General features: G+C 71.5%; 103 protein-coding genes and 4 pseudogenes. 67 read left to right on the top strand and 40 right to left on the bottom strand.

Annotation, left to right across the window (positions count from 1 at the left end):
• The 5 genes from IEJ02_RS32640 to IEJ02_RS32620 form a co-directional block, all read left to right on the top strand.
• On the top strand, positions 1-848 hold an 848-nt coding region (locus IEJ02_RS32640), incomplete at its 5' end, for a peroxidase family protein (protein ID WP_317985979.1).
• A 207-nt stretch (positions 849-1,055) separates the two neighbouring features.
• Positions 1,056-1,430, top strand: a complete 375-nt coding sequence (locus IEJ02_RS32635) for a Tat pathway signal sequence domain protein (RefSeq protein ID WP_191068115.1) — start codon at positions 1,056-1,058, stop codon at positions 1,428-1,430.
• Positions 1,427-2,035: a class F sortase gene (locus tag IEJ02_RS32630; protein WP_191068114.1), complete on the top strand. Its 609-nt coding sequence runs from the start codon at positions 1,427-1,429 to the stop codon at positions 2,033-2,035. Before IEJ02_RS32635 ends, IEJ02_RS32630 begins: the two co-directional genes overlap by 4 nt.
• Before the next feature lie 102 nt (positions 2,036-2,137).
• On the top strand, positions 2,138-2,629 hold the full coding sequence (locus IEJ02_RS32625) for an RNA polymerase sigma factor (RefSeq protein ID WP_191068113.1): 492 nt from the start codon (positions 2,138-2,140) through the stop codon (positions 2,627-2,629).
• Positions 2,613-3,158 (top strand): hypothetical protein, encoded by a 546-nt coding sequence (locus tag IEJ02_RS32620; protein ID WP_223864846.1) that lies wholly within the window; start codon positions 2,613-2,615, stop codon positions 3,156-3,158. Before IEJ02_RS32625 ends, IEJ02_RS32620 begins: the two co-directional genes overlap by 17 nt.
• 29 nt (positions 3,159-3,187) lie before the next feature.
• On the opposite strand, the gene IEJ02_RS32615 is transcribed toward IEJ02_RS32620, so the two are convergent.
• On the bottom strand, positions 3,188-4,783 hold the full coding sequence (locus IEJ02_RS32615; protein ID WP_191068112.1) for a monocarboxylic acid transporter: 1,596 nt from the start codon (positions 4,781-4,783) through the stop codon (positions 3,188-3,190).
• Positions 4,780-5,145 (bottom strand): DUF485 domain-containing protein, encoded by a 366-nt coding sequence (locus IEJ02_RS32610; protein ID WP_223864845.1) that lies wholly within the window; start codon positions 5,143-5,145, stop codon positions 4,780-4,782. The genes IEJ02_RS32615 and IEJ02_RS32610 overlap by 4 nt, the downstream gene beginning before the upstream one ends.
• Positions 5,146-5,711: 566 nt before the next feature.
• Between IEJ02_RS32610 and IEJ02_RS32605 the strand changes: the two genes are divergently transcribed.
• The 10 genes from IEJ02_RS32605 to IEJ02_RS32560 all read left to right on the top strand — a co-directional run bounded on the left by IEJ02_RS32605 (position 5,712) and on the right by IEJ02_RS32560 (position 17,355).
• Positions 5,712-7,121, top strand: a complete 1,410-nt coding sequence (locus tag IEJ02_RS32605; protein WP_191068110.1) for an L-lactate MFS transporter — start codon at positions 5,712-5,714, stop codon at positions 7,119-7,121.
• Between the two features lie 4 nt (positions 7,122-7,125).
• Positions 7,126-7,272 (top strand): MFS transporter small subunit, encoded by a 147-nt coding sequence (locus IEJ02_RS32600; RefSeq protein ID WP_191068130.1) that lies wholly within the window; start codon positions 7,126-7,128, stop codon positions 7,270-7,272.
• A 143-nt stretch (positions 7,273-7,415) separates the two neighbouring features.
• Positions 7,416-10,310: a sensor histidine kinase gene (locus IEJ02_RS32595; protein ID WP_191068109.1), complete on the top strand. Its 2,895-nt coding sequence runs from the start codon at positions 7,416-7,418 to the stop codon at positions 10,308-10,310.
• A 30-nt stretch (positions 10,311-10,340) separates the two neighbouring features.
• The gene (locus IEJ02_RS32590) at positions 10,341-10,790 is read left to right on the top strand and encodes a roadblock/LC7 domain-containing protein (RefSeq protein ID WP_137981132.1); all 450 of its coding nucleotides are present in this window, start codon (positions 10,341-10,343) and stop codon (positions 10,788-10,790) included.
• A 16-nt stretch (positions 10,791-10,806) separates the two neighbouring features.
• Entirely contained in the window at positions 10,807-11,421 is a 615-nt protein-coding gene (locus IEJ02_RS32585) for a DUF742 domain-containing protein (protein WP_191068108.1), read from the top strand.
• A gap of 336 nt (positions 11,422-11,757) precedes the next feature.
• Positions 11,758-13,101 carry an ABC transporter substrate-binding protein gene (locus IEJ02_RS32580; RefSeq protein WP_191068107.1) on the top strand — a complete coding sequence of 448 codons (1,344 nt, stop codon included), beginning with the start codon at positions 11,758-11,760 and terminating at the stop codon, positions 13,099-13,101.
• Positions 13,102-13,111: 10 nt separating this feature from the next.
• Positions 13,112-14,062, top strand: a complete 951-nt coding sequence (locus tag IEJ02_RS32575; RefSeq protein WP_137981135.1) for a carbohydrate ABC transporter permease — start codon at positions 13,112-13,114, stop codon at positions 14,060-14,062.
• Positions 14,059-14,901 (top strand): carbohydrate ABC transporter permease, encoded by an 843-nt coding sequence (locus tag IEJ02_RS32570; protein ID WP_191068106.1) that lies wholly within the window; start codon positions 14,059-14,061, stop codon positions 14,899-14,901. Before IEJ02_RS32575 ends, IEJ02_RS32570 begins: the two co-directional genes overlap by 4 nt.
• Before the next feature lie 190 nt (positions 14,902-15,091).
• Positions 15,092-16,048 carry a carbohydrate kinase family protein gene (locus IEJ02_RS32565; RefSeq protein ID WP_191068105.1) on the top strand — a complete coding sequence of 319 codons (957 nt, stop codon included), beginning with the start codon at positions 15,092-15,094 and terminating at the stop codon, positions 16,046-16,048.
• The gene (locus tag IEJ02_RS32560) at positions 16,045-17,355 is read left to right on the top strand and encodes an alpha-glucosidase/alpha-galactosidase (RefSeq protein ID WP_191068104.1); all 1,311 of its coding nucleotides are present in this window, start codon (positions 16,045-16,047) and stop codon (positions 17,353-17,355) included. The genes IEJ02_RS32565 and IEJ02_RS32560 overlap by 4 nt, the downstream gene beginning before the upstream one ends.
• A gap of 72 nt (positions 17,356-17,427) precedes the next feature.
• Here IEJ02_RS32560 and IEJ02_RS32555 read toward each other — a convergent pair whose 3' ends face one another.
• The 6 genes from IEJ02_RS32555 to IEJ02_RS32530 form a co-directional block, all read right to left on the bottom strand.
• Positions 17,428-18,369, bottom strand: a complete 942-nt coding sequence (locus IEJ02_RS32555) for a LysR family transcriptional regulator (RefSeq protein WP_191068103.1) — start codon at positions 18,367-18,369, stop codon at positions 17,428-17,430.
• A 113-nt stretch (positions 18,370-18,482) separates the two neighbouring features.
• Positions 18,483-19,928 carry a family 43 glycosylhydrolase gene (locus IEJ02_RS32550; protein WP_191068102.1) on the bottom strand — a complete coding sequence of 482 codons (1,446 nt, stop codon included), beginning with the start codon at positions 19,926-19,928 and terminating at the stop codon, positions 18,483-18,485.
• Positions 19,929-19,987: 59 nt separating this feature from the next.
• Positions 19,988-21,838 carry a glycoside hydrolase family 76 protein gene (locus IEJ02_RS32545; protein WP_191068101.1) on the bottom strand — a complete coding sequence of 617 codons (1,851 nt, stop codon included), beginning with the start codon at positions 21,836-21,838 and terminating at the stop codon, positions 19,988-19,990.
• 132 nt (positions 21,839-21,970) lie between these two features.
• Positions 21,971-24,265: an AbfB domain-containing protein gene (locus IEJ02_RS32540; protein WP_191068128.1), complete on the bottom strand. Its 2,295-nt coding sequence runs from the start codon at positions 24,263-24,265 to the stop codon at positions 21,971-21,973.
• 254 nt (positions 24,266-24,519) lie between these two features.
• Complete coding sequence (locus IEJ02_RS32535; RefSeq protein ID WP_223864843.1) at positions 24,520-24,960, bottom strand: hypothetical protein; 441 nt, start codon at positions 24,958-24,960, stop codon at positions 24,520-24,522.
• Between the two features lie 48 nt (positions 24,961-25,008).
• The gene (locus IEJ02_RS32530; RefSeq protein ID WP_370467165.1) at positions 25,009-25,470 is read right to left on the bottom strand and encodes an ATP-binding protein; all 462 of its coding nucleotides are present in this window, start codon (positions 25,468-25,470) and stop codon (positions 25,009-25,011) included.
• A gap of 243 nt (positions 25,471-25,713) precedes the next feature.
• On the opposite strand from IEJ02_RS32530, the gene IEJ02_RS32525 reads away from it, so the two are divergent.
• From IEJ02_RS32525 to IEJ02_RS32515, 3 genes are all read left to right on the top strand, one after another.
• Positions 25,714-26,589, top strand: coding sequence for a Sco1979 family transcriptional regulator (locus IEJ02_RS32525; RefSeq protein WP_191068099.1), 876 nt, complete (start codon positions 25,714-25,716; stop codon positions 26,587-26,589).
• Positions 26,590-26,614: 25 nt separating this feature from the next.
• Positions 26,615-26,827 carry a DUF397 domain-containing protein gene (locus IEJ02_RS32520; RefSeq protein ID WP_191068126.1) on the top strand — a complete coding sequence of 71 codons (213 nt, stop codon included), beginning with the start codon at positions 26,615-26,617 and terminating at the stop codon, positions 26,825-26,827.
• A 102-nt stretch (positions 26,828-26,929) separates the two neighbouring features.
• A complete protein-coding gene (locus IEJ02_RS32515) occupies positions 26,930-27,745 on the top strand; it encodes an SAM-dependent methyltransferase (RefSeq protein WP_191068098.1) in 816 nt (271 codons plus the stop codon).
• A 239-nt stretch (positions 27,746-27,984) separates the two neighbouring features.
• Here IEJ02_RS32515 and IEJ02_RS32510 read toward each other — a convergent pair whose 3' ends face one another.
• Together IEJ02_RS32510 and IEJ02_RS32505 are read right to left on the bottom strand one after the other, a co-directional pair.
• Positions 27,985-28,677, bottom strand: a complete 693-nt coding sequence (locus IEJ02_RS32510) for a response regulator (protein WP_137981143.1) — start codon at positions 28,675-28,677, stop codon at positions 27,985-27,987.
• A complete protein-coding gene (locus tag IEJ02_RS32505) occupies positions 28,674-30,347 on the bottom strand; it encodes a sensor histidine kinase (protein ID WP_191068097.1) in 1,674 nt (557 codons plus the stop codon). The genes IEJ02_RS32510 and IEJ02_RS32505 overlap by 4 nt, the downstream gene beginning before the upstream one ends.
• Before the next feature lie 98 nt (positions 30,348-30,445).
• Here IEJ02_RS32505 and IEJ02_RS32500 point away from each other — a divergent pair, with 98 nt between their 5' ends.
• The 3 genes from IEJ02_RS32500 to IEJ02_RS32490 all read left to right on the top strand — a co-directional run bounded on the left by IEJ02_RS32500 (position 30,446) and on the right by IEJ02_RS32490 (position 34,390).
• Complete coding sequence (locus tag IEJ02_RS32500; protein WP_223864842.1) at positions 30,446-31,477, top strand: Bug family tripartite tricarboxylate transporter substrate binding protein; 1,032 nt, start codon at positions 30,446-30,448, stop codon at positions 31,475-31,477.
• 173 nt (positions 31,478-31,650) lie between these two features.
• Positions 31,651-33,117: a GntP family permease gene (locus IEJ02_RS32495; protein WP_191068096.1), complete on the top strand. Its 1,467-nt coding sequence runs from the start codon at positions 31,651-31,653 to the stop codon at positions 33,115-33,117.
• Between the two features lie 250 nt (positions 33,118-33,367).
• Positions 33,368-34,390, top strand: coding sequence for a LacI family DNA-binding transcriptional regulator (locus IEJ02_RS32490; RefSeq protein ID WP_223864841.1), 1,023 nt, complete (start codon positions 33,368-33,370; stop codon positions 34,388-34,390).
• Positions 34,391-34,541: 151 nt separating this feature from the next.
• Here the strand turns inward: IEJ02_RS32490 and IEJ02_RS32485 are convergent, their stop codons facing one another.
• From IEJ02_RS32485 to IEJ02_RS32470, 4 genes are all read right to left on the bottom strand, one after another.
• Entirely contained in the window at positions 34,542-35,411 is an 870-nt protein-coding gene (locus tag IEJ02_RS32485; RefSeq protein ID WP_223864840.1) for a carbohydrate ABC transporter permease, read from the bottom strand.
• The gene (locus IEJ02_RS32480; protein WP_137981147.1) at positions 35,401-36,372 is read right to left on the bottom strand and encodes a carbohydrate ABC transporter permease; all 972 of its coding nucleotides are present in this window, start codon (positions 36,370-36,372) and stop codon (positions 35,401-35,403) included. The genes IEJ02_RS32485 and IEJ02_RS32480 overlap by 11 nt, the downstream gene beginning before the upstream one ends.
• Positions 36,369-37,745 carry an ABC transporter substrate-binding protein gene (locus IEJ02_RS32475; RefSeq protein ID WP_191068095.1) on the bottom strand — a complete coding sequence of 459 codons (1,377 nt, stop codon included), beginning with the start codon at positions 37,743-37,745 and terminating at the stop codon, positions 36,369-36,371. Before IEJ02_RS32475 ends, IEJ02_RS32480 begins: the two co-directional genes overlap by 4 nt.
• 165 nt (positions 37,746-37,910) lie before the next feature.
• Entirely contained in the window at positions 37,911-39,002 is a 1,092-nt protein-coding gene (locus IEJ02_RS32470) for a glycoside hydrolase family 172 protein (protein WP_137981149.1), read from the bottom strand.
• A gap of 276 nt (positions 39,003-39,278) precedes the next feature.
• Between IEJ02_RS32470 and IEJ02_RS32465 the strand changes: the two genes are divergently transcribed.
• The 4 genes from IEJ02_RS32465 to IEJ02_RS32450 all read left to right on the top strand — a co-directional run bounded on the left by IEJ02_RS32465 (position 39,279) and on the right by IEJ02_RS32450 (position 45,553).
• The gene (locus tag IEJ02_RS32465; RefSeq protein WP_191068094.1) at positions 39,279-40,757 is read left to right on the top strand and encodes an FGGY-family carbohydrate kinase; all 1,479 of its coding nucleotides are present in this window, start codon (positions 39,279-39,281) and stop codon (positions 40,755-40,757) included.
• A gap of 152 nt (positions 40,758-40,909) precedes the next feature.
• Complete coding sequence (locus tag IEJ02_RS32460; protein ID WP_191068093.1) at positions 40,910-42,547, top strand: fucose isomerase; 1,638 nt, start codon at positions 40,910-40,912, stop codon at positions 42,545-42,547.
• Positions 42,548-42,705: 158 nt separating this feature from the next.
• Entirely contained in the window at positions 42,706-43,800 is a 1,095-nt protein-coding gene (locus IEJ02_RS32455) for a DUF4185 domain-containing protein (RefSeq protein ID WP_191068092.1), read from the top strand.
• Positions 43,801-43,834: 34 nt separating this feature from the next.
• Complete coding sequence (locus IEJ02_RS32450; RefSeq protein WP_191068091.1) at positions 43,835-45,553, top strand: glycoside hydrolase family 183 protein; 1,719 nt, start codon at positions 43,835-43,837, stop codon at positions 45,551-45,553.
• A gap of 205 nt (positions 45,554-45,758) precedes the next feature.
• Here IEJ02_RS32450 and IEJ02_RS32445 read toward each other — a convergent pair whose 3' ends face one another.
• Together IEJ02_RS32445 and IEJ02_RS32440 are read right to left on the bottom strand one after the other, a co-directional pair.
• Positions 45,759-46,517, bottom strand: coding sequence for an SDR family NAD(P)-dependent oxidoreductase (locus IEJ02_RS32445; protein WP_191068090.1), 759 nt, complete (start codon positions 46,515-46,517; stop codon positions 45,759-45,761).
• A 29-nt stretch (positions 46,518-46,546) separates the two neighbouring features.
• A complete protein-coding gene (locus tag IEJ02_RS32440; protein ID WP_191068089.1) occupies positions 46,547-47,770 on the bottom strand; it encodes an acyl-CoA dehydrogenase family protein in 1,224 nt (407 codons plus the stop codon).
• 221 nt (positions 47,771-47,991) lie between these two features.
• On the opposite strand from IEJ02_RS32440, the gene IEJ02_RS32435 reads away from it, so the two are divergent.
• Positions 47,992-49,293 carry an MFS transporter gene (locus IEJ02_RS32435; RefSeq protein ID WP_191068088.1) on the top strand — a complete coding sequence of 434 codons (1,302 nt, stop codon included), beginning with the start codon at positions 47,992-47,994 and terminating at the stop codon, positions 49,291-49,293.
• A gap of 39 nt (positions 49,294-49,332) precedes the next feature.
• On the opposite strand, the gene IEJ02_RS32430 is transcribed toward IEJ02_RS32435, so the two are convergent.
• Positions 49,333-50,082, bottom strand: a complete 750-nt coding sequence (locus IEJ02_RS32430) for a glucose 1-dehydrogenase (RefSeq protein WP_191068087.1) — start codon at positions 50,080-50,082, stop codon at positions 49,333-49,335.
• A 154-nt stretch (positions 50,083-50,236) separates the two neighbouring features.
• Positions 50,237-51,277, bottom strand: a complete 1,041-nt coding sequence (locus IEJ02_RS32425) for an NAD(P)-dependent alcohol dehydrogenase (RefSeq protein WP_191068122.1) — start codon at positions 51,275-51,277, stop codon at positions 50,237-50,239.
• A gap of 95 nt (positions 51,278-51,372) precedes the next feature.
• Between IEJ02_RS32425 and IEJ02_RS32420 the strand changes: the two genes are divergently transcribed.
• The 18 genes from IEJ02_RS32420 to IEJ02_RS32335 all read left to right on the top strand — a co-directional run bounded on the left by IEJ02_RS32420 (position 51,373) and on the right by IEJ02_RS32335 (position 67,322).
• Positions 51,373-51,594, top strand: coding sequence for an SDR family oxidoreductase (locus tag IEJ02_RS32420; protein WP_223864838.1), 222 nt, complete (start codon positions 51,373-51,375; stop codon positions 51,592-51,594).
• Positions 51,595-51,780: 186 nt separating this feature from the next.
• The gene (locus tag IEJ02_RS32415; protein WP_191068086.1) at positions 51,781-52,926 is read left to right on the top strand and encodes an acyl-CoA dehydrogenase family protein; all 1,146 of its coding nucleotides are present in this window, start codon (positions 51,781-51,783) and stop codon (positions 52,924-52,926) included.
• A gap of 144 nt (positions 52,927-53,070) precedes the next feature.
• Positions 53,071-53,859, top strand: a complete 789-nt coding sequence (locus tag IEJ02_RS32410; protein WP_137981156.1) for an enoyl-CoA hydratase/isomerase family protein — start codon at positions 53,071-53,073, stop codon at positions 53,857-53,859.
• Positions 53,844-54,257 carry a Zn-ribbon domain-containing OB-fold protein gene (locus tag IEJ02_RS32405; RefSeq protein ID WP_370467164.1) on the top strand — a complete coding sequence of 138 codons (414 nt, stop codon included), beginning with the start codon at positions 53,844-53,846 and terminating at the stop codon, positions 54,255-54,257. The genes IEJ02_RS32410 and IEJ02_RS32405 overlap by 16 nt, the downstream gene beginning before the upstream one ends.
• Positions 54,254-55,405, top strand: a complete 1,152-nt coding sequence (locus IEJ02_RS32400; protein ID WP_191068085.1) for a thiolase family protein — start codon at positions 54,254-54,256, stop codon at positions 55,403-55,405. The genes IEJ02_RS32405 and IEJ02_RS32400 overlap by 4 nt, the downstream gene beginning before the upstream one ends.
• A gap of 43 nt (positions 55,406-55,448) precedes the next feature.
• Entirely contained in the window at positions 55,449-56,651 is a 1,203-nt protein-coding gene (locus tag IEJ02_RS32395; RefSeq protein WP_191068084.1) for an acyl-CoA dehydrogenase family protein, read from the top strand.
• The gene (locus IEJ02_RS32390) at positions 56,648-57,622 is read left to right on the top strand and encodes a phosphotransferase family protein (protein WP_191068083.1); all 975 of its coding nucleotides are present in this window, start codon (positions 56,648-56,650) and stop codon (positions 57,620-57,622) included. Before IEJ02_RS32395 ends, IEJ02_RS32390 begins: the two co-directional genes overlap by 4 nt.
• Positions 57,623-57,659: 37 nt before the next feature.
• Positions 57,660-58,892, top strand: coding sequence for an acyl-CoA dehydrogenase family protein (locus tag IEJ02_RS32385; protein ID WP_191068082.1), 1,233 nt, complete (start codon positions 57,660-57,662; stop codon positions 58,890-58,892).
• Entirely contained in the window at positions 58,889-59,665 is a 777-nt protein-coding gene (locus IEJ02_RS32380) for an SDR family oxidoreductase (RefSeq protein ID WP_191068081.1), read from the top strand. The genes IEJ02_RS32385 and IEJ02_RS32380 overlap by 4 nt, the downstream gene beginning before the upstream one ends.
• Positions 59,666-59,685: 20 nt before the next feature.
• Positions 59,686-60,489, top strand: a complete 804-nt coding sequence (locus tag IEJ02_RS32375) for an SDR family NAD(P)-dependent oxidoreductase (protein WP_317985978.1) — start codon at positions 59,686-59,688, stop codon at positions 60,487-60,489.
• Positions 60,486-61,277 (top strand): enoyl-CoA hydratase/isomerase family protein, encoded by a 792-nt coding sequence (locus IEJ02_RS32370; protein ID WP_191068080.1) that lies wholly within the window; start codon positions 60,486-60,488, stop codon positions 61,275-61,277. Before IEJ02_RS32375 ends, IEJ02_RS32370 begins: the two co-directional genes overlap by 4 nt.
• A 112-nt stretch (positions 61,278-61,389) precedes the next feature.
• Complete coding sequence (locus tag IEJ02_RS32365; protein ID WP_137981161.1) at positions 61,390-62,013, top strand: TetR/AcrR family transcriptional regulator; 624 nt, start codon at positions 61,390-61,392, stop codon at positions 62,011-62,013.
• Between the two features lie 149 nt (positions 62,014-62,162).
• Entirely contained in the window at positions 62,163-62,549 is a 387-nt protein-coding gene (locus IEJ02_RS32360; RefSeq protein ID WP_191068079.1) for a nuclear transport factor 2 family protein, read from the top strand.
• Positions 62,546-62,923 carry a nuclear transport factor 2 family protein gene (locus IEJ02_RS32355; RefSeq protein ID WP_137981163.1) on the top strand — a complete coding sequence of 126 codons (378 nt, stop codon included), beginning with the start codon at positions 62,546-62,548 and terminating at the stop codon, positions 62,921-62,923. Before IEJ02_RS32360 ends, IEJ02_RS32355 begins: the two co-directional genes overlap by 4 nt.
• 26 nt (positions 62,924-62,949) lie before the next feature.
• Positions 62,950-63,270 (top strand): EthD family reductase, encoded by a 321-nt coding sequence (locus IEJ02_RS32350; protein ID WP_191068119.1) that lies wholly within the window; start codon positions 62,950-62,952, stop codon positions 63,268-63,270.
• A 54-nt stretch (positions 63,271-63,324) separates the two neighbouring features.
• Entirely contained in the window at positions 63,325-64,878 is a 1,554-nt protein-coding gene (locus tag IEJ02_RS32345) for a class I adenylate-forming enzyme family protein (protein WP_191068078.1), read from the top strand.
• A complete protein-coding gene (locus IEJ02_RS32340; RefSeq protein WP_191068077.1) occupies positions 64,875-65,915 on the top strand; it encodes an MBL fold metallo-hydrolase in 1,041 nt (346 codons plus the stop codon). Before IEJ02_RS32345 ends, IEJ02_RS32340 begins: the two co-directional genes overlap by 4 nt.
• Before the next feature lie 159 nt (positions 65,916-66,074).
• Positions 66,075-67,322, top strand: a complete 1,248-nt coding sequence (locus IEJ02_RS32335; RefSeq protein WP_191068076.1) for an SGNH/GDSL hydrolase family protein — start codon at positions 66,075-66,077, stop codon at positions 67,320-67,322.
• Positions 67,323-67,677: 355 nt separating this feature from the next.
• On the opposite strand, the gene IEJ02_RS32330 is transcribed toward IEJ02_RS32335, so the two are convergent.
• Together IEJ02_RS32330 and IEJ02_RS32325 are read right to left on the bottom strand one after the other, a co-directional pair.
• Positions 67,678-68,793, bottom strand: a complete 1,116-nt coding sequence (locus tag IEJ02_RS32330; RefSeq protein WP_191068075.1) for an AI-2E family transporter — start codon at positions 68,791-68,793, stop codon at positions 67,678-67,680.
• Positions 68,794-68,959: 166 nt separating this feature from the next.
• The gene (locus IEJ02_RS32325) at positions 68,960-69,937 is read right to left on the bottom strand and encodes a glycoside hydrolase family 16 protein (RefSeq protein WP_162002010.1); all 978 of its coding nucleotides are present in this window, start codon (positions 69,935-69,937) and stop codon (positions 68,960-68,962) included.
• Positions 69,938-70,554: 617 nt separating this feature from the next.
• Here IEJ02_RS32325 and IEJ02_RS32320 point away from each other — a divergent pair.
• Positions 70,555-71,316, top strand: coding sequence for a pirin family protein (locus IEJ02_RS32320; protein WP_191068074.1), 762 nt, complete (start codon positions 70,555-70,557; stop codon positions 71,314-71,316).
• A gap of 202 nt (positions 71,317-71,518) precedes the next feature.
• Here IEJ02_RS32320 and IEJ02_RS32315 read toward each other — a convergent pair.
• Positions 71,519-72,020 (bottom strand): annotated as a pseudogene (locus IEJ02_RS32315) (Gfo/Idh/MocA family oxidoreductase); the annotation flags it as partial.
• Positions 72,021-72,251: 231 nt separating this feature from the next.
• Between IEJ02_RS32315 and IEJ02_RS32310 the strand changes: the two are divergent.
• Positions 72,252-73,175, top strand: coding sequence for an alpha/beta fold hydrolase (locus IEJ02_RS32310; protein WP_191068073.1), 924 nt, complete (start codon positions 72,252-72,254; stop codon positions 73,173-73,175).
• A gap of 324 nt (positions 73,176-73,499) precedes the next feature.
• Positions 73,500-73,769, top strand: coding sequence for a twin-arginine translocase TatA/TatE family subunit (locus IEJ02_RS32305; RefSeq protein ID WP_191068072.1), 270 nt, complete (start codon positions 73,500-73,502; stop codon positions 73,767-73,769).
• A gap of 22 nt (positions 73,770-73,791) precedes the next feature.
• On the opposite strand, the gene IEJ02_RS32300 is transcribed toward IEJ02_RS32305, so the two are convergent.
• From IEJ02_RS32300 to IEJ02_RS32280, 5 genes and pseudogenes are all read right to left on the bottom strand, one after another.
• Positions 73,792-74,715: an ion transporter gene (locus tag IEJ02_RS32300; protein ID WP_191068071.1), complete on the bottom strand. Its 924-nt coding sequence runs from the start codon at positions 74,713-74,715 to the stop codon at positions 73,792-73,794.
• A gap of 122 nt (positions 74,716-74,837) precedes the next feature.
• Positions 74,838-75,410 carry a TerD family protein gene (locus IEJ02_RS32295; RefSeq protein WP_137981183.1) on the bottom strand — a complete coding sequence of 191 codons (573 nt, stop codon included), beginning with the start codon at positions 75,408-75,410 and terminating at the stop codon, positions 74,838-74,840.
• A 312-nt stretch (positions 75,411-75,722) separates the two neighbouring features.
• Positions 75,723-76,652: a M56 family metallopeptidase gene (locus tag IEJ02_RS32290; protein WP_191068070.1), complete on the bottom strand. Its 930-nt coding sequence runs from the start codon at positions 76,650-76,652 to the stop codon at positions 75,723-75,725.
• A gap of 8 nt (positions 76,653-76,660) precedes the next feature.
• Positions 76,661-77,086, bottom strand: coding sequence for a BlaI/MecI/CopY family transcriptional regulator (locus tag IEJ02_RS32285; protein ID WP_191068069.1), 426 nt, complete (start codon positions 77,084-77,086; stop codon positions 76,661-76,663).
• Positions 77,073-77,192: pseudogene (locus tag IEJ02_RS32280) on the bottom strand (MarR family winged helix-turn-helix transcriptional regulator); the annotation flags it as partial. The gene IEJ02_RS32285 and the pseudogene IEJ02_RS32280, both read right to left, overlap by 14 nt.
• 68 nt (positions 77,193-77,260) lie before the next feature.
• On the opposite strand from IEJ02_RS32280, the gene IEJ02_RS32275 reads away from it, so the two are divergent.
• Both IEJ02_RS32275 and IEJ02_RS32270 read left to right on the top strand, forming a co-directional pair.
• Positions 77,261-77,881, top strand: coding sequence for a flavin reductase family protein (locus IEJ02_RS32275; protein WP_191068068.1), 621 nt, complete (start codon positions 77,261-77,263; stop codon positions 77,879-77,881).
• Between the two features lie 37 nt (positions 77,882-77,918).
• A complete protein-coding gene (locus IEJ02_RS32270) occupies positions 77,919-78,575 on the top strand; it encodes an HAD family hydrolase (protein WP_223864835.1) in 657 nt (218 codons plus the stop codon).
• A 228-nt stretch (positions 78,576-78,803) separates the two neighbouring features.
• On the opposite strand, the gene IEJ02_RS32265 is transcribed toward IEJ02_RS32270, so the two are convergent.
• On the bottom strand, positions 78,804-79,676 hold the full coding sequence (locus IEJ02_RS32265) for an undecaprenyl-diphosphate phosphatase (protein ID WP_191068067.1): 873 nt from the start codon (positions 79,674-79,676) through the stop codon (positions 78,804-78,806).
• Between the two features lie 315 nt (positions 79,677-79,991).
• Between IEJ02_RS32265 and IEJ02_RS32260 the strand changes: the two genes are divergently transcribed.
• Entirely contained in the window at positions 79,992-81,530 is a 1,539-nt protein-coding gene (locus tag IEJ02_RS32260; protein ID WP_223864834.1) for an MFS transporter, read from the top strand.
• 78 nt (positions 81,531-81,608) lie between these two features.
• Here IEJ02_RS32260 and IEJ02_RS32255 read toward each other — a convergent pair whose 3' ends face one another.
• Positions 81,609-82,355, bottom strand: coding sequence for a TVP38/TMEM64 family protein (locus IEJ02_RS32255; protein ID WP_191068066.1), 747 nt, complete (start codon positions 82,353-82,355; stop codon positions 81,609-81,611).
• Positions 82,356-82,599: 244 nt separating this feature from the next.
• Here IEJ02_RS32255 and IEJ02_RS32250 point away from each other — a divergent pair, with 244 nt between their 5' ends.
• The 3 genes from IEJ02_RS32250 to IEJ02_RS32240 all read left to right on the top strand — a co-directional run bounded on the left by IEJ02_RS32250 (position 82,600) and on the right by IEJ02_RS32240 (position 84,957).
• A complete protein-coding gene (locus IEJ02_RS32250) occupies positions 82,600-82,752 on the top strand; it encodes a hypothetical protein (RefSeq protein ID WP_165556361.1) in 153 nt (50 codons plus the stop codon).
• A gap of 96 nt (positions 82,753-82,848) precedes the next feature.
• A complete protein-coding gene (tuf, locus tag IEJ02_RS32245) occupies positions 82,849-84,024 on the top strand; it encodes an elongation factor Tu (protein ID WP_191068065.1) in 1,176 nt (391 codons plus the stop codon).
• Between the two features lie 87 nt (positions 84,025-84,111).
• Positions 84,112-84,957 carry a spermidine synthase gene (locus IEJ02_RS32240; RefSeq protein ID WP_191068064.1) on the top strand — a complete coding sequence of 282 codons (846 nt, stop codon included), beginning with the start codon at positions 84,112-84,114 and terminating at the stop codon, positions 84,955-84,957.
• Between the two features lie 9 nt (positions 84,958-84,966).
• Here IEJ02_RS32240 and IEJ02_RS32235 read toward each other — a convergent pair whose 3' ends face one another.
• Positions 84,967-86,331, bottom strand: coding sequence for an MFS transporter (locus IEJ02_RS32235; RefSeq protein ID WP_275561387.1), 1,365 nt, complete (start codon positions 86,329-86,331; stop codon positions 84,967-84,969).
• 74 nt (positions 86,332-86,405) lie between these two features.
• Positions 86,406-87,527: a DUF8017 domain-containing protein gene (locus IEJ02_RS32230; protein ID WP_191068063.1), complete on the bottom strand. Its 1,122-nt coding sequence runs from the start codon at positions 87,525-87,527 to the stop codon at positions 86,406-86,408.
• A 95-nt stretch (positions 87,528-87,622) separates the two neighbouring features.
• On the opposite strand from IEJ02_RS32230, the gene IEJ02_RS32225 reads away from it, so the two are divergent.
• The 4 genes from IEJ02_RS32225 (at position 87,623) to IEJ02_RS32210 (ending at position 90,371) form a co-directional block, all read left to right on the top strand.
• Positions 87,623-88,075: a DUF4442 domain-containing protein gene (locus IEJ02_RS32225; protein ID WP_191068062.1), complete on the top strand. Its 453-nt coding sequence runs from the start codon at positions 87,623-87,625 to the stop codon at positions 88,073-88,075.
• A 197-nt stretch (positions 88,076-88,272) separates the two neighbouring features.
• A complete protein-coding gene (locus IEJ02_RS32220) occupies positions 88,273-88,941 on the top strand; it encodes a DedA family protein (protein ID WP_191068061.1) in 669 nt (222 codons plus the stop codon).
• Positions 88,942-89,112: 171 nt separating this feature from the next.
• Positions 89,113-89,655, top strand: coding sequence for a gamma carbonic anhydrase family protein (locus tag IEJ02_RS32215; protein WP_191068060.1), 543 nt, complete (start codon positions 89,113-89,115; stop codon positions 89,653-89,655).
• 23 nt (positions 89,656-89,678) lie between these two features.
• Positions 89,679-90,371 carry a GAF and ANTAR domain-containing protein gene (locus tag IEJ02_RS32210; RefSeq protein WP_191068059.1) on the top strand — a complete coding sequence of 231 codons (693 nt, stop codon included), beginning with the start codon at positions 89,679-89,681 and terminating at the stop codon, positions 90,369-90,371.
• Between the two features lie 211 nt (positions 90,372-90,582).
• Here the strand turns inward: IEJ02_RS32210 and IEJ02_RS32205 are convergent.
• The 5 genes and pseudogenes from IEJ02_RS32205 to IEJ02_RS32185 all read right to left on the bottom strand — a co-directional run.
• A pseudogene (locus tag IEJ02_RS32205) lies at positions 90,583-91,428 on the bottom strand (cytochrome c oxidase assembly protein); the annotation flags it as partial.
• On the bottom strand, positions 91,428-91,982 hold the full coding sequence (locus IEJ02_RS32200) for a DUF2243 domain-containing protein (protein ID WP_191068057.1): 555 nt from the start codon (positions 91,980-91,982) through the stop codon (positions 91,428-91,430). The pseudogene IEJ02_RS32205 and the gene IEJ02_RS32200, both read right to left, overlap by 1 nt.
• 156 nt (positions 91,983-92,138) lie before the next feature.
• Positions 92,139-92,915 carry a VOC family protein gene (locus IEJ02_RS32195; protein ID WP_191068056.1) on the bottom strand — a complete coding sequence of 259 codons (777 nt, stop codon included), beginning with the start codon at positions 92,913-92,915 and terminating at the stop codon, positions 92,139-92,141.
• A gap of 72 nt (positions 92,916-92,987) precedes the next feature.
• Positions 92,988-94,172 (bottom strand): FUSC family protein, encoded by a 1,185-nt coding sequence (locus tag IEJ02_RS32190; RefSeq protein ID WP_191068055.1) that lies wholly within the window; start codon positions 94,170-94,172, stop codon positions 92,988-92,990.
• A 91-nt stretch (positions 94,173-94,263) separates the two neighbouring features.
• Positions 94,264-95,130 carry an EamA family transporter gene (locus IEJ02_RS32185; protein WP_191068054.1) on the bottom strand — a complete coding sequence of 289 codons (867 nt, stop codon included), beginning with the start codon at positions 95,128-95,130 and terminating at the stop codon, positions 94,264-94,266.
• 106 nt (positions 95,131-95,236) lie between these two features.
• Between IEJ02_RS32185 and IEJ02_RS32180 the strand changes: the two genes are divergently transcribed.
• Together IEJ02_RS32180 and IEJ02_RS32175 are read left to right on the top strand one after the other, a co-directional pair.
• On the top strand, positions 95,237-95,809 hold the full coding sequence (locus IEJ02_RS32180; protein WP_191068053.1) for a helix-turn-helix domain-containing protein: 573 nt from the start codon (positions 95,237-95,239) through the stop codon (positions 95,807-95,809).
• Positions 95,810-95,858: 49 nt separating this feature from the next.
• A complete protein-coding gene (locus IEJ02_RS32175; protein ID WP_191068052.1) occupies positions 95,859-96,413 on the top strand; it encodes a YbaK/EbsC family protein in 555 nt (184 codons plus the stop codon).
• A gap of 297 nt (positions 96,414-96,710) precedes the next feature.
• Here the strand turns inward: IEJ02_RS32175 and IEJ02_RS32170 are convergent, their stop codons facing one another.
• Positions 96,711-97,118: a CoA-binding protein gene (locus tag IEJ02_RS32170; protein WP_191068051.1), complete on the bottom strand. Its 408-nt coding sequence runs from the start codon at positions 97,116-97,118 to the stop codon at positions 96,711-96,713.
• A 166-nt stretch (positions 97,119-97,284) separates the two neighbouring features.
• On the opposite strand from IEJ02_RS32170, the pseudogene IEJ02_RS50530 reads away from it, so the two are divergent.
• Positions 97,285-97,998 (top strand): annotated as a pseudogene (locus IEJ02_RS50530) (phosphatase PAP2 family protein); the annotation flags it as partial.
• On the opposite strand, the gene IEJ02_RS49140 reads toward IEJ02_RS50530, so the two are convergent.
• On the bottom strand, positions 97,960-98,670 hold the full coding sequence (locus IEJ02_RS49140; RefSeq protein WP_223864832.1) for a response regulator: 711 nt from the start codon (positions 98,668-98,670) through the stop codon (positions 97,960-97,962). The pseudogene IEJ02_RS50530 and the gene IEJ02_RS49140 sit on opposite strands and share 39 nt — an antisense overlap.
• 77 nt (positions 98,671-98,747) lie before the next feature.
• Positions 98,748-100,187: a sensor histidine kinase gene (locus IEJ02_RS32160; protein ID WP_191068049.1), complete on the bottom strand. Its 1,440-nt coding sequence runs from the start codon at positions 100,185-100,187 to the stop codon at positions 98,748-98,750.
• Positions 100,188-100,436: 249 nt separating this feature from the next.
• Between IEJ02_RS32160 and IEJ02_RS32155 the strand changes: the two genes are divergently transcribed.
• The 3 genes from IEJ02_RS32155 to IEJ02_RS32145 all read left to right on the top strand — a co-directional run bounded on the left by IEJ02_RS32155 (position 100,437) and on the right by IEJ02_RS32145 (position 102,336).
• A complete protein-coding gene (locus IEJ02_RS32155) occupies positions 100,437-100,769 on the top strand; it encodes a plasmid stabilization protein (protein WP_137981210.1) in 333 nt (110 codons plus the stop codon).
• Between the two features lie 204 nt (positions 100,770-100,973).
• Complete coding sequence (locus IEJ02_RS32150) at positions 100,974-101,477, top strand: DUF6098 family protein (RefSeq protein ID WP_191068048.1); 504 nt, start codon at positions 100,974-100,976, stop codon at positions 101,475-101,477.
• Positions 101,478-101,709: 232 nt separating this feature from the next.
• Positions 101,710-102,336 carry a YigZ family protein gene (locus tag IEJ02_RS32145; RefSeq protein WP_191068047.1) on the top strand — a complete coding sequence of 209 codons (627 nt, stop codon included), beginning with the start codon at positions 101,710-101,712 and terminating at the stop codon, positions 102,334-102,336.
• Positions 102,337-102,349: 13 nt separating this feature from the next.
• Here IEJ02_RS32145 and IEJ02_RS32140 read toward each other — a convergent pair whose 3' ends face one another.
• Positions 102,350-103,864, bottom strand: coding sequence for a sensor histidine kinase (locus tag IEJ02_RS32140; RefSeq protein WP_191068046.1), 1,515 nt, complete (start codon positions 103,862-103,864; stop codon positions 102,350-102,352).
• Positions 103,861-104,685 (bottom strand): response regulator transcription factor, encoded by an 825-nt coding sequence (locus IEJ02_RS32135; RefSeq protein WP_191068045.1) that lies wholly within the window; start codon positions 104,683-104,685, stop codon positions 103,861-103,863. The genes IEJ02_RS32140 and IEJ02_RS32135 overlap by 4 nt, the downstream gene beginning before the upstream one ends.
• A 174-nt stretch (positions 104,686-104,859) precedes the next feature.
• On the opposite strand from IEJ02_RS32135, the gene IEJ02_RS32130 reads away from it, so the two are divergent.
• The 4 genes from IEJ02_RS32130 to IEJ02_RS49135 form a co-directional block, all read left to right on the top strand.
• Positions 104,860-105,462 (top strand): carbonic anhydrase, encoded by a 603-nt coding sequence (locus tag IEJ02_RS32130; protein WP_191068044.1) that lies wholly within the window; start codon positions 104,860-104,862, stop codon positions 105,460-105,462.
• The gene (locus IEJ02_RS32125; RefSeq protein WP_223864831.1) at positions 105,459-107,528 is read left to right on the top strand and encodes a SulP family inorganic anion transporter; all 2,070 of its coding nucleotides are present in this window, start codon (positions 105,459-105,461) and stop codon (positions 107,526-107,528) included. Before IEJ02_RS32130 ends, IEJ02_RS32125 begins: the two co-directional genes overlap by 4 nt.
• Before the next feature lie 143 nt (positions 107,529-107,671).
• Positions 107,672-108,895: an exonuclease SbcCD subunit D gene (locus IEJ02_RS32120; protein WP_191068043.1), complete on the top strand. Its 1,224-nt coding sequence runs from the start codon at positions 107,672-107,674 to the stop codon at positions 108,893-108,895.
• On the top strand, positions 108,892-111,683 hold a 2,792-nt coding region (locus IEJ02_RS49135; RefSeq protein WP_223864830.1), incomplete at its 3' end, for an AAA family ATPase. The genes IEJ02_RS32120 and IEJ02_RS49135, both read left to right, overlap by 4 nt.

The raw sequence follows: 111,683 nt of genomic DNA, 5'->3' as shown, positions 1-111,683 counted from the left end.
AGCCGCAGCGCGGCTGGGAGGTCAACAACCCGGACGAGCTCGCGCAGGTCCTGCGCACCCTGGAGACCATCCAGGGCGAGTTCAACTCCGGCGCCAAGAAGGTCTCCCTGGCCGACCTGATCGTCCTCGGTGGCTCCGCCGCCGTGGAGAAGGCCGCCAAGGACGCGGGTGTCGACGTCGAGGTGCCCTTCGCCCCGGGCCGTGTCGACGCGACCGACGAGCACACCGACGCCGAGTCGTTCGCCGCGCTGGAGCCGACGTACGACGGGTTCCGCAACTACGTCGGCAAGGGCAACCGCCTGCCGGCCGAGTACCTGCTGCTGGACCGGGCGAACCTGCTCACCCTGAGCGCCCCCGAGATGACCGTCCTGGTCGGTGGTCTGCGCGTGCTGGGCGCGAACCACAACGGGTCCAAGCACGGCGTCCTCACCGAGACCCCGGGCAAGCTCACCAACGACTTCTTCGTCAACCTGCTCGACATGGGCACGACCTGGAAGTCCACCTCCGAGGACCAGACCACGTTCGAGGGCCGNAACCACAACGGGTCCAAGCACGGCGTCCTCACCGAGACCCCGGGCAAGCTCACCAACGACTTCTTCGTCAACCTGCTCGACATGGGCACGACCTGGAAGTCCACCTCCGAGGACCAGACCACGTTCGAGGGCCGTGACGCCTCGGGCGAGGTCAAGTGGACCGGCACCCGCGCCGACCTCGTCTTCGGCTCCAACTCCGAGCTGCGCGCCCTCGCGGAGGTCTACGCGAGCGACGACGCCAAGGAGAAGTTCGTGCACGACTTCGTCGCGGCGTGGGTCAAGGTCATGAACCTGGACCGGTTCGACCTCGTCTGATCCGCTCCGCTCCGAGCACGCCGTCCAGGCCGGTCCGCACGGACCGGCCTGGACGTCTTTCTTCCGCCCCGATGTCGGCCCCGGCGGGGCCGACGGACACGCTTTGCTCTCTCTTTACAACGCGCCGCGCCGCCGCCTCGTCTCTCCGCTCGATCCGTGACCCGGCCCGCCGAAGGGCCGGGCGGACCGACGAAGGAGATCGACTCCATGCGCCGCACTGTCCTCAGCGCGATGACCCTCGCGTGCACCGCCGTACTGGCGACCACCGCGCCCGCGTTCGCCGACGACGCGACCCCCGCCCCCCGCGCCCCCAGGGCCTCCGCCAGCCCGGTCCCGAGCGCGGAGCCGACCCGTACGCCCACCGCCGACGCCCTGGTGCCGAAGGAGGAAACGACCAAGAAGCGGGACCGCGGCCAGGTCGCCGTCGTGCCGAAGGGCGCGCCGAACACCGGAGTGACGGACGGGTCCTCCGGGTCGTCCGGGACCGAGGGCGCGCTGATCGGCGGGGGCGCCGCCGCGGTGCTCGCCGCGGGCGGCGCGGCGGTCCTCGTCGTCCGCCGCCGCCGGGCGACCGGGGCATGACCCCGTTCTCCAGGCGCGCCTTCGCCACCGCGGCGATGGCCTCGCTGCTCGCGGGCTGCGGCGGCCACCCGGCCGGGCGGACCACGGCCGCACCGCGCTCCGGGAAGAGGCCACCGCCGACCCCCGTGAAGGCGGCGCGCCCCCTTGGGCGTTCGGTCCCGGTCGGGCTGCGGATCCCGGCCATCGGCGTCGACACCCCGGTCATCCGGCTGGGGCTGGCGCCGGACGGGAGCGTGGCGGTCCCGCCGGTCACGGCCCACGACCGCGCGGGCTGGTACCGGCACTCGCCGACACCGGGGCAGCTCGGCCCGTCGGTCATCCTCGGCCATGTCACGGTCGGCGCCTACGGCGACGGGGTCTTCCGTCACCTGGCGCGGCTGCGCCGGGGCGAGGGGATCGTGGCGCGCCTGGAGAACGGCACGGCGGCCCGGTTCGCCGTCGACGCCGTACGGACCGTCCCCAAGATGGACTTCCCGGCGGACGAGGTCTACGGGAACGTGGACCGCCCGGAGCTGCGGCTGATCACCTGTGGCGGCCCCCGCTCCGGCGACGGCTACCTCGACAACGTGATCGTCTTCGCCGCGCTGACGTCCGGCGGCCCCTGACCCACCCCGGATCCCGGGCCCATGGAACCCACACCGGCGGCCCGGGATCCTCCCCTGACGAAGTGCCCGCACGGCCGAGTGCCGTCCCGACCATGGAGTGCGTTGAAACGGTCCCGTGACAGGGCGGCGTCCGAGCTGTTCGCCGCCCTCTACCCGCGCCTGGCCGGCTGGTGCCGCCGTCTCGTCGACGACGACGAGACGGCCCATGAGATCGCCTCCGAGGCGTTCACCCGGCTCTGGGCCCGCTGGACGTCCGTGGAGGAGCCCCGCGGCTTCCTCTACGTCACCGCGGCCAATCTCGTCCGGGACCACTGGCGCAAGGTGGAGCGCGAGCGCAGGGCCGTGCGCCGCGCCACCACGGAAGCCGCCGTCCGCCCCCACGCCGAACAGTCCGACCCGTCGGTGCGCCTGCTCGTGCAGTCGCTGCCGGAACGGCTGCGCGTCCCGATCCTGCTGCACTACTACGCTGACATGCCGATCCGGGAGGTGTCCGTACTGACCGGGCGCAAGGAAGGAACCGTCAAGGCCGACCTCCACGCGGCCCGGGAACTGCTCCGCGTCCACCTGAGGAGAAGCCTTGACCCCACGCTGTGACGACGGCCCGGAGCACATCGGCCCCGAGTACATCGGCCCCGAGCGGGAGCCCGACGACCCCCTCGCGGTGATCCTGCGGCCCCCTTCCGACCACCTCGGCCCGCCCCCCGGCCGGTACGAGGCGATCCGCCGTGCCGCGGTCCGCCGCAAGCTGCTCCGCACGGCGGCCGGGGTCGGTGTGTCCTGCGCCGTGGCCGCCCTCGTCGCGCTGCCGCTCCGCGCGACGGCGCCCGAGCCCCCCGCGCGCCCGACGGTCCCGCTCGCCCCGCCGCCCGCGACCGGCCGTGCGACGCCCCCGCTTCCGTCGGCGTCCCCCACTCCCTCGGCGCCGCTCGCCCCGTTGGCGCCGTCCGAGTCCGCGGGGAAGCGCCCCGGCCGCGGGCCGGGGAGCGGGACGTCCGGCCCGCGGGACGGTGCGGAGGTCCCCGCCCGCGGCCGGTCGCCGGTTCCCGACTCCTCGGCGCGGGCCGTGCCGTCGGAGGGCCGGAGGGAATCCGCCACCACCCCCGGAACCACCCGACGGCCGTAGGCGGCCCCGGCCGCCCACGGCCCTGTCGCTTAAGCCTTCGAACCGATGCCGGTCAGCGACCGCACTTCCATCTCCGCCTGCTTCTTGGGGTCGGCGGGTTCCTTGCTGAGGACCGTGCCGAGGAAGCCGCAGAGGAAGGAGAGCGGAATGGACACCAGGCCGGGGTTGGTGAGCGGGAACCAGTGGAAGTCCACGCCCTTGATGATCGACGTGGAGCTGCCCGAGATGGCCGGGGAGAAGATGATGAGCACCAGGCCTGAGCCCAGCCCGCCGTAGATGCTCCACAGCGTCCCGGTGGTGTTGAAACGCCTCCAGAACAGCGTGTAGAGGATCGTCGGCAGATTGGCGGACGCGGCGAGCGCCAGGGCCAGCGACACCAGGAACGCGACGTTCTGGCCGTTGGTCACGATGCCGCCGAGGATGGCCAGGAGGCCGATCACGAGCGCCGTCAGACGGGCGACCCGGATCTCGGACCGCGGATCGGCCTTTCCGTTCCGGATCACATTCGCGTACACGTCATGGGCGAACGAGGCCGAGGCGGCCAGGGTCAGCCCGGCGACCACCGCCAGGATCGTCGCGAAGGCCACCGCGGAGACGATGCCCAGGAGCATCGCACCGCCGATCTCGAAGGCGAGCAGGGGAGCCGCGGAGTTCTCGCCGCCGGGCGCGCTCACGATCTTGTCCGAACCGACCAGCGCGGTGGCGCCGTACCCGACGAGCAGGATCGACAGATAGAAGATGAACATCGACCAGGAGCACCACACCACCGAGCGCCGGGCCTCCTTGGCGTCCGGCACGGTGTAGAAGCGCATCAGCACGTGCGGCAGGCTGGAGATGCCGAGGACCAGCGCCAGGGAGAGCGAGACGAAGTCGAGCTGGTCCATCGCGTCCTTGCCGTACCAGCCACCGGGGTTGAGCAGTTCCGCGCCCAGCGGGCTGTTCTGCGACGCCTGGTCGAGGATCGCCGAGAAGCTGAACCCGAACTTGCCGAGCAGGAACACGCTCATGAAGGTCACGCAGATCAGCAGCAGGCCCGCCTTGATGATCTGCACCCAGGTGGTGCCCTTCATGCCGCCCACCAGGACGTAGAAGACCATCACGAGGCCGACGCCGGTGATGATGAGGGCCTGTCCGCCCTTGCTCTGCACATTGAGCAGCAGGGCGATCAGACCGCCCGCGCCGGCCATCTGGGCGAGCATGTAGAAGAACGTGATCACCAGGGTGGCGTTGGCCGCCGCCGCGCGCACCGGGCGCTGCTTCATGCGGAAGGCCATCACATCGCCGACCGTGAACCGCCCGGTGTTGCGCAGCCGTTCACCGACGAGCAGCAGGGCGACCAGCCAGGCCACGAGCCACCCCACGGAGTAGAGGAAGCCGTCGTAGCCGTGGACGGCGATCGCCCCCGAGATGCCGAGGAATGAGGCGGCGGAGAGGAAGTCGCCGGAGAGGGCGATGCCGTTCTGGACGCCACTGAAGGCGCTGCCCGCGGCGTAGTAGTCGGAGGTGGTCGAGTTTCTGTTGGTGGCCTTGTAGACGACGAACAGCGTGATGACCACGAAAGCGAAGAAGACGCTCAGATTGATTATCGGGCTGCCGGTCGTGGGGGCTGCGATCTGCACTGTCATTCCTTGCCGACTCCCGCCAGCTCGTGGACCGTGTCCACCTGGGGATCAAGTTTCTTGTGCGCGAAGCGCCGGTATGTCAGGACGATCGCCATGGTCGTCACGAACTGCAGCAGACCGAAAACGGTGCCGGTGTTGACCGCGCCGAACAGCTTGCGGCTCATGAAGTCGTGGTCATAGGCCGAGAAGAGAACGAAGGTCATGTACCAGCACAGGAAGAACGCGCTCATCGGGAAGATGAACCAGAGCAGTCTCCTGCGCAGGAGTTTGAACTCCGGGCTCTGCTGGATCGCCTCGAAGTCGGGCTCCCCGATGTCGTCACCGCGATCGGCGAACCCCGGTCCGGTGGCCCGCTCGGATGGCAAGGAAGCGGGTGTTCGCACCGATTTATTCATGGTTTCTCCGGGGTTTTTCTGACGAAGACGTCGGTTCGGGGGCGCCCGCGCTCGGGCGTCAGGGGAGGGCAACCGGCGGGCCCTTGACGCGGCAAGTGTAGTTAGGCACCGGACGCAGTCAACGTCGCACCCTGCTCCTCACCGGTGCAGGTGGGCACATGTCGGGGCGTGGATCCGACGTCGGTGCCATCTCGAATATGGCGGGAGAGGTCGCTGAACCAATACTTTGTCTCACCTTCCCGTGTTGTCCATTTTGACTTGGTGTCAGCTTGACGATGGCCCTACAAGGTTGCGCCTTGAGGACATTTCGGGACCCGGCGTTGTGTCCCAAGTGTCGCCACTGGTAGAACCTCACCTCGGGTAGAACGTCCCATCGTGCGCGAGCATGAGTGCGGTGAGTACGCCGCTGGGCAGCGCTTGTGCCGTTGGCATATGACGGCGGCGCCCGGCTCGCCACTCCCTCCCCCGAGGGTGTTTGGATAGGTCAAGCAATGCAGTCTGCGGGGGTGTTCCCAAAGCCGGAGGTAGGTTGATCTGTGGGTTTCCTCGACCGCTCTCGCATCGTCGCAGGCGCGGGCTGGAATCGTTGGCTGATTCCTCCGGCAGCGCTCGCGATCCACTTCTCCATCGGCCAGGCGTACGCCTGGAGCGTCTTTAAGATTCCTCTGGAAGATTCCCTAGACATCTCGGGAACGGCTAGCGCCCTCCCGTTCCAGATCGGCATTCTGGTGCTCGGGCTCTCTGCCGCGTTCGGGGGGACGCTGGTGGAGCGAAAAGGGCCGCGATGGGCCATGTTCGTGTCGCTCGTGGCGTTCTCGACCGGCTTCCTGGTCGCCGCCCTCGGTGTCGCCACGCGCAATTACTGGCTGGTCGTCCTCGGCTACGGCGGCATCGGCGGAGTCGGCCTCGGCATCGGGTATATCGCTCCGGTGTCCACCTTGATGAAGTGGTTTCCGGACCGGCCGGGCATGGCCACCGGTACGGCGATCATGGGTTTCGGTGGTGGCGCGCTGATCGCATCTCCCTGGTCGACCGAGATGCTCAAGGCGTTCGGCAGTGACACCAGCGGCATCGCCAAGACGTTCCTGGTGCACGGCCTGTCCTACGCCGTGTTCATGTCGCTGGGCGTGCTGCTGGTGAGGGTGCCGCCCGAGGGCTGGCGGCCGGCCGGCTGGACGCCCCGTGTCGACGCGGGCAAGAGGCTCGTCACCACCGCGAACGTATCGGCCAGGAACGCGGTGCGCACGCCGCAGTTCTGGCTGCTCTGGGTCGTGTTGTGCATGAACGTTACTGCTGGTATCGGGATCCTGGAGAAGGCCGCCCCGATGATCCAGGACTTCTTCCACGACACGGCGAGCCCGGTGAGCGCGAGCGCCGCCACCGGGTTCGTCGCGCTGCTGTCCCTGGCCAACATGGCCGGCCGCTTCGTGTGGTCCTCGGTCTCCGACGTGGTCGGCCGGAAGAACATCTACCGGCTGTACCTGGGCGCCGGTGCCCTGCTCTACCTCACCATCATGCTCGAGAAGGACAGCAGCACCGCGCTGTTCGTCGCCTCGACGATGGTGATCCTGTCGTTCTACGGCGGTGGATTCGCCACCGTTCCGGCCTACCTCAAGGACCTGTTCGGCACCTACCAGGTCGGCGCGATCCACGGCCGGCTGCTGACCGCGTGGTCGGTCGCCGGAGTCGCCGGACCGCTCATCGTGGACTCCATCGCGGATTCCGCACATGAGGACGGGCGCTCCGGCCCGGCTCTCTACACCTTCTCGTTCTCGCTCATGATGGGGTTGCTCGTCATCGGCTTCATCGCGAACGAGCTGGTGCGTCCGGTGAATCCGAAGTTCCATGAACCGGAGCCGGCGGCCCATGAACCGGAGCCGGCGGCCCGGGAGGAGTCGGCGCCCCCGGAGGAAACCCCCGATCCCCTTCCGGCAGAGAGGCGGTAAACCGGTGACTGACACAGACGGCGCTTCGTCGAACGCGGCGGCCAAGACGGGTTCCCCCGTGGTGATGGTCGTGGCATGGCTGTGGGTGGCGGTGCCGTTTCTGTACGGCGTCTATCAGCTGGCCGAGAAAAGCAGCAAGTTGTTCGAGTAAAGGCAGGCGCGCCGACGCATCGCCGCAGCGATGGGCCGGCGCGCTGCCGGGCGTTCGACTTTCCCCATCCGGGGAAATCCCAGGAGAAACGGCATCGTGATACATCCCTGTGGGCAAGCCGGTCCGAGCGCGGAGCGCGCCTCATGACCCCGGGCAGGCATGCGGCCGCGCGCGACCGCTCGGCGTCGTGGTGGGCCGGCGTCGTGGAGTGGCGCAACTGGCGGCTGCCGGTGAAGCTGGGTGCCGTTCTGGTGGTGCCCGCTCTGCTCGCCGTGGGCTTGGGCGTCGTACAGATCCAGCGCGACGTCGAGCGCGCCAACTCGTACGCGGACGTGCAGCGGCTGGTCAAGCTGCGCGGTGGACTGCGGCCGCTGATCGGGGATCTGCAGATGGAGCGCAGCCTGTCGGCCGAGCGGCTGGGCGACGGCGGGTCCGGCGATCCGGCCACCCTCCGCCGGCAGACCCAGCGCGTGGACCGCGCTCAGGCCGCGGTCACCCGCACCACGCAGCGGACCCGCGGTCTGACGGGGGTTTCGGCCAACCGCTACCGCGACGCGTCCAAGCTCCTGGACGGGCTGCCCGACCTGCGCGAGCGGGTGACGTCCAAGAACGTGGACCCCTGGGCCGCGGTGACCGAGTACAGCAAGATCATCAACAGTCTGCTCGACCTGGACCAGGCGCTGGGCAGCGGGTTCGGTGACGCTCAGCTGTCCGCACCGGCCAGCGCGCTGTACGACCTGGAGATGGTCCAGGAGCAGGTCCACCTCCAGCATGTGATCGTCATGGTGGCGCCCCGGCCCGGCACGTTGGAGGACCCCAAGCTCATCCGGGCGCTCCAGGAGTCCGACATCCGCATGCGGGACAAGCTGAGCGACTTCCGCGCCGTGGCCACCGCGGGGGACCAGCGCGCCTACGACCGCACGGTCACCGGCCCGGAGGTCGATCGGCGCGCCAAGCTGCTGGACGCCGTGCTGTCCCGGGCGGGTTCGCTGAACGCCGGGCAGAACGCCGCCGAGGCCCCGCCGTTCTCCGACCGCACCTGGCACCGCAGTTCGGTGGCGACCGGAAGCCTCATCAACACGGTGGAGAAGCGGCTCGCCGACCGGCTCCGCGTGACCTCCGCCAAGCTCCAGGACGAGACCAGCGACCGGGCCGGTGCGGAGTCCGTGCTGCTCTTCGCCGTGCTCCTGCTCGCCTTCGCCATCGGCATCGCCATCGCCCGGCATCTGCTGCGGTCGCTGACCGTGCTGCGCTCCACCGCGCTCGACGTGGCCGAGCGCCGGCTCCCGGAGGCGGTGTCCAGCATCCGGGAGGGCGAGGTGTCCAGCACCTCGATCAGCGCCGTGCCGGTCCACACCACCGAGGAGTTCGGCCAGCTCGCGAGGGCGTTCGACGCGGTGCACGGTCAGGCCGTGCGCCTGGCCGCCGAACAGGCCGCGCTCCGCGGCGACCTGCGCGACACCCTGGTCAACCTCTCCCGGCGCAGCCAGACCCTGGTGGACCGGCTGCTGCGCCTGATGGAGCAGCTCGAATCGCACGAAGAGGACCCGGACCAGCTGGCCAGCCTCTTCAAGCTGGACCACCTGGCGACCCGTATGCGCCGCAACAACGAGAACCTGATGGTCCTGTGCGGCAGCACCCCGGTCCGCCCGTCCGAGCAGCGGGTGCAGCTGGACAGTGTGCTGCGCGCCGCGGTCTCCGAGATCGAGCACTACCGCCGGGTGGTCGTGGAGCCCGTTCCCACCGCCGAGGTGATCGGGTACGCTGCCGGTGACCTGGCGCGAATGATCGCTGAGCTGCTCGACAACGCCACCGCGTTCTCCCCGCCGGAGACGCAGGTGACCGTCAGCAATACACTACGGCCGGACGGTTCGGCACTGATCGAGGTCCGCGACGAGGGATTTGGGATGAGCGGAGCCGAATTGGCCAAGGCTCATCGGCGCGTAGCGGGGGACGCATCCGTGGAGGTACCTACGTCCCGGCAGATGGGCTTGACCGTCGTCGGTCGGCTGGCCCGTCGCCACGGCGTCACCGTGGAGCTGATCTCGGAGCGGGACACCGGTGGCGGACTGCGCGCGGGTGTGCTGGTACCGGCCAGGCTGATGCTCGGTGACAAGCGCGCCATCGCGGGCCGCGAGAGCTCGCTGCCCGTCCGGAAGACCTCCGCCAGGACGTCCGAGCCGGCACGGCCGCACCGTGAGCTCGGCGGCGCCCCGGCGGCACCTCTGCCGCGCCGCGTGCCCGACGGCGCCCGCTCCCTGCGCGCCGGTGACGCCCCGGCCGCGTCCGAGCGCGCGGACCGCTCCCTGCCGACCCGCCCCGGCTCCTCGCGGGCGTTCACGGACCCCCAGCAGACCGGCGGACTGCCGCGCCGGGCCCCCGTCAGGCCCGGTCACCCGGCCAAGCCCGGTCACCCCACCAAGCCGGGCCATCCCGCCCCGGCCGGCGAGGGCACGGTCGGCGAGGGCGCCCCGGTCGGCGACGGCGCACCGGAGAAGACCGGCCCCCGGTCCGGCGACGGCGGACCGCTCGCGGACCGCCGTACCGCACAGCCGCCGGGGCGGCCCGCGGTGCCCCCGCAGCGTTCGCGTCCCACCGCCCCGGACGACGCCGCCTCGCCCTGGTTCGCGTCGCCCGGGAAGGCACCGGCGGGCTCCCACGCCGAGGAGCCGCCCGACGACCGTGAACCGGCGGACCTCCGGGCGTCCGCCGCCTCCCGGCGGCCCGACCCCGCCGCGTCCGGACCGCCCGACGGGAGCCGGCCGGACCCCGCGGACGAGCCCGGCCGGATCGTCCACGAGCGGCCGGGTGCCGCGGAGGCGGGCGGCGTCACCCAGGCCGGGCTGCCCCGGCGGGTGCCGCGCCAGGGCCAGGCGGCGGACCGGGCCAAGCCGCGCACCACCGGAGAGCGGCCCGCGCCGCGCGCCACCGCGGACGAGGCCACCGCGCGGCGGAACGCCGGCCGCACCCATTCGTTCCTCAGCAATTACCAGTCGGGCATCCGCCGGGCTCAGCCCGACGGACGCGACGAGACATAAGGTCTCAGCGAAGATGGACAGGAAGAACCCATGACCTCACCCCAGCTGCGGGAGGTGAGCCAGTTCGGATGGCTGGTCACCAACTTCACCGAGCGTGTGCCCAATGTGGCGCACGCCGTGGTGGTCTCGGCCGACGGGCTGTTGCTCACCGCGTCGGACGGGCTGGTGGCCGATCGGGCCGAGCAGGTCGCCACCATCGCCGCCGGGGCCATCAGCCTGATCCAGGGCGCCGCCCAGTGCATGGACACCGGTGATGTGCGGTCGTCCGTGATCCAGATGGAGCTCGGGAACATGCTCCTGATGTCGATCAAGGACGGCTCGTGCCTCGTGGTGCTGGCGGCGCCGGACTGCGAGATCGGTCAGGTGGCGTACGAGATGACGGTACTGGTCGACCAGGTCGGCGAGATGCTGACCCCGGAACTCCGCGCCGAGCTGCAGGAACTGAACCTGCGGGGCGTGAAGCGGACAGCAGCCCAATAGGCCGGACGGGGAGAAGATGAGCACCGGTGAAGGCCCTTCCGGGCAGGGACCTGGCAGAGAACAGGGGGCGGAGGACGAACAGACCTTCGCCGACGTGCTCAACGCCTTCAGCTTCGGCAAAGGGCGACGCGGGCGGAAGCAGCCCCGGTCCGACGGGGCGCCGGAGGGCGCCCGGTCCCGTCGCCGGGGTGGGGACGCCCGGCCCGAGGAGCCCCGGGAAACCTTCCCGCGGGGGGCGTCGGAGCCGGAGCGGTCGGAGATCTGGGGCCCGGAGCACGACGGGAGCCAGGGCCCGGCCTCGCTCGTGCGCGCCTACTCGTGGACGGGCGGCCGGACCAGGTCCCACCATCACTTCGAGGTCGAGACCCTGGTGACCACCACCGAGCTGGGCCACCGCTCGATGGACACCCTCCAGGCGGACCACCGCCCGGTGATCGCGCTGTGCCAGGAGCCACGGTCAGTGGCCGAGGTGGCGGCCATGCTCTCGGTGCCGCTGGGAGTGGCCAAGGTCCTGCTCGGCGACATGGCCGAGCACGGCCTGATCACCGTCCACCGGACGGCTTCCACGGAGGGCGACGTACCGGACGTCGCCCTGATGGAGCGCGTGCTGGTGGGGCTTCGGCGGATCTAGGGGTGCTGTCCGGGGTTGTGCCGGATCCAGCGCCTTCGCCGCGCGGGAACCGACAGGTGCCCGCGCGGCGATATGCCCGCGTCTGTACGGAATGCCCGACGAGAGGCATGCACTCGCTGATTGCTTGTGCGCGTTCACAGCCAACACTGAGCAGTTTCACGCTCTTGACGTGATTCGATCTGATCGGTTTTACTCCCTGGCACGCCGAAGTCCCATCCTCGGCGGCAGAGGTACGCCCAGCCGGTATGCGGCTCCGCCGCGAGTCCGGCCCGAGTCGCCAGGTCGCTGTCCGCGACCGAGGCGGGGCCGTGCCCTCGGATCATGGAGCTCTCAGCGATGAGCCTGAACCGTTCGCGTATCCCTCCTCCCGAGTGCGGCGGTCCGTCCCGGCGTGGGGTGCTGCGTGGCGGCGGGGCGATGGCGCTCACCGGCGCCATGGGTGCCGCCGTGGCGGGATGCGGGACGGGCCTGGGGGTGGATTCCCACGGAACCGTGCACATCGAGGTGTGGCACGGGCAGACCAGCACCGCCCTGCGGGCGGTCAAGCGGCTCGTGGCCGACTTCCACCGCAGCCACCCCAAGATACGGATCGACCTGAGCGGCGGCGTGCTGGCGGACGACATGCTGCAGAAGGTGATGGCCGGTCTGGTCGCCAAATCCCCGCCCGACGTCGCCTACATCTTCGGCTCCGACCTGGCCAGCGTCGCCAGAAGCCCCCAACTGGCGGATCTGACGACGGTCGTGGAATCCGGGCGGGTGCCGTGGAAGCAGTACTGGCCCGCCGCCCGGGAGGGCGTCACCGTCGACGGCGTGGTCCGTGCGGTGCCCGCGGTGCTGGACTCGCTCGCCGTGGTGTGCAACAAGACCCTCTTCCGCCGGGCCGGTCTTGAGCTGCCCGGCCCCGGCTGGACCTGGCGGGACTTCATCGAGACGGCCAGGAAGCTGACCGACCGCGGCCAGGGCACGTTCGGCACCGGCTGGCCCGCCGCGGGCGACGAGGACACGGTGTGGCGGATGTGGCCCATGATCTGGGATCTGGGCGGCGAGGTCATCGCCGAGGGCAAGCGCGAGATCGGGTTCGCCGGTGAACCCGGGGTCCGGTCCCTCGAGGTGCTCGCGGCACTCGCCAAGGACAGAAGCGTCTACGTCGATCCCAAACCCGGTGGCGAGCAGATGTACCAGGCGTTCGCCGCCGGCCGGCTGGGCATGGTCGCCACCGGCCCCTGGCAGCTGCCCGACATCCGCCAGGCGAGGATCGACTATCAGGTCGTCCCGCTGCCCGGCTTCAGCGGCCGGTCGGTGACCATCTCCGGCCCCGACACCTGGAGCGTGTTCGACAACGGCTCCGCGCGGCTGAAGGCCGCTCGTACGTTCGTCGGCTGGCTGATGGAGCCCGGGCCGGCGTATCTGTGGGACACCCAGGTGGGCAGCCTGCCGCAGAGCCGGCCGGCCGAGCGCCGTCCGCGGTGGCGGGCGTACGCGGCCGGGGTGCCCGGTCTGCCGGTCTTCACCGAGGTGCTGGAGACCGCCCGGGTGCGCCCCGTCGACCGGGCCTACCCCAAGATCTCCATGCCGTTCGGCGAGGCCATCACCGCCGTCCTGCTCGGCAAGAGCACACCGGCGAAGGCGCTGCGCCGGTGCGCCGACGAGGCCAACGCGGCCATCGCGAAGGTGCGTTGAGGAGCGTCCCATGTCCCGTCTGCCCACCCCCATCACCCGTCCGGCGCCCCGCACACCGGCCCGCCCCGCACGCCGCACGGGCCGCCGGGAGGCCGCGACCGCCTGGGCGTTCGTCCTCCCCTCCGTCCTGGTCATCCTGGGCCTGAGCGTCGTCCCCGTCCTGTGGTCCCTGCTGCTGTCGTTCCAGTACAGCGACCTGCTCACCCCGAGCGTCTGGGTGGGCTGGGACAACTACCGCCAGCTGGCCGACGATCCGCAGTTCGCCCAGGCCGTGCGCAACACCCTGGAGTACACGGCGCTGTACGTACCGCTGAGCATCGGTCTGGGGCTGGCGCTCGCGCTGGTCCTCAACCGCCGCATCCGGTTCGCCGGTCTGTACCGCACCCTGCTCTTCGTGCCGTTCGTGGTCTCGGCCGCCGCCCAGGGCGTGCTGTTCTCCTTCATCCTCGACCCGGAGTTCGGCGCGGCCAACTCGCTGCTGCACCGCCTCGGAGTCTCCCCGCAGGGGTTCCTGTCCGACCCGGCGCAGGCGCTGCTGGTCCTGGTGGGCATCTCGCTGTGGAGCGGCACCGGCTTCTGCGTCGTCATCTACCTCGCGGCCCTCCAGGACGTGCCCCGCGAACTCACCGAGGCCGCCACTCTGGACGGCGCGGAACGCCGTCATGTGCTGCGCCATGTCACCCTGCCCACCATCGCGCCGGTCAGCGTGTTCCTGCTGCTCTGGCAGACGATCAGCGCCCTCCAGGTCTTCGACCTGGTGTACGTGACGACGAAGGGCGGTCCGCTCGGATCCACCACCGTGATCGTCTACTTCGTCTGGGAGCAGGCGTTCCGCAACTTCACCGCCGGTTACGGCGCCGCGGCGGCCTACGTCCTCGGCGTCGCCCTGCTCGTTGCCGCCGCCGCGCTGCGGCTGGTCCGGCGCCGCGGCGACCGCCGTATCGAGGGAGCCACGTCATGACGGACCTGTCCACACGGCGGCGGCCGCGGCTGCCGTTCAGCCCGTGGCATCTGCTGCTCGCGCCACTGGCGCTGCTCTTCGCCGTACCGCTGATCTGGCTGGGGCTCAGCTCGGTGATGAGCGACGCGGAGATCAACCGCTTCCCGCCCGCGCTCTGGCCCTCCGGAATCCACCTGGACGGCTACCGCTTCGTGCTCGGCAACGCGATGTTCCCGCGCTGGTTCGCCAACTCCCTGATCGTCTCGGCCGTCGCGGTCGTGTCCAATCTGCTGCTGGGGACGCTGGGCGGATACGCCTTCGCCCGGATGCGGTTCGGCGGGTCCCGGGTGCTGCTGGTGCTGATGCTGGCCACCATGGCCATCCCGTTCCAGCTGACGATGATCCCGACCTTCCTGGTGATGCGGAAGCTGGGGCTCGTCGACACCCTCGGGGCGCTGATCGTGCCCTCGCTGGTGACGCCGTTCGCGGTGTTCCTGCTGCGGCAGTTCTTCCTCTCCCTGCCCAGGGAGCTGGAGGAGGCCGCCTGGATCGACGGGTGTTCGCGGTTGCGGGTGCTGTTCCAGATCGTCGTCCCGCTGTCCCGCCCGGCGCTGAGCACGGTCGCCGTCCTGACCTTCCTCACCACCTGGAACGACCTGTCGTGGCCGCTCATCGCGCTGAACCACGACGCCAACCACACCCTCCAGCTGGGCCTGACCACCTTCCGGGGACAGCACCACACCCAGTGGTCGGCCGTGATGGCGGGCAACGTCATCACCGTCCTGCCGGTGCTGCTCGCCTTCCTCGCCGCCCAGAAGACCTTCGTCCGGTCGATCACCTCAACCGGCCTCAAGGGCTGACCGGCACCGCCTAAGCGCTCCGCTGGAAGTGCCCTGACCTGTCGTCGATCGTCCGCGGCGCCGTCGTGGTTGGTCGCCCACGCGGCGGAGCCGCATATCGACACAGCCCCGCGCCCCTTCGGGGCGCACCCGAACCGCACCGGACTTCAATGAGGCGGCTCAGCCCCTCCCTCACCTGTCAGGAACCCGTATGCCACCCACCTTCGACCTGCTCGTCATCGGGGACGCCAACCCGGACGTCATCGTCGGACCGCTCGACGCCCCCCTCGCCTTCGGCCAGCGCGAACAGCTCGTCGACAGCGGTGCGCTCACCCTCGGCGGATCCGCCGCGATCACCGCCTGCGGCGCCGCCCGGCTGGGGCTGCGCGTGGCCTTCGCCGGACGCGTCGGGGACGACGGCGCCGGACACTACCTGCGCGACCGGCTCGCGGCCCACGGCGTCGACGTCCAAGGACTGCGCCTGGACAGCGGCCTGCCGACACCGCTCACGGTCATCGTGACCCGCGATGACGACCGGGCCATCCTCACCGCGCCGGGCACACTCGCCGCCACCTCGGGCCGCGACGTCCCCCCGCACCTGCTGACCTCGGCCCGGCACCTCCACGCCGCGTCCTTCTTCCTCATGCCGGGGCTCGCCGCCGATCTGCCGGACCTCTTCGACACCGCACGCGCGGCGGGCGCCACCACCTCGCTGGACACCAACGACGACCCCTCGGGCCGATGGGACCGTACGGCGCTGGCACCGGTCCTCGCCCGGACCGACATCCTCCTGCCCAACGCCGCCGAGGCACACCGGCTGGCGGGCACCGACGGCACGTCCGTCGCGGCCGCCGCCGGACTCCTCGCGCAGCAGGTCCCGCTGGTGGCCGTCAAGAACGGGGCGGACGGCGCCCTGTGCCACGACGGCCGGACCCTGCTCACCACCGCCGGGGTCCGTGTCACACCCCAGGACGCCGTCGGCGCGGGCGACAGCTTCAACGCGGGCTTCCTCGCCGGACGGCTGACGGGCCGGCCCATCGCCGAGGCGCTCGACCTCGCCGCCGCCTGCGGTGCGCTGTCCACCCGCGCCGCGGGCGGCACCACCGCCCAGCCCACCTTGGACGAAGCCCTCATCCACCTCACCGCCAACGGAGACATCCCGTCATGATCAACCCCAAGATCGTGCTGATCGGCGCGGGAAGCGTCGTCTTCACCCAGGGCCTGCTGGCGGATCTCTTCGCCTTCCCGGAGCTGAGGACCGCGCGGATCGCCCTGCACGACATCGACCCCGAACGCCTGGCCACCGCCGAGGCCGCCGCGCGGTACATCGCCGATCAGCGGGGCGCCGCCGCGCACATCACCGCACACGCCGACCGGCGCGAGGCGCTCGACGGCGCCGACTTCGTCATCAACCTCGTCCAGATCGGCATGGGGGAGGCCACCCGCGTCGACTTCGAGATCCCCGCCCGCCACGGTGTGCGGCAGACCATCGGCGACACCCTCGGCGTCGGCGGCATCTTCCGCGCCCTGCGCACCTTCCCGTTCCTCAAGGCGCTGGGCGAGGACATCGCCGCCGTATGCCCCGGGGCCTGGCTGCTCAACTACACCAACCCGATGGCCATGAACGTGCAGTACCTCACGGCGGCCACCGGGCTGACCCGGGTGGTCGGCCTGTGCCACTCGGTGTACTGGACCATCCACGACCTGTGCGACCTGTTGAAGGTCCCCTTCGCCGAGGTCACCTACCGCGCCGCCGGGGTCAACCACCAGGCGTGGGTGCTCCGGCTGGAGCACGACGGCACCGATCTCTACCCCCGGCTGGACGCGCTGATCGCCGAGAACGAGCAACTGCGGCGGCGGGTCCGCGTCGACATGTACCGGCGGCTCGGCTACTACCCGACCGAGACCAGCGAGCACTCCTCCGAGTACGTGCCCTGGTATCTGCACCACGCCGCCGAGGTCGAGCGGCTGCGGCTGCCCATCGGCGCGTACCTCGGCATCGTGGACGAGAACGTGGCCGCGTACGAACGGACCCGCGACGCCCTCGCGGCCGGCGCCCCCATCGACGTCGAGGGGACCATGGAGTACGCCCCGCAGATCATCCACTCGATGGTGACCGGCACCCCCAGGACCGTCTACGGCAATGTGCCCAACCACGGGCTCATCGAGAACCTTCCGGCCCACGGCGTGGTCGAAGTGCCGTGTCTGGTCGACCGGTCCGGTGTCCAGCCGACCCGTGCCGGTGCGCTGCCCCCACAGCTCGCCGCGCTCAACCGCACCTACCTCAGCATGAACGACCTCGTGGTGCGCGCCGCCCTGGAGGACGAGCCACGCCACATCCGGCACGCGGCCATGACCGACCCGGCGACCGCCGCGGCCCTGAGCGTCGAGCAGATCTGGGAGCTGTGCGACGAGATGGTGCGCGCACACGGCGAGCTGCTGCAACCGGCGCTGCGCGCGACCCTCGCCATCTGAGCCATCTGACAATACGAAGAATAGTGTGCCAAGCGGCTGACCGTAGAGGTACCGCCGGGCGCCTGGACGCGGTTACGCGGACCCGCGCGGGCGCCCGGTCGTGGGTCGGCCCTTCGCGGTGCCGTCGGTCGCCTCACGGAGCACGTCCCGCACCTGGCCGCGCAGCCATGCGTGCGCGGGGTCGCTGTCGTGCCGGTGGTGCCAGGTGAGGACCACCTGGGTCGGCGGCAGCTCCAGCGGGAGCCGCCGGGTGACGAGGCCGAGCCTGGCCGAGGCGGGTCGGCAGATCCGCTCGGCGACGACGGCCACGGCGTCCGAACGGGACACCACGTCCAGCGCCGCGGCGCTCGTCGGCAGGGACGCGATCACCCGCCGCCGCAGCCCGCGTTCGGCGAGGGAGTCGTCGATGGCGTCGTGCAGCCGGCCCCGGCGTGAGACGGCCACGAAGGTCATGCGGACGAGCTTGTCGACGCTGACCCTGCCCCTGGCGAGCGGATGCCCCCGCCGCAGCGCCAGGACCACCCGGTCGGTGCCGACCACCTCGGAGGAGAGCTCCGGGCGGCGCGGCTCGTTCGCGCCGATCTCCAGGTCGACCTGGCTCCGGGCGAGGTCGGGCTGGTCGGCGGCGGACTCGGCCAGCAGGCTCAGGTGGACGTTCGGGGCCGTGGCGCCGACCCTGGCGATCAGCGGGGCGGCGAGGGCGGCCAGCAGCGCGTCATGGCCCCGCACGGTGAAGTGCCGGTTCAGACCGGCCAGGTCGAGCCGGCGTACGGGAGTGAGCACGGCGGTGGCCCGCCGGACCAGGTCGCGGGTCTCCTCGCGCAGTTCGAGGGCGCGCGGGGTCGGGACCATGGTGCGGCCGACGCGCACCAGGATGTCATCGCCGGTCGCGCGACGGATCCGGGCCAGCGTCCGGCTCATCGCCGGTGGCGAGAGGTTCAGCCGGTCCGCCGCGGCGGTCACGCTGTTCTCCTCCAGCAGCGCGTCCAGCGCCACGAGCAAGTTGAGATCCACCTGCGCCACGGTAAGGCAAGCCCGTGCCGTATTGCGCCGGGCGTCATGTCCCAACCGGCCTCGCGGCGTGTGCGGCCCCCGCCGCCGGGCGGGGGCCGCGGGTGTGCCCGGTGTCAGCGGGTGTACACCTCGGCGCGGTCCACGCTCACGAACGAGGCGCCCGACTGGGCGTTGTGCTCGCCGGTCACCCGGATACGCAGGGTGTGCCGGCCGGAGGGCAGCCGGGGACTGAGGTACTGCAGGTTTTCCCCGGTGCGGATGGCGCCGTAGAAGTCCACGCGCTGTTCGGGGCCGCCGTCGATGCTGAGGGCGGCGATGCCGTTGCCGGTGTCGCGGACCGACAGCAGGGCGATCCGGGTGCCGGTGAAGGAGAACGTGGCGGTGTTGCCCGCCCGGTCGCTCCAGTGGTCGTCGCTCCAGAAGCACTGGGTGGCGCAGCCGGTCCCCGAGTTCCAGGTGCCCGTGTACGACACGCTTCCGTCGCCGCTGGACCGGCCGTCGTCATTGATCCAGTACGTGCCCGCCCCCGGGTCGCCGGACGGCAGGTCCTGGGTGGCGCCCATGGCGAGCGGGCGGCCCAGGTTCGGGCTGCCGTCGGCGTTCCAGGTGATCTTCTGCGCGCGGGTGGTGCGGTTGGTGTAGGTGTTCACCGAGGTGGTCTTGGCGTGGTAGACGATCCAGTCCTCGGTGCCGTCGGGCGAGCGGAAGAACGCGTGGTGGCCCGGGCCGTAGACGCCGTGGTCATCGGCGCGGGAGAACACCGGGCCGGAGCGCTGGGTCCAGTTGCCGGGCGCGAGCGGGTCGGCACCGGAGGGCAGGGACATCATCCAGACCTGGTAGTCCGGCTTGCCCGTGTCGCAGGTGGAGTACGTCATCCAGGTGCGGCCGTTGCGGTAGAGGAACTCGGGGCCCTCGCGCACCTCCGGGCAGCCACCGGCCGCGTTGATGGCGACCGCGTTGCCCGAGACGGTGTACGGGTTGGACATCGGGGCGATGTTGAGGCCGTTGTGCTGGTACTGGTTGATGCCGGAGTAGGCGAGGTAGAGGCGCCCGTTGTGCTCGAGGATGCCGGGGTCGATGGCGAAGTCGGCGGCGTGGTTGGGCGGCGTCAGACGGGACTTGAAGTGGTAGGGACCGGCCGGGTCGTCGCGGTCGGACTCCAGCACATAGAGCCGGTGGTGGTCGTCGACCCCGTCGTCGGCGGTGTAGTAGAGGTACCAGCGGTTGCCGAAGCGGTAGAACTCCGGCGCCCAGATGTGCTGGTTGCGGGAGCCGTCGGTGTCCGTCCACACGGTGATGGGGTCGGCGTCGAGCAGGGTGCCCAGGGAGGAGGAGCGCCACATCCGGATGCTGTCGCCCTGCGTGGTGGTCAGATAGTAGGTGCCGTTCCAGGTGGTCAGAAACGGGTCGGGACCGGTGTTGAGGGGGTTGCGGAAGGTGCCCGCGGCGGCGGTGTGCGGCGCCGCCGTGGCGGCGGGTGGTCCGGAGATCAGGCCCCACAGGATGGCGAACAGGGCGGTGAGCAGCGCCGCGCGGCGGCGGGCGGTGCGAGGGCTCATGGGCGCCTCCTTGCGTCGATGCGAGTACGGCTCGTGAGGGTTGGTCCGTGGCGGAGGCGTCACAGGCCGTCCGCGGCCGTCAGCGCGCCAAGGGCACTGGCCTGGGTGCGCCAGTCCACCTGGTTGGGGGTGGTGCCCGCCCAGCGCTGGCCGAGCCGGTTGAGGGGGTCGCGGTCGGTGGCCCAGATCGAGTCGGCCTGCCTCTTGATGTACGTCCGGTAGGTGGCGGATCCGGTGGCGTCCGCGAGGTCGGCGAAGTGGCGCATGAAGATGCCCTTGAACTGCTTCTGGTTGTCGTCGCAGGCGTTGCCGCCGGTGTCGCAGGACTCGGTCAGCACACCGTCGCGGGTCAGCGCCGCCGAGGTGGTCGCGGCGTCCGCCAGGCGCCGGGCGGTGTCCAGGTACTGGGCATTGCCGGTGGACCGCCACAGCTGGGTGAAGGCGCCGATGGCGAGGCCCTGGTTGTAGCTCCACACGGTCTGGGAGTTGTTGCGGCAGCCGGCGGTGAGCCCGTCGTTGACCAGGCCAGAGCCGTTGATCAGTCCGCTGTTGAGGTACCAGGTCGCGGCCGTGGCCGCCCGGCCGCCCCACACGGTGTCGCCGGAGATCCGCCGGTGCAGTGACGTGGTCAGCCACAGGTACAGCCCGTTGGTCACGGCGTTCTTGTAGGTGCGCTCCCGGTCCCACCACACACCGCCACCGCAGGTGCCGGTGTCCCAGTACTGGTGGACGTAGGTGGCGATGGTGACCGCCTCGTCCAGGTAGCGCCGCTCATGGGTGTGGTCGTACGCGGCCAGCCAGGCCACGCCCCACCAGGCCGCGTCGTCGATGGCGCGGCTGATGAAGTGGCCCTCCACCGCGTCGGAGCTGCGCGCACCTGGGGGGAAGGAGCCGCGGTTCTGCTCGAAGGTGCGGGCGATGACCCAGTCGTAGTCGTGCCGCCCGGTGCGCTCGGCGAAGTCGATGAGCGAGGTGACCGCGACCGCCGAGTTCCACCAACTGCTGCGCCACCAGCCCTCGTAGGTGTGGTACGACGCCATCAGCGCCTCCGCGGCGGCGCGCGCCCGGCTCGGCGCGGGTCTGACCCAGGCCGTGCAACTGCCCTCCTGGTGGCTCGCCTCACGGCCGCAGGCCCGGACCGCGCCGCCGAACATCAGCCCGCGCGGATCCCGGGTGGCGAACATGGCCGTCCGCGTCGAGGTCTTGCCCGACGGCACGCTCCTACGACCGAGGGAGGAGCCCTCGGGCCAGGTGGCGCCGGTGTCCCAGGAGCGGTCGAGCCAGATCTCGTCGCCCGAGCCACCGCTTTCGATGACGCCCCACGCCATCCCGTTCTTCTGGTCGACATGGAGGCTGATGGTGCGCCCGAAGAGGGTGGTGGCGGGCACCGGGCGGTCGTCGCCCGCGGCGGTGGCGGGGTCGGCGCCGTCGCAGTACGTGCCGTCGCACACCTTCGGGTAGACCCAGTCGGTGCAGGTGACACCGGCGGCGTCACCGCAGGCGCGGATCCAGCCGCGCCGGTGGCCCACCGGGTCGGTGAGGTTGTACATCAGGGTGCGGGTGCCGGTCCAGGTGCCCGGGATGCTGGCCTTGCCGAGCAGGCCCTCCCAGGTGGCGCCCCGGTCCCAGGACCGGTCGAGCCAGACCGCGTCGCCCGTCACACCGTTGTCGATGCTGGCCCAGGCCATCGAGTCGGGGTCGGAGACGTGCAACTTCAGGATCCGGCCGCCCAGGTTCACCTGCGGCACGGGAAAGGTGTCGCGCTGCGCCTTCGAGGGGTCGAGGGTGTCGCACGCCAGCGCGCAGACCGGGGTCGCGGCACGCGAGGGCGTGGGGAGGGCGACGAGACCGGCCAGGGCGATGGCCAGGGCCAGGAGTCCGTGGAGGACACGGTGGAGCCGCGCTGACATGACGTACCCGCCTTTCCGTGGGGGGCCGTGCGCTGAAGCGTGGGGGAGGAGAGAAGGGGCGGCCGCCCGCGTGGAGGCGGGGGCGGCCGCCGGAGGGTGCGGGCCCCGCCGGTCAGGGACCGCGGCGGTCGATCAGGGAGCCCAGGGCGACTCGATCGCCCAGGTGGTGTCCTCGGTGAAGCTGGCCGGATTGTCCCAGGCATGGGTGCCGCCGGACTGGGCCAGCCACAGCTCGGCGTTGATGTGCCGCAGATACTGCCCGGGGAAGTTGGCCGCCGACATCCGGATGCCACCGCTGCCCTGGGTCGGACACCAGGTGGCGTCCTCCTTGTACACGGTGGAGCCGTCGCCCGCCTCGCGCCGGACCCGGAAGTCGCGGTGGCGCAGATACTCGCCGGGGTAGTTGCGGGACTCGAAGGAGTAGCAGAGCCTGTTCGCGAGACCCTGCCTGACCGTCCAGGTGGCGTCCCGCTTCAGCAGGTCGGCGCTGGCGGAGTTCACCACCTCGGTGAAGCCCAGCCCGTCGTAGTGGCGGATGTAGCGGTCGGTGTAGCCGGGGGTGGTGACCCGGATCGACACGTTCTGCCCGACGGGCAGTTTCACGGTGGCGCCGGCCGACCGGGAGGCGGCGATGAGGGCCTGGTTGGCGGCCCGCACCCGGGCCTGGTCGACCTTGACCACCTGGCGGTCGTAGGACATCAGCCCGTTGGCCTCGTTCTCCACATCCGTGATCTGGGTGTAGACGGAGGCCGACAGGCCGCCCGCGGGCATGGCGTTCTCCCGGATCCCGTCGAGCAGCCCGACGAGCCGGTTGTTGAGCGCGGCTGTGGTCGGCTGGTCCTCGTAGCTGAACCCGCCGCCCGGATACCACTCATGGCCGGACACGCGGTAGCCGAGGCCGCCGTACTCCCCGAGCACCGAGGCGCGCACCGACTCCGCCGGGGTGTTGCCGGGCCCGACGTAGTTGTGGTTGTCGATGACGTCGCCGTTGCCGCCGTCCTTGGCGGCGCAGCAGTTGACGCCGCTCATGTTGTCGACGAGGCGGGAGGGGTCGTACGCCTTGACCATATCGGCGATGCGGGCCTGGTCGTACTGGCCCCAGCCCTCGTTCTGGTCCACCCACTGGATGAGCGCGGGCGAGCTGCGGTGCTGGTCGATGATGGCGCGGTACTCGCTCTCCCACTGGGTGCGGGCCGCGGTGTCCGGGGTCTTGCCGCTGTCCATCGAGGGCATGTCCTGCCACACCAGCAGCCCGAGCCGGTCCGCCCAGTAGAACCACCGCTGCGGCTCGACCTTGATGTGCTTGCGGACCATGTTGAAGCCCAGGTCCTTGTGTTTCTGCAGGTCGTACTTGAGGGCGTCGTCGGTGGGCGCGGTGTAGATGCCGTCCGGCCAGTATCCCTGGTCCAGGGTGCCGGTCTGGAAGACGAACCGGCCGTTGAGCACCGGCCGCCGGACCCCGCCCACGTCCTTCACCGCGATCGACCGCATGCCGGTGTAGCTGCCGACCTTGTCGGCTCCGGCGCCGCCGGTCAGCTCGGCCGTGACGTCGTACAGGAACGGGTCCTCCGGGGTCCACAGGTGGGCGTTCGGCACCGGCACGGAGAGCTCGCCGCCCACGGTGCCGGTGGCGCTGCCGACCGTCGTACCGCCGCTGGAGACGGTGACCTTGACGCCCGCGCCGTCGGCTCCTCCGGCGCCGCGCACCGTGACCCGCAGGGTGTTGTCCTCCAGGCGGGGGACCATGTCCAGGCGGGTGATGTGCGCGGGGGCGGTGGGCTCCAGCCAGACGGTCTGCCAGATCCCCGACGAGGCGGTGTAGACGATGCTCCTGCCGGGGTGCGGGGTGACGTCCTGCACGCGCTGCTTGCCGATGGCCTGACCGCCGGTCTCCGTGGGGTCGTACACGGAGATGACGATCGTGTTGGTGCCGCCGTTCAGCAGGGGCGTGATGTCGTAACGGAAGCCGTCGTAGCCGCCGCGGTGGGCGGCTCCGGCCTGCTTGCCGTTGACCCAGACCGTGGTCTCCCAGTCGGAGGCGCCGAAGTTGAGCTGGACGCGGCGGCCGTTCCAGCCGGAGGGCACCGTGAAGGTGCGCTTGTACCAGAGCTTGTCATTCTGGGTGATCTTGCGCTGGACGCCGGAGAGCGCGGACTCGGGCGCGAACGGCACCCGGATCCGCTCGCCGAACGTGGCCGGCTGTGCGGCGTCGCGGGAGGTGACCGCGAAGTCCCACATGCCGTTCAGGGAGGACCAGTCTGGCCGGGTCAGCTGGGGGCGCGGATACTCCGGCAGGGGGTTGTCGACCGGGACCTGGTTCGTCCACGGGGTCGTCATCGGGGAGGGCTTGGGGTCCCAGGCCGGGGCGGCGTGGGAGGGGCCGGCGCCGGAGACGAGCAGACCGGTGGCGGCCAGTGCGGGGACCACGGCGGCGGCCACGCGCCGCCGCCAGGTCCGTCTTGGACGGAGGAGGGACGGGAAGCGATGGAACAAGTGTCTCAGCACGCTGCTGCTCCATGGTCCGGTTGGCGCCGCCGCCCGGAGAGCGGCGGAACTCTTCCACAGGGAACACTTGCTGCACGCATTACCAGAGCACTCGCAGCCAGTGTTTGTCCATACCTTGGGACAACGTTGTCGGCCAGGCATGACCTCGTACGGAGCGGCAGCGCCCGGGAGGGGTCCTAGAACGCCGGGGGTGGCCCGGAAGCCTCCCCCGGTGACCAGCGGGGCTGGATGCCCGCGATATGACAGGTCATGAAGTACAGCGGAATCGGTGGTGTGTACGGCGAGTCGTCCTGGGGGTGATGGATCAGGCGGGGGAGGCGGGAATGCCCGGAGTGTTCGCCGCCCAGGTCGGTCACCCGCGCCCCGACCGCATAGCTGGTGAACGGCGGCCAGGCGACGTCGATGTTCGACCCCGACGGCACGATCCACCACCACCGCTGGTCGTCGGCGAAGACACAGCCGATGCGGGGCAGACACTTCATGACCCGCCTGCCGATGTCCGCGGGCATCCCGACCGCGTCGTATCCCAGCCTGGCGCGCAGTCCGTCGGGGAGGCGCAGGCGTCCGCGGCGGCCTCGCCAGAGGCGCAGCGCGCCGAGTGATGGGGCCTCAGACATCTCACGCGCCTCGGGCGCCTTGCGGACAACAAACTGTCGGTCCATGAGTCAGTGACGCTCTTCCGCGCGCGACGGCAGCTCGGCCCATACGATCCGCCCCGCCCCGTGCGGGGCATCCGTGACGCCCCACGCGCTGCTCACCGCGCCGACCAGCAGAAGCCCTCGTCCGCAGTGCTCATCGGGGTCCGGGGTGCGGGGCGCGGGAAGGGTGTGGGCCCGGATCTCGTCCTCGACCTCGAGGCGCAGCAGTTCCGCGCGGAGGCTCAGCCTGCACTCCAGGTGATCGCTGACCGTATGCGTGATCACGTTGGTGACCAGCTCGGAGACCACGAGGAGCGCGTCGTCGCACACCGCGGCGCTCACGCCCCAGGCGCCCAGCCGCTCGCGCACGGCCGCGCGGACCGTGCTCACCGAGGAGGCGGTGGCCGGAAGCCTCAGGGCACATCCCGGGTGGGTGTCCTGCTCCCGGGACGTCCGAAGGGGAGTCAGGGGAAGGGCGAGGGGAGCCACGAGCGGCCGCCTTTCGTCTGCCTGCGCATCATGACCGTGCCGTTCCCGCACTGCGCAGTGCCTACGGACGTACCCACGCAAGCGTTCCCACCGTGATCGGACGGTGTGACCACTGTGGCAGGTGCAACGAACGACTTGCAAGCGGTAAGTTGAAAATTGCAAGTTGCCATCGGGGGGATGCCGTTCGCGCGGCCGGCGACCGTGACAGACTGCAGCCGTAGCCCGGTGTGGGGAGGTAGAGCGTTGGCGGCGGAAACCGCATGGGGCGGTGCCCCCTCTGTTCTCCGCATGATCCTCGGCAGGCAGCTGGAGGAGCTGCGGACGCGCGCCGGCCTGACCTACGACCAGGCGGGCGCGGCGATCGGCGTCAGCCACTCCACGATCCGCAGGATGGAAGCCGCCAAGGTGGCCCGGCTCAGGCTCGCGGACGTGGAGAAGCTGCTCCAGACGTACGGCGTCACCGACCGGCATGAGCTCGACACCTTCCTGAAGTCGGTCCGCGAGGCCAACAAGCGCGGCTGGTGGCACACCTACCGCGATGTGATGCCGGACTGGTTCGCCGCGTATCTGAACCTGGAGCAGGCGGCGCTTCAGATCCGCGCCTACGAGGCGCAGTTCGTCCACGGGCTGCTGCAGACCGAGGACTACGCCCGTGCGCTGCTCAGCGCCGGAAACCCGCACGCTCCCTCGGAGGCCACCGAGCGCAGGGTCGCCCTGCGCATGCAGCGCCAGGAACTGCTGTCCCGGGAATCCCCTCCCCGGCTGTGGGTCGTGATGGACGAGACGGTGCTGAGGTGGCCGGTCGGTGGCCCGGCCGTGATGCGCGCCCAGATCGACCATCTGATCGAGGTCAGCGCCCTTCCCCAGGTGACCGTGCAGATCATGCCGTTCGGGAGCGGCCCGCATCCGGCCATGCGGGCCGGTGCGTTCCATGTCTTCCGGTTCAGGGCTCCGGAGTTGCCCGACATCGTCTACCTCAGCGGCCTGGTCGGCGCGGTGTACCTGGACAAGGAGGAAGACGTGGTGGTGTACCGCGAGGTCCTGGACCGGTTGGGCGCCCAGTCGGTGCCCGCCAGGAAAACCGAGGCTGTCCTCGGCGCAATTCGCAAGGAGCTCTGAAGTGCACCACCACATACGCGGCGGCATGCCCCGCCATGACCTCGGCACCCTGGGCTGGTCCAAGCCGTGGAGCGACGACGCCGGCGGCGCCTGCGTCGAGGCCAAGAAGCTGCGCGACGGGCGGGTGGCGCTGCGTCAGTCGACCGACCCCGACGGCCCCGCACTGGTTTTCACCACGAACGAGATGACCCGGTTCCTGGCGGGTGTGAAGGCCGGCGACGCCGACTTCCTCTGCTAGCCGCCACGGCACCGCATCCTTCCCGGTCGCGCGGGCCCGTCCCGGCCCGCGCGACCGGGGCCACACCAACAGCGAACTGACGATCCACTGGGAGGGGACGCCTTGAGCGACAACGGATGGTCGGCCGACCGCATCGACACCGAGAGCGCGCATTCGGCCCGTATCTACGACTACATCCTCGGCGGTAAGGACTACTACCCGGCCGACAAGGAAGCGGGCATCGCCATGTCCCGCGAGTGGCCCGCCCTGCCGATCCACATGCGGGCCAACCGCGACTTCATGAACCGGGCCGTGCGCTACCTGGCCGAGGAGGCGGGCATCCGGCAGTTCCTCGACATCGGCACCGGCATCCCGACCTCGCCCAACCTCCATGAGATCGCCCAGGCGGTGGCCCCGGACTCCCGGGTCGTCTACGTGGACAACGACCCCATCGTCCTCACGCTCTCCCAGGGCCTGCTCGCCAGCACGCCCGAGGGCAGGACCGCCTATGTCGAAGCGGACATGTGCGAGCCCGCCACCATCCTGGCGGCCCCCGAACTCCGCGAGACCCTCGACCTGACCCGGCCGGTCGCCCTGACGGTGATCGCCATCGTGCACTTCGTCCTGGACAAGGACGACGCCTACGGGATCGTCAACCGCCTCCTGGAGCCGCTGCCCTCCGGCAGCTACCTGGCGATGTCCATCGGCACCGCCGACTTCGCGCCGAACGAGGTGGCCCGGGTCGCCCGTGAGTACGCGGCCCGCGACATGCCCATGCGGCTGCGCACCGAGGCCGAGGCCGAGCGCTTCTTCGACGGCCTCGAGCTGGTCGAGCCCGGCCTCACCCAGGTCCACAAGTGGCGCCCGGACGCCACCGCCACCGAGGACATCAAGGACGAGGACATCGCGATGTACGGAGCGGTGGCCCGCAAGCCCTGAGGTCGTTGACTGAGGTCATCGACCGGTGAGCCCGACGCCGTGTCCGGGCCCACCGGCCGACTGCCCCTCGGCTCAGCGGGAGGGGTACGGTTCCCTCGGCTCAGCGCGAGGAATGCCGTTCGCGATCGGCCGCTCGCCGCGGCTGACCGGCGGGACTCTCACAAGGCTCGTTCAGCCGTCTCAGCCAGTGGCCGCCCTCCCGGCCCGGTACGGGCCAACGAGCGTGGCCCTCCGGGGTTTTACGCCCGCCAGCTGTAGCGGCGCTCCGGGCGGCCGGCGGTGCCGTAGCGCAGGGAGACGTCGGCGTGGCCGGTGGCGTGGAAGTACTCCAGATAGCGGCGGGCGCTGACCCGGGAGATGCCGATGGCGGTGGCCGCCTCGGCGGCGGAGACGGTGCCGTCCGCCTCGCGGAGGGCGCGCTCGACGAGCTGGGCGGTCTCCACGCTCAGCCCCTTCGGGAGGGCGCCGCCCGCCGGGGGTGCGAACGCCCCGGCCAGGACGCGGTCCACGTCCGCCTGGCCACGGACGACCGTGGTGAGCAGCCGCCCGCGCTGGGTCGCATAGCGTTCCAGGCGGGGCTGGAGATCCTCGTAGTCGAAGGGTTTGAGGAGGTAGTCGACCACCCCCTGGCGGACGGCGCCGCGCACCGCGTCGGCCTCCCGGGCCGCGGTGATCACCATGACGTCGCAGTCGTGCCCGGCGGTGCGCAGCCGGGGGATGACGTCCAGGCCGAAGAGGTCCGGCAGATAGAGGTCGAGCAGGACCAGGTCGGGCCGGAGCGCGTCGACCGCCTCGATCGCCTGCTCGCCGGTGTGGGCGGTGCCGACGACGCGGAACGGCGCCACCCGCTCCACGAAGGTGCGGTGGACGCGCGCCACCATGAAGTCGTCGTCCACGACGAGCACATCGATCGTGCCGGCCGACTCGGTCATCGGGTCGCTCCTTCCGCCACCGCGTCGGCGGGGTGGCTGACGGACATGCGGGCGCTGAACATCGCGCCCTGGCTGGTGTTGGTCACCGCGATCTCGCCGCCGCGGCGCTCGCAGACGAGCCGGGTGAGCGCGAGTCCGATGCCGCGCTCACCCTCCCGGGCGGCCTTGGTGGTGAAGCCGTGGGCGAAGACCTCCTGGGCGAGTCCGGGGGCGACGCCGGGGCCGGAGTCGCGTACCACGATCTCCACACTGGTGTGGTCCTGGCGCAGCTCGACCTCAACCCACGGCTCGTCGCCGCCCCCGCCGCCGTCCTTGTTCTCACCGCCGTGCTCGGACGTGGCGGCGTCGATGGCGTTGTCGACCAGGTTGCCGACGACGGTCGCCACATCGGCGGCGTCCTCGGGGGTCAGCCGGTCCAGCGCGGTGCGGTCCGACAGGCGCAGGGCCACCTTCCGCTCGGCGGCCTGGGACGCCTTCGCCATCAGCAGCGCGGCGATGGCGGTGTCCCGGACCCGGCGGCCGATGGACATGTCGAGCGACTGGCGGCGCTGGTTCAGCGCCCGGATGTAGCGCACCACCTCCTCCTGCTCGCCGATCTGGATCAGCCCGGAGATGGTGTGCAGCTGGTTGGCGAACTCATGGGTCTGCGCGCGCAGCAGTTCGGAGGTGGAGCGGAAGGAGCCGATCTCGCGCTCCAGCCTCGCCAGCTCGGTGCGGTCCCGCAGGGTGGTGACGGAGCCGAGCGGCCGTCCATCCTTGACCACGGTCATGCGGTTCATGACCAGGACCCGGCCGTGCCGGACCACGACCTCGTCCTTCGGGTCCGCCGATTCCTTCCGCGCCCCGGCCAGGACGTCCAGCAGCCGCCCCTCGATGCCCAGCTCGGCCAGGTTCCGGCCGACACAGTCCTCGGGCAGGTCCAGCAGCCGCCTGCCCATGTCGTTGACGAGGGTCACGCGCTGCTGTGGATCGAGGGCGACGACGCCCTCGGCGATGCCGTACAGCATCGCCTCGCGGTGCTCGGCCAGCCCGGTGATCTCACGCGGCTCCAGACCCAGCGTCTGCCGTTTGACCCGCCGGGCGAGCAGCCAGGAGCCGACGACGCCGAGCGCGCTGGCCACACCGAGGTAGACGGGCAGATACGAGGACGCTCCGCTCAGCCGCTGCCACACGGTGGGAGACGCCTCGCCGATCATGACGGTGCCCAGATGCCGTCCCAGGTCGTCCCCCGTCGCGCCGAGCACCGGCACCTGTGCCACCAGCTCCCGGCTGCCGTCCCAGTCCAGCGTGCCCGACCAGCCACGGCCCGCGCCGACCCCCTCGCCCAGCGGCAGCCGGTCGCCCAGCACGGTGGGGTTCGTCGAGCTCACGACGCGCCCGCGGCGGTCGGCCACCGTGACGGACGTCACCCGCGACTGCACCCGCGCCGAGTACACCAGCGGGGCCAGCGCCTCCGCCGGCGAGGGCCCCACCAGCCGGCTGCGTACCAGCGGCTGGGCGGCCAGCTGCTCGGCGAGCGCACCGACCCGGCGGCCCTCCACCCGGTTGAAGGTGGCCTCCGTCTGCGCGAGCGAGACCGCCGCCACCGCCATCAGCACCACCACGACGATGGCGAGCTGGAGGAGCAGCATCTCGCCCGCGAGCGTTTGGCGACGGAACGCGGCGACCACAATGAACTCAATCTCTCCTGCTGACACAACCTGGGCGCATTGTCCACCAGGCCGCACAATCATGGCGTCCGCCGTATGGGAAGCGAAAGGGAGGTGCCATGAGACGCCGCACCGGCACCACCGGCACCCGTACCCGTACCCGCGTCCTGTCCGGCGCCCTGGCCGCCATGCTGTCCCTGCTCGTCGGCGCGTGCGGCACCTGGCCGGGCGCCGGGGCCACCGGGGCCGGGGACACCGGGGCCGACGGGCTGCGGATCCTGGTGCCGAACACACCCGGAGGCGGCTACGACACCACGGCCCGGACCGTGGCCCGGGTGCTGGAGGAGACCGGGACCACCTCGGACATGGAGGTGTTCAACCTGCCCGGGGCCGGTGGCACGGTCGGTCTCCAGCGCACCGTGGACGAACGGGGCAACGGACGGCTCGCCCTCCAGATGGGCCTCGGCGTGCTGGGCGCCTCCCATGTCGCCCACGCGAAAGTGACCGTGGCGCGGACCACCCCGATCGCCCGCCTGATCGAGGAGCCCGAGGCGGTGGTGGTCCGCGAGGACTCGCCGTACCGCACCATCGCGGACCTGGTCGCCGGGTGGCGGACCCACCCGGGAGACGTCACGGTTGGTGGCGGCTCGTCGCTGGGTGGCCCGGACCACCTGCTGCCCATGGCGCTGGCCCGCACCGTCGGCATCCAGCCGAAGGCGGTGCGCTACGACGCGTACGACGGCGGTGGCGGCGACCTCCTCCCCGCGCTGCTGGACGGCCGGGTCGACTTCGCCACCAGCGGCATCGGCGAGTTCCTCGACCAGATCGCGGCCGGGCAGCTCAGGGTGCTCGCGGTCACCAGCGACCGGCCCGTGGCCGCGCTGCCCGGGGTGCCGACACTGAAGGCCGCCGGGATCGACCTGGTCTTCGACAACTGGCGGGGGATCGTCGCACCGCCCGGCATCAGTTCGGCGGACCGCGAGCGCTGGATCGAGGTGCTGACCGCGCTGCACACCTCCCGGCAGTGGAAGGCCGAGCTCACCCGCCACGGCTGGACCGACGCGTTCACCACCGGTGGCGCCTTCGCCACGTATCTGGCGCGGCAGGACAAGACCGTGGCGGAGCTGGTCGGACACCTGGGGCTGGACTGACCGAACACTCCGCGGGGGCGGCCGCCGCACGGCCTCGCCGCTCCCGCCGCTCCTGCCGCGCTCGTCGCCGTTGAACCACACCACCCCCGTCCCCTGACCCACCCATGCCCTGGTGGCGTACGAAACCCCCCGCATGCCCTGGTACGAACTCCTATGTCCTGGAAAGGCGCCGCATGACCGCACACACCTGGTGGCTGCTGCTCATCCTCACGGTGGCGATCGCAGCACTGATCTATCTCATCAACTCCCGGCTGCGGGTCCATCCCTTCGTCGCGCTGATCCTGGTCAGCGTGGGCACGGGGATAGCGGCCGGGGAGCCCGTCGCGAAACTCGCCGAATCCATCGAGGAGGGCGCCGGCGGCACCCTCGGTGACGTGGGCGTCACCCTCGCCCTGGGCGCCATGCTCGGCCGTCTGCTGTCCGACTCGGGCGCCACCGACGCCATCGCCCGCGCCCTCGTCGCCCGCGCCGAGCCCCGCAGGCTGCCCTGGCTGGTGGGCGCCGCTGCGTTCGTCATCGGTGTGCCCATGTTCTTCGAGGTGGGCCTGATCGTTCTGCTGCCGTTGATCTTCAGCGTCGCCCGCAGGATGGAGGAACACGGCGGCACCAAGGGCAGCCCGTACGTCCTCCTCGGTGTGCCCGCCATCGCCTCGCTGTCCACCCTGCACGGCATGCTGCCGCCCCACCCCGGCCCGCTCACCGCGATGACCGGTCTGCACGCCGACCTCGGCCTCACCCTCGGCGTGGGCATCGTCTGCGCCGTGCCCACCGTCATCCTGGCCGGCCCCGTCTACGCCCGCTGGATCGCGCCCCGGCTTCCCGATGTCGCTCCGGACGCCGAGCTGGTGGCTCAGTTCACGGGGGCTGAGCGTCAGCCCGCTCCGGCCGCCGCCTCGGCAGCCGGTGGGCCCGGTGCGCAGGCGAGCGGGGACCTCCCCCGCCGGACCGGTGTGCCCACCGGGCTGGCCGTGGCGGCCGTGCTGGTGCCCGTCGTGCTGATGCTGCTGCGCACCCTGGCCGAGACCGTGCTGGACGAGTCGAGCGGGCTGGGCGCGGCGCTGGTGTTCGCCGGAGAACCGCTGGTGGCGATGCTCGCCGGTTTCGTCTTCGCCCTCGGGGTGACGATCGTCGGCTCCGCCCGCGCCGGCCGCTCCGGCCACTCCGGCCGTTCGGCCGAGGAGACCCGTGCCTCCCTGACCGACAGCCTGAAGTCCATCGCCGCCATCCTGCTCATCATCGGTGGGGGAGGGGCGTTCAAGCAGGTCCTTCAGGACTCGGGCATCGGCGATGCCATCGCGTCCGCCGCCGAGGGCGCCCACATCAATGTGATCCTGCTGGGCTGGCTCATCGCCCTGCTGCTGTCGCTGACCACGGGCTCCGCCACCGTCGGCATCGTCTCCGCCACCGGCATCGTGGCCCCGCTGATCGGCGACGGCGGGGGCCTGGAGGCTTCCTTGCTGGTGGTCGCGATCGGCGCCGGTTCGCTCGGCCTCAACTACGTCAACCACGCGGGGTTCTGGCTGGTGAAGGAGTCGTTCGGAATGGACCTCACCCAGGCCACCAAGACCCAGACCGCCGTGCAGACCCTGGTCAGTGTGCTCGGCCTGATGATGGCCCTGCTGCTGTCGGTGTTCGCCTGAGACGCCGGTCGCTCGCGGGTGGGTCCGGCGCCCGTGGCTGTCGGACCCACCCGCGAGACTCCGGCCATGGACCTTGGCGAACGGCCGCCCGGCCGCCTTGCCGCTCGGCCGCCCGTCGCCCGACCCCCGTCCCAGAGCCAGCCGCCCGCCCCCGCCGCCTCCTAGCCCCGCCCCCTACCCCCCGGAATACCGGTGTGAAATCCTTTTCACCGGCAGGGTAGGCTGAAGGGCGACCGTACACGGTGAAAGGATGCGGACACAGTTGGTGACGATCCATGACGTGGCGCGAGCCGCCGGAGTCTCTCCGGCGACCGTCTCGCGTGTCTTCAACGGCGGCAAGGTCACACCGGCACGTGCCCTGTCCGTGCAAGAGGCCGCGGCGGCCCTCGGGTTCGCTCCCAACCGGGTGGCGCGGTCGCTTCGTAAGCAGCGGTCCAGTGTGATCGCGCTGATCATCCCGGACATCGAGAACCCGTTCTTCACCTCGCTCGCCCGTGGCGTCGAGGACGCCGCACAGCGCACCAGCCTTTCCGTGGTCCTGTGCAACTCCGACGAGGACACCGACAAGGAGCGCCGCTACCTGGAGGTGGCTCTCGGTGAGCAGATGGCGGGCGTGATCGTGGCGGCGGCGTCCCAGGACGAGACGGATCTGGGGCCACTGACCGACCGACGTGTGCCCGTGGTCGCCGTCGACCGCCGTCCGCGCGACGCCGAGGTGGACGCGGTCCAGGTCGACAACCACCACGGTGGCGAGGTGGCCACCCGCCACCTCCTCCAGGCCGGTTACCACAGGATCGCCTGCATCACCGGGCCTGAAGGGGCCTCCACCTCCGAGGAACGGCTCGCGGGCCACCGCACGGCGTTGCGCGCCGCCCAGGGCGGTGCGGCAGCGGCCGACGACACCTGCGTACGGCATGCCGACTTCCGGGTGGACGGCGGCCGCGCGGCGATGCGCGAACTGCTGGCGCTGCCCGAGCCGCCCGATGCCGTGTTCGTCGCCAACAACCTCATGACCATCGGTGTCCTCGACGCCCTCCGCGAGGCCGGCCGCACCCCACCCGACGTCGGCGTGCTCTCCTTCGGGGACGTTCCCTGGGCGTCGCTGGTACGGCCATCCCTCACCGCGGTCGAACTGCCCTCGTACGAGCTGGGGCGCACCGCCGCCGACCTCCTCCTCCAGCGCATGGACGGCAGCGTGTCGCCGGTGCAGACCGTAGTGCTGCGCACAAAGCTGCAGGTCAGGAAGAGCACGGCCGGGCCTGCCCGGCGCTGACGGACGCCCCGGCGCTGACGGACCCGGGCACTGACGGACGCATCCGGCGCTGACGGCCGGGGCACCCCCACCGAACCACAAACGAAGCGGCGCCGCACCGGCCATTCAGCCCGTGCGGCGCCACGTCACCTCACAGCGCGCTCACTCAAGCTCACTTCAGCCCCGACGTCTTGATCGACTCCACGATCTGCCGCTGGAAGACGAAGAACAGCGCCAGCATGGGCAGCGCGGCCACCGTCGCCGCCGCCAGGATGTAGTTCCAGTTGGACGTGTACTGCGTCTGGAACGACGAGATACCCAGCTGCACCACCGTCAGGTCCTGATCACTCGTGGCGACCAACGGCCAGACGAACGCGTTCCAGTTGGCGAGGAAGAAGAAGATCGCCAGGGCCGACAGAATCGGCCGGGACATCGGCAGGACGATGTTCCAGTAGACCCGCCAGTGGCCGCAGCCGTCGATGACCGCCGCCTCCTCCAGCTCCTTCGGCAGCCCCAGATAGAACTGGCGCAGCAGGAAGATGCCGAACGCGTTGAAGATCGCCGGGATGATCAGCCCGGCGTAGCTGTCGAGCAGACCCAGCTGGCGGGCGACCAGGAACAGCGGGATCAGCACCACCGGCGCGGTGACCAGCAGCGTCGCGAAGATGGCGCCGAAGAGCTTCTCACGCCCCGGGAAGCGCAGCCGCGCCAGCGCGTAGGCGGCCATCGAGTGGAAGAACAGCGCCGCCACGGTGATCACCGTGGAGATGAAGAAGCTGTTCCACAGATAGCGGGCGAACGGCACCTCGGTGAAGACGTAGACGAAGTTCTGGAAGGTGAAGTCCCGCGGGATCAGCCGTCCATCGGTGACGGTGGCCCGCGTCTTGAAGGACGAGGTGACCATCCACAGCACCGGAAAGAGGCTGATCAGCGACAGGACGACGGCCAGGACGGTCAGCCCGGCGCGCGGGGACGGCAGCCGACGCCGAGGGGGCGCGGTGGCCGTGGTGTGGGCCCGGTTCGTCAGGGCGTCACTCGCCATCGTCGAACCTCCCGCCTCTCGTGAACGTGAAGAGCACCGCGGAGATGAGCACCATGATCAGCACCAGGAACGAGCCCATGGCCGACGCATAGCCGTACTCCCCGAATCCGAACGCCTGCTGGTAGATGTAGAAGATGGCGAGCGACGTGCCGTTGGCGGGGCCGCCGTTGGTCAGGACGAAGATCAGGTCGAGTCCGCCGGTGATGGCGGCGACCGTCGACATCAGCAGGACGAAGAAGCTGGTGGGGCGCAGCAGTGGCCAGGTGATGGTGCGGAACGTGGTCCACGGCCCCGCGCCGTCCAGCTTCGCGGCCTCGTAGAACTCCTGGGGGATCTCCTGGAGCCCGGCGAGGAAAATGATCATGTAGTAGCCCATCATCACCCACACCATGACGGCGATGACACAGCCGAGGGCGAGGGACGGACTGCCGAGCCAGGACTCACCGTCGAAACCGGCGGCCCGCATGGCCCGGTTGACCACCCCGGTCTGCTCGTCGAGCAGGAACTTCCACAGCACGCCGACCACGACCAGGCTGATGACGTACGGCATGAAGAGCATCGTGCGGTAGACGCCGACCCCGGGCAGCTTCTGCTTCACCAGCAGGCCAAGACCCAGACTCACACAGAACAGGAGGGGGACGAGGAACACCACATACAGCCCCGTGATCTTCATCGAGTCCCAGAACAGCGGGTCGTTCACCATCCGCCGGTAGTTGCCGAGCCCGATCCACTCATAGCTGCCGAAGCCGCTGACCTGGAAGAAGCTCAGTCCGATGGACAGCACCATCGGGATCGCGACGAACACCAGCAACCCGAGTACATCGGGCGCGAGGAACAGCCCTGCGGCCAGCCACTCGCGGTGCTTGCGGCTCAGTCTCGGCCGGCGGCCGGACGTGGCGGGCGACTGCGCCGGGGCCACGGTGGCCCGGCGGCGGCGCTCCTGTGCGGCGACACTGCTCATATCAGGCTCGCCCCCTTGTAGCTCTTGGTGTAGGCCGCGATGGACCGGGCGGCTCTCTCGGCGTCACTGGCCACATCGTGGCCGGCGAGCATGGTGCCCTGGATGGCGTCGGAGATCGCCTTGTAGACGACCGGGGGATAGCGCGGTTCGGCGCGGCCACCGGGGAAGATCTCGTCCTTGAACTGCTTCATGATCGCGGAGTCGTAGCCACCCTTGGCGGAGCCGCGCTCCAGGGCGCTGTCCCGCGGCGCCACATCGGACTTGGTGCCGACGCACCACTCCACCATCCGGTTGATGGACTCGTCCCGCATCGAGCCCAGCGCCCAGACGCAGAACTCGGCCGCCGCCTCGGGGTTGCGGCCCTGGGCGTTGGCGCAGAACGACCAGCCGCCCAGCGCGGTGACGTACCGGCCACCCGGGGGCGTGGGCAGCTTGAAGACGCCGTAGCGGTACTTGGGGGCGAACGCCTTGAAGCTGGAGACGTTCCAGATGCCCTGCTGCCACATGGCCACGTTGCCGCCCTTGAAACCGCCGACCACGTCCGCGGCGGCGGGCATGGTGCGCGGCGCGATGCCGTGGCGCACCGCGTCCTGCCAGAGCCCCAGTGCCTGGCGGGTGGCCTTGGAGTCGAAGGCCACATCGCCGTGTTCGTCCAGGACCTCGCCACCGCCCTGCCACATCCACGGGTACCAGGTGAAGTTCTGGTAGTAGCCCGGCCTGGTCTCGAAGACCAGCCCGGCCCGTGTCTTCGTGCGCAGCTTGTCGCCGATGTCGAGCATCTGGTCCCAGGTGGTGGGGATGTCGGCCTCCGACAGACCGGCCTTCTCCCAGACATCCTGGGCGTAGAACATGGCCAGCGGCTCGATCTCCATGGGGAGGGCGTAGACCTTGCCGTCCACCATGCGGCTGTCGAGCGCGGAGCCGAAGTCGTCGATGGCCGCCTTCTCCATATGCGGTGTGAGGTCGGCCAGCACGCCGCCGTTGTAGTACCGCAGGAAGTCGCCGGGGGAGAGCAGGAAGATGTCCGGGCCCTCGCCGGTGGCGAAGGCGGACGGCAGCTTGAATCCGTTGAGGTAGGTGGGTTGCGGCAGATAGACGAGGTCGATCCGCGCCTTGTGGGTGGCGTTCCACCGGTCGACCATGTCGACGAACCACTTGGCCTGTGCGTTGACCGCGGGGTCCGGCGAGCGCTGGGGCCCGTAGAAGTTCCAGAACTGGAGGTTGCCCCCCTTGGCCCGGGCCGTGCCGCAACCGGTGAGCAGGGCCGGGGCCGCCACGGCCGACCCCGCGCCCGCCACCGCGGTGAGGAAACGGCGGCGTGAGGTGCCGGGGGAGGTGGTCGGGCGCCCGGCTTCGGTGCCGTGCTGGAGCATGCGTGCGCTCCTGTCGGAGTGGGATGGGGCTGGGATGTGCGGGTGGGGGGTGGGTGCTGGGATGTACGGATCCGGGATGCGCGGATCCGGCAAGTGGGGACCTGGGATGTACGGACCCGGGAAGTGCGGACCCGGACGGTACGGACCTCGGGGTGGGTGAATCCCTCAGTCGACTTCGAGCGTGAGCAGGTCCGGCGTGGCCGGGCGGGACGCGGACGACGGGGCATCCAGGTAGAACAGTGAGGTGCTGGCGATGTCATCGCTGGTGTGCCGGTAGCGGTGCGGCAGCCCGTTGCCCTGCCCCGGGCCGATGCCGAGGCTCTGCACGGTGACGCGCAGGTCCTCGGAGAAGCGGATGGGGTCCAGGACGTGCCAGCGATACATCCCGAACCGCTGCTGGCTGTTGTACAGCCCGTCCGGGCGCAGGATCTGGTTCAGGCCCAGATACGGGGTGGTGTAGGCGGTGTAGCCCTGGCCGGGGACGTCGAAGTTCCAGGCGCCGCCGAAGTAGTCCTCGGTGCCGGTGCCGCAGAGCGTGGGGAACTCGTCGTCGCCGTCGAGGTAGAACTTCAGCTCGCCCTCGCCCCACCAGCCGGGGCTGTTGACGCCCCAGGCCAGATAGGTGCCGACATAGCCGCCGGCGCCGGTGACCGTGTCGAGCAGGGTGTGCACCTCGCCGTACGGCACCGGATGGCTGCGGCGCCACTGGGCGTGGAACCAGAGGGCGTCGTCCTCGACCTCGTCCAGCTCGTAGTCCACCTGGTAGTAGAGCGTGACCTTCTCCGCGGTCAGGTTCTCCAGGGTGATCCGTGCCCTGCGGTGGAACGGCATCGGCCAGTACGCGTTGAAGCCGCCGTTGGGGTTCACGGCGATGGGCACGGACGAGACCTGGCTGAAGGTGTTCCAGCCGTTGCAGAAGAAGTCACCGAGCGGGACCTCGACGGCCGGCTCCTCCTCGCCCTCCCAGTACATCCGCAGCAGGGTGCCCCGCCAGGCCCGGTGCGGGTCGGTGGTGCACCACAGGTGGCGGATGGTGCCCGGACCCTCGATGTCGGCGAGCACCGCCGTCGTACCGGGGGCGATGTCGATGCTGGGGGAGATCTTCCAGCCCGGCCCCAGCCTGCTCGCCGCCACCGCTCCGGTGCCCTCCGTGGCGCGGCCGCCACCCGACTTGGCGCCGGTGAAGTTCTCGGCGCTGATGGAACGGCTCACGGCACGTGTCCTGCGGGAGATGCCGTCGAGTCCAAAGGTCGTCATCGTGTCTTGCCCTCATGGGTGGGGTACGGGGTGCGCGCCGACGGGCCGGAAGAGGCACCGTGGCGCGCGGAAAACGGCGTCACCGGCAGTGCGGCGCAGCACGTTTGAAATCCATTTCACCGCAACGTAGAGCGGGCCCCAGAGGGTGTCAAGGGGTGAGACGCACGGCGCAGGAGAGACGCCGACGCGCGCTGCTGATATGGCTTTTCGCCAGGGCAAAGGCCATCCGCGTGGGCTCCCTTGACGTTGAAATCGTTTTCTGCCAGCGTGCTCGCCATGCCTCGCAACGCAGTCATCGGAGTGGACATCGGCACCTCGAGCAGCAAGGGCGTCCTCGTCGGTCTCGATGGCGCACTGATCCGCTCGGCCACCCGGGAGCACACCCCCGCGAGACCGGGCCCCGGCCGCTTCGAGATGGACGCCTCCGTCTGGTGGCGCGAGTTCACCGAACTCGCCCGGGAGCTGACCGCCGCGGAGGACACCACCGTGGTCGCCGCCGGGGTCAGCGGCATGGGCCCCTGCGTCCTGCTGACCGATGAGCACGACGCCCCGCTGCGCCCCGCCGTGCTCTACGGCGTGGACACCCGCGCGGTGCGGCAGATCCAGCGCATCGAGGCGCGGCTCGGCGCCGACGAGATCATCCGCCGCGGCGGCTCCGCCCTGACCACCCAGGCCGCCGGGCCGAAGATCGCGTGGATCGCCGAGGAGGAGCCCGAGCTCTACGCACGGGCCAGGCGCCTGTACATGCCGAGCTCCTGGCTGGTGGCCAAGCTCACCGGGAACTACGTCCTGGACCACCACTCGGCCAGCCAGTGCACCCCGCTGTACGACACGCTCGCCTGCGAGTGGTACGCCCCCTGGGCCGCCGAGGTCGCCCCCGGGATCGAACTGCCGCCGCTGCGCTGGCCCGGCGAGACGGCCGGCGCCCTCACCCCCGAGGCCGCCGCCGCGACCGGCCTGCCCGCCGGAATCCCCGTCACCACCGGCACCATCGACGCCTGGGCCGAGGCGCTGAGCGTGGGCGCGCAGAACATCGGCGATCTGATGCTGATGTACGGCACCACCATGTTCCTCATCCACACCGTGCCCAAGCCGCTGACCAGCCCGTCCCTGTGGGGCACCGTCGGCGCCCTGCCCGGCACCCGGAACCTCGCCGGTGGCATGGCCACCTCCGGCGCGGTCGCCAACTGGCTGAAGGACCTGTTCGCCGACGGCGACCACGCCGAACTCACCGCTCTGGCCGCCGAGTCGGGCGTCGGCGCCAACGGCCTGCTGATGCTCCCGTACTTCTCCGGCGAGCGCACCCCGATCATGGACCCGGACGCCCGCGGAGTCATCGCCGGGCTGACCCTGTCCCACACCCGCGGCGACCTCTACCGGGCCGCGCTCGAGGCCACCGGGTTCGGCATCCGCCAGAACATCGAGGTCATCGAGGCGGTCGGCGGCGACATCCGCCGCGTGGTCGCCGTCGGCGGCGGCACCCAGGGCTCGCTGTGGACGCAGATCGTCTCCGACATCACCGGCCGCCCGCAGGAGGTGCGCACCATCACCATCGGCGCCGGTTACGGTGACGCCCTGCTGGCCGCCCAGCTCGTCGGGGACGCCTCCATCGACGACTGGAACCCGGTGCGCGAGACGGTGACGCCACGCGCCGAGCACACCGGGCGCTACGACGAGCTGTACGCCCTCTACCGGCGGCTGTACCCGGACACCGCCGCGACCGTCCACGCGCTGGCCGCGCTACAGGAGCGCTGAGCGCCCCCGCGCGCCCCGGCACACCCGCGCCCGCAGCGCCCCCCCGGCACACCCGCGCCCGCAGCCGCCCCCCGCACCCCCAGTGCCTTCAGCCCCCAGCACCACCCGCGCGTCCCTCAACGCACCATCGACGCACCATCAACGGAGACCGCATGACCGCGTACACCCTGCCCGAACTCCACCGCCCGCCCGCCGCCGAGCCGGCCACCGTCTACACCGTGGCCAGCGGCGACCTGCGCCCCGCCGCCAACGTCACCTGCTGGCCCACCCAGGAGAAGCTGGAGAGCGACCTCGCCGCGGCCCTCACGGACCTCGGCTGGAAGGTCCGCCGAGGCCACGCGGTGGACGAGGCCAAGGGGCACGGGTTCATCGACAGCCAGCGCGCCGGTATCGAGGTGTTCAAGCACATACCCAAGGACGCCCCGCTCATCGTCGTCGAGGCCGTCTGGCAGTACAGCCACCACGTCCTCGCCGGTCTGCGCGACCACCAGGGCCCGATCCTGGTGGTGGCCAACTGGAGTGGCGAATTCCCCGGTCTGGTCGGCCTGCTGAACCTCGCCGGGAGCCTCACCAAGGCGGGGCGCGACTACTCGGTGCTGTGGAGCGCCGACTTCACCGACGAGTGGGCGCGCGAGTCGTTGCGCACCTGGCTGGAGACCGGCACGCTCACCCACGACACCAGCCACGTCCGGCCCCTGCCGCCCCTGCCGAGTGCGGACCCCGAGACCGCACTGGGCGTGGCCCTGGCCCGCCAACTGCACGAGGAGAAGGCGATCATCGGCGTCTTCGACGAGGGCTGCATGGGGATGTACAACGCCATCATCGACGACGAGTTCCTCAACCCGCTCGGCATCTACAAGGAGCGCCTGTCACAGAGCGCCCTGGTGGCCGAGATGACGAAGGTGTCCGACGAGGAGGCCCAGGAGGTCCGGGCCTGGCTCGACCGGGCCGGGATGACCTTCCACACCGGCACCGACGAGGCCACCGAACTCACCGACGCCCAGCTGCTCAGCCAGTTCAAGATGTACATCGCGGCAGTGCGCATCGCCGACGACTTCGGGCTCGACGCCGTCGGCATCCAGTACCAGCAGGGCCTGAAGGACACCGTCCCGGCGAGCGACCTCGCCGAGGGCCTGCTCAACAACGTCCATCGCCCGCCGGTACGGAGCCGCGACGGCGCCCGCGAGCTCTACCCCGGCGCGCCGCTGCCGCACTTCAACGAGGTGGACGAGGGCGTCGCCGTGGACTCCCTGGTCACCAACCGCATCTGGACGGCGATGGGCCTGGACCCTGCCACCACACTGCACGACATCCGCTGGGGCGAGGAGTACGACGGCCGGTTCGTCTGGGTCTTCGAGATCTCCGGCTCGGTGCCCGCCTCGCACAACGGCGGCTACGACAAGTCGTACAGCATGCGCCAGCCCCCGATGTTCTTCCCGCTCGGCGGCGGCACCCTCAGCGGTGTCTCCAAGCCGGGCGAGATCGTCTGGTCGCGGGTGTTCCTGATGGACGGCGGGCTGCACGTCGACCTCGGCCGCGCCACCTCGGTCGAGCTGCCCGAGGAGGAGACCCGGCGCCGACTCGACGCCACCAACCACCAGTGGCCGATCATGCACGCGGTTCTGCACGGCGTCACCCGCGATCAGTTCATGGCCCGCCACCGCGCCAACCACCTCAACGTGGCCTACGCACCCGACGCGGCGACCGCCGACAAGGCGCTGCGTGCCAAGGCCGCGCTCTTCGCCGAGCTGGGCGTCGAGGTGCATCTGTGCGGAGACGTGGCGCTGTAGCCGCCTCCGCGGGCGCGGGCGCCGTATGCCCAACGTGTAGGCCCGCACAGAAACTTCGCGGTGTTCCGCCCATCCCCGGCACGGGCGGAGCACCGCGAACCAGCAGGTGAACGCCTGAGCAGGCGAACCAGGAGCCCCACGATTCCGAGGAGTTCAGCATGGCCCGTTCACAACCACCCACCCCCGCCGATACAGCCGACGGCCCCCGCCGCCGCGTGCTGCTGGCCGCCGGTCTGGGCCTGGCGGCGGCCGGGCTGACGGCGGGGGCGCCGCGGGCGAGCGCCGCCGCCACCGCCATCACCGGCACGAAGGTCAGAAACCTCACCGGCCCGGCGGAGACGGGCCAGTTCGCCGCGCCCTGGACCGACCTCGGCATCCCCGTCCGCTGCCCCGACGGCACGATGCTGTTCGTGTGCGGCGACACCTTCGACGGTGATGGCGTGGGCGGTCCCAACTGGCGGGCCCCGGTGGGCCTGCGGGCACGCCACCCCGATCTGAACGCCCTCGTCATCGACGACAGCGTGGGCGGTTCGCAGGCCGTGGGCCTGGTCCCGGAGGGCCACGAGAACAACACCACCGCCATACCGTCGGACGTCTTCACCGTCGGCAACACGATGTACATGCACCTGATGCGGGGTGTGCTGTACCAGACCCACCACTCCGACTTCTGGCGCTCGACGGACAACGGCCAGACGTGGCAGTACCTGTGCCAGTGGCCCGGCGACCAGTACGGCGGCCAGTTCCAGCAGAAGACCTACGCGGTGGCGGACGACGGCTACGCTTACGTGCTCTCCAGCGTGTTCAACCGGGACGTGCCCTCCGACCTCCTGCTCCACCGCGTCCCGCAGGACCGGCTGGGCGACCCGGCGGCGTATCAGCCGTGGGGCTACGCAAACGGCGCCTGGGCCTGGGGCAACTACCCGACCACCATCACCGCCCGGCGCCGGTTCGGTGAGATCTGCTTCCGCGCGATGGGCGGCAAGTACGCCCTGACCTGGCTCAACATGGAGCCCTTGGACATCCGCGCGCAGGTCTTCCCGCTGCCGACGAGCAACTTGTTCGCCACCCCGGAGCAGACCCTCATCGTCCCCACCACGCCCGGCAACGAGTCCGGCAACGCGGTGGCCAACCCCTACGGCGGCTTCATCGTCCCGGGCTCGACCTTCGGCAACTTCCACATCGCCGTGAGTCAGTGGTACGACAACCAGAACTACCGGGTGATGCAGTACCGGATCAACGGCCTGGCCGCCTGAGCGCGCCGCCACCGACACCCGTGAGGAGCACACCGTGCGACGATCCAGAGTCCTGATCACCCTGGCGGCCGGGCTGGCCGTCGTGACGATGGCGACCGTCCCCGCCGTCCAGGCGGACAGCACAGGCACCACCGGCCGGGCCCATGACACCGGGCGCGAATCCGCCACGGCCGCCACCTCCGCCACGGCAGCGAACGCCCCGGAGAGCGACTACTTCTCCACCGTGGACATCGCCCCCGGCGCCACCATCGGCGCCCCCGCGATCGGCGACAACAAGGAGCACGGCGACCTGTGGCCGTCGTGCTGGTCGAACGACGACAACGTCTACGCCGCGTATGGCGACGGCGTGGGCTTCGGCGACACCTGGCAGGACATCGGCGTGGCCCGGATCAGCGGCACACCCGGCAACCTGGCGGGCGCCCAGCGGGCGTCGGGCGACGGCGTCGGCCGGGTCTGGGGCGCCCCCCAGGACTACTACCGCAAGCCGACCGGCATGGTCTGTGTGAACGGCGACCTGTATCTCGCCGTGCAGGACCTCAAGAAGGGCACGCTGGACAACGCGCCCAGCGCGACGATCGTGAAGTCCACCGACAAGGGCGCCACCTGGACATCGGACAAGGCCAAGCCGATGTTCTCGGACCAGAAGTTCACCACGGTCATGTTCCTGGACTACGGCAAGGACAACGCCAACAGCCCGGACGGATACGTCTACGCCTACGGCCTGGACTACAACTGGCGCGACACCTTCGACCCCGACCCGGACCCCACCGACCTCTACCTGGCCCGGGTGCCCGCCACGTCCATCATGGACCGCTCCACCTGGCAGTTCTACGCCGGTGACAGCGGCGGCGCCCCGCGGTGGTCCTCCAGCATCGACCAACGGGTGTCGGTCCTCCACGACGACCACCGCGTCTACCAGAACGTGGGAACCGCGGGCCGGGTCAAGGACCTCAGCGTGATCAGCCAGGGCGGCGTGGTCTACAACAAGGCACTGAAGCGCTACATCTACACGTCCTGGACGGAGTACACCTACGAGTTCTACGAGGCGCCCACGCCGTGGGGCCCGTGGAAGCACTTCACCCCCAAGGACTTCGGCGGCTACCCCTGGACCCACACCAAGCACGGTGGCTACGCCACCACCATCCCGTCGAAGTACATCAGCGCGGACGGCAAGTCGATGTGGTTGCAGTCCAACGTCTGCCCCTGCGGCGGCGGTTACCCGGCCGGCGACTTCTGGGCGTACACCTTCTCACTGCGCAAGATGTCCCTCACCCCCTCGGTCCCCACCACCCCGGACAACACCCCGGACGCCTCCCGCAACCTCGCCCGCGAACCCGGCACCGTGCCCATCGAACGCGCCACCCACTTCGGCCGCGCGATCTACAACGACGGCGACACGGCCCAGAACGAGGACGACTGGAACGACGAACGCAAGCCGACCAGCTGGTGGGGCTACACCTGGCCACGTACGTACCGCCTCAACCAGGTGGTCTACACCACCGGGACCATGTTCGGCGACGGCGGCTGGTTCAGCAGCCCGCCCAAGATCCAGGTCCGCCGCGACGGCACCTGGACCGACGTCACCGGCCAGCGCGTGACACCGTCCTACCCGACCTCCTCGGCCGCCGGCACCAACAAGACCTACGTCTTCGACTTCGACACCACGACCGGTGACGGGGTCCGCGTCATCGGCGGCGCGGGCGGAACACAGACCTTCACCTCCATCGCGGAACTGGCGGCCCACTACCGCTGAAAACCTCATCAGGAGACGCTGGGGGTGTCCGCATCGACGACCGGCCCGCGTGCTGCGCGGGGACGGCGAACCGCTGCCCGCCGCGGACACCGCCACCGCGACCGCGTCACACGCGACGGACTGAGCGGGCGCCGGCCCGGCACCTGGCCCGTCCGTCACGACGCCCGTCCGCCACGACGGCTGGTGTCCCGTCGTCAGCGTCCCGTCAGCGCGCCGTCCAGCCGCCGTCCACGTACAGCTCGGAGCCGGTCACGAAGCTCGCGTCCTGGGACGCGAGGAACGCGACGGCCCCCGCCACCTCTTCCGGACTGCCGAGCCGCCCCATGGGGGTGCCCTCGACCATCGCGGTGTGACGCGGGGTGCCCTGCCACAGTTCGCGCGAGAGCGGGGTCTCGATGAAACCGGGGTGGATCGAATTGACGCGGACGCCGCGCGTGGCCCAGTGCAGCGCGGCGTTCTTCGTCATCAGCCGGACCGCGCCCTTCGCCGCGTGGTACGAGAACTGGCTGCCGAAGCCGCCCACCGTGCCGAAGATCGACGCGATGTTGACGATCGAACCGCCGCCGGAGCGCTCGATGGCGGGTCCACCGTGCTTCATGCCCAGCCAGACACCGCCCTGGGTCACCGCGATGACCTTCTCCCATGACTCCTGGGTCTCGGTCTCCACGGTGCGCATTTCGGCGATTCCCGCGTTGTTGACGAGCACGGACAGGCCGCCCAGCGCGGAGACCACGCGCTCGACCACGCCGCGCCACGCCTCCTCGTCGCTCACGTCCAGCGCCAGGCCCAGCGCCCGTGCTCCGTCGGCCGTCAGCTCCCGCGCCAGGTGGTCGCAGCGGGTGGCGTCCACGTCGGTCACCACCACCGTGGCGCCCTCGGCGGCCAGCCGCCGTGAGACGGCGGTTCCTATGCCGCCCGTCGCGCCGGTGACCAGGGCGATCTGGCCGGACAGTCGGTCTCGCACGGGCTCTCCTTGGTCTTGCGTGTCAGCGGTCATCGCAGCGGCTCCGCCGCGTGGTGCGTGTCCCTCCGCTCCCGCGCCGCCCGCACCGCGCGCTTGGCGATGGCCCAGCGATGGGTCTCGGAAGGGCCGTCGTAGATACGGAACGGACGCACCTCCCGGTACAGCCGCGACAGCGGGGCGTCCCCCGAGATGCCGAGCGCACCGCATATCTGGACGGCCCGGTCGACCACCCGGTGCACCGCCTCGGAGACGTAGGTCTTGGCGATGGAGGTGTGCTGGGCGGCCGGGCGGCCCTGGTCAAGCTCCCAGCAGGCTCGCCACAGCACCGCCCGGCTGGTCTCGATGTCGATCTCGGAGTCGGCCAGCATCTGCTGCACCATGCCCAGTTCGGCCAGCGGCTTGCCGAAGGCCGAACGGTCCGCCGCCCGCTCCAGGGCGATGTCCTGCGCCCGCCGGGCCACTCCGAGCCAGCGCATGCAGTGGGTCATGCGCGCGGGGCCCAGACGCACCTGGGCGTACGCGAAGCCCTGGTCCACCTCGCCCAGTACGGCCTCGTCCCCGACCTCGCAGCCTTCGAAGGCGATTTCGCTGTGGCCGCCGAAGAGGCCCCGGTCCAGAGTGTCGATATTCCGGACGATCTTCATGCCGGGGTTGTCGGCGGCGATGAGGAACATCGTCGCGCCGCCAGGGTCGCCGGGGCCGCCGCTGGTGCGGGCCATGCAGATGGCGAAGGCCGCCCCGTCGGCGCCGCTGATGAACCACTTGCGGCCGTCGATCCGCCAGCCGCCGTCGATCCTCGTCGCGGTCGTCATGAGCGCACGCGGGTCGGAGCCGGCGCCCGGCGCCGGCTCGGTCATCGCGAAACACGACCGCGTCTCACCGGCCGCCAGCGGGCGCAGATACCGCTCCTTCTGCTCCTTCGTGGCCACCACCTCGAGCAGGTGCGTATTGCCCTCGTCGGGAGCCGCGCAGTTGAGCGCGAGCGGCCCCAGCAGCGAGTACCCGGCCGCCTCGAAGACCACGGCCTGGCCGCGCAGGTCCAGTCCGAGTCCGCCCCATGCGGCGTCCACATGCGGGGCGAACACCCCCGCCTCGCGGGCCGCGTCCTGAAGCCGGCGGCGCAGTGGCTCCGGCCCGGCATGGACATCGCCGTCACACGCCTGTTCCTCGGGTATCACCACGTCCCGTACGAACTCGGTGGTGCGCCGCGCGATCTCCGCGACTCTTTCCTCGATCTCGAACCCGATGGGCACGTCGCACTCCCGAACTCGCTGCTGCCGACCAGTACGGCGACCTGGCGCTCCGCCTGGTATGAGTAAACCGAATCGAATTCAGATCCTCAACCCATGACCATGGCCTCTGCCGTGCGCACTGAGAAAACCCTGTTCGACGGCTAGCTGTACTGAGTTCAGTTCTGTACCGTCCCGGGCGTCGGCAGGGTACCGGACCGTGCCGTGGGAAAGGGAGCCGGATCATGAGCACCACACAGCAGCCCGCCCCTCCGGGGGAGGGGTCGGCGTCGCACGATCCACGTACGGTGCGCCGCGCGATGCTCGCCGGGAGCATCGGCACCCTGATCGAGTACTACGACTTCAGTATCTACGGCTATCTCGCCGTGGCCATCGCCCCGCAGTTCTTCCCGGGCGACGATCCGACGGCCTCGACGTTGGCGGCGCTCGCGGTGTTCGCCAGCGGCCTGGTCGTGCGGCCGATCGGCGGTGTCTTCTTCGGCTGGATCGGCGACCGATGGGGGCGTCGCAAGGCGCTGGTCTCCTCGGTGCTGTGCATGGGGGTGGCCAGCAGCGTCACGGGGCTGTTGCCGACCTACAGCCAGATCGGTGTGGTCGCCGCGGTGCTGCTGTTCCTGATCCGGGTGGTGCAGGGCATCTCCTCGGGCGGCGAGTCGGTCGGCGCCTACACCTACATCTACGAGTCGGCGCCGCCCCGGCGCAGGGCCTTCCTCGGCGCCGTCACGCCCATCGGGTCCAACCTCGGGTTCATGTTCGCGGCGGCGACGGCCGGGGCGATCTCCGCCCTGACCACCAAGGATCAGATGGCCGACTGGGGCTGGCGGCTGCCCTTCCTGATGGCCGTGCCGCTCACGATCCTGTGTCTGTGGGCCCGGCTGCGGATCGAGGACACCCCGGAGTTCAAGGAGGCCGCACGGCGCGCCGACATCCCCGCGGCGCCGATCCGGGAGGTCCTGTCCACCCACCGCACGGCGCTGCTGCAGTCCGTCGGCCTGGCCATGGCCCAGGGCGGCGCCATCTTCCTCGGACTGACGTACATCGGCATCTACCTGACCACCAACCTGGGATACGACACCACGCAGGTGTACTGGCTGAGCGCGGGTGTCGTGCTCTTCACCGTGCTGCTCATGGTGCCGGCCGGTCGACTCTCCGCCCGGTTCGGCTGCCGTCGCGTCCTGATGGGCGGGCTGCTGGCCTTTCTGGTGACCGCCTACCCCGCGATGATGCTCATGGGCCGGCACAGCCTGGCCCTGGCCGGTCTGGCCTATGCGATCCTGATGCTGGGAAGTGCGTTCGTACAGGTCCCGGCGGCCAGCTTGTGGCCGCATCTGTTCGAACGCCGGGTCCGCTACACCGGTATGGCGATCGGGTACAACGTCGGCACCGTCCTCGCGGGCGGTACGGCCCCGTACATCGCGGCCTTCCTGGTCGACCGGACCGGGAATCTGCTCTCCCCGGCGTTCTTCGTCATGCTGGTCTGTGTGATCGGGATCGGTTCCCTGCTCACCGTCCGCAAGGACGTGTAAGAGGTGTCGGGCGTGGCGACCACCGGCCACCGACGGACGTCAGTCCGCCGCCACCTCCGGGTGGCCACCGTGGCCGATGGTCTGGCCGCCGTCGACGAGGAACTCCCCGCCCGTGGTGTAGGAGGCATCGTCGCCGGCCAGGAAGAGCACCATGCGGGTGACCTCCTCCGGCTCCCCGATGCGCGCCACCGGCTGCTGGGCGAAGAGTTCGGGTGAGGCGCTCTCACCCATGGGCGTACGGATGACTCCGGGGTGTACGGAATTGATGCGCACCCCGCTGCCCGCCATGTCCAGTGCGGCGGCCTTGGTCATCCCGCGCACCCCCCACTTGCTCGCCACATAGCCGATGCCACCGGCGAAACCGGTCATACCGGCGGCCGAGGAGACGTTGACGACGGCACCGCCGCCGCGCTCGCGCATACCGGGGAGAACGGTGTGCATGCCGAGGAAGGCGCCCACCAGGTTGACGTCGAGGATCCGGCGGAAGTGCTCGGGCGACTGCTCCTCCACACCGCCGAAGTGCATGATGCCCGCGTTGTTGACCAGGACGTCCACCGGGCCGAAGGTGTCCTCGACCGCGCGGACCACCGACTGCCACCGCGCTTCGTCGGTGACGTCGAGGTGGTGGTACCGGGCGCGGGGGAGCTCATCGGCCAGGGCCGCTCCCTCCTCGTCCAGGATGTCGCAGACGGCGACCCGGGCCCCTTCCGCGACCAGTCCCCGTACATGCGCGGCACCCATGCCCCGGGCGCCGCCGGTGACGATCGCGACCTTTCCATCGAAGCGCATGCCGACTTCCCTTCCGTATCGATGAGCCATCGATGAGCCGTCCGTGAGCCATCCATAAGCCGCTTTTGGGCCGTCCGTGAGCCGTCCATAAGCCGTTTGTGGGCCGTCCGTGAGCCATCCATCGGCCCGGGTCCCCGGGCCACCGCGCCTGTGATCAGTCCGGTACGAGCACGGTCCGGCCGCTGGCCCCGCCCCGGCGAAGCCGGTCGATCGCCTCCGGAGCGGCGGACAGCGGAAAGCGTTCCGTCTCGACGCGGAGGGCTCCCGAACGTGCCAGCGCGACGACCTCGGCCAATTCGTGGCGGGTGCCCCAGAAGGGCAGGGAGAGCCGGAAGCCGGCGGGGAGGACGCCCGGCTTGGACACCGTCAGGTTGCCGCCGCCGCTTCCGACGACGGCGAGTTCGCCACCGGGACGCAGGACGCCGACCGCGAGTTCCAGCGTCTGCGCGGTGCCGACGAAGTCCAGCACGGCGTCCGCTCCCACGTCACCGCTTCGCGCCCGCAGCACGCGGCCGGTGTCCGGCCGCATCAGGGTGCCGAAGTCCGCGCCGGAACGGTCCGCGAGGGCCAGGGCGTCCTCCCGGACGTCGACCGCCAGTACACGGCTCGCGGTGGTGGCGCGGAGGATCTGGACGGCCAGGTGGCCGAGCCCGCCGACTCCGATGACGACGGCGGTGGTGCCCTCGCCGAGTGCGTGTCGCAGCCCGGCCACGGCGTGGTAGGAGGTCAGGCCCGCGTCGGAGAGCGGGGCGGCCTGGTCGGCGGGCAGGTCGGCGATCGGCACCAGATGGCGGGCGGAGGCGACGAGCAGATACTCGGCCATTCCGCCGTCCCGGCCCAGTCCCGCCCCGTGCCAGGCGAGGGTGTCCCGCCGGTCGCAGTAGTTGTCGGAGCCCGCGGCGCACCGTGCGCAGGAGCCACAGCCCCACGGCCCGTAGACCACCACGCGTTCGCCGATCCCCACCCCGTCGGCGCCGGGCCCCAGGGCGGTGACCCGCCCCGCGACCTCATGGCCGAGGGTGAACGGGAGCCGGTAGGGGAGCGCCCCCGGAGCACCGTCGATCACATGCAGATCGGAACGGCACAGCCCGGCGGCCTCGACCTCCACCAGCACCTCGGCGCCGTGCGGGACGGGCCGCTCGACCTCGACCGGTGCCGGTGCCTCGCCCCAGGCCGTCAGCCGCAGTGCCCTCATCTTCACCGTCCCGGGTCTTGTCAGCGCCGCGAAGGCCACGGTAACAGAGGTGAAGTCGGTTCAATAGGTGGTCTGGGCAAGTGAAGGGACTCGGTATGGCGCACGAAGATGTCCGCGCGGGTGTGCACGCGCTGGCCCAGGCCGTGGCCAAGGAGGTCATCGCCTCCGGGATCCGGGTGAACGTGGTGGCGCCGGGGCCCACGGAGACGGGGATGGCGGCCCGTACCCCCGAGGCTCTGCGGGCGGGCTTCCGCGATCCGCGGGTGCGCCCGTACGCGGCCCCGAGGAGATATCCGAGATCGCCCTCTTTCTCGTGAGCGATGCCGCGGCGAACCTGGTCGGCGCGGTGCTGCTCGCCAACGGCGGCCGGTTCACCGCCTGAGCGGGTGTCCTGAGCGGCCGCGGTGCGGGTCTTGCTCACCCGGAGTTTCGCTGCCTACGGTCTTGAATTGAGTTCAGTTCTTTCATTCTTCGCCTGTCGTAACGAGCACGATGGAGATCCCATGCACCGTCGCCGCCCCGAGATCGACCCCCAGTTGCTGTCCGAAACGGACGAACAGCGACAGCTGCGCACCGTCCTGCGCGACCTCTACGCCGAGGCGAGTGGTGTCGAGGACGTACGCGAACACCTGGCCACCCCACGCGGATACGACGAGGCGCTCTGGGCGCGGCTCGCGGGCGAGATCGGGGTCCATGGGCTGGCCGTCCCGGAGGAGTACGGCGGGTCGGGCTTCACCTTCGCCGAACTGGCCGTGGCCCTGGAGGAAGCCGGGCGCGCCCTGTACTGCGCGCCGCTGCTGCCCACCGTGGTCCTGGCCGCCCACGCCCTGCTGCTCAGCGGTGACCGTACGGCATGCGAGCGCTATCTGCCCCGGATCGCCGACGGCACGCTCACCGCCACCGTGGCCGGATTCGAAGCCGACGAGCCCGGTGTCGCCGCGGAACGAGGAGGTGGCGGCTGGGTGCTGCGCGGGCGGGCGGACTTCGTCCTCGACGGGGCCGGGGCGGATCTGATCCTGGTGCGGGCCGGAACACCCGCCGGACCTCGGCTCTTCGCCTGTGAGCCCGCCCCCGGCACCTGCCGGCGGACTCCGCGCCGCGTCCTGGACGAGACGCGGCGCCAGGCGCTGGTGGAGTTCCGGGGCGCCCCGGCCACCGCCGTGGGGACGGCGGAGGGGACCGAGGGCACGGTTTCGGCGACGTTGGACACCGGACGGGCCGCGCTGGCGGCCGAGCAGGTCGGCGGCAGCGGCCACGCGCTGGACGCCACGGTCGGGTTCGTGGCGCAGCGCCACCAGTTCGGCCGCCCCATCGGGTCCTTCCAGGCCGTCAAGCACCGGCTGGCCGATGTGCTGGTGGCGCTGGAGGCGGCGCGCTCGGCGTCCGCGTACGCGACCGCCTGTGCCGCCGTCGGCTCGCCGCAATCGCCGGTGGCCGCCTGTGCCGCCGCCGTGGTCTGCTCCGAGACCTTCCGCCTGGCGACGGCCGAGTATGTCCAGCTGCACGGCGGTATCGGCTTCACCTGGGAGCACCCGGCCCATCTGTACGTACGCCGGGCGCGCGGTGCCGAGGTGCTGTTCGGCACGGCGGACCGGCACCGGGCCCGGCTCGCCGAACTCGTCGGCCTCGCCACCCACGGCGCCGGCTGAACGGGGCCCGGCCGACTCACTCAGGTCGCGGGTGCGGGTGCGGGGCCTGAATCGGATTCGATTGGCTCGATCAGGGGGTTGACAGGCAGGTACTCGGGCTTCCAGAGTTGTAGTGAATTCAGTTCAGTTTCGAAGGGGCGAGGGATGGCAGTGGAAGACGAGATCCAGTTCGAGCGCGACGGTCACGTCGCCCGGGTGTGGCTCAACCGTCCGTGGAAGAAGAACTGCGTCACCGTGCCGATCCTGGACCGGCTCGACGAGATCATCACCGAGGTGGACGAGGACCCCGACCTGCGGGTCCTGGTGGTGCGCGGCCGTGGCGGCACCTTCTGCTCGGGCTTCGACCTCGACAGCCTGAAGGCCGACTACGTGGGCAAGTCCAACGCGATCGACGTCGCGGTGAAGTCCGCGAAGGTGTGCGACCGGCTGTACTCGATGAAGACCCCCTCGGTCGCGGTCCTGGAGGGCCACGTCACCGCCGGTGGCTTCGAGATCATGATCTCCTGCGACTTCGCCATCTCCGCCGACGACGCGAAGATCGGCGACTTCCACATCCGCCGTGCGCTGTTCGGCGGGGCCGGTCCGATCTACCGGGTGCCGCGCATGATCGGCATCCGCAAGACCAAGGAGCTGATGCTCACCGGCAAGCTCCTCTCCGGCGTCGAGGCCGCCGAGTTCGGGCTGATCAACAAGTCGGCCCCGGCGGACGAACTGGACGCCACGGTCGAGGAGTTCATCGGACACCTCACCGACAAGAGCCCCTTCACCATGTGGCTCACGAAGATGACGATCGACCGCAGCCTGGACGCCGACACCCAGTCGCTGATGGTGATGGAGCACCTCGCGGTGGGCGTCGCGCTCAACTCCGAGGACGCGAACGAGGGCGTGTCGGCCTTCCTGGAGAAGCGCGAACCCAAGTGGCAGGGGCGCTGATCCGGATGCCCACCGATCCGCGGAGCCAGGCCGCCGCCGGGCTCCAGGGCGCGCGCTGCGCCGGCTGCCCGGTGACGGTCTACCCCGCGGACGACGCCTGCCCGCGCTGTGGAGGGCCGACCGCTCCGGTGGCCCTCCCGGGCACGGGGGCGCTGTGGACCTGGACGGTGCAGCGGTACGCCCCCAAGTCACCGCCCTACGAGCCCCCGCCCGGAGGCTTCGTGCCGTTCGCCATCGGCTACGTCGAGCTGGCGGAGGACGTACGCGTGGCCGCCGTCCTCGACCTCGGCGAACTCGACAGCCTCGACGACATCCGCATCGGCATGCCCCTCTCCGTGGCCGCGGGCCCCGGAGTGCCCCGGGCCAGGCCCATCACCCCCGCTGAGGAGCGCTCATGAGCGGCGCCGAGGTCCTGATCTGCGGCGCGGGGCGCACCCCGTTCGGCCGGTGGTCGGAGGCCACCGGCCGACAGCTGGCCGTTGCCGCCGTGAACGCGGCGCTGGCGGACGCCGGGATCGCGTGGTCGCGGGTGGGGGCCGCGTTCGGCGGCAGCGACAGCGCGGGTCTCGCGGACACCCTGGTGGCCCAACTCGGCCTCACCGGACTGCCGTTCGTCAATGTCAAGAACGGCTGCGCCACCGGTGGCAGCGCGCTGGTCTCCGCCGTGAACGCCATCCGCTCCGGCATGGCGGACGTCGTCCTCGCCGTCGGCTTCGACAAACACCCGCGCGGCGCCTTCGACCCGAAGCCCGAGGACTGGGGCCTGGGAGCGGAGTACGGCAGCGACGGGCTCATGGTGACCACGCAGTTCTTCGGCATGAAGATCCAGCGCTATATGCACGACCACGGCATCACCCCGCGGACCCTCGCCCTGGTGGCCGAGAAGGCGTACCGCAACGGCGCTCTGACCTCCGAGGCATGGCGCCGAAAGCCGCTGTCCGCCCAGGAGGTCCTGGACTCCGGCATGGTCAGCGATCCGCTGACCCGCTATATGTTCTGCTCCCCGGGAGCGGGCGCGGCGGCGCTGGTCCTCTGCTCGCCCGAGGCCGCCCGCGCACTGGACGGCCCGCCGGTCACCCTGCGCTCGGCGGTCGTACGCACCCGGCGCTTCGGATCGTTCGAGGTGTTCAGCCCGTGGATCCCCGGTGGCGAACTGACCAGTGTCAGCCGTGACGCCTCGGCCGCCGCCTTCGAGGAGGCGGGACTCGGCCCCGGTGACGTCGACGTCTGCCAGCTGCAGGACACCGAGAGCGGCGCCGAGGTGATGCACATGGCCGAGTGCGGGTTCTGCGAGGACGGCGAGCAGGAGCGGCTCGTCGCCTCCGGTGCCACCGGGATCGGCGGGACCCTGCCGGTCAACACCGACGGCGGCTGCATCGCCAACGGCGAACCCATCGGCGCCTCGGGTCTGCGCCAGGTGTACGAGGTCGTCCAGCAGTTGCGCGGACGGGCCGGCGAACACCAGGTCCCGGGCGGACCCAGGGTCGGCTTCACGCATGTGTACGGCGCCCCCGGCGTGAGCGCCTGCACGGTCCTGTCCCGTTGAAACGTCCCGTTGAAACGTCCGCTGAAAGGAGGTGGCAGGGAAGATGAGCGGCATTCCGGAACCCGAGGAGTTCCGCGACCGGGCCCGGCGGTGGCTCGCCGGCGTCGCCCGGCCCCGCGCCGCCGACGGGGAGTGGGGCAGCGGCTCCGACTCCGTCGCCGTGTTCGACAACTGGACCGAGGAGCAGGAGCGCGAGCACACCGCCCGCGTCCAGGAGTGGGAACGCACCCGCTACGACCAGGGCTGGTCCGCGTTCAACTGGCCCCGAGAGTACGGAGGACGGGGGCTGCCCGCGTACTACGAGCAGCTCTACCGCGCCGAAGAGGCGGCCTTCGACGTACCCCACCGCCCCGAGATCTTCCCCGTGACACAGGCGCTCGTCGCCCCCGCGATCGGCCTGTGGGGCACCGAGGAGCAGAAGCGGCGCTGGCTGGTGCCCCTGCTGCGCACCGACGAGCTGGCCTGCCAGCTGTTCTCGGAGACCGAGGCGGGCTCCGACCTCGCCGCGGTGCGCACCAAGGCCGTGCGTGACGGCGACGGCTGGGTGCTCACCGGGCACAAGGTGTGGACCTCCGGCGCCCGCGTCGCCACCTGGGGCGTGGCGGTGTGCCGCACCGATCCCGACGTCCGCAAACACGCCGGAATCACCGTCTTCCTGGTGCGCATGGACGCGCCGGGCGTCACCGTACGGCCCATCCGGCAGATGACCGGTGGCACCAGCTTCAACGAGGTCTACCTCGACGGTGTGCGGGTGCCCGACACCGACCGGCTCGGGCCGGTCGGCGAGGGCTGGCGGGTCACACTCAGCGTGCTGGCCGCCGAGCGGCTCGACTCCGGCGGCCTCGGCCTGGACAACGCCGACCGGGCGCTGGACCTGGCCGGGCACCTGTCGCGCCCCCTCACCGGCGCCGAGCGGCAGCGCGCCGCCGACCTCCACATCCGCACCCTCGTCCAGCGGCTGATGGGACTGCGGGTGACCGCCGCCCTCGTCGCGGGGCGTGAGCCCGGCGCGGAGGCGTCGGTCGGCAAGCTGTACGCCACCGAGACCATGCGGCGCACCAGCGACCTGGTGTCCGAGCTGCTGGGGCCGAGCCTGGTGGCGGACACGGGGGAGTGGGGCACCTACGCCTGGACGGAGCACCTGCTGGGCGCCCCCGGCTACAGCATCGCGGGCGGCACCGACGAGATCCAGCGCACCATCCTCGCCGAACGCGTCCTCGGCCTGCCCAAGGAGCCCGTCCGATGAGCATGGCCACGCAAGGAACGGAGCTGGCCGCCCGGGTCCGCGACCGGCTCGCCCGCCACCACCCGGGCGCGGCCATCGGCGAGTTGGAGGTGCTGCCGGGCGGCCACTCCGGGCTGACGTACGAGGTCGCGGCGGGGGACACCCGGTACGTCGTCAAGGCCGTGCCACCGGGGCAGCGGCCCGTCGGGCGCAACGATGTGCTGCGCCAGGCACGGGTGCTGGGCGCGCTGGCCGGGTCCGCGGTGCCGGTACCGGGCGTGGTGGCCGTCGACGAGACGCAACCCGCGTGGTTCGCCATGGACTTCGCGGACGGCGAGGCCGTCGAGCCGGTGCTGGACGACCACGAGGTGCCCGCCGCGACCGCCCGCGCCCGGATGCTGGAGATCGCGTCCGTACTACGACGCCTGCACCGCACCGATGTGCACACGCCCGGGCTGGACGCGCCCGCACCGCTCGACCCCTCCGGCGAACTGGCGCGATGGAGCCGCACCCTGCGTGCCGTTCCCCCCGAACTGCGGCCCGGCGGGGAGGAGTTGCTGGTACGTCTCGCCGATGGCGTACCACGCGGCCTCCCTCCGGTACTGCTGCACGGGGACTTCCGGCTCGGCAATGTGCTGTGCGCGGGCGAGCGGGCGGTGGCCGTCGTGGACTGGGAGATCTGGAGCGTCGGCGATCCCCGCATCGACCTGGGCTGGTTCCTGCTCTTCGCCGACCACCGCAACTTCCCCCGGCTGGGCCACGCGGTGCCCGGTCTGCCCGGCGAGGCGGAGCTGCTGGACACCTACGGCGACGGCGGGCCCGCGCTGCCCGCGATGGACTGGTTCCGGGCGCTCGGCCGCATGAAGATGGCCGCGATCATGGGCCACAACCTGCGCCGCCACCGCGAGGGCAAACACCACGACCCGGACCAGGAACGCCTGCCGCCCACCATCGCCGCGATGATCCGCACCGCCCGCGACATCCTCGGCTGACCCGGCAGCGGTACGCCCCCACCGAACAGGAGCACTCGTGGATTTCGGATACTCGCCACGGGCGAGTGAACTCCAAGGCCGCATGCGGTCGTTCATGGACGAGTACGTCTTCCCCGCGGAAGCCACGTACGACCGGCAGCTGGCCGAGGGGGACGACCCGCACGCCCTGCCGCCGATCATGGCCGAGCTGAAGGCGAAGGCCCGCGCCGAGGGTCTGTGGAACCTCTTCATGGCGCACGGCGACTGGGGCGCGGGGCTCAGCAACCTCGAATACGCGCCGCTCGCCGAGCTGGCGGGCCAATCCATCATCGGCCCCGAGGTGTTCAACTGCTCGGCCCCCGACACCGGCAACATGGAGCTGCTCGCGCTGTACGGCACCCCCGAGCAGCGGGAACGCTGGCTGCGCCCGCTGCTCGACGCCCGGATCCGCTCGTGCTTCGCCATGACCGAGCCGGAGGTCGCCAGCTCCGACGCCCGCAACATCCGCACCCGCATCACCCGCGACGGCGACACCTACGTGGTCAACGGCCGGAAGTGGTACACCTCCGGCATCCTCGACCCCGACTGCCAGCTGATCATCCTGATGGGCAAGACCGACCCGGAGGCGCCCACCTACCGGCAGCAGTCCATGCTGCTCGTCCCCCGGAACACCCCGGGCGTCACGGTCCTGCGCGACCTGCCCATGTTCGGCTACACCGACCGGCTCGGACACGGCGATGTGCTCTTCGAGGACGTCCGCGTACCGGTGGAGAACATCCTCGGCGGCGAGGGCGAGGGCTTCGCGCTCGCCCAGGGACGGCTCGGCCCCGGCCGGATGCACTACGCGATGCGCGCCGTGGGTTTCGCCGAGCGCGCGCTGCGGCTGATGTGCGAGCGCGTCACCGAACGCACCGCATTCGGCGGGCCGCTCGCCGACCGGGGAGTGGTCCGGGAGTGGATCGCCCGCAGCCGCATCGAGATCGAGCAGGTGCGTCTCCTCGTCCTCAAATCGGCCTGGCTGATGGACACCGTCGGCAACGCCGCCGCCCGCATGGAGGTGGCCGCCATCAAGGTGGCGGCCCTGGAGGTCGCCCACAAGGTGGTCGACCGGGCGGTGCAGGCGCACGGCGCGGCGGGGGTCAGCGACGACACCGTACTGGCCCGGCTGTACGCCATCACCCGGGCCCTGCGCATCGCCGACGGCCCCGACGAAGTCCATCTGCGGACGGTGGCCCGCCAGGAACTGGCGCCGTACAAGAAGAAGACCGACACGAAGGCGGGAGCGGCGTGAGCACCGGCAGCCTCGACGGCAAGGTGGCCGTCATCACGGGCGGATCCCGTGGCATCGGCCTCGGCATCGCCACCGCCTACCGGGCGGCCGGCGCGCATGTGGTGATCGCGGCCCGCAAACCGGCCGGACTCGCCGAGGCCCGCGAGGAGTTGCTGCGCGTCAAGGGCGACGGCGACGTGCACACGGTGGTGGCGAACGCCGGCGAACCGGAGCAGGCGCGAGGCTGCGTCGAGGAGACCATGGCGCGCTTCGGCCGCCTGGACGTCCTCGTCAACAACGCGGCGACCAACCCGTACCACGGCGACCTGCTCGACCTGGACCTGCCGCGCGCGGAGAAGACCGTCCGCGTCAACCAGTACGGCATGGTCGCCTGGACCCGGTACGCCTGGGAGGCGTGGATGGCCGAGCACGGGGGAGCGGTGGTCAACATCGCCTCCGTCGGCGGGCTCGTCGTCGATCCGCACATCGGCTACTACAACGCCACCAAGGCCGCCATGCTGCACATGACCCGTCAGCTCGCCTATGAACTCGGGCCGCGCGCCCGCGTCAACGCCATCGCCCCCGGACTGATCAAGACGGAGCTGGCACGGGCGGTGTGGGAGGTCCGTGAGCCGATCCTCACCGCCAAGCTGCCACTGCGCCGCCTCGGCACGGTCGAGGACGTGGCACACGCGGCGCTGTTCCTGGCCACCGACGCCTCCTCCTGGATGACCGGCCAGACTCTGGTCCTCGACGGCGGCGCGACCGCCCTGCCGATCGGGGTGGAGGGATGACCGCGGGCGGAGGGACGGCCGTGGGTGGAGGTACGGCCGGGCCATGGGACGCGCCCCGGCCCGCCGCCGAGCTGTTCTCGCTCCAGGGCAGGACGGCCCTGGTCACCGGGGCGTCCTCGGGGCTCGGCGCACGCTTCGCCACCGTCCTCGCACAGGCCGGGGCCACCGTGTTCGCCGCCGCCCGGCGGATCGATAAGCTGAAGGAACTCGCCGATTCCGACGCCCGTATCCACCCCGTCGGCTGCGACGTCGCGCTCGCCGCGGACCGCGCACGGCTGGCCGGTACGGCCCTGGACGCCACCGGCCGCATCGACATCCTGGTCAACAACGCGGCCACGTCCGGCGAGACCCGCGCCGAGGACGAATCCCCGGACGCCTTCGCCGACGTCCTCGGCGTCAACCTCACCGCCCCCTTCCACCTGGCACGCCTGGTGGCGGAGGCACCCGCCCGGGACGGCGCGCCGCCCCGCAGCGTCATCAACGTGTCCTCCATCCTCGGACTGGTCACCGCCGCCCCGCTGGGCGGCGCGAGCTACGCGGCGTCCAAGGCCGGGCTGATCGGGCTGACCCGGGAGCTGGCCGGGCAGTGGGGCCCGAGCGGAACCCGTGTCAACGCGCTCGCCCCGGGCTGGTTCCGCACCGAGATGACCGCGGACCTCTTCGGCGACGAGCGCTCCAGCCGCTGGGTCGAGCGCAACACCCTGCTGCGGCGCGGCGGCGGGGCCCATGAACTGGACGGCGCGCTGCTGTTCCTCGCCTCGGACGCCTCCTCGTACTGCACCGGCCAGGTCCTGACCGTCGACGGCGGATGGACCGCGCGATGAGCGTCGGCATCGAGATCGACGACGGCCTCGCCCGCGTCACCCTGCGCCGGGGCGCGGCGGGCAACGCCATCGACCTGGACATGGCGCGCGGACTGCGGGACGCGGCGCGGACCTGCGCCACCGAGTCCGTCCGGGCCGTGCTGCTGACCGGCGAGGGGACGTCCTTCTGCGTCGGCGGCGACCTCGGGGAGTTCTCCCGGCTCTCCGGAGAGCCACTGGAGCGGCACCTCCTCGCGGTGACCGGCGCGCTCCACGACGCCCTGCGCACGTTCGCCGCGGGCGACGCGCCCGTGGTGGCCGCCGTGCAGGGAGCCGTGGCCGGTGCGGGCATCGGCCTGGCCGCGTCCGCCGATGTGACCCTGGGCGCCGACAACGCCTCGTTCACCGCCGCGTACACCCGGATCGGCTACTCGCCGGACGCCGGAGTGAGCTGGTTCCTGCCCCGGCTCGTCGGCCCCAAGCGGGCCCTGGAGCTACTGCTGACCAACCGTCGCATCGCGGCGGCGGAAGCCGAGGCCATCGGACTGGTGAGCCGGGTCGTCCCCGCCGACCGGCTGGCCGACGAGGCGCTGCGCACGGCCCAGGCGCTGCGCGACGGGCCCACCGCCGCGTTCGGCGCCACCCGCCGTCTCGTCGCCACCGGGCAGACCGCCGACCTCGGTACGCACCTGGACCGCGAGGCCCGTGCGATCGCCGCCGCGGCCGCCTCCGCCACGGGCCGTGAGGGCGTCGCCGCCTTCCTGGACAAGCGGACGCCCGACTTCCACCGCGCCGCCACCAGCACATGAACTCCTCGCGGCGCCCCGGGGAACCCATCGGGTCGGGAGCGCGATTGGCAACTGAGTTCAGCTTGGGACTACTCTCTGGTACGGACAAAGTGGGCGAGCCAGGAGACGAGGCATGGCGACGAGAATCGTTGAACCGGAAGCGGGACCGAGGTCCAAGCGGGCCGCCATCCTGGCGGCCGCCGTCGACTGCTTCGGCGAGACGAGCTTCGAGGCCACCAAGTGGTCCACCGTGGCGGAGCGGGTCGGCATCGGGCAGACGGCTCTGTACCACTACTTCGAGTCCAAGACCCACTGCCTGCTCACCATCATGCGGCTCGAACTCCAGCGCTCCCACGACAAGTTCACGGAGGCGACCGAGGACGTCGAGGATCCGACCGAGGCGCTCCGGGCGGCCGTCCGCGCGGCCTACGAGGTCTCCGACCACGAGGTCCTGCAGATGCGCATCCTCCACAACCACATGGACCTGCTCTCCGGCCCGCGCAAGTCCAAGCGCGAGGAGGCCGAGCGCGTCGAGGCCCGCAAGCTGGTCCAGCTCGTCGAGCGGGACTGGACGAACCTGCTGGTGCGGGGCATGTCCATGGGGGTGTTCCCGCTCCGGGACGCGCAGTTGCTGGGCGCGAGCGTGCTCGGTCTGATCGTCAGCGTCTGGCGGTGGTACCGGCCGTCGGGGCCGACGCCGCTGGCGGAGGTCAGCGAACTGATCGAGGGCGCGTGCGTGCGGATGGTCGCCACATGACGCCCTGAGCGACCCTGCCACTCACGGCCCCCGGCGGACCTCGCGCCGGGGGCCGTTTCGGTCCCTACGGACTCTTGTCAGCCGTGTTTCCCCGGGATTACGATCCAGACGGAAATTGAACTGAACTCAGGTTGATCTGGGGGCGCCTCATGGCGTTGCGCACGTACATGGCCAGTATGGACAGCCCGCATCCGGAACGGACGCTGGATCTGCTCGAACCCGACTTCCGCTTCCTCATCGCCCTGCCGGGCACGGAGGTCACCGGCGAGTCCCGGGAGGACTTCGCCACCTACCTCGCCGGCCGCAACCCCGTGGACCGGGCGCATGAGATCCTGCGCCACAGCCGGGACGGCGACGTCGAGACCGTGTATGGGGTGGTGACGGAGCGCGGGCGGTACACCGGCTCCTTCCTCTCCGCCGCGGTGATCTCGCCCGCCGGACTCATGGCGCGCTACCAGTCGTTCTTCACCACCTCCTTCGAGCTGGTCGACTGGGTCCGGCAGGACGACGGACAGGGCGACGGGAGCCGGGCATGACGGACGCCCCGGCCACGGCCCCGTTCCTCACCGCGTGGTTCGAGATCCTCGACGGCGACGACCCGTCCCGTATCCTCGACCTGATCAGCGACGACTTCTCGCTCTCGATCCTGTTCTCCACCGGCGACGGCAACGCCACCGACTTCGCCGGGGACCGCGCCGCCCTGGTGGGCTACCTCGAACAGCGCGAGAAGGGCACCCGCACCCACCATCTGCTGTCGGCGGCCACGCTCGGCCAGGACGAGCTCTTCCTGGGCGAGGTACGCCGTGCGGGAGTCCCCGAGGCCAGCTTCGTCGCCGCCGGGCGGGTGAACGACGAAGGCCGGCTGCGCCGCCTGCTGATCGGGCGCTCGTCCGAGATCCGCTTCACCTGACCCCCGACCCCATGGAGAGCACCGTCATGTACAACCTCGTCCTGCTGGCGGCCAGGCCCCCGGAGTGGACACACGAGCGGTTCATCACGTGGTGGCGCGGCGACCACGCGGAGCTGACCCGCCGCCTGCCCGGGCTGCGCTCCTGGCGCCACACCGAGATCGACGCCGCCCTGGAGCCGCGTTCCGAAGGCTGGGACGGGATCTCCGTACTCGGCTTCGACTCGCCCGAGGACCTGAGCAAGGCCCTCGCCAGCCCCGAGTGGGCCGATGCCGTCGCCCAGGTCGGCGACATGAAGGGCCGCCGGATCGCGGTCATGGGGCACGAGGCGGAGATGTTCACCGCCTGAGGATTCCCGGCCGCCCGGGCAAGCGGCGTTCGGCACAGTGCGACGAGGGGCCAGATGCGACAGGTAGTGCGGGAGTTCCAGCAACAGGCGGACGAAGCCGACTTCATCGCCGTGATCGACGACACCGGCAGCCATACGGCCCGGGAACTGCTCGAGGAGGCCGTACGGCTGGCCGAAGCGCTGACCGCCGACGCGCCCGACACGCCCGAAGGACCGGGCGATGGACCGGCGGGCGACGGATCGGTCGGCACCGTCCTGGTCCAGGCCGACAACTCATGGCGCACCATCGCCGCCACCCTCGCCGTGGGCCTGCGGGGCGGAGTTCTGGCGGTGGTCAATCGGCACACCACCCCCGCCGAGTTCGCCGCCGCATGGGAGGACATCCGCCCGGACGCGGTCGTCGCCGAGCCCTCGGCGATGGACGAGTGGACGGTAGGCACCCGGCTCCCCGGCCCGGCGCGGACGGTCCTCGACGGCTGGACCTGCCGGTCCGCACCCCACCAGCGCGAGGTGGCGCGGTGGTCGGACGGCGTCCTCATCGGCCTGACCTCCGGCTCGACCGGGCGGCCCAAGGGCGTCGTACAGTCCGAGCCGTCCCTGCGGTACGCCGCCACGAGCACCATCGCCGTCAACGGTCTGGCGCCGGGCGACGCCGTCGCCGCGATCGTGCCGCTGTCGTCCACCGCCGCGTACTGCTTCGGGGTGTACCTCTCCCTCCTGCTGCGCGGGCCGCTCGTCCTCACGGGTAAGTGGGACCGGGCGGTCGCGCTGCGGCGGATGGCGGACACCGGTGTCCGCTGGACCATGTGCGTCCCCACCATGGCGTTGCAGATGGGCGCCGAAGCGGCCGGCTCCGGCGTCCTCCGGGGCGTCCGGTCGATCACCGTGGGCGGCGGGCCCATGGACCGCGGCGCACTGGCCCGGGCCGAGCGGTCCCTGGGCACCAGGATCCTCCGCGTCTTCGGCATGTCCGAGTGCCTGGGCCACACCTCGCCGAGCCCCGACGACCCCGAGGAGATCCGGCTCGGCAGGGACGGCCGCCCCTTCCCGGGCACGGACGTGCGCGCGCTCACCCCGGACGGCCAGGTGGCCGGTCCCGGGGTGACCGGCCGGGCGCAGGTCCGCGGCCCTTCCCTCTTCCTCGGGTACGCCCGCGAGGGCAGGACCGATCCGCCCGCGCTGACCGAGGACGGCTATCTGCCCACCGGCGATCTGCTGATGACCCACGAGGACGGCACCATCAGCGTCATGGGCCGCGAGAAGGACATCATCATCCGGGGCGGCCGCAACATCGACATCACCGAGGTGGAGCGCGCGGTCGCCGGCCACCCGCGCGTGGCCAGGGCCTGTGTCGTACCGGTCCCCGACGATGTCCTCGGCGAACGCGTGGCGCTGCTCGTCGTCGCCGAGGACGGTTCCAGAATTGAACTGGCCGAGGTGATCGGCCACTTGGAGAGCGTCGGGCTGTCCAAGACCAAGTGGCCCGAGTACGTCTACGACGTCGAGGAGCTGCCCCAGACGAAGGTCGGCAAGCTCGACCGGCGCGGCGCCAGGGACCTGGCCACCGACCTGCGCGCCCGCGAGACCGACCGGCGAGGAGAAGCATGACAGCGCGGTTCGACCAGGCTCCCTGGGCGGCGGCCGGAATCCGGACCGTAGGGCCCGGGGTGCACCGCGTGCCGCTGCCGCTTCCCGGCGACGGTCTGCGCGCCGTCAATGTCTACCTGCTGGAGGATCTGGCCGACGACGGTGGCATCGTCATGATCGACGGCGGCTGGGCGATCCCCGAGGCGCGCAAGGCGCTCGAGGAGGGTCTGGCCGCCATCGACCGCGACCTCGGCGACATCAGCCACATCCTGGTCACCCACATCCACCGCGACCACTACACCCAGGCGGTGGAGCTGCGTCGGCTGCTCGGCTCGCGCGTCTACCTCGGCGCGGGCGAGCGCCCCGGCCTGGAGATGCTCGACCGGCTGCGCAGCGACCAGCCCGTCGGCTCGCTGCGGACCCTGCGCGCTGCGGGCGCCGGGGAACTCGCCGACCGTATCGAGGCGATGGACCACGGCGGCTACGACCCGAGTGTGTGGGAGGCCCCCGACCACTGGCTGCACCCCGGCGCCCTCCGCTTCGGCGAGCGCGAGCTGCGGGTCGTCCCCACTCCCGGGCACACCAAGGGCCATGTGGTCTTCCTGGACGAACGGCGGGGGCTGCTGTTCTCCGGGGACCACGTCCTGCCGCACATCACCCCGTCCATCGGCTTCGAACTCGCAGAGGCAGGCGGCCACCCGCTCGCCGACTACCTGGACTCGCTGCGGCTGATGACCCACTACGCCGACGCCCGCCTGCTGCCCGCCCACGGGCCGGTCGCCGACTCCACCCACACCCGGGTCGCCGAACTGCTCGCCCACCACGACGACCGGCTGGCCGGGAGTCTGGCCGCGCTGGGCGAGGACACGCTCGACGCCCACGCGGTGGCGCGGAAGCTCGCATGGACGCGCCGGGCAGTGCCGTTCGGGGAGTTGAGCGCCTTCAACCAGATGCTCGCGGTCCATGAGACGGCCGCGCATCTGGATGTCCTCGTGCTGCGGGGGCGGGTGGAGGTGGGCCGCGCGGACGGCGTGCATCGGTACACGCGTGTGCGATGACGACGCCGTACGCACGCCATCGAATAGATCCGATGACCATGGGGTGATGAGCAGCTAATCCCGGGCAGTTTGGCGTTCTCTCTCGACAGCCGGGTCGGAATTGCGTATCAATTCATCCGATCACTGAACTGAGCCGTCGAGAGAAGGAAAGGCCGCATCATGCAGAGACCGGGCTTATCCGCACGCGCCCTCGGCCTCCTGGCCGCGACCGCCGCCGCCCTCGGGGCCTTCGTGGCCACCGGAACCGAGTCCTACGCCGCCCAGTCCGCCGCCCAGCCCGCGACACCCCCCGCCCCGCGCTCCTCCGTCGTCACCTGGGCCTCCAGCGCCTACCCGGCGGGGACCGCCGCCCAGGACCTGACCTACCGGTTCGTCATCCACACCAGCGTCGGCGGCCGGGACCTGCGCATCCGGCTCTCCAACGCCTACGGCGACCAGCCGGTGACCTTCGGCCACGCCTACGCGGGCGTACGCGAGTCCGGGGCGGCGGTCGTACCCGGCAGCAACGGACGGCTGACCTTCCGCGGCGCGTCGTCGGTGACCGTACCGGCGGGCGGCGTCGTGTACAGCGATCCGCTGCCGGACCGCGTCCAGCCCCAGTCGGACCTCGCGATCAGCCTCTACGTGCGCAGTGCGGGCACCCTCGCGACCGGCCACAAAGGGGCCCGTGCGACCTCGTACATCGCACCGGTCGGTGACCATGCGGCGGAGGAGGGCGCCGCCGCCTACTCCCAGCAGATCACCTCCTGGTACTACCTGGACGCCGCCGTCGTACGGCCCCGGCCCGGCAGCGGCGCCGTCGTCGCCTTCGGCGACTCGATCACCGACGGCTCCGCCTCCACCCAGGACACCAACCGCCGCTGGCCGGACTTCCTCGCCCGTCGCCTGCTCGCCGACCCCCGCTCCCGGCTCAAGGGCGTCGCCAACGAAGGCATCTCCGGCAACAAGATCCTCGCCGACGGCTCGGCCGAGAGCGCGCTGAAACGACTCGACCGGGATGTGCTCTCCCAGGCCGGTGTGCGCACGACGATCCTGCTGGAGGGCATCAACGACATCAAGGCCACGCCCGGCCCCACGGCCGACGACCTCATCGCCGGCTACCGGCAGATCATCGCCAGGTCCCACGCGCGCGGCGTGTGCGTGGTCGGGGCGACCGTCATGCCGTACGAGGGCTGGCGGGAGTACGAGACCGTCGACGAGGCGGTCCGCCAACAGGTCAACGCCTTCATCCGCACCAGCGGCGAGTTCGACGCGGTCGTCGACTTCGACGAGGCCGTCAGGGACCCCGCGGCGCCCGCCCGAATGCTCCCCGCCTACGACAGCGGCGACCACCTCCACCCCAATGACACCGGTATGCGGGTCATGAGCGACGCCATCTCCCTCCGCGCCCTCCGCTGCGACCGCTGACCCCTCCACCCCGGCCCCCGGCCCGCGCCGGGGGCCGGGCACCCCTTCGGCCGCGTACGGGACCATGCCGCCTCCGGCCTCGTCGGTCAGACGCGTGGACCGAGGAACAGGCCACCGCTCGCGTCGATGACCTGGCCGGTGATCCAGCGGGGAGGCGGCGGGTTAACCCTGGGCCCATGGGCAACGGGGTCGCCGTCGGATTCCGCGGACGCCGAAGACTCCGTCAGCCGCTGGCGTGGCGGGCCCTGCCCCCGGCGCGCACCCGGCCGGCAGCGCCCGATGCGCTTGCCGGCGCTGACGCTGACGCCGGGGGCTGACGCCGAGGGCCGCCACCGAGGGGCGACGACGAGGGGGCCTACGACACGGCGGCGCCACCGGCGTGCTGCTCGTTGCTCTCCGGCTCTTGTGGCGGATGGCTGAGCTGCTCACGCAGGTAGTTCCAGACCACCGCGATCAGCGCGGCCACCGGTACGGCGAGCAGACTGCCCACGATCCCGGCCAGGCTGCTGCCCAGTGTCACGGCCAGCAGGACGACCGCCGCGTGCAGGCCGAGGCCGCGGCTTTGGATCATGGGCTGGAACACATTGCCCTCCAACTGCTGCACCACGACGATGATCGCCAACGCGATCAGCGCGTCCGTCGGACCGTTGAACACCAGCGCGATGAGCACCGCTACCACACCCGCGAACAAGGCCCCCACGACGGGAATGAACGCGGAGATGAAGGTGAGGACCGCCAGCGGCAGCACCAGCGGTACTCCCAGAGCCCACAGCCCGAGTCCGATGAGGATGGCGTCGAGCAGGCCGACCAACGCCTGGGAACGCACGAAGGCGCCGAGGGTGTCCCAACTGCGCGCGGCCACGGCGGGGATGTCGGTGGCGAGCCGACCGGGGAGCTGATGGGCGAGCCACGGCAGGAACCGCGGGCCGTCCTTGAGGAAGAAGAACATCAGGAAGAGCGCCAGGACGGCGGTGATCACACCGTCGACCACAGTGCTCACTCCCGCGACGACAGCGGTGACCAGGCTGCCCGCACTGCTCTGCAACCGGGCCGCCGCGGTGTCGGTGGCCTGCGCGATCTGGGCATCGTCGATGTTCAGCGGTGGCCCGGCGGCCCATTCACGCACCCGCTCGATGCCTTCGGCCACACCGTCGGCCAGTTCACCGGACTGGGACGCCACCGGTACCGCGATCAGCGCCGCGATACCCGTGGCGACCAGGAGGAACAGCAGGGTCACGACCGAGGCGGCCAGCGCGGGAGCCCACCCGCACCCGCGCAGAAAGCGGGCCAGGGGCCAGGTCAGCGTCGTGAGGAGCAGGCCGACGACGAGCGGCCAGATGACCGACCACATCTGCCCCAGGGCCCACAGGACCACCGCGGCCATGACGAGGATCAAAAGCAATTCGAGGGAGATGCGCGCCGATACGCGGAGCGCGGCGCGGGTTTTCGTTGAACTCAACGTGCGTGGCATGGGGTCACCCGTACCTCATCTGTGCTGCCCGGCGCTGCTTTTCGGGCGGACCCTAGCCAAACTCCCAGTGCCGGCGGGAGCGGAAGGGGCGAGCGCGCCCGGGTGCGCCCGGCCCACCGCACTGGTGGGACCGGGCGCACCGCTGCCTGGAGGGATGTGCGCGGCGCTACTGGCTCACCTTGACGGAGAACCAATCCACGCTCATCCCCACACCGGAGGTGGTGTCCGCCGCCGGCGAGGTGCAGCCGCAGACCTTGTTCGGGTACGAGCCGCCGATCGCGACGTTGAAGATGGCGAAGAACCCGTGGTCCACCGCCTTCTTCCAGGTCTCGGCGGACACCTGGTCCTGCTTCACCGTGAAGGTTTCCTTGCCGTCGCGGTAGAAGCGCAGCTGTTCGGCGGAGGTGTCGGTGCGATCCACGATCACGGAGTACGTGTGGTACTCGGTCTGACAGGTGTCGCACGGCAGCAGGTCGCTGCTGATCCCGTCCGGGTCGTGGCACTCGCCGGCCCACGCGCCGCAGTGGAAGGTGTTCGAGTGCTTGCTCAGCCCGTTGACGTCCTCCATGATGTCCAGCTCGCCGATGCTCGGCCAGTTGGTGGCTCCGACCGGGCGGGCGTCGGCGCCCATGGCCCAGAAGGCGGGCCAATAGCCGAGGGCCTTCTCCGGGTTGGGCTGCTTGAGGGAGGCGCTGATCTCCAACTGTCCACCGGCCGGCGCCTCGAAGTCGGTGCGCTGGGTCTCCACGCGGCCGGAGGTCCACTTCCCGGAAGCGTCGCGAATCGGCTTGATCACCATGTGACCTTCACCGTCGTGGTAGACGTTGTCGGTCGAGTCCGTGACCGATTCGATCTCGCCGGTGCCCCAGTTCGCGGCGCCGCCCGGGTAGCCGGTGCCGATGTCGTACAGCCAGTCGTTCTTGTTCAGGCCGGTGCCCGCCGCGCCGTCGAAGTCGTCCCGGAAGACGGTGGTCCACTCGGCCGCGGACGCGGGCTCGCCGGCGGCCGCGGCGTTGGAGGACACCGTGAAAGCCAGGAGTCCGGTCAGCGAAAGCGACAGGGCGGCCAGGAAGGCCGGAACGCGTCGACGGCGGCGGCGGTGTTCGGCATCCGCCGTCCTGCCTGAGGAAGTGATCCTGAACATGTGGGGGGCTGCTTTCGTTTGAAGGAACCGCGGTGACGGGATGTGCGAGCCCCCGTAGCCCGCTCCTGGCGTGGGGGTGAGGGGAGATCGGGCTACGGGAACTCGGGCACAGTGGGCAGAGCGAGCGCCGATCGGGTCGAGAGAGCGCTCACACGGAATGACTGTCTTGGACCCTGCCCTTGCCGGTCAAGTGTCGTGCTGAGTTCACTAGTTGAACGAAAGCCCTTGGCTTGACCGCGCTCCCGCGAAAGTATTGATCGCCCCACTTCAGAGTTGGAGGCATGCCCGAGGTGCCGGCACTCGCGCTCGCCAACTCTTGACGGCGCACCACGCCGCCATGGGGAGCGATCGCCGCACCGGCCGAGAGCGGTTCTGCCGGTGTGCCGCCACGGCGATGGTGCCGGTCGCGCAGATCTTCCGGCGCGACGCGCCGGGACCCTGGTGGCCCGCCGGCATCGACCTCCTGCGGCTCCTCCGGTGCCCCCGTGAGCACTGGGCTCCTCCGGCCCAGCAGGCCGACGTCAGCCCTACGGGAATGACCTCGCCGCCCATAGTTGTTAAGCATTCAACTAGATTGGGTTCTGGAAGGGCCCATCCATGGACAGTGAGGAACCCTCATGGCTTCGACCCTCGACATCCGCCGCGCGGACGACCGCTTCCACACCCATGCCGGGTGGCTCGAATCCCACCACTCCTTCTCCTTCTCGCACCACCGGGATCCCGGCAATACCCACTTCGGGCTCCTGCTGGTCTCGAACGACGATGTCGTCGCCCCGGGCACCGGCTTCGAGACCCACCCGCACAGAGACATGGAGATCGTCACCTGGGTGCTTGAGGGCGGCCTGGTTCACCAGGACTCCGAAGGCCACAACGGTGTGATCTACCCAGGTCTCGCCCAGCGGATGAGCGCCGGCACCGGCATCCTCCACAGCGAGAAGAACGACTCCTGGACCCTCGCGGGCGGCCCCGCGCACCAGGACCCGGTCCACTTCATCCAGATGTGGGTGATCCCCGACGAGGCCGGCATCCGTCCCGGTTACGAACAGCTCGACATCAACGGCGAGCTCGACCGGGGCGGCTGGACCACCCTGGCCTCCGGCATGTCCAAGCACGCCGACCAGCGGGCCATCGGCATCCGCCAGAAGCACGCCGCCCTGCACGTCAGCCGCATCCGTCCCGGCGAGACTCTCCCCATCGCCACCGCCCCGTTCGTCCACATCTTCGTCGCCCGGGGCAGCGTCGAGCTGGAGGGTGCGGGGCCGCTGTCCACCGGGGACGCGGGACGCATCGCGCGCGCGGAGGGGCAGCGCGTCACCGGTGGTCCCGACGGCGCGGAGGTCCTGATGTGGGAGATGACCGCCGCGGTCTCCGCAGGCTGACCCGGCGGCACCGATGGCGACCGCGCCCCGGCCGGAGTGGCGGCCGGGGCGCGGCCCATGGGAGGGCCGCGCGGGCACGAAGGTGCGTGGTCAAACGCGACAGGGCGCGCGCCTGGGACGGGCCGGAACCATCGAGATCACCACCGATGCCGACGGCACCGACTGGGTCAGCGCCGCCACCGTCTGCATCCGCGGCGGACGCCGAGACGGCCACATAGGCGGCCGGCGGCGGTGCGGGGTCCAACGTGGTCGACCGTACGGTGTGCAGCGTGCCGAGCTCACCGCTCACCACGGCCTACCGCTCACCACGGCCTACCGCTCACCACGGCCTTACCGCTCACCACGGCCTGGCGCGCGGCCACACAGCCCGCGTCGAAGCGCCGGTTGTAGCCGATCTGCACCTCGACACCGCTGCCTTCCACCGCCCGCAGCACCTCCAGGCTCTGCTCGACGCCGCGGGCCACGGGCTTCTCGCAGAAGACCGGGACGCCCGCCTTGACCGCGGCCAGGATCAGCTCCGGGTGAGCGTCGGTCGCGGCGGCGATCACGACGTCGTCCACTCCGGCGGCGAACACGGCCTCGGGGGAGTCCACCGCCCTGGCCTCGAACGGTGTCGAGACCGCGGCGGTGGCGGCGGCCACCGGATCCGTGACCACCAGGGAGTCCACCGCGCCGGTCCAGTCGACGACCGAGCCGGTCACCACACCGCTGCGGTCGGAACCCGCAAGTACATCAAAAGCCCATCATCATTCCTCGGGATCAGCCCTGCGACACCTCGTGCTGTCGAGCCATCCTTGACCGATCGTTCCAACATTGGCTAGCGTGAGCCTGGCTTCGATCGCACCAGGAGGTCATCCGTGATCGACGACATCGCAATCCGTCGTCGGCCGCGGCGAGCGAGCGCTGTTCACCACGACGCAAGACAAGGATCGACCATGAACCACCGCGAAGTTCCCCGGCCGGGCATCGGTGCGGAGATCTCCGATGCCGAGCAGCTGGAAGGCTTCACCCACCTCTCCGCCGACGCGGACGGCATCCGTATCCACGCCGTCGTGGGCGGTAGTACGGGAAGCGACCCCGTCGTCCTGCTCGCCGGGTTCCCCCAGACCTGGTACGCCTGGCACAAGGTGATGCCGGCGCTCGCGCGGCACCACCGCGTGATCGCCCTCGACCTGCCCGGGCAAGGGCTCTCCGACCGCCCCGCCGACGGGTATGACACGGAAACCGCCGCCGTCCGGGTCCACGAGGCGGTCGCACGGCTCGCGGGCGGCCGCTACTGGCTGTTCGCGCACGACATCGGATCCTGGGTCGCCTTCACCTACGCCCTGCGCTACGCGGACGAGCTGGCCGGACTGGCGCTGCTCGACGCGGGGATCCCTGGTGTGACGCTGCCCGAGACCCTGCCGCTGAACCCGGCCGGCGCCTGGAAGATGTGGCACTTCGCGTTCCACCAGGTCCCCGATCTGCCCGAGGTCCTTCTCGAAGGCAAGGAGCGCGAGTACGTGTCATGGTTCCTGCGCGCGAAGACCGCCACGGGGAACGTGTTCGACGGGGCCGAGATCGACCTCTACACCAAGGCCCTCATCCGCGACGGCGGCCTCCACGCGGCGATGGAGTACTACCGCGCCGTGCCCGAATCGGCGGCCCGCAACCGCCGGCTGCTCGCCGACCGCGAGCTGACCATGCCGGTCCTCGCGATCGACAGCGAACACGGTTCCATTCCCGACATGGCCGCTCCGCTCACGCCCTTTGTCCCCCACGTGGGACGTGCCTCCATCGCGGGCGCCGGCCACTTCATCCCCGATGAGCAACCAGAAGCCCTCGCGCAGATCCTCCTGCGATTCGCGAACGGCCTTTGAGTGAACGGCAATGTGAGCCAACGGCCTTTGAGCACCGTGGAGTTCGCCAATCCGGCCCCACCGCAACCGGCACACCGGCTCGCTGACCCGCACACCGGCTCACTGACCGGGACGCCACGCTGCGCGGCGTGGCCGCCGGCAGGTGGGGGCGCGGCCCCGGCACTTCCGCTGTCTCCGTCCGTGCATCACCCATGGGCATCTACAGTGCTGTAGATTTTTATCGCGGTTCATCGAGCACCAGAACCGCGTTCAACAGGGCCCGCCGCGATGTCTCGGCGTGCTGCGACGCCACCACCACGCCGTCCATGGAGAAAGCAGGCGCCCGTGCTAGGGATAAGTGAGCTGGCCCTCCTCCTCATCGTCGTCATCGTCGTCATCGGGGCCAAGAAGCTCCCCGAACTGGTCCGCTCCATGGGCAAGTCGGCCCGTATCTTCAAGAGCGAAGCCAAGGCGATGGCATCCGATGACGACAGTCAGCGGGACCGCTCCGGTCCGAGGGTCATCCAGGCCCAGCCCGGCGATGTGATCAGCTCTCGGACAACGGACACCGAGCCGGGTAACGGGAGCGGGAGCGGCGGCACCGGGCCCCGCTGATCCCGCCAGGAGGGGCGGGCGCCTATCCGCCCGGGACGCGAGCCCGTCGCCCCTCGTCCCCGTCGGTCGGCACCAGACATTGGCAGGCACTGCTCGTGGTGCCCAGGTCCGCTTCGAGGTCGTCCAGGGCCTGCCGAGCGGCCGCGATCCGCGCACGCAGCGGCTCCGGAGTGGGTCCGACGGGTGTGGGGCCCGGCGGCTCGGCCTTCTCCGCTTCCTCCATGGCGCGGGCTTCCTCGAGGGAGTTGATGACAACGCCGATGAGCAGGTTCACCAGGACGAACGAACCCAGCAGCACGAACGAGGCGAAGTAGACGATGGTCCAGCGGGAGATCTCCAGTCCCGCCCGTACCGCGTCCCCCAGCCCGTCCAGGGTGATGAGCAGGAAGAGCGTCAGGACGGCCCGGCCGATCGAGCCGTAGTGCTCCGGGTCGTCATCGGCGAAGAACACCCAGCCGACCATGGCGTACACATACAGCAGCAGCGTGCCGACCAGCAGGAAACTCAGGGTGCCGGGCAGGCTCTTGCCGATGGCCGTGATCACCACCCGTATCTGTGGCAGGAACCGCGCGGCCCGCAGCACCCGTGCCAGGCGCAGCAGCCGTAGCACCGTCGCGTTCTCGCGGGTGATGGGGAGGAAGGCCAGCGCCACGACCGCCACGTCGAACAGGTTCCAGGGATCGCGGAAGAAGTCCCAGGGCCGGTCCGCGTGGGCCACCATCCGCAAGAGGATCTCGGCTGTGAAGATCGCCAAGAACCCGTGTTCCAGCGCCTTCAGCTCGGTGTGCCAGTCCTCCACCACGCCGCTGTACGTCTCGACGCCGAGGACGGCGGCATTGGCCATGATGACGCTGAAGACCACCACACCGAACCAACCCGAGTCGACGACCCGGCGGGAACCCTCCACGAGCGCGTGCACCTTGGGCGCGGCAGTACCGTCCACCATCTCGCTTCCACCAGTTCCGAACTGCCACGCGCCAGCCGCGGTGACGGCATGCGAGGCGGACCGCCATCGGGTCGATGGCCGGCGCCCGCCTCGGGTCGGCGCCACGTCAGCGGCGGGGGCCCTCACACATTGACGCCGTAGTCCTTGGCGATGCCCTCCAGGCCCGACGCATAGCCCTGGCCGATCGCGCGGAACTTCCACTCCCCGTCTCGCCGGTACAGCTGGCCGAACACCATCGCGGTCTCATCGTGGCCGTCCTCGGTCAGCTCGAAGCGGCACATCTCCACCCCGGCCGCCTGGTGCACCACGCGGATGTACGCATCGCGCACGCGACCGAAGGTGCTGGCCGCCCCTTCCTGATCGTGGATCGACACCACGAAGACGACCGACTCCGCCTGCGGCGGCAGTAACGTGAAGTCGACGGCGATCTGCTCGTCATCTCCCTCACCCTCGCCGGTCCTGTTGTCGCCGGTGTGCCGAACGGCGTTTTCGGGAGTTGCCCGGTTGTTGAAGAAGACGAAGTACTGATCCGACAGGACCCGTCCGTCCGCCCCCAGTACGAGGGCGCTCGCATCGAGGTCCACGTCGCCGGGGCCGGTGTTCACCTTCCAGCCGAGGCCCGCGACGACGCTGGCGATGCCGGGCTGGGAGCGGGTGAGGGAGAGATTGCCGCCTTTGGACAGGCTCACAGTCACAGGGCACAGCTCCTGGGTTCGAAGTGACCAACACACGGGGGTGGACAGGCGCGAAGGCTCGCAGAAGGAGATTTCTGCCGTCGCCATGTGCCGGATCCGGCCGTAAATCTACAGCACTGTAGAAGTGTGGGTGTGCCGCAACCGATCATTTGAAGCCAGGGCCAGGCGAGGGCGAGGCGCGCCCGGCGACCGGGTGTCCGGGCGCGCGGACTCCGGTACGGCACGGGGATACGCCCCGGGGCGCCGTACCCGCCGTACCCGCCGTACCCGCCGTACCCGGCGGATCCGGCTGTGCGGCGCGTGGCGGCCCGGCTATACCGGGGTGGCCGCGTGCAGGATGACGAACAGCGTGACCGCCGAGTTCGCCGAGGACAGCGCCGACGCCGTGGTACCCATGGCGGCCCCCCACGCGGCCAGGCCCACCGCCGTGAAAACGGGCGGCCAGACGCGCCCGGCGGGGGCCGGACTCAGCAGAGCGGCCACCCGGCGCGGCACCGGTCCCATGGCCGCGAAACCCGCCAGCGTGGCGACCGGCGCCCCGCGGGAGATCAGCGCGGACCTGCCCACCGCCAGCGCCACGGTGCGCCGGCTGCCGACCGCTTGGGCCGCCTCCTCGTCCGCCCACCGCTCGGCCGTGTAGGCGACCGCGGTCCGCAGCGGGCGCAGGAACGGGTTGGCCCGCGCCGCGAGTTGCACGGTGAGCAGGAACCGATGGTGGCGGCGGGCCAGATGCGCGCGCTCGTGAGCGAACAGCGCCCGGCGCTCGGCCGGACGCAGCCCGGTGAGCATCCCGGTACTCACCACGACCCGGTCACGCCTGCCCGGCAGCGCGTAGGCATACGGCAGTTCGTCCCGCAGCACCGCCACCGGCGTGGCGGGCAGACCCGCGAGCGCGCGCTCGGCCCGGCGCCGTACGCGCTGATGACGCCACACCGTTCGTACGCACGCGGCGAGTACGGAGAGCAGCGCGGGGATGGCGGCCTTGCCCGCCACCTCGTCGTACGGGACGGCCTCGCGCACCTCCGGGTCCGACCAGCCGTCCGGCAGCGGGTTGCCGGGCAATTGCGCGGTGCCGACCACCATCAACAGCGCCAGACACAGCGTGCTGCACACGGCGAACACCCCCGCGACCGCCGACAGCAGCCAGGTCGCCGCACGCGGGTGCAGATGCTGTTCGGCCAGGCGGGCGATCGGCCACGCCGTCAAGGGCAGCACCAGCGGCAGGAAGACGAAGACCCCCATGAGCTCCTCTACTCCTCCGCTTCCCTGGCCTGCTCCAACAGGCCCCGCAATACCTGCTCATCCTGCGGCGGCAGGCCGGTCACGAAGCTGGCCAGCACCGCCTCGCGGTCACTCTCCCCGTCCAGCACCCGCCGCATCCTCAAGGCCGCCAGGCCCGCCTCGTCGGCGGTCGGAGTCCACACGAACGACCGGCCCGCCTTCTCCCGCGTCACCGCCCCCTTGGCCAGGAGCCGCGTGAGAATGGTGATCACGGTGGTGTAGGCGAGAGTGCCGCCGAGTCGTTCTTGGACCCATGTCGTGCTCACCGGCCCCGGCGCCTCGTGCAGCGCCACCAGCACCTGCGACTCCAGCTCGCCTTGACCGCGCCGTCGGCCGCGCTCCTGGTCTCTCACCCCGCCACCCTCCACTCGCGTCCTCTCGCCGTACCATGCCATTCTTCTCCAAGCCTCGGAGCGCCCTGCTGAAGTTGCTGGAGATCAGCTGGGTGGCCTCGGCCGCCGCGCTGGGCGTCGTGCCCGGGTGGTGGTCGATGAAACGCATCACAGGGGCTGGGTGAGACCGTGGGCCGTCGCTGGGGTGCGCCGCCGCGTCAGCGGATACTGGGGCGCATGCGTATCGACTTCGATCCCGAGACCGTGGGTCCCACTCCCTTCTACAAGCTGCTGACCTCGGTCATCGTGCCTCGGCCGATCGCCTGGGTGTCCACCGTCGGGCAGGACGGTGCAGCGAACCTCGCCCCGCATTCGTTCTTCACCGTGGCGGCCGTGGCGCCGCCGGTGGTGCAGTTCACCTCCGTGGGGCGTAAGGATTCGCTGCGGAATGTCGAGGACACCGGGGAGTTCGTGGTGAACCTCGCTCCCGAGGGGCTGTTCGAGCAGGTCAACGCGACGGCGACGGACTTTCCGCACGGGGTGAGCGAGTTCGAGGCGGTGGGGGTGGAGCAGGAGGCGAGTCTGCGGGTGAAGCCGCCTCGGGTGGCGGGGTCGCCGGTGGCGTTGGAGTGTGTGGTGCACAGCACGGTGGGGCTGGGGAACTCGACGGTGGTCTTCGGGCGGGTGGTGCATGCCGCGATCGACGACGCGGTGATGGTCGACGGGCATGCGGAGATCACCAGGCTGCGGCCGCTGTCCCGGCTGGGGAAGAACGAATGGGGCACGGTCGGTGAGGTGCTGGATCTCGCCCGGATCCGTTACGCGGACTGGGAGGGCCGGGGGCCGGAGAAGGTCTGAGGGCCGTGGGCCACGGCAGCGGAAGAGGGGCGTGGTGATGGAGAGCGTGGTGTTCGACATCGGCTCGACCCTCGTCCGTGAGGACCGCTACTGGGGCGCCTGGGCCGACTGGCTCGGGGTGCCCCGGCACACCCTGTCCGCGCTGGTGGGGGCCGTCGTCGCGCAGGGGCGGGACGACGGGGACGCGATCCGGCTGCTGCGGCCGGGCGTGGACATCGACGCCGAGCGGCGGGCGCGGGAGGCGGCGGGGCGGGGGGAGTGGCTGGACGAGTCCGATCTGTACCCGGACGTGCGGTCCGCGCTCGGCGCCCTGCGGGAGTCCGGGCTGCGGGTGGTCCTGGCCGGAAACCAGTCGCTGCGGATGGGGGAGCTGCTGCGGGGGATGGGGCTGCCGGTCGACGCCGTGGCGACGTCCAGTGGGTGGGGCGTCGTCAAGCCCGATCCCGAGTTCTTCCGGCGGGTGCTGGAGCTCGGCGGTGCCGCGCCGGGGGACACGGTGTACGTGGGCGACTACCCGGCGTTCGACATCCGGCCGGCGAAGGCCGCCGGGCTGCGGGCCGCGCATATCCGCCGGGGGCCGTGGGCGTATCTGTGGGGCGACACGGCCGACGCGGCGATGGCGGACTGGCGGATCGACTCGTTGAGTGAGCTGGTGGGGATCGTCGCCGGACCGGCGGGGCCAGCGTCCCGGTAAGGCGGCAGCTCAGGGGAGGGGTGTGCGCTGGGTGAGGAATTCACACCCGGTGTGATGCGAGTGCTTGCATATATCTACCGCACACCCTTCCCCGCCGCCCGGCGGGGCGCTTGACTCGTCCCATGCCGCTCAGGGGGCGCCAGCCCTGAGCGAAGGGGCCGCCGGACTCCTCCCTCCTCGGCCGGCGGCCCATCTCCCTGCCTGTCCGGCGGATGTCCGAGAGGTGCGTCAGCCCGCCGACTCGGCCGCGTGCGCGCTCAGCACACCGAAGCCGACCAGCGCGAAGAGCGCGATGCCCAGCAGGATCCGGTAGATCACAAACGGCATGAAGCTCTTGCTCGAAATGAATTTCATGAACCACGCGATCACCACATAGCCGACAATGAAGGCGATGACCGTCGCGAAGATCGTCGGGCCCCACTCGGTATGGCCCTCGGACGCGTCCTTCAGCTCGAAGGCGCCCGAGGCCAGCACCGCAGGCACGGCGAGCAGGAAGGAGTAGCGGGCCGCGGCCTCGCGGGTGTAGCCCATCAGCAGTCCGCCGCTGATCGTGGCGCCGGACCGGGAGACGCCCGGCACCAGCGCCATCGCCTGGCAGACCCCGAATATGAGCCCGTCCCGGACGCTCAGCTCCTGGAGCGTCTTGCGCTGGTTGGCGACGCGGTGCCGGCCGCCCGTCTCATCGCGGGCCGCACGCCGGTCCGCGAAGCCCAGCACGAGGCCCATGACCACGAGGGTCGTGGCTATGAGCCGCAGATCGCGGAACGGGCCCTCGATCGCGTCCTGGAGGGTGAGCCCGAGCACACCGATGGGCAGCGAGCCGACGATCACCAGCCAGCCCATCTGGGCGTCGTGGTTGCCGCGCCACTCCTTGCTGAAGAGCGAGCGGAACCAGGCCGACACGATGTTGACGATGTCCTTGCGGAAGTAGATGAGTACCGCGAGCTCCGTACCGATCTGGGTGATCGCGGTGAAGGCGGGCCCAGGGTCGTTCCAGCCGGCGAACGCGGCCGTGAGCCGCAGATGGGCGCTGGAGGAGATCGGAAGAAACTCAGTCAACCCCTGGACCAGCCCGAGGATGAATGATTCAAACCACGACATTGAGTCTTCGCTATCCAAGGCTGATCGTGCGCTGCTCGGTCCCTGGTCGCAGATGTCCAGGCATGACCGATTCAGGCGGGGCGGTCAGTGGGAGGCCGACCGTCGAGGATCAACGGCCGGTTGTGGGGGCAGCGTAGCGTCCCCGGGTGCGCGGCCCATCAAGGGCCTGGTCAGACCATCGGTTCAGCGCTTTGACCTTGGGTACTCGGGGCCGGGTCGCCCGGCCGCGGGCGCCTGGTGAGGATCAGCCGTGATCAGCCATGCATAGCCGTGAACAGCCATGCATAGCCGTGGACAGCCGAGGAGCCGAACCGTATGACCGCGATCGGGCACGACGGAGGGCAGGGAGGCCGACCGGACGGGGCCGGTGCCGGAAGCGGGCCGGGCGGGACGATCACCACCCAGGTCCCGGCGCGGCTGGACCGGCTGCCCTGGTCACGCTGGCACTGGATGATCGTGGTCGGCCTCGGCACCGTATGGATCCTGGACGGTCTCGAGGTGACCGTCGTCGGCAATATCGCCAGCCGCCTCTCCGAGCCCGGCAGCGGGCTGCCCATTACCGACGCGCAGGTCACCGGGATGGCGGCGGCCCTCTATGTGGCCGGGGCCTGCACCGGGGCGCTGGTGTTCGGCTGGCTCACCGACCGCTACGGCCGCAAGAGGCTCTTCCTCATCACGCTCGGCGTCTATCTCGCCGCCACCGCGCTCACCGCCATCTCCTTCTCCGCCTGGTGGTTCTTCCTCTTCCGGTTCCTCACCGGCTTCGGCATCGGCGGGGAGTACGCGGCCATCAACTCCGCGATCGACGAGCTGATCCCCAGCAAGTACCGGGGCCGCGTCGACCTGGTCATCAACGGGAGCTTCTGGCTCGGTGCGATGGGCGGCTCGCTGCTCTCCGTACTGATGCTGAACACCTCCTTCTTCGCGCTGAACGTCGGCTGGCGGCTCACCTTCGCCCTCGGCGTCGTCCTCGGCCTGGTCATCCTGCTGGTCCGGCGGAACGTCCCCGAAAGCCCGCGCTGGATGTTCATCCACGGCCGGGCGGAGGGCGCCGAGGAACTGGTCGCGGCGGCCGAACGGCGGATAGAGGACGAGACCGGGCGGCGCCTCCCCGAGCCGGACAAGGCCATCACCATCCGCACGCGGAAGAGCACCGGCTTCATCGAGATCGCCCGGACGCTCTTCCGGACGTATCCCCGGCGCGCGGTCCTGGGGCTGGCCCTCTTCATCGGGCAGGCGTTCCTCTACAACGCCATCACCTTCGGTTTCGGCTCGATCCTGGTGAAGTTCTTCGGCGTGCCCAGCGGTGACACCGGCTACTACTTCACGGTCATCGCCTTCGGCAACTTCCTCGGGCCATTGCTGCTGAGCAGGCTCTTCGACACGGTCGGCCGGCGACAGATGATCTCGGGGACGTACCTCCTCTCCGGTGTGCTGCTGTTCATCACGGCCTGGATGTTCGGCAACGGCTGGCTCAGCGCGACCACGATGACCGCCTGCTGGTGCGTGGTCCTCTTCTTCGCCTCGGCCGGTGCCAGCTCGGCGTATCTGACGGTCAGCGAGGTCTTCCCGATGGAGACGCGCGCCCTGGCCATCGCCTTCTTCTACGCCATCGGCACGGCGGCCGGAGGCATCAGCGGTCCGCTGATCTTCTCGGATCTGACGGCGAGCGGAGTCGTCGCCGACACCGCGCTGGCCTTCTCCATCGGGGCGTCGCTCATGGTCGCGGCCGGGCTCGTCGCCGCCTTCCTCGCGGTTCCGGCGGAGCGGCGTCCGCTCGAGGACGTCGCCGAGCCGCTGTCGGCCCGCGCCGCGGCCACGTCGGCCTCCGCCACCGGACCGGCCGGCGGCTGACCACCCCCGGCCCCGTCAGCTCCGCGGGTCCGCCCTCGGGCCCCGCGGGTCCGCCCGTCAGGCCCGCGGATCCGACCGTCAGCTCCGCGGCGCCATCTCGTCCGCCGCCGTGTCCTCCGCGGGCCGCACGGGGCGGATACGGCCGCGTTTGCGCCAGGCCACGAGCGCCCCCGCGACGGCGGGCACCGTGATGAAGGCCAGCGCGAGGAGGAAGACGGGCGAGGTGGGAGTGGTGGCGCGGCTGCCCGCCACCACGTACGCGGCGGTGTTCGGCACACTGCCCAACCCGGTGGCCAGCAGGAACGACGGCCAGCCCATCCGCGAGACGGCCGCGCAGTAGTTGGCGGCGGCGAACGGTACGCCGGGGAACAGCCGGATCGCCAGCATCGACCGGAACCCGTGGTGGCTCAGCTGCCGGTCCGCCGCCGTGAGCCAGCGGCCCCGCAGCAACGGCCGCAGCGCGTCCTGCCCCAGCAGCCGCCCGAGGCCGAAGGCGATCCCGGCGCCGATCACCGTGCCGCCGATGGCCGTGGCCAGCCCGGCCTGGATGCCGAAGAGCGCACCGGCCGCCAGGTTCAGCAGCGGCCGGGGGACCAGCGCGGCGGTGCCCACCCCGTACGCGGCCGTGAACAGCACCACGGCCGTCCCGCCCGACAACTCCGGCCAGCCGTGGGTCAGCAGCCGCTGCGGCTGCCACAGCCAGACCGCGATGGCGGAACCGGTGAGCAGCGCGGCGAGCAGCCCCAGCCGCGACCACGGCGAGAGGAGCACGGCGAGGGCGCGGCGCGTGGCCGGTTTCGCGGGCGGCGGGGCGACATCGAGCATCGGTGGAGCGTAACCGACCGGGCCCGGCGGACGCTGTGATGTCGTCGGGTTGTCGTCGGATTGTCGGCAGACCGTCGACAGAGGGACCCGAACTCGTCGTCAGAAGACCCCGGACTCCGTCGACAGAGCCCCCGTACCCCCTCGACAGAGAGGGTTCCGAACTACCCGTCCCACCGACCCCGCACATACCGAAACGCACCGAAAACCATTCGACGCGGACCGAACACTGCGCGAAGATCACAGCATGTTCCGGCTCGCCTTCCTCACGCCGACGTCCGCGGTCGCGGACGCGCCGAAGGCTGCCGTCCCCTCTCTCGCTCCGGCCGCGGTCGCCGCCCTCACCACGGACCCGCCCGCCGCCGTTCCCGCCGCCCGCCTCGACGGCGCCCGAAGCTGACCCTCCTCGGACAACTCCGACGGATCCCCCAGGGGGAGGGTCGGCGAGGTTCTGGGGTCCGCGTTTCCCACCCCGCTGACGAGGAGAGATCGTCGCATGTCCAAGCAGACGTATGTGCGCACCAAGCCGCATCTGAACATCGGCACCATGGGCCATGTCGACCACGGCAAGACCACGCTGACCGCCGCCATCACCAAGGTGCTGAGCGAGCGCGGCACCGGTGGCGCCTATGTGCCGGCCGACCGCATCGACCGGGCGCCGGAGGAGGCCGCGCGCGGCATCACCATCAACATCGCGCACGTCGAGTACGAGACCGACACCCGGCACTACGCGCATGTCGACATGCCCGGCCACGCCGACTTCATCAAGAACATGGTGACCGGCGCCGCCCAGATCGACGGGGCGATCCTCGTGGTCTCCGCGCTCGACGGGGTGATGCCGCAGACCGCCGAGCATGTGCTGCTGGCCCGCCAGGTCGGCGTCGACCACATCGTGGTGGCCCTCAACAAGGCCGACGCGGGCGACCCCGAGCTCACCGACCTCGTCGAGCTCGAGGTGCGCGAGCTGCTCTCCGCGCACGGCTACCCCGGCGACACCACGCCCGTCGTACGGGTCTCCGGGCTGCGGGCGCTGGCGGGCGACCCGCGGTGGACGGGGGCGATCGAGGCGCTGCTGGACGCCGTGGACATCTACGTCCCGACGCCCGTGCGCCACACCGGGGCGCCGTTCCTGCTACCGGTGGAGAACGTGCTGACCATCACCGGACGCGGCACGGTCGTCACCGGCGCCATCGAGCGCGGCACGGTACGGGTCGGCGACCGTGTCGAGGTGCCCGGCACCGATGTGGCCACGGTGGTCACCGGGGTGGAGACCTTCGGCAAGTCCATGGAGTCGGCCGAGGCGGGGGACAATGTGGCGCTGCTGCTGCGCGGAGTGGCGCGGGACGCGGTGCGCCGCGGCCATGTGGTGGCCGCGCCCGGCAGCGTCGTGCCGCGGCGGCGCTTCACCGCGCGGGTGTACGTCCTCTCGGCGGCCGAGGGCGGCCGGCGGACCCCGGTGTCCACCGGCTACCGCCCGCAGTTCTACCTCCGTACGGCCGATGTGGTCGGCGCCGTGGACCTCGGGGCCGCCGCGGTGGCGCGCCCCGGTGACACGGTCACCATGACGGTCGAGCTCGGCCGCGCCGTACCGCTGGAGCCGGGTCTCGGCTTCGCGATCCGCGAGGGCGGCCGCACGGTGGGCGCGGGGACGGTGACCACCGTGCTGCCGTGACCATCACCGGCCCCGCTCGTCCGCCTCCCCCGTGCGGGAGGCGGGCGAGCGGAAGCCGCGGCACGCACGCGACGGCACAATGAGAGGGTGAACGAGCCGATACCCGTGAGCCGTGTCGTGGACGGCGGCACCGCCAAGCTGATGCCGGACCTGGACCGCCCGCGCGCCTGGCTGCTCACGGTGGACGGCGCCCCGCAGTCGTATGTGGACCTGGACGATCCGGGCCATCTCGAATTCGAGTACGCGCGGCGGATCGCCCATGTCCTGGACGCGGCCGCCGATCCCGGCGCTCCGCTCGACGTACTGCACCTGGGCGGCGGGGCTTGGACGCTGCCTCGCTATCTGGCCGCCACCCGCCCCGGCTCCCACCAGGTGGTGATCGAGGCCGACCGGGGGCTGCTGGAGCTGGTCGCCGAGCACCTTCCGCTGCCGTCCGGGGCGGGCGTCACGGTGCGGCCGGAGGACGCCCGGACCGCGCTGGAGGCCGCGCCCGAGGGGTCCGCCGATGTCATCGTGGCCGATGTCTTCGGCGGTTCGCGGGTGCCCGCGCATCTGACCTCCGTCGAGTACGCCCGCGCCGCGGCCCGGGCGCTGCGCCCTGGCGGGTGGTACGCCGCGAATCTGGCCGACGGGGCGCCGTTCGCCTTCCTCCGCTCCCAACTGGCCACCTACCGCACGGCGTTCGCGCACCTCGCCCTGATCGCGGAGCCGTCGGTGCTGCGCGGCCGCCGGTTCGGCAACGCCGTGCTGGTGGCCTCCCAGTCCGAACCGCCGGTCGCCGTGCTGGCCCGCCGCACGGCCGCCGACGCCTTCCCGGCCAGGGTCGAGTACGGGGAGGCGCTGGAGCGGTTCATGGGTGGCGCGGCGCCGGTGCGGGACGAGGACGCCACGCCCTCGCCCGAGCCGCCGGACGGGGCGTTCAGCGTGGGCTGACGGGGCCGTTCAGCGTGGGCTGACCGGCTCCGGGTCGGAGTCCGCGACGGTGGCCGGTTCCGGGTCGGTGTCCGCGGCGGTGGCCGGTTCCGGGTCGGAGTCCGCGGCTGCGGCCGGTCCGCCCTCGGCGACGGGCTCGGTCTCGCGCCGGCGCAGCCGCCGTACGTCCGGGACCGTCAGCACCGCCAGCGTCAGCGCCAGGATCAGCGCCGAACACCCCCACAGCGAGGCCGCCCGGCCGAACGCCTCCTCGGCCGGACCCGCGAGCGCCGTGGCGAGCGGCACCATGGCGACCGAGCCGAACCAGTCGTACGCCGAGACCCGCGACAGCTTGTCCTCGGGGATCTCCTGGTGCAGCGCGGTCATCCAGGACACCCCGAACACCTCGATCGACACCCCGACCAGGAACATCACCACGGCCAGCGGCGCGGTCGGCACCGGGACGGCCAGCGCGGCGGACGGCAGGGCGAGCGGCAGCACACACAGGGAGCCCGCGAGCAGCATCCGGCGCGGCCGCCAGCGCACCATCAGCAGAGCGCCCAGGACGGTGCCCGCGCCGAACGCCGCGAGCGCGAGCCCCCAGGGGCGCGCCCCGCCCAGATGGTCCTCGGCCACCAGCGGGCCGAAGACCGACTCCGCCGCTCCCACCACCGCGTTGACGACGGAGAACTGGAGGACGATCGACCACAGCCAGGGTCGGCCGACGAATTCGCGCCAACCTTCGCGCAGATCCCGCAGCATGCCGCCGCCGGGCTCCCGTTGGGCGACGGCACGCACGTCGAGCAGGGAGCGCAGGGCGCCCGCGACCGCGAACGCGGCGGCGTCGACGGCCAGCACCCAGCCCGGGCCGACCACCGCGACCAGCGCGCCGCCGAGCGCGGCCCCGCCGATCTGCGCACCGTTCATGCCCATCCGGAACAGCGCGAAGGCACGGGGCGCCTGTTCGCCGTTGACGCTGGAGAGCAGCATGCCCTCGGCGGCGGGGGAGAAGAACGCCTGCCCGGTGCCGCCGAGCGCGGACAGCACGGCCATCTGCCACAGCCGCGCCTCGCCGGACAGGACGAGCACGGCGAAGACCGCCTGCGAGAGGCAGTTGAGGCTGTTGGCGGCCACCATCACCCGGTGGCGGGGCAGCCGGTCCGCCACCGCGCCACCGATCAGCAGGAAGACGACCAGCGGAAGGGTGCGGGCCGCCGCCACCAGCCCGACGTCGCCGCCGTCCCCGCCTGCCTCCAGCACCGCGAACGCCGCCGCGATGAGGGCTCCGGCGTTCCCGAGGCCCGTCACCACGGCGGCGGTGGTCAGCAGGGTGTAGTTGCGGCCGGCCCACGCGGGGCGGCGCGGTCGGAGGCGCGGGGCCGGAGGAGTCGTCACATCCGGACTATCCCTGGGGGCGGGCCCCGGCGTCCAACCGAATTCCGGCCGCCGTGATCGGAGCGGTCAGGGGGTCAGGAGACCTCCGACTTCACCGGCCGCAGCGAACTCATGATCTTCTTGATGGTGGAGTCCGGGACCTCCTCCTTGGTGCCCTTGACCGAGTACAGGACCCAGGTGGCGAAGTCGCCGTTGGTGTCCGTGTAGGTAACGGTCACCGACTTGCCGTCGGTGGTGCACTTGTCGGTCTTCTTCACCCCGGTGACGGTGGCCGACGCGGTGTAGCCCTCGAGGCCGTGGGCGCTTTTGAACTTCTTGGCGTCGGTGACCTTGCGGGTCCCGGTCTGCTTCTGGTCGAAGGCGGCGAAGACCCAGTTCTCGGCCTCGATCTTGGCGGCCGACGCCTCGCTCTTGGCGCCCTGCGCGCCCTTCGAGCCCGCCCCGGCGGCGTGGCTCTTGTTGACGTAGCCGTCCTTGTCCTTGACCGAGCAGTAGTCCTTCTTGTACCTCGCCGGAGCGGACATGACCACGAGCGGCTTGCCCTTGTCGTCCTCGAAACCGGTGCTCAGGCCCGGCGATTCGACCGTCCACTCCGGGGGGACGTCGAAGGCGTTGTGCCGCTTGGGGCTGACCACCGGCTTCCAGCCGGGTATGACCGCCTTGACGTCGGTGGTGTCACCGCCGGCGCGCGGGTTGTCCGCACCGCCGCCGCCCGGGTCCTCGGTCGGCTCCTCGGAGGCCGGGGCCGATGCGGAGGCGGGCGTCTTGTCCTTCCCCTTCGACTCGTCACCGCCGCCGCTGTCGTCCTTGCCCAGGACCAGCGCACCGGTGATGGCCGCGGCGGCGACGACCGCGATGGCCGCGACGATGGCGATGGTGGTCGTGCGCTTCTTGTTGTCGCGCGGCGGCTGCGGTGCGCCGGACGGGCCGGACGGAGCGCCCCACTGCTGGCCGGGCGGACCCTGCGGCGGGCCGTATCCGGGCTGCTGCCCCGGCTGGCCGTACTGCCCCGGCTGGCCGGACTGTCCCGGCTGCTGCTGGGGCGGCTGCTGATAGGGATTCGGCTGCTGGTACCCCGGCTGCTGATACGGGTTGGGCTGACCGTATCCCGGCTGCTGGTACCCCGGTTGCTGATAGGGGTTCTGATGGTGCGGGTCGTTCTGCTCGCCCCCGGGCGGCTGCTGTCCTGGCCACATGGCCAGTAACGATAGAGGGGAGCGACGACAGCTGCTACGGCCGCCCCGTGGACTGCCCCTTTCCCCGTTTTCTACTGGGTGGTAACTTCCGGGTCATGTCTGAAACCCTGCCCTCCGTCGGTGAGATGCTCGCCGCCACGGTGCCCATGGTGCGCACCCTGAACCTGGAGTTCCGCGAGACGTCGCCCGAGCGCGCGGTGCTGTGCCTGCCCGACCAGCCCGACTTCCACAACCACGTCGGCGGCCCCCACGCGGGCGCGATGTTCACCCTGGCGGAGTCCGCGAGCGGCGCCGTCGTGCTGGCGGCGTTCGGCGATCAGCTCGGCCGTGCCGTACCGCTGGCCGTGCGCGCAGAGATCGGCTACAAGAAGCTCGCCAAGGGGCCCGTCACCGCGACCGCCACCCTCGGCCGGCCCGCCGCCGAGGTGGTCGCCGAGCTGGACGCGGGGGAGCGGCCCGAATTCCCGGTGAACGTCGCGATCACACGCGAGGACGGCGCGGTGACGGGTGAGATGTCCATCGTGTGGACCCTGCGCCCCCAGTCCTGAGCCCGTCCTCCCCGGCCCCGAGCCCGGCCCCGGGCCCGGCCCCGCGTCCGTCCTCCCTGCGCCGGACTCGACGCGAGCGGGAGCACGACTTGGGGATGATGGCGACCGCGCGCCGATTGAGTAGGCTTCCCGGCGTGCGCCACGTCCCTGGTCCGGCGCACGCCGGGAAGCGGTCGCCACATGGGGAGGAACCGGCGTTGCATATCGATCAATGGCTCGAGACCGTGCCCGCGGTCAGCGTGTATCTGCTCGTGGGCATCGTCATCGGCCTGGAGAGCCTGGGAATCCCGCTCCCCGGTGAGATCATCCTCGTCAGCGCGACGCTGCTGGCGGCCTCCCAGGACCACATCAACCCCTACATCCTGGGGACGTGCGCCGTCGCGGGCGCGGTGATCGGCGACTCCATCGGGTATCTCATCGGCCGCAAGGGCGGACAGCCGCTGCTCGCCTGGCTGGGCCGCAAATTCCCCAAGCACTTCAGCGCCGAGCACGTGGCCACCGCCGAGCGCTCCTTCCAGAAGTGGGGCATGTGGGCGGTCTTCGTCGGCCGGTTCATCGCGCTGCTGCGCATCTTCGCCGGGCCGCTCGCGGGCGTGCTGCGCATGCCGTACTGGAAGTTCCTCATCGCCAATGTGCTCGGCGGCATCGTCTGGGCCGGTGGCACCACCGCGGTCATCTACTCCCTGGGCAAGGTCGCGGAGGACTGGCTGAAGCGCTTCTCCTGGCTCGGGCTCGTGCTGGCCCTGCTCTTCGGCCTCGGCTCGATGCTCGTGATGAAGTGGCGCTCCAAGAAGGCCAAGGCCGCGGCGGTCACGGCGGCCGATTCCGAGACCGCCGAGCCGGAGCCGGTCCCGGCCGGGGACTAGGTGTGCTGTCCGGGGCGCTCTCCCCTCCCCGCCCCTTCCCACAACTGGGGCTGAGGCCCCAGACCCCGGGGTCCAGGGGCGAAGCCCCTGCCACGCGGCGAAGCCGCATATCGATGCTTGGGCTCTGCCGGGGCTACCGGCCGGGGCGCGGAAAGCGGAGGGAACGACCAGGTGGGAGAGACGGTGCGCGCCTTGATCTTCGGCATCGACGGGAAGGAGCCACAGATCGCCCCCGACACGTTCGTGGCCCCCACGTCGGTGGTGATCGGCGATGTCGTGCTGGCGGCGGGAGCGAGCGTCTGGTACCAGGCGGTGCTGCGGGGCGACGGCGGTCCCATCGTCCTCGGCGCGGACAGCAACATCCAGGACAACTGCACGGTGCACGTCGACCCCGGATTCCCGGTCTCGATCGGTGAGCGGGTCTCGGTCGGGCACAACGCGGTCGTGCACGGTTGTACGGTCGAGGACGAGGTCCTGATCGGCATGGGGGCGACGGTCCTCAACGGCGCCCGGATCGGTACGGGATCGCTGGTCGCGGCCCAGGCCCTGGTGCCGCAGGGGATGGAGATACCGCCCGGTTCGCTGGTGGCGGGGGTGCCGGCGAGGGTGAAGCGCCCCCTCACCGACGAGGAGCGGGAAGGTATCAAACTGAACGCCCAGGTGTACGCGGACCGGGCGAAGCAGTACCGGGAAGCGCTCAGGGGCGGCGAGTAGCCGGATGTGATCGGGTGATGGTCATGGACTGGGAAGCCTTCGCCGAGCGCATGGCCACCATGGCACGGGATCTGCTGGCGCAGGATTCCGTGGAGGCCACGCTGGACCGGATCAGCGCGTGCGCGGTGGACATCGTGGAGGGCTGCGACGCGGCCGGCATCCTGGTGCTCCACGGCAGCCGAGCGGAGTCCCTCGCCCCCACCGAAGGGCTGGTGGTGCGGTCGGACCGGCTGCAGGAGCGGCTCAGGGAGGGACCCTGCTTCGACGCCGCCCGCCGCCTGGACGGCGAGCGGGTGTTCCGGATCAAGGACTTCACCGAGCCCGAGGAGCGCTGGCCGGACTTCGTGAGCGAGGCCCGCGGCCTCGGCATCGGCAGCATGATGGGGTTCCTGCTCTACACCGAGCAGGAGAACCTCGGCGCCCTGAACCTCTACTCGCGCCACCCCGCCGCCTTCACCAAGGCCAGCGAGACGGCCGGCTGGCTGCTCGCCTCGCATGCCGCGGTCGCCTTCTCCAGCGCCCGCACCGCCGATCAGCTCCAGCAGGCGCTCCAGACCCGGCACACCATCGGGGAGGCCATGGGCATCCTCATGGAACGCCTGAAGGTCAGCGAGGACGACGCCTTCGTCCTGATCCGCCGGGTGTCCCAGGAGCGCAACGTCAAGCTGCGGGACATCGCCCGGCAGATCTGCGAGAGCGGTGGAATCGACGGCTGAGGCGTCAGCCCGGGCCGACGCGTCAGCCGAAGCGGCTCTTCCGGCCCGCGGTCTGGACCGGAAGGGCCTGGCCACCGTGGTCCCCCGGGGGTCCGCTGCGATGGCGTGACGCCCAGGTACCCCCGGGGCCTCCAGTGGTAACCCCACCGTCATCCGGATTTCGGCAGGGCCCGCGGGGCGTGGATCCCTGGATGCCCTCCTTCGGCCGCCGCACCGGGCGTACCCGCGGCCCGTGCGGCCTCCGGGGCGTCCGCACGGGCCGCCAGGTGGTGACGAGGGCCGCGGCCAGCAGGAGCTCGGCGAGGTCGCCGCCGTAGTACATGATCTCCGCGCCGCCCCGGACCTCGGTGATCGGGGCGTGCACCTCGACCCAGAAGCCCCCGTACATCAGCTCGGCGATGGCGGCGTGGGCGGCGATGGCGACGCCGAGGACCAGCAGCCGGGCCGGTACCCCCGGCCGGGCGGGGGCCGGATCGGGACCGGCGATGGCGTACGCGAACAGCCAGCCGGAGAGCAGGAAGTGGGCGTGTGTCAGCCAGTGCCACCCGGGGTGGCCCATGGTGGCGTCGTAGACGGGGGTGAAGTACAGCGGTACCAGCCCGCCGGTGGTCAGCAGCAGGGCGGTGACGGGGTGGCCGAGCAGCCGCGCCGGGCGGGAGCGGAGCACGGCGGTCAGCCGTCTGCCGTGGTCCGGGGGCAGGGCGCGCAGCAGCAGCGTGACCGGGGCCGCGAGCACCAGCGCGAGCGGTGCGTACATCCCGAGCAGCAGATGCTGGGCCATATGGCCGCGGAAGTCCTCATGGGCGAACGGCGCGAGCGGCGGCAGCAGCGCCACGGCCACCAGGGCCAGCCCGGCCCCGAAGCTCAGCGACCGCGCGAGCGGCCAGCCCCGGGCGGGGTGACGGCGACGGGCGCCGCGGACCGCCAGCGCGTAGCCGGCGGCACACCCCAGCAGGGCGAGGGCCGGCCCCAGCGGGGCGAGGGCCGACAGCCATACGTCCAGGGGGCCGCCGCCCCCGCCGTGCCCATGGCCGGGGTGCGCCGCGCCGCCACCCATCACACGTGTCCGGTGGCGCGGGGCGCTTCGGGGCCGGAGGGGGCCCCGCCGCGCTGCAGCAGATAGCCGCCGACCACCAGGAGGGCGCCCAGGACGAGGAAGCCGGCGTCCCACCACGGCTGCTCGGGGCCGCCGTGGACATGGTGGATGCCGAGGATCTGGTGGTCCAGCACGCCCTCGACGAGGTTGAACAGGCCCCAGCCGACCAGCATCCAGCCCCACAGGACGCGGGAGCCCCACACCCGGCGCCGGTCGTGGGTGACCCGGGCGTAGAGGATGGCCAGCCCCAGCAGCACCGCGATCCAGCACACGGCGTGGAAGACGCCGTCCCACACGGTGTTCATCCGCAGACCGGAGACGGTGTGCGGGTTGTAGTACCTCACCCCGATGCGGTCGTGGTTGGTGCTGCTGAGCATGTGGTGCCACTGGAGCAGCTGGTGCAGCAGGATCCCGTCGAGGAATCCGCCGAGCCCCACCCCCAGCACGATCCCCGGCAGCCGGATGACGCGCGACGCCGGCAGACCGGCCCGCGCTTCCTCCGCCGTGGTGGCCATCACCGCGCTCCGTCCTGACGTCAGCGTGTTCCCTCGCGCTCTTCGCCCCACGGCTTCCCGGCCGGCCCGGCTTCCTCACCTGTCCACGTCGTCTTTCCGCCATATCGCCGAGCCGAGCCGGGACCCTGGGGCAGGCGGCTGGTCAGCGCCGTCCGCTCAGGCCGCGGTGACGGTGAACAGCCCGCCGTCGGGGTCGCACAGGACCGCCTGACGGCCCGTGGGGGAGGCGTCCGGCGGGAGGGCGACCGTGCCACCGGCGGCGCGGGCCGCCGCCACGGCGGCCGTCACATCGGGGACGCGGAAGTGGACGTACCAGCGCGGCCGGACCCGTGGGTCGGGGGCCTGTTCGACGGCGCCGCCGTGGATCGCCGCCAGCTTGCGGCCCGCCTCGCGCACGATCACCTCGTCGTTCTCGTACTCCACGGAGCAGTTGCTCCCCGGTGACGCCCAGCCGAAGACCTCGCCGTAGAAGAGGGCGGCCGCGAACGCGTCCCGGGTCCGCAGCTCCAGCCAGGCCGGGGCGCCCACGTCCGGCCCCGACGGCCAGCCGGGCAGCGCCTCCCCCGCCCAGAAGCCGAAGACGGCGCCGTCGGGGTCGGCGGCCAGCCCGGCGCGGCGGCCGGTGCCGAACGGGAGCGGGCCGACGCCGGCGGTTCCGCCCCGCTCGTGGATCCGTGCCGCGGTGGCGTCCGCGTCCGCCACGGCGAAGAACGGCGTCCAGGCGACCGCGCCCCTGAGGCTGTTCGCGAGCGCCCCGACCCCGGCCACCGGCGCTCCGCCGAACAGCGCCGTACGGAACTCCTCATCCAGCCCGGTGGGGCGCCAGGTCCATCCGAGCACCGCGGTGTAGAACTCCTGCGCCGCCTGGAGGCTGGGGGCGGCGAGACTCACCCAGCAGGGGAATCCCGGCCGTGCCTGGGCGATCGGCTTCATGGGCACCACTCCTCACAACTCCGCCCCGACACCACCGCGGGGACTGCACCGATGTACCCCGTCGGCCCGGTGCTATGCCCTGGCGGTGGCGCGGGGCCAGGTGTCCGGGGCGATGTCGTGCCAGATGTTCTGGGCCCCGATCAGCAGGGTGCCCAGGACGGCGGTGGTGCCGGGGGAGACGTAGCGCTCGTCGGTGAGCTGTTTGTGCAGGGCGCCGTGGTGCCGTTCCACGGCCTCCAGCGCCTCGTCCAGTTGGCCGCGCGCGCCGTCGGGGGTGGGGGACTCATAGATCATTTCGGCCCGGGCCTCGCAGGCCGCCGCCAGATCGGCGAGGAGCCGGCCGTAGTCGCGCAGCGGCTGCTGGTCGGGGGCGGGAATGGAGCGGTGCTCGTCGGCGATGTCGACCATGGCGCCGACGACCGCGCCCACCTGGGCGACGATCGAGCTCCACCGCTGGTCCTCGCTCTCGGGGGGAAGCGTGGGCGGCGGCTTCTCGCGCGAATTCCACGGCAGCCTGGGATTGAGCCGGAGGCTCTCATGGCTCCACAGCCGGGCGGATCGCAGGCTCTCCTGCCGCTGTTCGAGCTGGTCGGCCAGGCGTCGCCAGTCGGCGGGCGTGTCCTCGGACCAGTTCCCCTCGGCCAGCGCCTCGGCGATGCTCGCCAGCGTCTCCTGTGTCGCGTGCGCCAGACTGCCGAGGTTCTCCCGGACGCTTCGCAGATGGACCGGCGGCAGGATCAGCGCGTTGACCGCGATGCCGATCACGGCGCCCAGCAGGGCCTGCAACAGCCGGTGGGAGACCGTGAGGCTGGACACCGGGCCCGAGGTGAGGGTGAACAGCGCGGTGGTGGGACCGTAGATGCCCTGGTCGCCGAGGCGGGGCCAGTTGCTGAGCAGCATCACGACCGGCAGGACCAGGGCCACCGAGATCAGGATGTTCCCCGTCAGGGCCTCGGCCCCCGCCGCCAGCAGCGTCCCCACGGCGATGGCCACCAGCTGCTGCAACCCCTTGAACAGCGAGCGGTAGACGGTGGCCTGGACCAGGACCACCGCCACCCACGGCGCCATCAGCGCCACCGGATCCTTCAGCCACCACCCCGAGACCGCCCACGCGAGCGTGGCCGCCCCGGCCGCCTTCAGCGACTGCACGAGCAGGTCCCGCTCCCGCCCCGGCCCCCGCCACGCCCGCACCACGGCGTTTACGATCCCCCGGGCCTCGGCCCGCACCACATACAGCTTTTCGTATCCGTGCCCCATGGCGTAGTGGGTTCCTGGGGGACGTCGGCTTATGCACGGCCGGGGCCGGGGCCGGGGCCGGGGCGAGGGTGGGGTCCGGGCCGCGGTCCGCTCAGCCCGTGGCCAGCAGCAGCGTGCCCACCAGGGCGAGTCCGGCGCCCGTGGCCTGGACCACCCGCAGCCGCTCGCCGAGCAGTCCGCGGGCCGCGAGGGCGGTCACCACGGGGTAGAGGGAGGCGAGCACCGCGGCGACGGTGACCGGGCCGTGGTGGGCGGCGAGGTTGTACGTGCCGTTGGCGGCCACGTCGGCGAGGCCCACGAAGGCGAGCGCGGGCAGCGACGCCCACACCACGCCCATCCCGCCCCCGGGCAGCCCGGGGTTGCCGCGCCGTACGGAGACCAGCAGCGCGCCGCCGCCGACCGCCACATTGCACACCCGCTGCACGAACAGCGCGAGGAAGAGCCCGGTCAGCGTGTGCGACGCCTCGGCGATCAGCGCCATCACCGAGCCGAAGCCCAGCGCGGCCACCAGGGTGAGCAGCAGCGTCTGCCGCTGGACGGGCGCCCCGCCGGTCTGCGGACCGCTCGCCAGGACCACACCCGCGACCGCCACCACGACGCCCGAGGACTGGAGCAGCCCGGGCCGCTCGCCGAGCACCAGCGCGACGCCCAGCGGCACGATGACCCCGCCGAGCGCGCCGAGCGGGGAGACGACGCCCATCGGGCCGAGCGCGAGGGCCCGGTAGAAGCACAGCATCGCGGCCGGGCCGACCACACCGGCCGCCGCGGCGAACCACAGCTGCGGGCCCGCCTCGGACCATCCGCCGGTGGCGACCACGATGGCGCCGAGGACGGTGACCGCGATGATCTGGGAGACGACGACCACGGTGAGCGCGGGTGTGCGCCGGGTGAGCAACCCTCCGCCGAAGTCGGCCAGCCCCCAGAGCAGGCTGGTGGCAAGAGCGAAGAGCGCGGACATGTGAAACCTCGCCGTACAGTGTGGTGGACGTGGGAGTACAGCCCACGGTAGTTCACTTTACTCGACTATGCCATTCACTATTTTGGACGGATGGACGGACCGGAACGTGACGGACCTCGACCAGCTCACGCAGTCGCTCGCCCGCAACCTCAAGCGGTGGCGCAACGAACGCGGCTTCACCCTCGACGCCCTGGCGGCCCGCGCCGGGGTCAGCCGGGGCATGATCATCCAGATTGAGCAGGCCCGTACGAATCCCAGCGTGGGCACCACCGTCAAGCTCGCCGACGCGCTCGGCGTGAGCATCACCACACTGCTCGACTACGAGCAGGGGCCCCGGGTGACCTTCGTCCCGCCCGACCAGGCGGTGCGGATGTGGTCCACCGAGGCGGGCAGCTACACCGCGCTGCTCGTCGGCACCGAGGCGCACGGCCCGCTGGAGATGTGGCAATGGCGGCTGATGCCCGGCGACGAGAGCAGCTCCGATCCGCATCCGTCCGGCACGGTCGAGCTGATCCATGTGACGGCGGGCGAACTCACCCTGGTGATCGGCGGTGAGACCCACACCGCCCCGGTCGGCACCTCCGTGGCCTTCGAGGCGAACACCCCGCACACCTACCGCAACGACGGGACGGCGCCGGTGGAGATGACCATGGCGGTGTCGGTGCCACCCGCGCGCTGAGACCGCCGGGTCCGGCCCTCGTGCCCCGCCCGACTGCTAGTTTGGCGGCATGAGTACGCCGATGGACGCCTTCGACGAGGTCCGTCCCGCCGTCGAGTGCCTGGACCTGCTGACCGCTCCCGTCGCCGAGGCGCTGCGCACCTGGCGCGGCGCGGAGCCGGTGGAACAGGTGCTGTTCGTGGACACGGACCCGGACAAGGCCGACACCGCCGTGCTCGTCGAGAACTACGGCTCCTGGCTGCTGGAGCAGTCCGCCAACTGCGTGGTGGTCGCGGGCAAGCGGGGCGGCGAGACCACCCTGGCCGCCTGCCTGGTCCTGGCCCACACCCGCGCGGACGTCAACGGCGTGGTGCGCCGCCACCTCGGCGCGCGCAAGGCGTCGTTCGCCCCGATCGACACGGCGACGGGCGAGAGCGGCATGGAATTCGGCGGCATCACCCCGATCGGCCTGCCCGCCGACTGGCCGCTCCTGGTGGACGCCGCCGTGGCCGACATCCCCTACGCCCTCATCGGCAGCGGCAGCCGACGCGGCAAGCTCATCGTGCCGGGCAAACTGCTCGCCGGGCTCCCGGGCGCGGTGGTCCTGGAGGGCCTGGGCACCTGAGGCCGGGTGGCCTTCCGCGGTGCGGCTCGGCGTAGCCGGGCCGTGCGCCATGCCCTGACGAAGCCGGGACGGCGCGCAGCGGGCAGCCGACTCCCCGCCCCCAACCCGCTGGAGATGGTTCCCCGATGCGGGGCTGAGGTCTCCTCGCGCCGAGATGTCTACCGGTGGCAGAGGGCAGTGAACGGCATTGACTGCCTAGTCGCTCACTGATCTACCGTGCCCGGCCGGAGCGGATAGCGGCCCCGTCCGTGCGTTCACCCCCGTGGCGCCGGGCGGGCTCTTTTGTGCCTGTGCAGGTCAGCCCAGCCGGGGGATCTCGATGGCCGGGCAGCGGTCCATGACCATGACGAGCCCGGCGGCGCGGGTGCGCTCGTAGGCCGCAGGGTCGATGACGCCGAGCTGGAACCAGACGGCCTTGGCGCCGATGGCGACGGCCTCGTCGGCGACCGGGCCCGCCAGATCGCTGTTGACGAAGACATCGACCACATCGACCGGGAAGGGGATCTCGGCGAGTGAGCCGTACCCCCGCTCGCCGTGCACCGTCTCGGCCTTCGGATGGACGGGCACGATGCGCTTGCCGAAACGCTGGAGGACGTCGGCGACGCCGTATGCCGCACGCCGCTGGTTCGTCGACAGGCCCACGATGGCCCAGGTGTCGCCCAACTCGGTGAGGATCGTGCGGACCGTCGGCGGGTCGCCGTACATGCCTGCCTCCTGTGGTCGCGATGCGGTCTCTTCGCAGCAGAACCGGCCGGGTACCCCGGAGATTCCCCGGGGCATGTCCGGGGTGTCAACCCTGACGATGGTCAGGGGTCTGACCTGGCCGTTTGCCAGAGGTGGCGGGCCGTCGCGGTTTCTACGGTCACTGGCCATGGATTCAAGGACGCGATACGGCTTCGGCCGTCGACTGCTGCTCTCGGTGGCGCTGTGTGCCGCCGGGGCGGGAGCGGTGATGGGGCTGTCGCCCGGTGGGCTGGGCGACGCGGATCGGGTGGAGGTCACGGGCGGCGCCTCGGTGTCGGTGTACCGCGAGGTGACCGACGCGGTGGCCGGGGCGCCGTCGTGGGCCGGGCCGCTGCTGGAGGTGGCCACCGAGGGGACGCTGGTGGCGCTGGGGCTGCTCCTGCTGTGGACGGGGTGGTCGGCCTTCCGGCGCGGGGACGCCTCCGGCGTGGCGGGGGCCGTGTTCACCGGGATCGGCACCGTGGCCGGCTACGCGGCCGGCGAGGCGGTGAAGCTGGTGGTGGACGAGGAGCGGCCGTGCCGGGCGGTACGGGGAGTCGCGGCGGTGGCGGAGTGTCCGGAGGTGGGGGACTGGTCGTTTCCGAGCAACCACGCCACCCTCGCCACCGGGATCGCGGTCGGGCTGACGCTGCTCAGGCCCCGTCTCGCCCCGGTGGCGTTGCCGTTGGCGGGGGCGGCGGCCCTGCTGCGGGTGGCGGTGGGGGTGCACTATCCGCACGATGTGGCCGCCGGTGCGCTGATGGGCGCCGCCGTGGTGGCGGCGACGCTGGTCGTGGCGGGCCCTCCGGCCGTACGGGCGGTGTCAGCGCTGCTCGGGCGGCCGGGGCGGAAGGATTCCGGCCTCATGGGCGATCACGGCGGCGGCCGCCCGGTTCTCCACGCCCAGCCGGGCCAGGATCGAGCTCACATGGGCCTTGACCGTCCCCTCGACGACCTGCAGCCGACGGGCGATCCGGCCGTTGGACAGCCCGCCGCCGAGCAGGGCCAGCACCTCCCTCTCCCGGGCGGTCAGGGCGTCGACCCGTTCCCGGGCGGCGGTGCGTCGGTCGGCCAGGGCCCCCGCGCCACCGGACGCCAGATGCGCCACGACGCGGGCCGCGACCTTCGGTGACAGATAGGCGGCGCCGTCGGCCACCGCGCGCACCCCCGCGATCAGCTCCTCCGGTTCACCGGACTTGATGAGGAAGCCCGTGGCGCCGCCGCCCAGCGCCTGGAGGATGTACTCGTCCTCGCCGAAGGTGGTCAGCATGATGACACCGGTGGCCGGCGCCGTCCGGTGGATCTCCCGGGCGGCCTCGATGCCGCCGGTGCCGGGCATCCGGATGTCCAGCACCGCCACCCGGGGCCGGTGGCGGTGCACCAGCTCCACCGCCTGGTGGCCGTCGCCCGCCTCGGCGACCACGGCGATGTCGGGATCGGTGGCGAGCACAGCCCGGATGCCTGCGCGGATCATCGGCTCGTCGTCGGCGATCAGGACCCGGATCGTCGGACCCCCTTCCGGCTGCGGGGTCATCGGACCCTCTTCCCGCTGCGGAATCATCGGACACCCTTCCCGGTGCGGGATCATCGGACGCCCTTCCCGGTGCGGGATCATCGGACGCCCTTCCCGGTGAAGGCGTCGGCGGACACCAGGGTGCCGTGGCGGAAGCACAGCCGGTAGACGTCCCCGGAGCGGTCGTCGAAGGGGTCGGCCGTCATCGCGTAGTACTCGCAGGCGATGTCCGTCCCCCTCGGTTCGGCGGCCGTCGGCCGGTGGCCGGTCTGGCGCTCCGGCAGGTGCGGCGCGATCCGGTCGCGGTCCTGTCCGACGCGCAGCCGGGCGTAGTCGTCCGGGGCCAGCACCGACTCCCGGGCCTTCAGTGTGTCCCACACCCGCAGCGCCCCGATCAGCAGGGCCCCCGCGACCAGGGGCACCATCAGGGCCGCGAGCAGGGTGCGGCCGAGCCGGCGGCGGGCGCGCCGGTGGTCGTCCGCCACCGGGGTGTCCGGGGCGTCGTGGGGTGCCCCCGGCCGCCGCGCCGTGGTGTGGGGAAACGTGGCGCGGACGGCGAAACCGCCCGCCTCGGGGCCGTAGCCGAAGGTGCCCCCGGCCAGTCCGACGCGCTCGTCCAGGCCGATCAGGCCGAAGCCCTCGCCGCCGGAGCGGACGGGAGCGGCGGCGGACGCGGGGCCGTTCACCACCCGGACCTCGGTCTCCTCGGCCGTATGCCGGACATCGACGGTCGCCTCCGCGCCGGGCGCGTGTTTGGCCACGTTGGTCAGCGCCTCCTGCACCACACGGCACACGGCGCGCTCCACGCCCGGCGGCAGCTCGCCGGGCTCGCCGTCGATCCGCAGCCGGACCGCGAGACCCGACGCCGACGCCCGCTCGACCAGCTCCGCCACACCCGCGCCACCCGGCTCCGGCGGCGCTGCGTCCGGCTCCTGGCGCAGGACGCCGATCACCTCGCCGAGGCGGTCCACGGCGGCCGCCGCCCTGGCCCTGATGTCCCGCGCGGCCTCCCGGTGGCCGTCCGCCAGCCCGGGCGCCAGCTTGAGGGCCCCGGCCGAGAGGGCGATCAGGCTGAGCTCGTGGCCCAGCACATCGTGCATGTCCTGCGCGATACGGGCCCGCTCCCGCAGCCGGGCCTGTTCGGCGATCAGCCGCTGCTCGCGCTCCAGCCGCGCGGCCCGTTCCCACCCCGCCCGGACCAACTCCCGGTACTGACGGCAGAACCGCCCCACGAACCACGGCAGGACGACCGCCCCCGCCACCACCGCCACGAAGCGGTCGGCCCAGGTGATCCAGGACGGCACCACGGCGACCGCCACCACAGCGCCCGCCACCACCCCGATCAGCCCCACCGCCGTGGACCACGTCCGCCCGGGCCGCCACCCCGCCGCGAACGCGCACAGCGCCGTGGGCACCACCCACCACAGGCTGACCACGCTCAACCCGGCGGCGGCGACGGTGGCCGCCAGTGGCAGGTGTCCGGCCCAGGACGCCCACGGGCGGCCGCCGGATCCGGTCGTGCGTGTCTGTGTCGTCATGTCCCCCACCTGATGTCCCCCACCTGCGTGACCGGCCGACTCGCAGAGGTGACCTTACGAAGACGGGGGACCGGTGGACACTGCCGAAAGACCAATTCCGCGCATCGCGCACACCGCACGGCATCCGGCCGACGCCCAGGAGACGCATGCTGGTTATAGGGGAGGAAGCGGGGGAACCCGACTCATGCGGTCGGCGATCACCACCGCCGTCCGCCACCGACCGAGGGGGCGGAAGGAGAGGAAGACACCATGCCCGCAGGATCCAGCCGTAAGCGTGAACGGCAGTACGAGCACATCAAGGAAGGCGCGGAGAAGCGCGGCGCGTCCACCGGCCGGGCGAAGGAAATGGCCGCCCGTACGGTCAACAAGGAGCGCGCCCGCTCCGGCGAGTCCAAGTCCGCCAGCAGGACCTCGACCCAGGACCGGAAGTCCGCGCCGCAGCGTGGCGGCCAGCGCTCCGGCAACCGGACGGGTCCCAAGGGGCCGACGCGCGACCAGCTGTACAACGAGGCCAAGCAGCGCGGCATCGAGGGCCGCTCCAACATGACCAAGGACCAGCTGGCCAAGGCCCTGGGCCGCTGACCCGGACGCCGCGGCACTTCCTGCGGGACGCCGCCCTTCCCGCCGAGCAGCGGGGACGGGCGGCGTCCGTGTGATCCGGGCAGAGTCCGTGCGATCCGGGCGGCGTCCGTGCGCTCGGGGCGGCGTCGATGTGGTCGGGGCGGCGTCGATGTGGTCGGGCGGCGGTGGATTGGCGGCGACGGCTACGGGTACTCAAGGGCGATCATGCCAGGTGACACACTCCCCACCTACACCGCTCTGCACCAGCTCGTGGAGCTGATCGAGCAGGGGCCTCCGGTCTTCGTCCGCTGGTCCCGGGGGCCCGAGGCGGATCTGGAAGGCAGTGCGGTCAGCCGGGACGGGCTCACCGGCATGAAGATGCCGGGGCTGTCGGCCAACCCCCTGGTCTTCGAGGAATGGGCGAAGGATCTGCCCACGGCCGTGTGGGTCGCCCGGAGGCTGTGCGACTACATCCACCTCCGGGACGACGACCAGGGCTCCACCGATGTCCACCCCTGGGTGCTCAAGGGGGAGGAGACCGGCCGGGGGCCGGACAACGAGCCCCTGGTCCGCGATGTGGAGCCCGTCGCCTGGATCGCCGAGAGCGTGATCGCCGAAGCCGAGGACGTGGTGGCACGCCAGCGGGGCGCGTGGGGGCCCCTGCACAGGCCGACCCGGTTCGGCCGTGGCGGAAGCAACGAAAGCGGTGGAAGCGGCGGAAAGGGCTGACCGGGCGCGGTCGATGGTGGCCGCCATCGGCCCGAGCGCGTGTCCATGTCCGTGCAGTGGCGGGCCATCTGGTGGCTGAAGAGGACCGCCTCGATCTCGATGCCGTTCATCGTGATGATCCGGCACCGGGTGTACGGGTCGCAGCGGTCCGGGCCGATCGGGGAGACATCCGCCCGATCGGCGGCCACGCCCGCGTGGCCACCGCGCGAGAGCCGGGACATAGGGTGGCCTGATGCAGGAGCGGTACCGGACGGTCGCGCGCGAGGGCGTGCACGAGATCGAGATCAACAGATCGCGCTTCCTCTGCACGCTCGCGCCCGCCGCGACCGAGCAGGAGGCGCAGGACGTCATCCAGCGGGTCAGGAAGGAGCACCCCACCGCCACCCACAACTGCTTCGCCTATGTCATCGGCGCGGACGGCGGTGTGCAGAAGGCGAGCGACGACGGGGAGCCGGGCGGCACGGCCGGGGTGCCGATGCTCCAGATGCTGCTGCGCCGCGAGATCCGGTACGCGGTGGCCGTCGTCACCCGCTACTACGGGGGCGTGAAGCTCGGCGCGGGCGGTCTGATCCGGGCCTACGGCGGCGCGGTCGGCGAGGCGCTCGACGCGCTGGGCACCGTCACCCGGCAGCGGTTCCGGCTGGTGACCGTGACCGTCGACCACCAGCGGGCCGGAAAGCTGGAGAACGACCTGCGGGCGACGGGGCGGGCGGTCCGGGAGGTGCGCTACGCCGAGGCGGTGACGATCGAACTGGGGCTGCCCGACGCGGATGTGGACGCCTTCCGCGACTGGCTGGCGGACACCACCGCCGGCGCCGCCGCACTGGAACTCGGCGGCGAGGCGTACCAGGACGCGTAAGGACGCCCTGGGCTCACACCGGCGAGCGAACCGAGGGTGGGGAGGGAGCGGACTCCGGTGTGCTCCGGTCGCTCCGGACTCTCCGGGGCAGGCCGATTCTGGACGGGCGGCCCTGGGACGGGCGGGGCGCGGGCCGCAGCCGGATCGCGGCGTCGAGGCCGCCGCCGGGCGCCCGGGCCAGGATGGCCTCCCCTCCGCTCGCATGGGCGAGCCGCTGCACCAGCGACAGACCCAGACCGGTGCCGCCCTTCGGTGCGTCGGGGGCGCGCCAGAAGCGGTCGAAGGCGCGGCGGCGCTGATCGGCGGTCATGCCGGGCCCTTCGTCGAGGACATGCAGCTCGATCCAGGCGGGGCGGGCGGGGAGATGGCGGCGGTCGGGCGCCGAACAGCGCAGCACCATGGTGACGGTGCCGCCCAGGGGCGTGGCCCGCAGCGCGTTGGAGAGCAGATTGTCCAGGATCTGCTCGATGGCTCCGGGCACCGCGAGCGCCTGGCCGACCCGGTCGCCGAGCAGGGCGAGATGGGCCTTGTGCTGGTCGAAGAGCGGGCTCCAGGTGCGCAGGCGCTCGGCGCACACCTGGTCCAGGTCGATCGGTTCGGGGGTGACGGCGCTCTCCTCCAGCCGGGCCATCGCCAGCAGCCCCTCGACCATCCGGGCCAGCCGGTCGGTCTCGGTCAGCGCGGCGCTGAGGCTGTCCCGGGCGTGCCCGGTCATCTCCGCCTCCAGATTGTCCAGCCGTAGCCGCAGCGCCGCCAGCGGCGTCTTGAGCTGGTGGGACGCCTCGGCGGCGAAGGCGCGCTGGGAGGCCAGCAGATGCTCCAGCCGGGCGGCGGTCTGGTTGAAGGTGGCGGCGAGGCTGCGCACCTCGGGCGGGCCGGAGGTCACGGGCGCGGGCGTGGTGAACCGGCCGTCGGCCAGACGGTGCGCGAACCGCTCCAGCTCCAGGATCGGGCGGCTGGTCCAGCGGGCGAAGACCAGCCCCACGGCGGCGACGGCCGTGAGGATCGCGAGCCCGCCCACGGCCAGCAGCAGCCAGGTCCGGTGGACCCGGGCCTCCACCGCGTCGGTCGGCACGGTGAGGCGCACCGCGCCCTGCAGATCGTCGCCGTGGACGACGGGGGCGGCGACCGACAGATAGCGGACGCCGCCGATGGTGGAGGTCCGGACGTCGATCGCGTCCCGGCCGCGCAGCGCGGCGGCGATCTCGGGGCGCGACACCAGGTTCCGCGACTCCGTGGCGGACAGCGGATGCGAGGTCGCCAGCAACCGGCCGTCGTCGCCGACGATGACCACCCTGCCCCGGATGCGCTCGGCACAGTGCCGCGCCCGGGGCGGCAGCTCGCGCTCCTCGCGGCCCGCCATGATGGACAGCGAGGCGAACGCGGACACCGACTCGGCCTCGTCCTCCGCCGAGGAGATGATCTGTTCTCGCTCGGCTCTGCCGTAGACATAGCCGAGCGGTATGCCGAGGCTCAGCAGGGTCAGTACGGCGAGGCTCAGATAGCCGAGCAGCAGACGTCGGGTCACGGCCGGGCGGCCTCCGGTACTCCGGACGGGACTCCCGACGGGGCTCCCGCTGGGGTCCCCGCCGGGACTCCCGAGTGGACGGCCAGACGGAAGCCGACCCCGCGCAGGGTCTGGATCCACGCCGGATCGCCCAGCTTGCGGCGCAGGGTGGCGATGTGCACGTCCAGGGTCTTGGTCGGCCCGTGGAAGTGGGGGTCCCAGACGCGGTCGAGGATCTGCTGGCGCGAGTACACGGCTCCGGGGTCCTCGGTGAGCAGGGCCAGCAGCTCGAACTCCTTGGGGGTGAGGGTGACGGGTGCGCCGCCCACCCACACCTGACGCGTCCGGCGGTCCACGACCAGCGGCTCCTGCTCCCGGGGCGGCGGCTGGGCGGCGGCCGGCGGGGTGACGGCGGCGGCCGGTGCGGTGGCGGTGGGGGCCGGTGCGGTGGTGGTGGGGGCGGGCGCCGCGGCGGCGGTGGTGGCGCGTTGAGAACGCCTGGTCACCGCGCGGATCCGGGCGATCAGCTCCCGCATGCTGAACGGCTTCGCCAAGTAGTCGTCCGCGCCCAGCTCCAGACCCAACACCCGGTCGGCCTCCTCACCCCGTGCGGTGAGCATGATGATCGGCACATCGGACACCTGCCGGATACCGCGGCAGACGTCGATACCGTCCATGTCCGGCAGTCCCAGGTCGAGCAGAACGATGTCCCCGTACGGCCCCTCCAGCCCGGCTGCCCCCGTGCCGACATGACCCACCATCAGTCCATACCGCCCCAGTCCCTCGACGAGGGGCTCGGCGATCGTCTCGTCATCCTCGATGAGTAGCGCTCGTACGGTCATGGGGACCTGTGTACCGCAATTCCGTAATGGCTTCCTGGTTTTTGTAATGTTGCGAGCGCGGAACCGAATATTGGAGAAGAACTTGTCATGCTCTAGTGTTCGTTTAGCCTTCGCCTGGTACGGCCCTCCCTACGGTGATTCGCATCTGGTTCAACCACCCGTCAGGGAGGCATGATGAGGGCTCTGATCGAACACGCCCGCTCGTTCCGGCGCCGAGCCGATTTCGACCATGGCGAATACCGGAAACTGGCCGACGGGCAATTTCCCGAGGCGCTCTTCATTACCTGCTCGGATTCCCGGGTGATCCCCGCGCTGATCACCGGAGCCCGGCCCGGCGAGATATTCGAGCTGCGCAACGCGGGCAACATCGTTCCCCCGCACGGGATGCATCTGGTGTCCGGTGAGGCCGCCACCATCGAGTACGCACTGGAGGTGCTCGGCGTCTCAGACATCGTCGTCTGCGGTCACTCCCACTGCGGCGCGATGGGGGCGATCGCCTCGGGGACGGACCTGTCCCGGCTGCCCGGTGTGGGCGCCTGGCTGTCGGTCGCGCGGCCGGGGCTGGCCCCCGCCCTCGGCACGGCCTCCGACGATCCGTCCCTCCGGGAACTGGCACAGCTCAATGTCCGGAACCAGCTGGCCGCGCTGGAGGAGTACCCGGCGGCCCGGCGCCGGCTGGAGACGGGCCGGCTGCGTCTGCACGGCTGGTTCTACCAGGTGGACAGCGCCGAGCTCTGGGAGCTCGATACCGACGGTGACTTCCGGGTGCACTCATGACGAGCGGACGACATGCCCGTGGCCGGGTCCAGCCGGTGCCATCGCCGTCGTACGACATCGACGAGGTGTTCCCGCCGGAAGGGGCATACGACACCCAGTCGACGCAACCGATGCCCGCGTACGCGCCCGCCGGTGAAACCGTATGGGAAACGGCCGACGCCCCCGGCATCCACAAGGCCGACGCCAGGACGGGTGGCGGGCCCGGGCCCAAGGGTGAGGGAAAGGGGAGGGGCAAGGGCAAGGGAAAGACCGGCGGGACCCTCCAGGGCGTCAACCTCGGCACCGAGATCAGCGCTTCGCTGGTCGTCTTCCTGGTGGCCCTGCCCCTGTGCATCGGAGTCGCCGTCGCCTCGGGCGCCCCGGCCGAACTCGGCATCATCACCGGTGTGATCGGTGGCCTCGTCGTCGGCATGACCCCGGGCAGCACCCTCCAGGTGAGTGGGCCCGCCGCCGGGCTCGCCGCGCTCGTGGCGGAGACGGTGGAGGCCAACGGCATCGCGATGCTCGGCGTGATCGTGCTGGGCTCGGGCATTCTGCAGATCGTGCTGGGGATGATCCGCCTCGGCCGGATGTTCCAGGCCACCTCGATCGCCGTCGTCCAGGGCATGCTCGCCGGAATCGGGCTGCCGCTGATGTTCAGCCAGTCCTATCCGCTGGCCGATGCCGCGGCCCCCGGCACGGCCATCGAGAACATCCTCGGCTTCCCCGCGCATGTCGTCGACACCTTCATGAACGCCCAGACGGCGATCGCCGCACTGCTCGGCATCGCCACGGTCGTCCTCAGCTTCGTCTGGAAGAAGGTGCCGGGGCCCGTCAAGAAGATCCCCGCCGCGCTCGTCGCGGTCGGCCTCGGCATCGTCGTCGCCTCCCTCCCCGGCGTCGAGGTGAAGACGCTCCAGGTGGGCAATCTGCTGGCGGCCATCCAGGTCCCGGGCCCCGAACAGTTCGCCGGGCTCGCCGACCCCGCGATCCTCACCGCCATCGTCACCTTCACCGTCATCGCCTCGGCGGAGAGCCTGTTCACGGCCGCCGCCGTGGACCGGATGCACAGCGGCAAGCGCACCCAGTTCAACAGCGAGCTGATCGCCCAGGGCGCCGGAAACACCATCTGCGGCATGCTCGGCTCGCTCCCCATGACCGCCGTCGTCGCCCGCAGCTCGGCCAATGTCCAGTCCGGCGCCAAGACCCGGATCTCCCGGACCCTGCACGGCCTGTGGCTGCTGGCGTTCGCGCTGCTGCTGCCGGGTGTCCTCGCCCTGATCCCGATCTCGGTGCTGGCCGGTGTCCTCGTCCACAGCGGCTGGAAGCTGCTGGCCCCCGAGCAGTTCCCCACGATGTGGCGCCAGGACCGCGGTGAGTTCGCCGTCATGGTCCTCACCACGGGCGCCATCGTCGCCACCGCGCTGCTGGAAGGGGTGCTGATCGGGCTCGCCGCCGGGATCGTGCTGGCCGCGCTGCGGATGTCACAGACCTCCGTCGAGCACCGCGTCGAGGGCGACACCGCCAAGGTCGTCATGAAGGGCAACGCCACCTTCCTGCGGCTGCCCAAGCTCATCGACGCGCTGGAGGCCGTGGGCGCGGCGGGGACGCCGCGGATCCGGCTGGACCTGATGGGAGTCACCCATCTGGACCACGCCTGCCGCAGCCAGATCGAGGAGTTCGTCACGCAGAAGCGGGCCGTCCCCGATATGCGGGTGGAACTGCTCATGCCGGACGGGTTGGCGGCGCCGAAGAAGCCGAAGACGTCGAAGGAGTCGAAGGAATCGAAGGAGTCGAAGTACTCGAAGGCGTCGACGTCGGACCACGCCCAGCGGGCCGCTGGGCAGCCCGCGGCCCCGGCCCCCTCGGCCCGCGACCGACGGTTCCCCGAACCGTCCGCCGGTCCCGACCCGACGGCGGACCCCGGCGCCGTACCGGGCCCGACCGCGGAGTGGTACTACCTCGACCCCTACCGGCTGGACGGCCCCGCGGACCCCGGCCCCTACGACGGCTACCCCGGCGCCACCGGCATCCCCGACGGTCTCGACGCGTTCGACGACTCCCGGTGGGGGGAGACGCGCAGGTAACACGGGGACGAAAGCGAGGTCCGTGGGGTCCCGGGCACCGATCGCGGTTAACGTGGTCGGTGCCCGTACCGCTGATCCGGTGCGGGCGCCGTTATGGGCCACAGGGGCGGAGAAAGGACGAATGTGCGGGTCGGAGACGATACGTGAGAATTCTGCACACCTCCGACTGGCACCTCGGGCGGTCCTTTCACCGGGTCAGCCTCCTTGCCGCGCAGCGGGAGTTCATCGACCACCTCGTCACCACCGTGCGCGAGCGGCGCATTGACGCGGTGGTCGTCGCGGGCGACATCTACGACCGCGCCGTGCCGCCGCTCGCCGCCGTCGAGCTCTTCGACGACGCCCTCCACCGGCTCGCGGACCTCGGAGTGCCGACGGTCATGATCTCCGGCAACCATGACTCGGCCCGCCGCCTGGGCGTCGGCGCCGGGCTGATCGACCGGGCCGGGATCCATCTGCGCACCGACCCCGCCGGCTGCGCCACGCCCGTCGTGCTCTCCGACGACCACGGCGAGGTGGCCTTCTACGGTCTGCCGTATCTCGAACCGGGTTTGGTGCGGGAGGAGTTGGGCGCCCCGGCGGCCGGTCATACGGCGGTGCTGGGCGCCGCCATGGACCGGGTGCGGGCCGACCTCGCCACCCGGCCGTCCGGCACCCGGTCCGTCGTCCTCGCGCACGCCTTCGTCACCGGTGGCACGGTCAGCGACAGCGAGCGGGACATCACGGTCGGCGGCGTCGCCTCCGTACCCGCCGAGGTCTTCGACGGCGTCGACTACGCGGCGCTCGGCCATCTGCACGGCTGCCAGACCATCACCGAGCGCATCCGCTACTCGGGCTCCCCGCTCGCGTACTCCTTCTCCGAGGCGGCGCACCGCAAGTCCATGTGGGTGGTGGAGCTGGGGGCGGCGGGCGAGGCGCCGTCGTGCGAACGGGTGGAGTGCCCGGTGCCGCGGCCGCTGGCCCGGATCCGCGGCCGGATCGAGGAATTGCTCGCCGACCCGGACCTCGAGCGCCACGAGGAGGCGTGGGTCGAGGCCACGCTGACCGACGCGGTGCGGCCGCATGAGCCGATGGCCCGGCTGGCGCGGCGCTTCCCCCATGTGCTCACCCTGGTCTTCGACCCCGAGCGGCCCCCCGAGGATCCGCTCGCCTCGTACGCCCAGCGGCTGCGCGGCCGCTCGGACCGGCAGATCGCCGAGGACTTCGTGGCCCATGTGCGGGGCGGCCGCGGCCCGGACGAGACGGAGCGCGCGCTGCTCGGCGACGCGCTGGAGGCGGTACGGGGCGAGGCGCACGAGGGCGTCGTGCCGGGCGAGGAGAACGGCGCGGGGGCGACCGTAGGGGCCATCGCGGGGGAGGCGGCACGATGAGGCTGCACCGGCTCGCCGTCACGGCCTTCGGGCCGTTCGGCGCCACCCAGGAGATCGACTTCGATGAGCTGTCCGCCGCCGGGCTCTTCCTGCTGCACGGGCCGACCGGCGCCGGTAAGACGTCCGTCCTGGACGCGGTCTGCTACGCGCTGTACGGCCAGGTGCCCGGCGCCCGCCAGGGCAGCGGGCTCTCGCTGCGCAGCGACCACGCCGAACCGCTGACCCCGACCGAGGTCGTTCTCGAATGCACCATCGGGGAGCGGCGCCTGGAGATCGCCCGGCGCCCCGAGCAGCCGCGCCCCAAGAAGCGGGGCACGGGGATGACGCGGGAGAAGGCGCAGACCCTGCTCCGCGAGTACGTCCCGGCGTCGGCGTCTTCGACCGGCGGCGGGGCGGCGGGGGCGTGGAAGGCCCTCAGCCGCTCGCACCAGGAGATCGGCGAGGAGATCGCGCAGCTGCTCGGCATGAGCCGGGAGCAGTTCTGCCAGGTGGTGCTGTTGCCGCAGGGCGACTTCGCCCGCTTTCTGCGCGCGGACGAGCTGGCGCGCGGCAAGCTGCTGGGCAAGCTGTTCGACACCGGCCGCTTCGCCGCCGTCGAGGAACGGCTGGCGGAGCAGCGCCGGGCGGCGGAGAAGCGGGTCGCCGCCGGGGACGAGCGGCTGCTCGCGCTCGCCCACCGCATGGCGCAGGCGGCGGGCCGCACCACGGAGCCGGACGGCCACCCGCTTCCCGAGCTGACCCCCGGTGAGCCGGGGCTGGCCGAGGCCGTCCTGGAGTGGGCCGCCGTCGCGCGCGCGGGCGCGCGCGAACGTCGGGACATCGCGCTGTCCGCCGTACGGGCTGCCGAGGCGGCCCACGACGCCGCCCAGCGGACCGCCGACGCGACGCGTGAACGGGCCGAACTCCAGCGCCGCCACGCCGAGGCCCGTCGCCGGGCGGATGACCTCGAACGGCAGCGTCCCGACCACGACCGCCTGCGCGAGCTGCTGGAACGCGCCCGCGCCGCCGACGCGGTGGTCCCCGCACTCGACCTCCGCACCGCCGCCGCCCGCGACCACCACACCGCCGAAGCCACCGAACGCCAGGCCCGCACCCGCCTGGCGTCCGAACCCGGCCTGGCGGCCATGGCCCTCACACCGGCCCCGGACATCCCCGACCAACGCACCCCCGCCGACGAGGCCGCCACGCCCGAGCCGTCCCTGCCCGCGCAGGCCACCGCATCCCCGGAGGAGGCCGCCCCGCACGCGGGCTCCGGAGCCGCGATGGGCGTGGCGGTTGAGCGTGGCGGACACGGACGGGACGCGCCGGAAGCGGGCACGGGAGGCGACGGTGCCACCGCGAGCGCGCCGGCCCAGGAGCCGCCCACGGCGGCGGGCGCGCCGGGCGCGCCGCCCAAGGCGCCGGGAGCCATCCGCTCCGCAGGCGTCTGTGCGCCGGGTGTGCGCGCCACCGGCCGGGTCGCCGCCGAGAATGGGGCGGCGGATGAGCGTGCCGGGGATGGGCGGGCCGGTACCGGGACAGGCGCGGAAGGCGACGGAGACGCCGTCCCGGGCATGCCGGGTCCCGCGTTGCCCGGCGAAGCGGTGGCCTCGGGCGTGCCGTCGCGGGGGCCGGGCTCGGGTGAGTCTGGTGCGCACGGGCGCGGTGTGCCGCAGGCGGGGCTTCCCGGCGGGGAAGCCCCGCCTGTGGAGGCGCGGGGTTCGGGCGCACCCCAGCCGGACGCGGCGGGACAGCGCGGGGCAGAGGAGACGGGCCGGGGCAGGGCGGCGGTGGGCTCAGGTGGTGGGGCCGGGCGCCGCGGTGCGGCTGATGTGCCGTATGGCGAGCGCGACCGCCGGGCCGACCAGCAGGGGCCGGGGGCGGCGGTGGGGCTCGCCGAGGCCGATGCGGAGTGGCTGGGACGGGTTGAGCGGCGGGTGCGGGAGGAACTGGGGGCGTTGGGGGCCGCGCGGCGGGCGGAGGTTCGGGCGGAGGCCGTCCTCCGCGAGATCGCCGCGCTCGAGCGGGAGGCTCGCGCCGACGACGAGGCGATCGAGGAGGCCGCCGAGTGGCTCGCCGGGTGGGAGGAGACCCAGCGGGCACATCAGCGGCGCGTCGAGGCGGCGCAGGAGGCCGTCACCCGGGCCGAGCAGCTCGGCGGGCGGATCGAGCCCGCCGAGCGGCGGCTGGAGGCCGCCCGGCGGCGGGACCGGCTCGCCGGGCAGGAGGAGCGGGCGCGGGAGGAGCTGTTGCGGGCGCGGGAAGGCGCCGCCGCCGCGCAGCGGAACTGGCTCGACCTCAAAGAGGCCCGGCTGCGCGGTATCGCCGCCGAGCTGGCGGCCGGGCTGCGCGCCGGAGAGCCCTGCGCGGTGTGCGGGGCGACCGAGCACCCGAGCCCGGCCCGGCCCGGGGCCGGGCATGTGGACCGTACGGCGGAGGAGGCCGCGCTGGCGGACTACCAGCGCGCCGAGGAGGTCCGCGAGGAGGCCGAACGCGCGCGGAACGCGGTGCGGGAGGCCCGCGCGGGCGCCGAGGCCACGGCGGAGGGCGAGGACGCGGCCGAACTCGAGCGGGTCCTGGCCGCGTTGCGGACCGCGTACGCCGAGGCCCGCGACGCGGCGGCCGACGCGCACGCCGCCCGCGAGGCCCTGGACCGGGCGAAGGGCGAGCACGCCCGCCGTACGGAACAGCGGCAGGAGGCCGAGCGGCGGGCGGCCGCCCGCACCTCGCACCGCGAGGCCCTGGCCCGGGAGCGGGCCGCGCTGCTGGCCGAGCTGGAGCAGGCGCGCGGCACCGACGCCACCGTCGC

It is taken from the genome of Streptomyces sp. 5-10 (genome assembly GCF_014712245.1).
Taxonomy (GTDB): domain Bacteria; phylum Actinomycetota; class Actinomycetes; order Streptomycetales; family Streptomycetaceae; genus Streptomyces; species Streptomyces violaceusniger.
Note: the sequence above shows the minus strand (reverse complement) of the source record. Positions and strands in the feature narration are given on the sequence as shown.

Bases quoted from the DNA above. Each gene is read 5' to 3' on its own strand.
- IEJ02_RS32355 (WP_137981163.1), top strand. From the start codon at position 62,546: ATGACGGACGCCCCGGCCACGGCCCCGTTCCTCACCGCGTGGTTCGAG.
- IEJ02_RS32270 (WP_223864835.1), top strand. From the start codon at position 77,919: ATGGAGAGCGTGGTGTTCGACATCGGCTCGACCCTCGTCCGTGAGGAC.
- IEJ02_RS32170 (WP_191068051.1), bottom strand. From the start codon at position 97,118: ATGTACGGCGACCCGCCGACGGTCCGCACGATCCTCACCGAGTTGGGC.
- IEJ02_RS32150 (WP_191068048.1), top strand. From the start codon at position 100,974: ATGCCAGGTGACACACTCCCCACCTACACCGCTCTGCACCAGCTCGTG.
- IEJ02_RS32580 (WP_191068107.1), top strand. From the start codon at position 11,758: ATGAGCCTGAACCGTTCGCGTATCCCTCCTCCCGAGTGCGGCGGTCCG.
- IEJ02_RS32195 (WP_191068056.1), bottom strand. From the start codon at position 92,915: ATGAAGCCGATCGCCCAGGCACGGCCGGGATTCCCCTGCTGGGTGAGT.
- IEJ02_RS32560 (WP_191068104.1), top strand. From the start codon at position 16,045: ATGATCAACCCCAAGATCGTGCTGATCGGCGCGGGAAGCGTCGTCTTC.
- IEJ02_RS32250 (WP_165556361.1), top strand. From the start codon at position 82,600: ATGTTCCGGCTCGCCTTCCTCACGCCGACGTCCGCGGTCGCGGACGCG.
- IEJ02_RS32575 (WP_137981135.1), top strand. From the start codon at position 13,112: ATGTCCCGTCTGCCCACCCCCATCACCCGTCCGGCGCCCCGCACACCG.
- IEJ02_RS32490 (WP_223864841.1), top strand. From the start codon at position 33,368: ATGCGGACACAGTTGGTGACGATCCATGACGTGGCGCGAGCCGCCGGA.
- IEJ02_RS32635 (WP_191068115.1), top strand. From the start codon at position 1,056: ATGCGCCGCACTGTCCTCAGCGCGATGACCCTCGCGTGCACCGCCGTA.
- IEJ02_RS32480 (WP_137981147.1), bottom strand. From the start codon at position 36,372: ATGAGCAGTGTCGCCGCACAGGAGCGCCGCCGCCGGGCCACCGTGGCC.
- IEJ02_RS32365 (WP_137981161.1), top strand. From the start codon at position 61,390: ATGGCGACGAGAATCGTTGAACCGGAAGCGGGACCGAGGTCCAAGCGG.
- IEJ02_RS32370 (WP_191068080.1), top strand. From the start codon at position 60,486: ATGAGCGTCGGCATCGAGATCGACGACGGCCTCGCCCGCGTCACCCTG.
- IEJ02_RS32595 (WP_191068109.1), top strand. From the start codon at position 7,416: ATGACCCCGGGCAGGCATGCGGCCGCGCGCGACCGCTCGGCGTCGTGG.
- IEJ02_RS32420 (WP_223864838.1), top strand. From the start codon at position 51,373: ATGGCGCACGAAGATGTCCGCGCGGGTGTGCACGCGCTGGCCCAGGCC.
- IEJ02_RS32155 (WP_137981210.1), top strand. From the start codon at position 100,437: ATGCCCGCAGGATCCAGCCGTAAGCGTGAACGGCAGTACGAGCACATC.
- IEJ02_RS32260 (WP_223864834.1), top strand. From the start codon at position 79,992: ATGACCGCGATCGGGCACGACGGAGGGCAGGGAGGCCGACCGGACGGG.
- IEJ02_RS32285 (WP_191068069.1), bottom strand. From the start codon at position 77,086: ATGGCATGGTACGGCGAGAGGACGCGAGTGGAGGGTGGCGGGGTGAGA.
- IEJ02_RS32310 (WP_191068073.1), top strand. From the start codon at position 72,252: ATGAACCACCGCGAAGTTCCCCGGCCGGGCATCGGTGCGGAGATCTCC.
- IEJ02_RS32455 (WP_191068092.1), top strand. From the start codon at position 42,706: ATGGCCCGTTCACAACCACCCACCCCCGCCGATACAGCCGACGGCCCC.
- tuf (WP_191068065.1), top strand. From the start codon at position 82,849: ATGTCCAAGCAGACGTATGTGCGCACCAAGCCGCATCTGAACATCGGC.
- IEJ02_RS32500 (WP_223864842.1), top strand. From the start codon at position 30,446: ATGAGACGCCGCACCGGCACCACCGGCACCCGTACCCGTACCCGCGTC.
- IEJ02_RS32535 (WP_223864843.1), bottom strand. From the start codon at position 24,960: ATGTCTGAGGCCCCATCACTCGGCGCGCTGCGCCTCTGGCGAGGCCGC.
- IEJ02_RS32345 (WP_191068078.1), top strand. From the start codon at position 63,325: ATGCGACAGGTAGTGCGGGAGTTCCAGCAACAGGCGGACGAAGCCGAC.
- IEJ02_RS49140 (WP_223864832.1), bottom strand. From the start codon at position 98,670: ATGACCCCGCAGCCGGAAGGGGGTCCGACGATCCGGGTCCTGATCGCC.
- IEJ02_RS32330 (WP_191068075.1), bottom strand. From the start codon at position 68,793: ATGCCACGCACGTTGAGTTCAACGAAAACCCGCGCCGCGCTCCGCGTA.
- IEJ02_RS32300 (WP_191068071.1), bottom strand. From the start codon at position 74,715: ATGGTGGACGGTACTGCCGCGCCCAAGGTGCACGCGCTCGTGGAGGGT.
- IEJ02_RS32465 (WP_191068094.1), top strand. From the start codon at position 39,279: ATGCCTCGCAACGCAGTCATCGGAGTGGACATCGGCACCTCGAGCAGC.
- IEJ02_RS32275 (WP_191068068.1), top strand. From the start codon at position 77,261: ATGCGTATCGACTTCGATCCCGAGACCGTGGGTCCCACTCCCTTCTAC.
- IEJ02_RS32325 (WP_162002010.1), bottom strand. From the start codon at position 69,937: ATGTTCAGGATCACTTCCTCAGGCAGGACGGCGGATGCCGAACACCGC.
- IEJ02_RS32545 (WP_191068101.1), bottom strand. From the start codon at position 21,838: ATGTCAGCGCGGCTCCACCGTGTCCTCCACGGACTCCTGGCCCTGGCC.
- IEJ02_RS32230 (WP_191068063.1), bottom strand. From the start codon at position 87,527: ATGTGGCCAGGACAGCAGCCGCCCGGGGGCGAGCAGAACGACCCGCAC.
- IEJ02_RS32130 (WP_191068044.1), top strand. From the start codon at position 104,860: ATGAGGGCTCTGATCGAACACGCCCGCTCGTTCCGGCGCCGAGCCGAT.
- IEJ02_RS32430 (WP_191068087.1), bottom strand. From the start codon at position 50,082: ATGCGCTTCGATGGAAAGGTCGCGATCGTCACCGGCGGCGCCCGGGGC.
- IEJ02_RS32335 (WP_191068076.1), top strand. From the start codon at position 66,075: ATGCAGAGACCGGGCTTATCCGCACGCGCCCTCGGCCTCCTGGCCGCG.
- IEJ02_RS32225 (WP_191068062.1), top strand. From the start codon at position 87,623: ATGTCTGAAACCCTGCCCTCCGTCGGTGAGATGCTCGCCGCCACGGTG.
- IEJ02_RS32395 (WP_191068084.1), top strand. From the start codon at position 55,449: ATGAGCGGCATTCCGGAACCCGAGGAGTTCCGCGACCGGGCCCGGCGG.
- IEJ02_RS32145 (WP_191068047.1), top strand. From the start codon at position 101,710: ATGCAGGAGCGGTACCGGACGGTCGCGCGCGAGGGCGTGCACGAGATC.
- IEJ02_RS32340 (WP_191068077.1), top strand. From the start codon at position 64,875: ATGACAGCGCGGTTCGACCAGGCTCCCTGGGCGGCGGCCGGAATCCGG.
- IEJ02_RS32550 (WP_191068102.1), bottom strand. From the start codon at position 19,928: ATGAGCCCTCGCACCGCCCGCCGCCGCGCGGCGCTGCTCACCGCCCTG.
- IEJ02_RS32570 (WP_191068106.1), top strand. From the start codon at position 14,059: ATGACGGACCTGTCCACACGGCGGCGGCCGCGGCTGCCGTTCAGCCCG.
- IEJ02_RS32495 (WP_191068096.1), top strand. From the start codon at position 31,651: ATGACCGCACACACCTGGTGGCTGCTGCTCATCCTCACGGTGGCGATC.
- IEJ02_RS32410 (WP_137981156.1), top strand. From the start codon at position 53,071: ATGGCAGTGGAAGACGAGATCCAGTTCGAGCGCGACGGTCACGTCGCC.
- IEJ02_RS32415 (WP_191068086.1), top strand. From the start codon at position 51,781: ATGCACCGTCGCCGCCCCGAGATCGACCCCCAGTTGCTGTCCGAAACG.
- IEJ02_RS32485 (WP_223864840.1), bottom strand. From the start codon at position 35,411: ATGGCGAGTGACGCCCTGACGAACCGGGCCCACACCACGGCCACCGCG.
- IEJ02_RS32590 (WP_137981132.1), top strand. From the start codon at position 10,341: ATGACCTCACCCCAGCTGCGGGAGGTGAGCCAGTTCGGATGGCTGGTC.
- IEJ02_RS32350 (WP_191068119.1), top strand. From the start codon at position 62,950: ATGTACAACCTCGTCCTGCTGGCGGCCAGGCCCCCGGAGTGGACACAC.
- IEJ02_RS32320 (WP_191068074.1), top strand. From the start codon at position 70,555: ATGGCTTCGACCCTCGACATCCGCCGCGCGGACGACCGCTTCCACACC.
- IEJ02_RS32175 (WP_191068052.1), top strand. From the start codon at position 95,859: ATGAGTACGCCGATGGACGCCTTCGACGAGGTCCGTCCCGCCGTCGAG.
- IEJ02_RS32470 (WP_137981149.1), bottom strand. From the start codon at position 39,002: ATGACGACCTTTGGACTCGACGGCATCTCCCGCAGGACACGTGCCGTG.
- IEJ02_RS32190 (WP_191068055.1), bottom strand. From the start codon at position 94,172: ATGGGGCACGGATACGAAAAGCTGTATGTGGTGCGGGCCGAGGCCCGG.
- IEJ02_RS32125 (WP_223864831.1), top strand. From the start codon at position 105,459: ATGACGAGCGGACGACATGCCCGTGGCCGGGTCCAGCCGGTGCCATCG.
- IEJ02_RS32565 (WP_191068105.1), top strand. From the start codon at position 15,092: ATGCCACCCACCTTCGACCTGCTCGTCATCGGGGACGCCAACCCGGAC.
- IEJ02_RS32200 (WP_191068057.1), bottom strand. From the start codon at position 91,982: ATGGCCACCACGGCGGAGGAAGCGCGGGCCGGTCTGCCGGCGTCGCGC.
- IEJ02_RS32585 (WP_191068108.1), top strand. From the start codon at position 10,807: ATGAGCACCGGTGAAGGCCCTTCCGGGCAGGGACCTGGCAGAGAACAG.
- IEJ02_RS32360 (WP_191068079.1), top strand. From the start codon at position 62,163: ATGGCGTTGCGCACGTACATGGCCAGTATGGACAGCCCGCATCCGGAA.
- IEJ02_RS32265 (WP_191068067.1), bottom strand. From the start codon at position 79,676: ATGTCGTGGTTTGAATCATTCATCCTCGGGCTGGTCCAGGGGTTGACT.
- IEJ02_RS32510 (WP_137981143.1), bottom strand. From the start codon at position 28,677: ATGACCGAGTCGGCCGGCACGATCGATGTGCTCGTCGTGGACGACGAC.
- IEJ02_RS32185 (WP_191068054.1), bottom strand. From the start codon at position 95,130: ATGTCCGCGCTCTTCGCTCTTGCCACCAGCCTGCTCTGGGGGCTGGCC.
- IEJ02_RS32255 (WP_191068066.1), bottom strand. From the start codon at position 82,355: ATGCTCGATGTCGCCCCGCCGCCCGCGAAACCGGCCACGCGCCGCGCC.
- IEJ02_RS32630 (WP_191068114.1), top strand. From the start codon at position 1,427: ATGACCCCGTTCTCCAGGCGCGCCTTCGCCACCGCGGCGATGGCCTCG.
- IEJ02_RS32460 (WP_191068093.1), top strand. From the start codon at position 40,910: ATGACCGCGTACACCCTGCCCGAACTCCACCGCCCGCCCGCCGCCGAG.
- IEJ02_RS32400 (WP_191068085.1), top strand. From the start codon at position 54,254: ATGAGCGGCGCCGAGGTCCTGATCTGCGGCGCGGGGCGCACCCCGTTC.
- IEJ02_RS32135 (WP_191068045.1), bottom strand. From the start codon at position 104,685: ATGACCGTACGAGCGCTACTCATCGAGGATGACGAGACGATCGCCGAG.
- IEJ02_RS32520 (WP_191068126.1), top strand. From the start codon at position 26,615: ATGCCCCGCCATGACCTCGGCACCCTGGGCTGGTCCAAGCCGTGGAGC.
- IEJ02_RS32435 (WP_191068088.1), top strand. From the start codon at position 47,992: ATGAGCACCACACAGCAGCCCGCCCCTCCGGGGGAGGGGTCGGCGTCG.
- IEJ02_RS32425 (WP_191068122.1), bottom strand. From the start codon at position 51,277: ATGAGGGCACTGCGGCTGACGGCCTGGGGCGAGGCACCGGCACCGGTC.
- IEJ02_RS32290 (WP_191068070.1), bottom strand. From the start codon at position 76,652: ATGGGGGTCTTCGTCTTCCTGCCGCTGGTGCTGCCCTTGACGGCGTGG.
- IEJ02_RS32615 (WP_191068112.1), bottom strand. From the start codon at position 4,783: ATGACAGTGCAGATCGCAGCCCCCACGACCGGCAGCCCGATAATCAAT.
- IEJ02_RS32390 (WP_191068083.1), top strand. From the start codon at position 56,648: ATGAGCATGGCCACGCAAGGAACGGAGCTGGCCGCCCGGGTCCGCGAC.
- IEJ02_RS32160 (WP_191068049.1), bottom strand. From the start codon at position 100,187: ATGACGACACAGACACGCACGACCGGATCCGGCGGCCGCCCGTGGGCG.
- IEJ02_RS32475 (WP_191068095.1), bottom strand. From the start codon at position 37,745: ATGCTCCAGCACGGCACCGAAGCCGGGCGCCCGACCACCTCCCCCGGC.
- IEJ02_RS32210 (WP_191068059.1), top strand. From the start codon at position 89,679: ATGGACTGGGAAGCCTTCGCCGAGCGCATGGCCACCATGGCACGGGAT.